Annotated in this window: 109 protein-coding genes (1 of these 109 cut by a window edge); 50 read left to right on the forward strand and 59 right to left on the reverse strand. The window is 73.9% G+C overall.

Annotated features, from left to right (window positions below; translation table 11 throughout):
* The 18 genes from BGO37_RS15915 to BGO37_RS16000 form a co-directional block, all read left to right on the forward strand.
* A partial coding sequence (locus BGO37_RS15915; protein ID WP_291756492.1) for a hypothetical protein occupies nt 1-263 on the forward strand: 263 nt, incomplete at its 5' end.
* 315 nt (nt 264-578) lie between these two features.
* Nucleotides 579-743 carry a hypothetical protein gene (locus tag BGO37_RS15920; RefSeq protein ID WP_291756494.1) on the forward strand — a complete coding sequence of 55 codons (165 nt, stop codon included), beginning with the start codon at nt 579-581 and terminating at the stop codon, nt 741-743.
* Nucleotides 744-745: 2 nt separating this feature from the next.
* A complete protein-coding gene (locus tag BGO37_RS15925; protein WP_291756496.1) occupies nt 746-1921 on the forward strand; it encodes a hypothetical protein in 1176 nt (391 codons plus the stop codon).
* A 3-nt stretch (nt 1922-1924) separates the two neighbouring features.
* Entirely contained in the window at nt 1925-2182 is a 258-nt protein-coding gene (locus tag BGO37_RS15930; RefSeq protein WP_291756497.1) for a hypothetical protein, read from the forward strand.
* Nucleotides 2183-2185: 3 nt separating this feature from the next.
* On the forward strand, nt 2186-2824 hold the full coding sequence (locus BGO37_RS15935; RefSeq protein ID WP_291756498.1) for a hypothetical protein: 639 nt from the start codon (nt 2186-2188) through the stop codon (nt 2822-2824).
* A 106-nt stretch (nt 2825-2930) separates the two neighbouring features.
* Nucleotides 2931-3212 (forward strand): hypothetical protein, encoded by a 282-nt coding sequence (locus BGO37_RS15940; protein ID WP_291756500.1) that lies wholly within the window; start codon nt 2931-2933, stop codon nt 3210-3212.
* Between the two features lie 18 nt (nt 3213-3230).
* Complete coding sequence (locus BGO37_RS15945; RefSeq protein WP_291756502.1) at nt 3231-3371, forward strand: hypothetical protein; 141 nt, start codon at nt 3231-3233, stop codon at nt 3369-3371.
* A gap of 3 nt (nt 3372-3374) precedes the next feature.
* A complete protein-coding gene (locus tag BGO37_RS15950; protein WP_291756511.1) occupies nt 3375-3713 on the forward strand; it encodes a hypothetical protein in 339 nt (112 codons plus the stop codon).
* On the forward strand, nt 3713-4219 hold the full coding sequence (locus BGO37_RS15955; RefSeq protein ID WP_291756513.1) for a hypothetical protein: 507 nt from the start codon (nt 3713-3715) through the stop codon (nt 4217-4219). The genes BGO37_RS15950 and BGO37_RS15955 overlap by 1 nt, the downstream gene beginning before the upstream one ends.
* 2 nt (nt 4220-4221) lie before the next feature.
* Nucleotides 4222-4881, forward strand: coding sequence for a M15 family metallopeptidase (locus BGO37_RS15960; protein ID WP_291756515.1), 660 nt, complete (start codon nt 4222-4224; stop codon nt 4879-4881).
* Nucleotides 4878-5279 (forward strand): hypothetical protein, encoded by a 402-nt coding sequence (locus BGO37_RS15965; RefSeq protein WP_291756516.1) that lies wholly within the window; start codon nt 4878-4880, stop codon nt 5277-5279. The genes BGO37_RS15960 and BGO37_RS15965 overlap by 4 nt, the downstream gene beginning before the upstream one ends.
* Entirely contained in the window at nt 5276-5527 is a 252-nt protein-coding gene (locus BGO37_RS15970; protein WP_291756517.1) for a hypothetical protein, read from the forward strand. The genes BGO37_RS15965 and BGO37_RS15970 overlap by 4 nt, the downstream gene beginning before the upstream one ends.
* Nucleotides 5524-5937, forward strand: a complete 414-nt coding sequence (locus tag BGO37_RS15975) for a hypothetical protein (RefSeq protein WP_291756518.1) — start codon at nt 5524-5526, stop codon at nt 5935-5937. The genes BGO37_RS15970 and BGO37_RS15975 overlap by 4 nt, the downstream gene beginning before the upstream one ends.
* A 2-nt stretch (nt 5938-5939) precedes the next feature.
* Nucleotides 5940-6083 (forward strand): hypothetical protein, encoded by a 144-nt coding sequence (locus BGO37_RS15980; protein ID WP_291756519.1) that lies wholly within the window; start codon nt 5940-5942, stop codon nt 6081-6083.
* On the forward strand, nt 6083-6478 hold the full coding sequence (locus BGO37_RS15985; protein ID WP_291756520.1) for a hypothetical protein: 396 nt from the start codon (nt 6083-6085) through the stop codon (nt 6476-6478). The genes BGO37_RS15980 and BGO37_RS15985 overlap by 1 nt, the downstream gene beginning before the upstream one ends.
* Nucleotides 6478-7200: a hypothetical protein gene (locus BGO37_RS15990; RefSeq protein WP_291756522.1), complete on the forward strand. Its 723-nt coding sequence runs from the start codon at nt 6478-6480 to the stop codon at nt 7198-7200. The genes BGO37_RS15985 and BGO37_RS15990 overlap by 1 nt, the downstream gene beginning before the upstream one ends.
* Before the next feature lie 2 nt (nt 7201-7202).
* Complete coding sequence (locus tag BGO37_RS15995) at nt 7203-7862, forward strand: hypothetical protein (protein WP_291756523.1); 660 nt, start codon at nt 7203-7205, stop codon at nt 7860-7862.
* A gap of 137 nt (nt 7863-7999) precedes the next feature.
* Nucleotides 8000-8275, forward strand: coding sequence for a hypothetical protein (locus BGO37_RS16000; RefSeq protein ID WP_291756525.1), 276 nt, complete (start codon nt 8000-8002; stop codon nt 8273-8275).
* Here BGO37_RS16000 and BGO37_RS16005 read toward each other — a convergent pair.
* From BGO37_RS16005 to BGO37_RS16015, 3 genes are read right to left on the reverse strand one after another with little or no spacing between them, the layout of a single operon-like run.
* On the reverse strand, nt 8272-9030 hold the full coding sequence (locus BGO37_RS16005; protein ID WP_291756527.1) for a hypothetical protein: 759 nt from the start codon (nt 9028-9030) through the stop codon (nt 8272-8274). The two genes, BGO37_RS16000 and BGO37_RS16005, sit on opposite strands and share 4 nt — an antisense overlap.
* On the reverse strand, nt 9027-9257 hold the full coding sequence (locus BGO37_RS16010) for a hypothetical protein (protein ID WP_291756528.1): 231 nt from the start codon (nt 9255-9257) through the stop codon (nt 9027-9029). The genes BGO37_RS16005 and BGO37_RS16010 overlap by 4 nt, the downstream gene beginning before the upstream one ends.
* Nucleotides 9257-9856 (reverse strand): hypothetical protein, encoded by a 600-nt coding sequence (locus BGO37_RS16015; protein WP_291756530.1) that lies wholly within the window; start codon nt 9854-9856, stop codon nt 9257-9259. The genes BGO37_RS16010 and BGO37_RS16015 overlap by 1 nt, the downstream gene beginning before the upstream one ends.
* A 403-nt stretch (nt 9857-10259) precedes the next feature.
* On the opposite strand from BGO37_RS16015, the gene BGO37_RS16020 reads away from it, so the two are divergent.
* The gene (locus BGO37_RS16020) at nt 10260-10466 is read left to right on the forward strand and encodes a hypothetical protein (RefSeq protein WP_291756531.1); all 207 of its coding nucleotides are present in this window, start codon (nt 10260-10262) and stop codon (nt 10464-10466) included.
* On the opposite strand, the gene BGO37_RS16025 is transcribed toward BGO37_RS16020, so the two are convergent.
* The 5 genes from BGO37_RS16025 to BGO37_RS16045 all read right to left on the reverse strand — a co-directional run bounded on the left by BGO37_RS16025 (nt 10463) and on the right by BGO37_RS16045 (nt 12868).
* Nucleotides 10463-11164: a tyrosine-type recombinase/integrase gene (locus tag BGO37_RS16025; protein ID WP_291756532.1), complete on the reverse strand. Its 702-nt coding sequence runs from the start codon at nt 11162-11164 to the stop codon at nt 10463-10465. The genes BGO37_RS16020 and BGO37_RS16025 overlap by 4 nt on opposite strands.
* Nucleotides 11165-11330: 166 nt before the next feature.
* On the reverse strand, nt 11331-11681 hold the full coding sequence (locus BGO37_RS16030) for a hypothetical protein (RefSeq protein ID WP_291756534.1): 351 nt from the start codon (nt 11679-11681) through the stop codon (nt 11331-11333).
* Complete coding sequence (locus tag BGO37_RS16035) at nt 11678-11932, reverse strand: hypothetical protein (protein WP_291756535.1); 255 nt, start codon at nt 11930-11932, stop codon at nt 11678-11680. The genes BGO37_RS16030 and BGO37_RS16035 overlap by 4 nt, the downstream gene beginning before the upstream one ends.
* The gene (locus tag BGO37_RS16040) at nt 11929-12174 is read right to left on the reverse strand and encodes a hypothetical protein (RefSeq protein ID WP_291756536.1); all 246 of its coding nucleotides are present in this window, start codon (nt 12172-12174) and stop codon (nt 11929-11931) included. The genes BGO37_RS16035 and BGO37_RS16040 overlap by 4 nt, the downstream gene beginning before the upstream one ends.
* A 217-nt stretch (nt 12175-12391) precedes the next feature.
* Nucleotides 12392-12868 carry a DUF2000 domain-containing protein gene (locus BGO37_RS16045; protein ID WP_291756538.1) on the reverse strand — a complete coding sequence of 159 codons (477 nt, stop codon included), beginning with the start codon at nt 12866-12868 and terminating at the stop codon, nt 12392-12394.
* Between the two features lie 99 nt (nt 12869-12967).
* Between BGO37_RS16045 and BGO37_RS16050 the strand changes: the two genes are divergently transcribed.
* The 5 genes from BGO37_RS16050 to BGO37_RS16070 all read left to right on the forward strand — a co-directional run bounded on the left by BGO37_RS16050 (nt 12968) and on the right by BGO37_RS16070 (nt 17201).
* Nucleotides 12968-13450 (forward strand): Lrp/AsnC family transcriptional regulator, encoded by a 483-nt coding sequence (locus BGO37_RS16050; protein ID WP_291756540.1) that lies wholly within the window; start codon nt 12968-12970, stop codon nt 13448-13450.
* Between the two features lie 31 nt (nt 13451-13481).
* Nucleotides 13482-14168, forward strand: a complete 687-nt coding sequence (locus tag BGO37_RS16055; RefSeq protein WP_291756542.1) for a hypothetical protein — start codon at nt 13482-13484, stop codon at nt 14166-14168.
* Between the two features lie 338 nt (nt 14169-14506).
* Nucleotides 14507-15418, forward strand: a complete 912-nt coding sequence (locus tag BGO37_RS16060) for a MetQ/NlpA family ABC transporter substrate-binding protein (protein ID WP_291756544.1) — start codon at nt 14507-14509, stop codon at nt 15416-15418.
* A gap of 83 nt (nt 15419-15501) precedes the next feature.
* On the forward strand, nt 15502-16545 hold the full coding sequence (locus BGO37_RS16065) for a methionine ABC transporter ATP-binding protein (protein ID WP_291756836.1): 1044 nt from the start codon (nt 15502-15504) through the stop codon (nt 16543-16545).
* Nucleotides 16545-17201: a methionine ABC transporter permease gene (locus tag BGO37_RS16070; protein ID WP_291756546.1), complete on the forward strand. Its 657-nt coding sequence runs from the start codon at nt 16545-16547 to the stop codon at nt 17199-17201. The genes BGO37_RS16065 and BGO37_RS16070 overlap by 1 nt, the downstream gene beginning before the upstream one ends.
* A gap of 87 nt (nt 17202-17288) precedes the next feature.
* On the opposite strand, the gene BGO37_RS16075 is transcribed toward BGO37_RS16070, so the two are convergent.
* The 10 genes from BGO37_RS16075 to BGO37_RS16120 form a co-directional block, all read right to left on the reverse strand.
* Nucleotides 17289-17849: an isochorismatase family protein gene (locus tag BGO37_RS16075; protein ID WP_291756547.1), complete on the reverse strand. Its 561-nt coding sequence runs from the start codon at nt 17847-17849 to the stop codon at nt 17289-17291.
* Nucleotides 17850-17918: 69 nt separating this feature from the next.
* Nucleotides 17919-20030, reverse strand: a complete 2112-nt coding sequence (gene dnaG / locus BGO37_RS16080) for a DNA primase (protein ID WP_291756549.1) — start codon at nt 20028-20030, stop codon at nt 17919-17921.
* A 68-nt stretch (nt 20031-20098) separates the two neighbouring features.
* Entirely contained in the window at nt 20099-21391 is a 1293-nt protein-coding gene (locus BGO37_RS16085) for a deoxyguanosinetriphosphate triphosphohydrolase (protein WP_291756551.1), read from the reverse strand.
* A gap of 9 nt (nt 21392-21400) precedes the next feature.
* Nucleotides 21401-22174 carry a hypothetical protein gene (locus BGO37_RS16090; RefSeq protein WP_291756552.1) on the reverse strand — a complete coding sequence of 258 codons (774 nt, stop codon included), beginning with the start codon at nt 22172-22174 and terminating at the stop codon, nt 21401-21403.
* A gap of 93 nt (nt 22175-22267) precedes the next feature.
* Entirely contained in the window at nt 22268-24142 is a 1875-nt protein-coding gene (locus BGO37_RS16095) for a glycoside hydrolase family 13 protein (protein ID WP_291756553.1), read from the reverse strand.
* A gap of 73 nt (nt 24143-24215) precedes the next feature.
* Nucleotides 24216-25763 carry an alpha-amylase family glycosyl hydrolase gene (locus BGO37_RS16100; protein ID WP_291756554.1) on the reverse strand — a complete coding sequence of 516 codons (1548 nt, stop codon included), beginning with the start codon at nt 25761-25763 and terminating at the stop codon, nt 24216-24218.
* Nucleotides 25760-26482 carry a TraX family protein gene (locus BGO37_RS16105; RefSeq protein ID WP_291756555.1) on the reverse strand — a complete coding sequence of 241 codons (723 nt, stop codon included), beginning with the start codon at nt 26480-26482 and terminating at the stop codon, nt 25760-25762. Before BGO37_RS16105 ends, BGO37_RS16100 begins: the two co-directional genes overlap by 4 nt.
* Nucleotides 26479-27414, reverse strand: a complete 936-nt coding sequence (locus BGO37_RS16110; RefSeq protein ID WP_291756557.1) for a sugar ABC transporter permease — start codon at nt 27412-27414, stop codon at nt 26479-26481. The genes BGO37_RS16105 and BGO37_RS16110 overlap by 4 nt, the downstream gene beginning before the upstream one ends.
* Entirely contained in the window at nt 27411-28841 is a 1431-nt protein-coding gene (locus BGO37_RS16115) for a carbohydrate ABC transporter permease (RefSeq protein WP_291756559.1), read from the reverse strand. Before BGO37_RS16115 ends, BGO37_RS16110 begins: the two co-directional genes overlap by 4 nt.
* A gap of 93 nt (nt 28842-28934) precedes the next feature.
* A complete protein-coding gene (locus BGO37_RS16120) occupies nt 28935-30197 on the reverse strand; it encodes an extracellular solute-binding protein (protein WP_291756561.1) in 1263 nt (420 codons plus the stop codon).
* Nucleotides 30198-30673: 476 nt separating this feature from the next.
* On the opposite strand from BGO37_RS16120, the gene BGO37_RS16125 reads away from it, so the two are divergent.
* Nucleotides 30674-31717 (forward strand): LacI family DNA-binding transcriptional regulator, encoded by a 1044-nt coding sequence (locus BGO37_RS16125; RefSeq protein ID WP_291756563.1) that lies wholly within the window; start codon nt 30674-30676, stop codon nt 31715-31717.
* A gap of 19 nt (nt 31718-31736) precedes the next feature.
* Nucleotides 31737-33461, forward strand: coding sequence for a glycoside hydrolase family 13 protein (locus BGO37_RS16130; RefSeq protein WP_291756565.1), 1725 nt, complete (start codon nt 31737-31739; stop codon nt 33459-33461).
* A gap of 200 nt (nt 33462-33661) precedes the next feature.
* On the opposite strand, the gene BGO37_RS16135 is transcribed toward BGO37_RS16130, so the two are convergent.
* From BGO37_RS16135 to BGO37_RS16155, 5 genes are all read right to left on the reverse strand, one after another.
* Complete coding sequence (locus BGO37_RS16135; RefSeq protein WP_291756567.1) at nt 33662-35134, reverse strand: HNH endonuclease signature motif containing protein; 1473 nt, start codon at nt 35132-35134, stop codon at nt 33662-33664.
* Between the two features lie 332 nt (nt 35135-35466).
* Nucleotides 35467-36651 carry a tRNA dihydrouridine synthase DusB gene (gene dusB, locus BGO37_RS16140; RefSeq protein ID WP_291756568.1) on the reverse strand — a complete coding sequence of 395 codons (1185 nt, stop codon included), beginning with the start codon at nt 36649-36651 and terminating at the stop codon, nt 35467-35469.
* A 148-nt stretch (nt 36652-36799) separates the two neighbouring features.
* Nucleotides 36800-38308: a DUF2079 domain-containing protein gene (locus BGO37_RS16145; RefSeq protein ID WP_291756570.1), complete on the reverse strand. Its 1509-nt coding sequence runs from the start codon at nt 38306-38308 to the stop codon at nt 36800-36802.
* A gap of 51 nt (nt 38309-38359) precedes the next feature.
* The gene (locus BGO37_RS16150) at nt 38360-39940 is read right to left on the reverse strand and encodes a M20/M25/M40 family metallo-hydrolase (RefSeq protein ID WP_291756572.1); all 1581 of its coding nucleotides are present in this window, start codon (nt 39938-39940) and stop codon (nt 38360-38362) included.
* Nucleotides 39937-41538: an MFS transporter gene (locus tag BGO37_RS16155; protein WP_291756574.1), complete on the reverse strand. Its 1602-nt coding sequence runs from the start codon at nt 41536-41538 to the stop codon at nt 39937-39939. Before BGO37_RS16155 ends, BGO37_RS16150 begins: the two co-directional genes overlap by 4 nt.
* Nucleotides 41539-41645: 107 nt before the next feature.
* Between BGO37_RS16155 and BGO37_RS16160 the strand changes: the two genes are divergently transcribed.
* From BGO37_RS16160 to BGO37_RS16170, 3 genes are read left to right on the forward strand one after another with little or no spacing between them, the layout of a single operon-like run.
* Complete coding sequence (locus BGO37_RS16160; RefSeq protein WP_291756576.1) at nt 41646-42206, forward strand: SigE family RNA polymerase sigma factor; 561 nt, start codon at nt 41646-41648, stop codon at nt 42204-42206.
* Nucleotides 42203-43909, forward strand: coding sequence for a hypothetical protein (locus BGO37_RS16165; RefSeq protein ID WP_291756578.1), 1707 nt, complete (start codon nt 42203-42205; stop codon nt 43907-43909). The genes BGO37_RS16160 and BGO37_RS16165 overlap by 4 nt, the downstream gene beginning before the upstream one ends.
* A 57-nt stretch (nt 43910-43966) precedes the next feature.
* Nucleotides 43967-44278 carry a hypothetical protein gene (locus BGO37_RS16170; protein WP_291756580.1) on the forward strand — a complete coding sequence of 104 codons (312 nt, stop codon included), beginning with the start codon at nt 43967-43969 and terminating at the stop codon, nt 44276-44278.
* Nucleotides 44279-44404: 126 nt separating this feature from the next.
* Here BGO37_RS16170 and BGO37_RS16175 read toward each other — a convergent pair whose 3' ends face one another.
* From BGO37_RS16175 to BGO37_RS16185, 3 genes are all read right to left on the reverse strand, one after another.
* Nucleotides 44405-44671 (reverse strand): type II toxin-antitoxin system RelE/ParE family toxin, encoded by a 267-nt coding sequence (locus BGO37_RS16175; protein ID WP_291756582.1) that lies wholly within the window; start codon nt 44669-44671, stop codon nt 44405-44407.
* Nucleotides 44668-44997 (reverse strand): type II toxin-antitoxin system Phd/YefM family antitoxin, encoded by a 330-nt coding sequence (locus BGO37_RS16180; RefSeq protein WP_291756584.1) that lies wholly within the window; start codon nt 44995-44997, stop codon nt 44668-44670. Before BGO37_RS16180 ends, BGO37_RS16175 begins: the two co-directional genes overlap by 4 nt.
* Before the next feature lie 107 nt (nt 44998-45104).
* Entirely contained in the window at nt 45105-46490 is a 1386-nt protein-coding gene (locus tag BGO37_RS16185) for a glycine--tRNA ligase (RefSeq protein ID WP_291756586.1), read from the reverse strand.
* Between the two features lie 174 nt (nt 46491-46664).
* Here BGO37_RS16185 and BGO37_RS16190 point away from each other — a divergent pair, with 174 nt between their 5' ends.
* Entirely contained in the window at nt 46665-47228 is a 564-nt protein-coding gene (locus tag BGO37_RS16190) for a hypothetical protein (RefSeq protein WP_291756838.1), read from the forward strand.
* Nucleotides 47229-47349: 121 nt separating this feature from the next.
* Here the strand turns inward: BGO37_RS16190 and BGO37_RS16195 are convergent, their stop codons facing one another.
* Entirely contained in the window at nt 47350-48282 is a 933-nt protein-coding gene (locus BGO37_RS16195; RefSeq protein WP_291756587.1) for a hypothetical protein, read from the reverse strand.
* A 285-nt stretch (nt 48283-48567) separates the two neighbouring features.
* Here BGO37_RS16195 and BGO37_RS16200 point away from each other — a divergent pair, with 285 nt between their 5' ends.
* On the forward strand, nt 48568-49518 hold the full coding sequence (locus BGO37_RS16200) for a trypsin-like peptidase domain-containing protein (RefSeq protein WP_291756589.1): 951 nt from the start codon (nt 48568-48570) through the stop codon (nt 49516-49518).
* Here BGO37_RS16200 and BGO37_RS16205 read toward each other — a convergent pair.
* Nucleotides 49515-50345, reverse strand: a complete 831-nt coding sequence (locus BGO37_RS16205; protein ID WP_291756590.1) for an isoprenyl transferase — start codon at nt 50343-50345, stop codon at nt 49515-49517. The two genes, BGO37_RS16200 and BGO37_RS16205, sit on opposite strands and share 4 nt — an antisense overlap.
* Before the next feature lie 181 nt (nt 50346-50526).
* Here BGO37_RS16205 and BGO37_RS16210 point away from each other — a divergent pair, with 181 nt between their 5' ends.
* Nucleotides 50527-51993: a GGDEF domain-containing protein gene (locus BGO37_RS16210; protein WP_291756591.1), complete on the forward strand. Its 1467-nt coding sequence runs from the start codon at nt 50527-50529 to the stop codon at nt 51991-51993.
* On the opposite strand, the gene recO is transcribed toward BGO37_RS16210, so the two are convergent.
* The 9 genes from recO to BGO37_RS16255 form a co-directional block, all read right to left on the reverse strand.
* Nucleotides 51990-52721, reverse strand: a complete 732-nt coding sequence (gene recO / locus BGO37_RS16215; protein WP_291756593.1) for a DNA repair protein RecO — start codon at nt 52719-52721, stop codon at nt 51990-51992. The two genes, BGO37_RS16210 and recO, sit on opposite strands and share 4 nt — an antisense overlap.
* Nucleotides 52722-52872: 151 nt before the next feature.
* The gene (leuA, locus tag BGO37_RS16220; protein WP_291756595.1) at nt 52873-54669 is read right to left on the reverse strand and encodes a 2-isopropylmalate synthase; all 1797 of its coding nucleotides are present in this window, start codon (nt 54667-54669) and stop codon (nt 52873-52875) included.
* A gap of 68 nt (nt 54670-54737) precedes the next feature.
* Nucleotides 54738-57296, reverse strand: a complete 2559-nt coding sequence (locus tag BGO37_RS16225) for a transglutaminase domain-containing protein (protein WP_291756597.1) — start codon at nt 57294-57296, stop codon at nt 54738-54740.
* Nucleotides 57293-58432 carry a DUF58 domain-containing protein gene (locus BGO37_RS16230; RefSeq protein WP_291756599.1) on the reverse strand — a complete coding sequence of 380 codons (1140 nt, stop codon included), beginning with the start codon at nt 58430-58432 and terminating at the stop codon, nt 57293-57295. The genes BGO37_RS16225 and BGO37_RS16230 overlap by 4 nt, the downstream gene beginning before the upstream one ends.
* A gap of 7 nt (nt 58433-58439) precedes the next feature.
* Nucleotides 58440-59396, reverse strand: a complete 957-nt coding sequence (locus BGO37_RS16235; RefSeq protein ID WP_291756602.1) for a MoxR family ATPase — start codon at nt 59394-59396, stop codon at nt 58440-58442.
* A gap of 31 nt (nt 59397-59427) precedes the next feature.
* Complete coding sequence (locus tag BGO37_RS16240) at nt 59428-65466, reverse strand: tandem-95 repeat protein (protein ID WP_291756605.1); 6039 nt, start codon at nt 65464-65466, stop codon at nt 59428-59430.
* Complete coding sequence (locus BGO37_RS16245) at nt 65463-67127, reverse strand: serine/threonine-protein kinase (RefSeq protein ID WP_291756606.1); 1665 nt, start codon at nt 67125-67127, stop codon at nt 65463-65465. The genes BGO37_RS16240 and BGO37_RS16245 overlap by 4 nt, the downstream gene beginning before the upstream one ends.
* 10 nt (nt 67128-67137) lie before the next feature.
* Complete coding sequence (locus tag BGO37_RS16250; RefSeq protein WP_291756609.1) at nt 67138-68046, reverse strand: FHA domain-containing protein; 909 nt, start codon at nt 68044-68046, stop codon at nt 67138-67140.
* On the reverse strand, nt 68043-68807 hold the full coding sequence (locus BGO37_RS16255; RefSeq protein WP_291756613.1) for a protein phosphatase 2C domain-containing protein: 765 nt from the start codon (nt 68805-68807) through the stop codon (nt 68043-68045). The genes BGO37_RS16250 and BGO37_RS16255 overlap by 4 nt, the downstream gene beginning before the upstream one ends.
* A 246-nt stretch (nt 68808-69053) precedes the next feature.
* On the opposite strand from BGO37_RS16255, the gene BGO37_RS16260 reads away from it, so the two are divergent.
* Genes BGO37_RS16260 through BGO37_RS16285 form a run of 6 tightly spaced genes read left to right on the forward strand, consistent with a single transcriptional unit; the run spans nt 69054 to nt 76395 of the window.
* Nucleotides 69054-70148: a LacI family DNA-binding transcriptional regulator gene (locus BGO37_RS16260; protein WP_291756616.1), complete on the forward strand. Its 1095-nt coding sequence runs from the start codon at nt 69054-69056 to the stop codon at nt 70146-70148.
* Nucleotides 70149-70170: 22 nt separating this feature from the next.
* Nucleotides 70171-71460: an ABC transporter substrate-binding protein gene (locus tag BGO37_RS16265; protein WP_291756618.1), complete on the forward strand. Its 1290-nt coding sequence runs from the start codon at nt 70171-70173 to the stop codon at nt 71458-71460.
* Nucleotides 71457-72410 (forward strand): carbohydrate ABC transporter permease, encoded by a 954-nt coding sequence (locus BGO37_RS16270; RefSeq protein ID WP_291756620.1) that lies wholly within the window; start codon nt 71457-71459, stop codon nt 72408-72410. Before BGO37_RS16265 ends, BGO37_RS16270 begins: the two co-directional genes overlap by 4 nt.
* Nucleotides 72400-73263, forward strand: a complete 864-nt coding sequence (locus BGO37_RS16275) for a carbohydrate ABC transporter permease (protein WP_291756622.1) — start codon at nt 72400-72402, stop codon at nt 73261-73263. Before BGO37_RS16270 ends, BGO37_RS16275 begins: the two co-directional genes overlap by 11 nt.
* Entirely contained in the window at nt 73260-74618 is a 1359-nt protein-coding gene (locus tag BGO37_RS16280) for a family 1 glycosylhydrolase (protein ID WP_291756623.1), read from the forward strand. Before BGO37_RS16275 ends, BGO37_RS16280 begins: the two co-directional genes overlap by 4 nt.
* A complete protein-coding gene (locus tag BGO37_RS16285; protein WP_291756625.1) occupies nt 74599-76395 on the forward strand; it encodes a glycoside hydrolase family 2 protein in 1797 nt (598 codons plus the stop codon). The genes BGO37_RS16280 and BGO37_RS16285 overlap by 20 nt, the downstream gene beginning before the upstream one ends.
* On the opposite strand, the gene BGO37_RS16290 is transcribed toward BGO37_RS16285, so the two are convergent.
* Genes BGO37_RS16290 through BGO37_RS16310 form a run of 5 tightly spaced genes read right to left on the reverse strand, consistent with a single transcriptional unit; the run spans nt 76392 to nt 81741 of the window.
* A complete protein-coding gene (locus BGO37_RS16290; RefSeq protein ID WP_367188120.1) occupies nt 76392-78002 on the reverse strand; it encodes an alpha/beta hydrolase family protein in 1611 nt (536 codons plus the stop codon). The genes BGO37_RS16285 and BGO37_RS16290 overlap by 4 nt on opposite strands.
* Nucleotides 78003-78926: a GTPase Era gene (gene era / locus BGO37_RS16295; protein ID WP_291756627.1), complete on the reverse strand. Its 924-nt coding sequence runs from the start codon at nt 78924-78926 to the stop codon at nt 78003-78005.
* Nucleotides 78923-80203, reverse strand: a complete 1281-nt coding sequence (locus BGO37_RS16300; RefSeq protein ID WP_291756630.1) for a hemolysin family protein — start codon at nt 80201-80203, stop codon at nt 78923-78925. The genes era and BGO37_RS16300 overlap by 4 nt, the downstream gene beginning before the upstream one ends.
* A 45-nt stretch (nt 80204-80248) precedes the next feature.
* Nucleotides 80249-80701 carry an rRNA maturation RNase YbeY gene (ybeY, locus tag BGO37_RS16305; RefSeq protein ID WP_291756631.1) on the reverse strand — a complete coding sequence of 151 codons (453 nt, stop codon included), beginning with the start codon at nt 80699-80701 and terminating at the stop codon, nt 80249-80251.
* Complete coding sequence (locus BGO37_RS16310) at nt 80698-81741, reverse strand: PhoH family protein (protein ID WP_291756632.1); 1044 nt, start codon at nt 81739-81741, stop codon at nt 80698-80700. The genes ybeY and BGO37_RS16310 overlap by 4 nt, the downstream gene beginning before the upstream one ends.
* 197 nt (nt 81742-81938) lie before the next feature.
* Here BGO37_RS16310 and ppdK point away from each other — a divergent pair, with 197 nt between their 5' ends.
* A complete protein-coding gene (gene ppdK, locus BGO37_RS16315) occupies nt 81939-84650 on the forward strand; it encodes a pyruvate, phosphate dikinase (protein ID WP_291756633.1) in 2712 nt (903 codons plus the stop codon).
* A 236-nt stretch (nt 84651-84886) separates the two neighbouring features.
* Here the strand turns inward: ppdK and BGO37_RS16320 are convergent, their stop codons facing one another.
* From BGO37_RS16320 to BGO37_RS16335, 4 genes are read right to left on the reverse strand one after another with little or no spacing between them, the layout of a single operon-like run.
* A complete protein-coding gene (locus BGO37_RS16320) occupies nt 84887-85654 on the reverse strand; it encodes a 16S rRNA (uracil(1498)-N(3))-methyltransferase (protein ID WP_291756634.1) in 768 nt (255 codons plus the stop codon).
* A 49-nt stretch (nt 85655-85703) separates the two neighbouring features.
* Nucleotides 85704-86831, reverse strand: coding sequence for a molecular chaperone DnaJ (gene dnaJ, locus BGO37_RS16325; protein WP_291756636.1), 1128 nt, complete (start codon nt 86829-86831; stop codon nt 85704-85706).
* A gap of 26 nt (nt 86832-86857) precedes the next feature.
* Nucleotides 86858-87883 (reverse strand): heat-inducible transcriptional repressor HrcA, encoded by a 1026-nt coding sequence (gene hrcA / locus BGO37_RS16330; RefSeq protein WP_291756639.1) that lies wholly within the window; start codon nt 87881-87883, stop codon nt 86858-86860.
* A 60-nt stretch (nt 87884-87943) separates the two neighbouring features.
* Complete coding sequence (locus BGO37_RS16335) at nt 87944-89434, reverse strand: MFS transporter (protein ID WP_291756641.1); 1491 nt, start codon at nt 89432-89434, stop codon at nt 87944-87946.
* Nucleotides 89435-89509: 75 nt separating this feature from the next.
* Here BGO37_RS16335 and BGO37_RS16340 point away from each other — a divergent pair, with 75 nt between their 5' ends.
* Nucleotides 89510-90361 carry a DUF3097 domain-containing protein gene (locus BGO37_RS16340; protein ID WP_291756643.1) on the forward strand — a complete coding sequence of 284 codons (852 nt, stop codon included), beginning with the start codon at nt 89510-89512 and terminating at the stop codon, nt 90359-90361.
* On the opposite strand, the gene BGO37_RS16345 is transcribed toward BGO37_RS16340, so the two are convergent.
* Nucleotides 90358-91416 carry a hypothetical protein gene (locus BGO37_RS16345; RefSeq protein ID WP_291756644.1) on the reverse strand — a complete coding sequence of 353 codons (1059 nt, stop codon included), beginning with the start codon at nt 91414-91416 and terminating at the stop codon, nt 90358-90360. The two genes, BGO37_RS16340 and BGO37_RS16345, sit on opposite strands and share 4 nt — an antisense overlap.
* A 155-nt stretch (nt 91417-91571) precedes the next feature.
* Here BGO37_RS16345 and BGO37_RS16350 point away from each other — a divergent pair, with 155 nt between their 5' ends.
* Together BGO37_RS16350 and BGO37_RS16355 are read left to right on the forward strand one after the other, a co-directional pair.
* Nucleotides 91572-92237 (forward strand): DUF4870 domain-containing protein, encoded by a 666-nt coding sequence (locus tag BGO37_RS16350; protein ID WP_291756646.1) that lies wholly within the window; start codon nt 91572-91574, stop codon nt 92235-92237.
* Nucleotides 92238-92330: 93 nt separating this feature from the next.
* Nucleotides 92331-92813 carry a glutathione peroxidase gene (locus tag BGO37_RS16355; RefSeq protein ID WP_291756648.1) on the forward strand — a complete coding sequence of 161 codons (483 nt, stop codon included), beginning with the start codon at nt 92331-92333 and terminating at the stop codon, nt 92811-92813.
* Between the two features lie 6 nt (nt 92814-92819).
* Here BGO37_RS16355 and hemW read toward each other — a convergent pair whose 3' ends face one another.
* Nucleotides 92820-94052 (reverse strand): radical SAM family heme chaperone HemW, encoded by a 1233-nt coding sequence (hemW, locus tag BGO37_RS16360; protein WP_291756650.1) that lies wholly within the window; start codon nt 94050-94052, stop codon nt 92820-92822.
* 68 nt (nt 94053-94120) lie between these two features.
* Between hemW and BGO37_RS16365 the strand changes: the two genes are divergently transcribed.
* Nucleotides 94121-94504 carry a MerR family transcriptional regulator gene (locus BGO37_RS16365; RefSeq protein WP_291756651.1) on the forward strand — a complete coding sequence of 128 codons (384 nt, stop codon included), beginning with the start codon at nt 94121-94123 and terminating at the stop codon, nt 94502-94504.
* A gap of 70 nt (nt 94505-94574) precedes the next feature.
* Nucleotides 94575-95579 (forward strand): aldo/keto reductase, encoded by a 1005-nt coding sequence (locus tag BGO37_RS16370; RefSeq protein ID WP_291756652.1) that lies wholly within the window; start codon nt 94575-94577, stop codon nt 95577-95579.
* 41 nt (nt 95580-95620) lie between these two features.
* Here BGO37_RS16370 and lepA read toward each other — a convergent pair whose 3' ends face one another.
* Nucleotides 95621-97495 (reverse strand): translation elongation factor 4, encoded by a 1875-nt coding sequence (lepA, locus tag BGO37_RS16375; protein ID WP_291756654.1) that lies wholly within the window; start codon nt 97493-97495, stop codon nt 95621-95623.
* Between the two features lie 124 nt (nt 97496-97619).
* Between lepA and BGO37_RS16380 the strand changes: the two genes are divergently transcribed.
* Entirely contained in the window at nt 97620-98318 is a 699-nt protein-coding gene (locus tag BGO37_RS16380; RefSeq protein ID WP_291756656.1) for a maleylpyruvate isomerase family mycothiol-dependent enzyme, read from the forward strand.
* 42 nt (nt 98319-98360) lie between these two features.
* Here BGO37_RS16380 and BGO37_RS16385 read toward each other — a convergent pair whose 3' ends face one another.
* The 3 genes from BGO37_RS16385 to BGO37_RS16395 are packed head-to-tail and all read right to left on the reverse strand — an operon-like array spanning nt 98361 to nt 101649.
* A complete protein-coding gene (locus BGO37_RS16385) occupies nt 98361-99203 on the reverse strand; it encodes a transglutaminase family protein (protein WP_291756658.1) in 843 nt (280 codons plus the stop codon).
* The gene (locus BGO37_RS16390; RefSeq protein ID WP_291756659.1) at nt 99200-100129 is read right to left on the reverse strand and encodes an alpha-E domain-containing protein; all 930 of its coding nucleotides are present in this window, start codon (nt 100127-100129) and stop codon (nt 99200-99202) included. The genes BGO37_RS16385 and BGO37_RS16390 overlap by 4 nt, the downstream gene beginning before the upstream one ends.
* Complete coding sequence (locus BGO37_RS16395) at nt 100123-101649, reverse strand: circularly permuted type 2 ATP-grasp protein (RefSeq protein WP_291756842.1); 1527 nt, start codon at nt 101647-101649, stop codon at nt 100123-100125. The genes BGO37_RS16390 and BGO37_RS16395 overlap by 7 nt, the downstream gene beginning before the upstream one ends.
* A 206-nt stretch (nt 101650-101855) precedes the next feature.
* Here BGO37_RS16395 and BGO37_RS16400 point away from each other — a divergent pair, with 206 nt between their 5' ends.
* Together BGO37_RS16400 and rpsT are read left to right on the forward strand one after the other, a co-directional pair.
* Nucleotides 101856-102383, forward strand: a complete 528-nt coding sequence (locus BGO37_RS16400; RefSeq protein ID WP_291756661.1) for a type II toxin-antitoxin system PemK/MazF family toxin — start codon at nt 101856-101858, stop codon at nt 102381-102383.
* Nucleotides 102384-102500: 117 nt separating this feature from the next.
* Entirely contained in the window at nt 102501-102761 is a 261-nt protein-coding gene (gene rpsT / locus BGO37_RS16405) for a 30S ribosomal protein S20 (RefSeq protein ID WP_291756662.1), read from the forward strand.
* A 69-nt stretch (nt 102762-102830) separates the two neighbouring features.
* Here the strand turns inward: rpsT and BGO37_RS16410 are convergent, their stop codons facing one another.
* Both BGO37_RS16410 and BGO37_RS16415 read right to left on the reverse strand, forming a co-directional pair.
* The gene (locus BGO37_RS16410; RefSeq protein WP_291756663.1) at nt 102831-104150 is read right to left on the reverse strand and encodes a helix-turn-helix transcriptional regulator; all 1320 of its coding nucleotides are present in this window, start codon (nt 104148-104150) and stop codon (nt 102831-102833) included.
* Nucleotides 104151-104232: 82 nt separating this feature from the next.
* Nucleotides 104233-104361 carry a hypothetical protein gene (locus tag BGO37_RS16415; RefSeq protein ID WP_291756664.1) on the reverse strand — a complete coding sequence of 43 codons (129 nt, stop codon included), beginning with the start codon at nt 104359-104361 and terminating at the stop codon, nt 104233-104235.
* Between the two features lie 198 nt (nt 104362-104559).
* On the opposite strand from BGO37_RS16415, the gene BGO37_RS16420 reads away from it, so the two are divergent.
* Complete coding sequence (locus BGO37_RS16420; RefSeq protein WP_291756666.1) at nt 104560-105288, forward strand: EAL domain-containing protein; 729 nt, start codon at nt 104560-104562, stop codon at nt 105286-105288.
* Between the two features lie 67 nt (nt 105289-105355).
* The gene (locus tag BGO37_RS16425) at nt 105356-105988 is read left to right on the forward strand and encodes an EAL domain-containing protein (RefSeq protein WP_291756668.1); all 633 of its coding nucleotides are present in this window, start codon (nt 105356-105358) and stop codon (nt 105986-105988) included.
* 127 nt (nt 105989-106115) lie between these two features.
* Here the strand turns inward: BGO37_RS16425 and holA are convergent, their stop codons facing one another.
* From holA to leuS, 5 genes are all read right to left on the reverse strand, one after another.
* The gene (gene holA, locus BGO37_RS16430; protein ID WP_291756669.1) at nt 106116-107135 is read right to left on the reverse strand and encodes a DNA polymerase III subunit delta; all 1020 of its coding nucleotides are present in this window, start codon (nt 107133-107135) and stop codon (nt 106116-106118) included.
* Nucleotides 107136-107170: 35 nt separating this feature from the next.
* Nucleotides 107171-108637, reverse strand: coding sequence for a ComEC/Rec2 family competence protein (locus BGO37_RS16435; protein ID WP_291756670.1), 1467 nt, complete (start codon nt 108635-108637; stop codon nt 107171-107173).
* Between the two features lie 188 nt (nt 108638-108825).
* Entirely contained in the window at nt 108826-109632 is an 807-nt protein-coding gene (locus BGO37_RS16440) for a ComEA family DNA-binding protein (RefSeq protein WP_291756672.1), read from the reverse strand.
* Between the two features lie 639 nt (nt 109633-110271).
* Complete coding sequence (locus BGO37_RS16445; RefSeq protein WP_291756674.1) at nt 110272-111477, reverse strand: DegV family protein; 1206 nt, start codon at nt 111475-111477, stop codon at nt 110272-110274.
* A gap of 5 nt (nt 111478-111482) precedes the next feature.
* On the reverse strand, nt 111483-114401 hold the full coding sequence (leuS, locus tag BGO37_RS16450) for a leucine--tRNA ligase (RefSeq protein ID WP_291756675.1): 2919 nt from the start codon (nt 114399-114401) through the stop codon (nt 111483-111485).
* Between the two features lie 159 nt (nt 114402-114560).
* Between leuS and BGO37_RS16455 the strand changes: the two genes are divergently transcribed.
* A protein-coding gene (locus tag BGO37_RS16455; RefSeq protein WP_291756677.1) for a helicase HerA-like domain-containing protein crosses the window boundary here: on the forward strand, nt 114561-115343 show its 5' portion. Its footprint extends 1002 nt past the window's final position; the window shows 783 of its 1785 coding nt (coding positions 1-783); the start codon lies at nt 114561-114563; its stop codon lies off the right edge, out of view.

Below are 115343 nucleotides of genomic sequence, written 5' to 3' on the forward strand. Positions count from 1 at the left end.
CGCACGCCGAGCTCGAGGCGCAGCCGGCTATGGAGTTCATCGACGACGTCGAGGTGACGACGATCCGGCGCCGGCGGGTGGAGGTGCGGCTCGCGCCTGGTGAGCGGTGGACGCTGCAGCGGCTCTCGGAGTTCGTGTCGTTCGCCTACTACGCGGGCGTGGCCGGCACCGACTGCGTGCACGTCGGCGAGGGCTACGCGATGGTGCCGCGCCACGCGCTCGACAGCACGGATCGGGTGGTGCTGCCGCCGCCGCCCCGCTAGGCCCTCCCGCCGCGGCGAATACACCGCGGTGTAACGGTCCCGTTCTCTTGCAGAGCGCCCCACGGCTCCGGGTAGTCCGGTGTGGTCATGGACAAGCCGGTTGGGGCCGCGCGTGTCGACGATCGTCGCCCGGCCCCAACCAGGCCGACGCTCTGCACACGCGGCTTCAGCCGGCCCCACCAGCACACGTCATTGTCTGGAGCTGCGCGATGAGCGTGAAGTCGATCCTCCTGACGGCCGGCATCGCCCTGGTCGTCGTGATCGCGTTCGAGAAGACCAAGGGCAAGGTGCCCGGCGTCCACCTCGGGGCCTGACGTGGCTCGCGTCCACGTGCCCCGCCAGCTGGCGTTCTGGCTGGCCGTCGGCGGTGTCGCTCTTCTGGCGCCCGTCGTCTTCAACCTCGCCGTCGACAAGGTGGGGAACAAGCTCCCCGGCCTCGACGCGCTTCGCAGCGTGATCAACGGGAACAGGAGCAACTGACCATGGCGCCGACCGCCACCACGGCCCCGCAGCGGTACATGCAGGGCATCGCGATCCCCGCGACCTCGGTGAACCCGACCGAGTTCTTCGCCCGGACCCGCCGCAAGACGCAGACCGAGAAGTCGATCGCGTGGAACGGCCAGAGCAACGACACGATCGAGCTGCGGAAGTCCGACATCCTGTCGAGCCTGCTGGTGCGGTTCTCCGGCTCGCTCGTCGTGACGCCGGGCACCGGCTCGGTGGCCTCGCTGCGCCGCTGGCCGTACGACCTGCTCAAGCTCGTGCGGTACACCGCGAACGGCGCGGCGAACATCATCAGCGTCTCGGGTGCCAAGCTGAAGGCCCGCGACCTGATGAAGCACACCGACCTGTCCGACCGCGGCGTCTCGCAGGCGATCGGGGCCGGCACGGTGACGCAGGGCACCCTCGCCCGGGCATCGGAGTCCTGGGGTGTCGGCTCGGGCGTCTCGGCCCTGGCCAACGGCACCTACTCCGTCGAGCTCGAGTGGTCCGTGCCGGTCGCCGAGGACGAGATCCAGCTCATGGGCGCGAGCTTCCTCGCGACCTCGAGCTCGGACCTGACGCTGTCGCTGGACTACAGCCCGCTCACCGAGCTGTTCGCCACCACCGGCAACGGCACGGTCGCCCTCACCGGCACGGTGCAGGTCATCAGCACGAAGTTCAGCATCCCGATCGGCTCGGACGGGCAGATCGTGGTGCCCGACCTGTCGGTGTTCCACTCCCTGATCCAGAACCGGACCACGGCGCTGCAGAACGGCGTCAACGAGGTCCGGCTCGTCGGCCAGGGCGCCGGCAAGTCCCTCCTGCGGGTCTACGGCCAGATCTGGAACGGTGCCCCCACCGCCCCGGTGCAGCTGTCGACCACGAACTTCGGCAAGATCGCCTGGGCCTACGGCGGCGCCGAGGTGCCCGAGGAGTACCCGGACGGCAACGCCGCCCGGATCGCCATGGAGCGCATCTACAACGACGACCTGGGCGGCCAGCACGGGTTCTTCGGCTTCGACTTCGCCGCGGAGTCCGCGTTCCGCGACGTCGTCGACACCGGCACCACGGCCGACCTGCGCCTGCAGTTCACCCTGCAGAACGGGCTCACGCTCTCCTCGCCGGGCCTCGAGTACGTCACGGAGCACGTCTACATGGCCGGCCAGGCGGCCTAGGCCATGGACACCGCGTTCCGCGAGCCGGGCGGGTTCGAGCGCTACCACCTCAGCGCCACGGGCCCGCTCAGCTCGGCGACCACGGAGCTCAACGCGATGGCCACGCCCGCTGTGGGCGCGGCCGCCGCGGGCTCGCTCCTGAGCCTGCACAACCCGCTGACGTGGTTCGGGATCCTGGCGGCCGTCACCCTCGGCCTGGCCGCGATCTCGACCTCGGTGCGGGTTGGTCCGGTCAAGGCCGGCCTGCAGCTCGGGAAGTGAACCGTGGCGTTCGCGGCACCGGTGCTCGTCGAGGGCGCCGCGGCGGGTGGGTCCGCCGCGGCCGCCTCCGGCGCGGCTGAGGCCGGGGCGGGCAGGGCAGCCACCGCAGGCGCCACGAGCGCCAAGTCGGCCCGCACCGCTCCGGCCGCCGGCCGTCCCACCAAGACCGCGGCCGCTCGAGCAGACGAGCTCGTCGGTTCCGGCTCCTCGCGCACCAAGGCGCGGCGCACCCTGCGCCACGAGTACGGGGCGACCGAGGAGCAGGCCGACGACCTCCTGGACGCCGCCGGCGGGCGGGTGCCTCCCCCGTCCGACGACGACAAGCCGGCCGGCGAGCCCTCGGGGTCGGGCTCGCCAGCCGGCGCCCAGCGCTCCGGTCCGAGCATGCCGACCCTCGCCCTGGGCGGGGCCGCGACGGCCGGCGGGGGCCTGGTCCTCGGCGCCTTGACGTACGCCGTCGGCCTGGTGTTCCTGCGCGGTGGGTGGGCCGGTGTGCGGGCCTGGCTGGCCGCCAAGTTCCTCAACCGGGTGTCGGCCGGCGCGGGGGCCACCACCGCCCCGACGTCGCCCCACACCGCACCAGCGCTGCCCGACGGGGCGCTGCGCGTCATGTCCCGGCCCGGCAAGCCGGCCGTCTCCTAGGAGGACCGATGAACCCCGGCGGCGTCGTCCTGGTCATCCTCGGCGTGCTCGTCCTGACCCAGATCCTGGCCGGCGACGCGCTGGGCCGGCTCAAGGTCGTGCCCTCGTGAGGACCTTCGGCTGGATGTTCTCGACGTGGCTGGGGCTCATCGCTCTGCAGGCTCTCACGTCGCCGTCGGCACCGACCCGGGTGTCGCAGCTGTTCTCCGGGGCCGCGGCCTTCGTGAACCGGGCCCTGGACCCGACCGTCCCCCTGATCCCCGACCTGCGCACCGCCGGGGCCGCCTCCGAGTCCGCCGGCGGCGGGTTCGGTGGCGCGTTCGGCGGCGCACCGGCCGCCACCACGACCACCGCCCAGGCTCGCCCCGGCCGGCCCATCGCCGGCTAGACCAAGGAGAAGCACACCATGGTTCGTCAGCTCGCCAAGTACGGGGCCGCCCTGATCGGCCTCTACCTCGTCGTGGCGTACGGGTCCGGCTTCGGCAAGTCCTTCGGGGCCGTGGCCACCGGCGTGTCCGACGTCACCCGCACACTGCAGGGCCGCTAGGCCATGGGCCGCACCGACGTCGCCGCGGCGGCCAACGCCACCGTCGACCGGATCGTCAGCTACCACACCGACCCCCGCGGCGTCGGCGCCTTCCGTCGTCTCCTGGCGTCGATCGCATCGGCTGTCAACAGTCAGAGCGGGCAGCACGTCTACACCAACGGCGGCCCGACGTTCTCCGGCTACGCCGCCTCCCCCCAGCAGTACACCGGCGCCGCGAACCTCGGCGCCGGCCGGGTCGTCGCGCCACGCAGCTCGACGCTGGACGCCGAGAAGGAGGCCAGCCCGTCGAACGCGATCGCCATGGCGCTGTTCGCCGAGCGGATGAAGGCCGGGCGCCCCTGATGCTGACCAACCTGCGCGCGGGGTTCGCCCGCAACAAGAAGACGCTGGCCATCCTCGGCGCCGTTGCGGTGGCCGGCTTCGCCCTGCTCATGCGCAACCGGGCCAAGACGACCGCGGCCGCGGCGGCGCCGGCGACGAGCTACAGCAACGGGGCCGGCGCCACCTCGAGCACGCCCTACGCGACGACGTCGACCTCGACGTACGACTCGACGGCCTCGGACGTCTACAACTCCTTGCAGCCGCAGATCGAGCAGCTGCAGCAGATGCTGTCCAGCACCCCGGTGCCCAACACCAGCGCCAGCCCCAGCGTGCCGGACGGCTTCTACCAGGCCGCCGGAGACCAGGCGATCTTCCAGGCCAAGAACGGCGTGCTCGACTTCCTGACCCACGACGAGGCCGTAGCGCTCGGCTCCCCGACCCCGACCATCGTCACCAAGCGGGACCCGATCTGGAACGCGCCGCTGGCCAACCCCGGCAAGACGATCCCCTGGGTGCAGCAGAAGTGAGCGTGCTGACGACCTCGACCACCTCGAGCTCCGGCTCGCAGGTGGTCGTCGGCACGCTCATCACCGGCGAGCGGGCGTGGCTTTCGCCGGCCGCCGCGGCCTCCTACCAGCAGATGCAGGCCGCCGGCATGCCCGCCGGCGGGATCACGTCGGCGGGTCGCAGCAGCGCCGCCCAGGCCGGGCTGTATCAGGCCTACCTCAACGGGACCGGGAACCTGGCCGCCAAGCCGGGCACCAGCCCCCACGAGAAGGGCATCGCCCTCGACATGAACGTCGCCTCCTCCGCGCACCGCTGGCTGCTGGCCAACGGCGCCAAGTACGGGTGGACGCAGGCCGTGCCCGGCGAGCCCTGGCACTGGCAGTACGGCGGAGCGGCCGCGACCAAGTCGAACATCCCGGTCATCGGCGGGCTGATCGACGGGGCCAAGAACGTCGTCGGCGACGTGACCGGCGCCGTCACCTCTGGGGTGTCCTCGGCGCTCGGCCTCAACGACATCGCCACCACCGCCACCAGCGTGCTGCTGCGCATCGTGTTCGTCGTCGGCGGCGTCGGCCTGGTCGTCCTCGGCCTGGGCCGCATGGTGGCCAGCACCGCGGCCGGCCAGAAGATCCAGACCCTGGGCGACCAGGGCCTTTCCACCGTCACCGGAGGTCTCGCGTGAGCATCCAGGAGCAGATCGTCGACGCACTGGCCCAGGTCGCCACCGCCCTCGAGCGCGACCACGAGCTGCAGCGCACCGTGCTCACCGTCACGCAGAACGCGAACCGACTGCGCGGCAACCGGCCCCAGCCCATCGGCACGGGCGGGCGGATCCTCGCCTGGGGCGGGCCCGGCCGGCTCGTCGGCTGGACCATCGCCGCCGGCGCCACCGCGGTCAACGTCACGTTCCGCGACAGCCACGACAACACCGGCCCCGCGATCGCCGGCCCGGTCAACGTGCCGGCGAACACCAGCAAGGAGTTCGCGGTGCCCGCCGGCGGCGCGGGCTTCGGGGAGGCCCTGTTCGTCGACGCCGACCAGGCCTTCACCGGGGTGGCGTGGATCGGGGCCGACTCGTGAGCCAGCTGCTGTCGTCCCTGCTCGCCGCCGGCGCACCCTCCGCGGTCGCCCTCGTCCTCCTGGTGAAGATCATGACTGGCGACCGCCGTACCGACCGCCGGCTCGAGCTCTACACCAAGAGCCTCGAGGACCGGATCGTCCTGCTCGAGGCCTTCAAGACCGCCGCCACCAGCACCCTGGTCGCCGCCGGCCTTCCCCTGCCCACCGTCGTGGCCGTACCCACCTCATCCGATCGGAGAACCCCGTGAAGCAGATCACCGCGTCCCTGGCCGCCCTGCTCATCCTGGTCGTCGTCATCGTCGCCATCGCCGTGCTCGTCGCCCTCGGGCACCCGGTCCCCTCGATCCTGGAGACCGTCGCCCTGGTGGCCGTCGGCGGCCAGGCCGGCGCCGCCCTGCCGACCCTGTACGCCGCGCCGACACCGACCACCCTCGTGCTCAGCCAGCCGGCCCCGACCGCGACGCCGGCCCCTGCCGCTGCGACGACGACTCCCGCCGCGCCCGTGACGATCGCCGCACCCGTGACCGCAGTGCCCGCGGCCGTTCCCGTGGCCGCCGTGCAGACCCTGCCCGACGCGCTGGCCCCGATGGCCGGCACCGCGCCGACCGTGGTGTCTGGCTCGGGTGTCACCTCGGTGTACCCGGCCGCCGGGGAGTAGCCGTGCGGCTCGTCGTGCCCGACCAGCGGGCCGCCCTCGTCGGCGGCCTGCTGTCGCTCGCGCTGGCGATCTGGCTGCTCGACCAGGCCTACGACGCCCGCGGCAAGAGCAAGCCGTGGTTCGTGCGACTGGCCCCCAACCTCTGATGAGCGTCATCCTGCCCACCGCCGTCGGCGGCACCGCCACCGGCTGGCAGCTCGTCGACTACGCCACCCCGCAGTCCTCCGCGCTCGTCGACGCCAACGGACGGGCCGTCATCACGTTCGACCAGCTGGACCCCAACCAGCTGTGGCTCATCGACCACGCCGTGATCAACTGTCCCGCCGGCGACCTGCTGCCGCCCCAGCTGCGGCTGTACGCCGGCAGCGAGACCCCCAGCCGGCTGCTCGACGGGTCGTCGACCGGTGACTTCGACGTCGCCGACTGGCCCAACGGGTTGCAGCTGTCGCCGTCGACGAGCCTGCTCGTCGTCTGGTCCGGTGCCGTGCCCGGCGCGACCGCCACCATCGCGCTGCAGGTGCGCGTACTGCGGCGGCTGTGATGGGGTTCCGCAACCCGTTGACCATCGCCCGGTCGATCGCCACCAACCCGCCCGGGCTGCCCCGGATCGTCATGGGGCCGGCGCAAGGCCTCGGCGAACAGATCGCGTTCTCCACCGAGGACCTCGGCGCCGGCCAGCCCGTCTCCGACATCCGCGCGTTCACCCTGCCCAGCCTGCCCAGCCACAGCGAGCTCGTGATCGAGCCGGCCAACAGCGCGGGCCTGTCGCTGCTCTCCCAGGCCTCGACCAGCAGCCCCTTCGGCTACCTGACCACCGCCGAGCTCGACACCGACAAGCTCGTCATCCACGGCACCCAGGCCGGGCGCCCCGACGTCGACCTCGCCCGCCGCTCCCGCTCGACCACCGGAGCCTCCCTGGGCTCCCCCGGCACCGTCGACACCGTCCCGGCCGGCTGCTCCTTCGCCCTGACCGCCGAGCTCGACGCCGGCAACTGGCTGCTGCTGGCCACCGGCCAATGCGACTGGTCCACCGGCACCCTGGCTCCCCGCTACCGGTTGCGGCTGAAGGCCGGCACCACCGTGCTCGACGAGGTCGGCATGTACATCGGGCAGCTCACCGGAACCGCCCCGTTCGCGATCGCCGCCCAGACCGTCATCACCGCCGACACCACCGTCTCCCTGGCCGTCGCGCAGACCAACACCGGCATCGGCGGCGGCTGGAACGTCTCCGGCATCACCTTCGCCGCGCTCCCGATCGGATGACCATGATCACGCTGCCCGCAGCACTCAACGGACGGATGCCCGCCGACCAGCTCGTCGTCGTCGACACCGGCCCCAACGGCCCCCAGCGGCTGCACGTCTCGGTCGCGCCGATCTGGGCCGCGATGCTCGCCTCCGGCATGCCCGCCGGCCACCTGCGCTCCGGATACCGCGACCTCGCCCAGCAGGCGGCCGAGGTCGCCGCCGCGGCCGCCGGCCAGACCCCCACCGCCCTGCCGCCCGGCCAGTCCAAGCACGGCCTGGGGCTGGCCGCCGACATCGACGAGCCGGCCCGCAGCTGGGCCCACGCCCACGCCACCAGCTGGGTCCTGCTCTTCCCCCTGCCGATCGAGCCGTGGCACTGCGAGCTCGACCAGGCCCGGATCTACCCCACGTCCGCACCCACCCCGCCCGCACCCCTCAAGGAGCTCATCATGGCCGGAGCACAGATCAGCGACCTCGTCGCCCTCATCCGCCGCAGCGACGGCGCAGTCGTGGCCGTCAACAAGATCACCGGCAAGGTGAAGACCGTCACCTTCGACGCCTGGCAGACCATCGAGAACGCCGGCCTGAAGAGCCTGCTGCTCGTCGACGACGGCAACGGCAACGACCTGGCCAACATGGACCCCGGGCCGTTCAACGCGCTCGTCGACCTGCTGTCCTGACGGGCTCCGCGCCGGCGCGGGTGTCGAGCGTCCGCTACACCCATCGAGTGGCCACCCGATGGGTGTAGCGACATCTCTACACCCGGCGGCCGCGGGGTGTAGCGTCGGCTCTACACCCGAGGTCCTCAGGAGGAGCCATGGCGGGGCATGCGCGCATCTTCCGCGACGACAAGTGGAGTGCCGGCAAGCCGGCCATCGGGGGCGCCTACGCGCTACGCAACGACAACCCCGCAGCCGTCGACCTGACGATCCTGCGCGGCCTGGTGGCTCAGCGGCGCGACGTCGAGGAGCGCACCGCGCTGACGGTGCAGAAGCTGCGCGCCGCCGGCGCCAGCTGGACCGTCATCGGCGACGCGCTCGGCACTACCCGCTCGTCGGCACAGAAGCGCTACGGCGGCACCGAGCTGGTCTAGTCCTCGGCCATCGGGGGCAGGGGCGCGCACCGGTAGAGGGTGTGCGTCTCGGCGTGCCAGAGCAGGAACCAGTGCTCACCGCGGCGGAACGTCGTCTCGCACTCCTCGAAGAACCGCCGCGGCGGGTAGCCGATCTCCTTGGCGATCCGCTCCCGGTCGTCGGGGTCCGGCAGGTCGAACACGGCCACGAAGTCGGACTGGCCGAGCACGAGCTTGTTGACGTGCACCGGCCGCGGCCCGTCGAACAGCGCGGAGGCCTGGTAGTGCCGGTTCTGCATCAGCAGCCGGCGCATGTGCGGGCGCGTGCGGCCCGCTGAGGGCATGAACTCCCCCACCTCGCCGCACCACACCAGGGCCCGGTGATCCTGCGGGTACAGGGCCATCCCGACGGCGCGATCGAGGTCGTCCTCGTAGGTCGGGCTGCCCGGGTCGGCCCGGTAGACCAGGTTCCGGGCGCCCGGACGCGGCGCGCCCGGAACGCTCGGCGCCACGTCTGGGAACCGCGAGGGCAGCAGCCCCAGCGCGTCCTGGTGGACCGCGATCGCGTCGGCCCCGGGGTCGGCGTCGCCGTTCACGTCGATCGCGAGCTTGTCGAACGGCCAGGACCGATACAGCCGCCGGTTGAACGTGCTCTTGCCTGACCGCTTCCGCCCCCACGCGCTGGCGATCATCGGCTTCGTCGGGTCGATCGCCGGCAGCTCGTCGCCGATCTCCTGCGCCGGCGCGTCCGCCACGATCGGCGTCCGCTCGCTCACCGCTGCCCCTTCCGCCGGCGTCCGAGCGGGCGGCCCAGCTCGTCGAGCCCGTGCGCGTGCGCCCACTCCAGGCCGGCCGTGCTCGAGCGCAGCCTGTCGCGCACCCGGACCTTCTGCCGGACCTCCTCGAGCTCGTCGCGCGTGTACGGGCCCGCGCTGGCGTCCGTGATGATCGCGCGCGTGCGCCGCGGGATCTTCGCGAGCTCGAGCGACCGACCCGAGGCCATCAGCGGGCCGGCCAGGAGGGGCCGGCGTCGGTCGCGTCGTCGGCCTGCTCGGTGCCGGCCTGCTCGGCGGCGCGCTGCAGCTTGCGGAGCCGGCGGGCCTCCCGCACCCGCTCGAACTGCTTCCACCCGTAGACGGCCAGGCCGACGAGCGCGTTGATGCCGTCCATGACGTCGGGGTTCGCCGCAGCGCCCAGCAGGCCGTGGCGGTGCACGATCGCTCCGAACGGGTCGCCGATCGACTTCGCGTCGTCGGCGTCCGCGCGGTAGAGGTCGACCTGCTCGTCGAACTCGTCCTTGGACAGCAGCTGGTGGGCGCCCTCGCCGGCCATGAACACGGCCTTGCGGGCGTTCTCCTGGATGACGCGCTTGGTCGGCGCGCTAGCCGAGGATCCCGTCGAGGAAGGTGGGGCGGCGAACTCCGGCGCGCTCTCGACGTCGTACGGCTGGCTGCTCGAACTCGACGGGTCCGGCTGGAACGCCGGCTCGGTCGGCAGGCTCGTCGGGCTCGTCGGGTCCGCGTCCCCCGGCTGCAGGAACGTCAGCGGGCCGCTCGGACGCAGGCTCTCGACGGTGGGCATGCTGTTTCGGCTGCTGGCCATAGTGGGCCACCTCTCGGACGCGGTACGGGTCCTCGTCGCCCTCCTGGGCGTCGGGCTTGGCCTGCTGCTCCGGTGGGGCGGCAGGCACGTCGTGGGGCACCTTGCGGGCGCGGACGCGGTTGGTGCAGCCCTCGTGAGAGCACGGCCCCTCCCACGTCAGCCGGCCCGGGTCGCTGGTCGCCTCGGTCACGTGGCCGGCGGCGCACGTCCCCCGGACGCGGATCCCTCTCTTCGGGGTGCTCACCCCGGTAGATTCCTCGTGGGGCCGGGTGTTCTCGCAAGAGAACAGCACTGTGTGTCCCCCAGGCGAACGGCCGTACACCGCGGTGTACTTCGGCCGTTCACCCGGGTGGACGCGACAGCGAAAGCGCAGGTCAGCGTGCCCACACCGGTGCTCACCGACATGAAACCCCGCCTCGAGGCCGCCGCCCGCGCGGTGCACGACGCCGAGGACAACCTCAAGGACGCCCGCACGCTGCGCAACGAGCTCATCGTCGCGGCCGTCGACCACGGGATGAGCCAACGCGCGGTGGCCAAGATCACCGGCCTGACCATCAGCCGCGTCAACGCCGTGTGGGGCTTCGGGCCCGAGCAGAGCGACGAGCCCTAGGCCGCTGGCCGGTTCATCGCCTCGACGATCGCGCGGGCCGCGGCGTCGTCCACGCGCACGTAGTAGCGGGTCGTCTTCGGCGAGCTGTGGCCCAGCAGATCCTGCACGGCGGCCAGGTTGTTGTTGACGGCGAACGCCCTGGTGGCGAACCGGTGGCGCAGCGCGTGCATGGTCACCCCGGGCGGCAGCAGCCGGCCGATGATCTTGCCGACCCACATCGCCGACAGGTGCCCGTGGTCGGCGCCCGGGAACAGGAACCCGTCGCCGCGGCCGCGGATCTCCGCGGCGAGGCCCTCGGTGACCGGGACGACACGCTCACGGTTGCCCTTGCCGTGCACGACGAGCGACCAGCCGAGCAGGTCGCGGAACAGGTCCGAGCTGTGCGCGGCCGCGACCTCGCCGCGGCGGAGGCCGGCCTCAGCTGCGAGACGCACCATGAGGTGCTCACGAGCCGGGGCGTGCTCGAGCGCGTCGAACGTCGCGTCGTCGTCGGCCGGGTGCGGGGCCGGCGGCCGGCGCGGCACGGTCGGCAGCGACAGCGCCGGCGAGGCCTCCACGCGGCCGGTGGCCACGCCCCAGTCGTAGAAGCCGCGGATGGAGGCCCGGACGCTCCGGCGCGTCTCGATCTTCCAGTCACGCGAGCCGAGGTAGTCGACCAGGTCGCCACGCTCGAGGTCCCACGGTCGGCGCGGGCCCACGGCGCGGGCCAGTGTGCGCAGGTGCGCTCCGCGTAGGCGGATCGTGGTGGCGGGTCGCCCGGCGGCGCGCAGCTCGCGGCACCAGGCACTGATCTCGGAGTCCCAGGGGGAAGGTAGAGCGTTCACGATGGCCCTATCGGACGCTGTGTCGTGTCCGGTCAGGCCCCTATCGGGTCAATCGACGCCGCGCCAGCAGCAGGCCAGCGCCGGCCGCGATCGCAGCACCGGCCGCGACCGCGTACGGACCCTCGGGCACGCCCGTGTACGCGAGGACCGTCACGGGCGCCGGCGTCGGCGCTGGGGCGAAGATCTGGCCGCCGTTGGCGTCCAGGCCGACGACGACCAGCGGCTCGCCGTTCGGGCCGTCGATCTGCCGGCCGATGACCTCCCCGGGCAGCTGCGGCTGCGCGCATCCGTCGACCCAGGAGACCTGCCCCGGCTCGCACACCGGCGAGTCTGGCCCCGGCGTCGCCGTCGGCCCGGCGATCAGCGCTGCTGCGATCAAGATCCCGATCATGCTGTTGCCCCCTCAGTGAGTACGGCGGCGTCGTTCGCCGCCCGATAGGCCTGCTCGCTCGTGAGCATCCGCAGACACGTCTGATCGATCGAGCTGAGCGGCTTGCCCTCGACGCGCTCGAGCTCGGCGAAGTGAGCGACCGCGTGCTCGAGCTCGGCGTCGGTCGCGAGGTCCGGTGCGAAGCTCGTCGCCCGCGCCCACGCCCGCAGCAGCCGCGGGTCGTCGCCGGCGCACATCCCGTGCGCGCTCACCAGAACCACCCCCGTGGCGTCCGAATCGGCCCGCGGGTCGCCTCGTCGACGTACGGCCAGCTGCTAGCCAGCGCGCGCACTTGCTCGGACTCCCACGAACCCGGCCGGCCGTTGACGAGCGCCTCGGCGTCTCCGACGCGCGCCGCGGCGAGCGAGCATGCGGCGGCCAGCACGTCTCCGACGTCCTCGCCGGCGCGGGCGGCCGCCGCGAGCTCGCGCGCGATCCGCTCGACGCGGCTCATGCCGACACCGTCTCGTGCCGATGGGTGCTGCGGCGCGCGCGCTCGAGCTCGAGCGAGATGACCTCAGCCTCTTGCGCGGCTCCGGCCAGTCGACTGGTCTCGTACCAGTAACCGGAGGGTTACTGGTACGAGACCAGTCGGGGGAGCTTCACAGGGCCGTTGAGCAGCGATGATGCTCCGCGGCCCTTCGTCTTGACCGGACCACCCGACCGGCGCCTCAGCGACCCAGGAGCGGGAGGCCGCCGACGATCTTGTCGACCCGGTTGCGCGGACCGACGACGCTGATGGCCAGGTAGCGCGGCTCGGCTCCGCTGCCGACCGCCGCCCGGTACTCGTCGTAGACGAGCGTGCGCTGACCGTCCTGCGTCATGTCTGCCACGAAGACACCGAACGCCGCCGCGGCCTTGGTCCGCACCGCCGCCAGCCGCTCCCGAGGTGCCCCCAGGACCGCGCAGCCGATCCACGGCAGCCCCGGGTGCACGTCACCGGCGGCGTCGACGGCGTCCGGCCCGACGATCCCGGGCACCCGGTCCACGGTGCTCGCCGCGACGCAGACCGCCGCGTTCGCGGCCAGGCCGGCCGGCAGGTCGGCGTCGACGACGACCACCCACTTGAGCCTCGCCTCGCGGGCCGACACGTCGGTGCGGACCTCGTGCGGAGCGAACCCGATGACGGGCGTGGTGACGGTCGACATGGCATTCCTCCGGATGAGTCTCGGTCGTGGTGACAGACGGTAAGCAGTGTTCCGTCAAGAACTCAACCTGCCCGTATGTCATACGGATAGGCTGGTCGCATGACCGATCTGGACGCACTTGATACGGCGATCCTGCGGGAGCTGCAGGACGACGCACGGCGCACCAATCGCGACGTCGCGGCCGCCGTCGGCGTCGCGCCCACCACCGCCCTCGACCGCACCCGGGCGCTGCGCGACCGCGGCGTGATCCTGGGGGCGAGCCTGGACGTGGACCTCGCCGCGATCGGCCGACAGGTCCAGGCGCTCGTCGCCGTGCGCATCCGGCCGCCCACGCGCGCCAACATCGAGGAGTTCCGGACCTGGGTCATCGGCCTTCCGGAGACGGTGGGCGTCTTCGTCGTCGGCGGCAGCGAGGACTTCCTCGTCCACGTCGCGGTCCCCGACAACGACGCGCTCTACGGGTTCGTCATCGACAGGCTGACCCAGCGCCCGGAGATCGCCGACGTGCGCACCTCCGTGGTCTACGAGCACCTGCGCAAGCGCCAGGTCGGCCCGATGACGCGGAGCCGGCCCGGCCGCTGACCGCGTCGCGGTCCGGTGCCATGCTGGCGGGGTGCCCGAGGACCAGCCACGCGTCGTCGTGGCGCGGGCTGCCGACGAGCACGGCGAGGTCGCCCTCGCGCGGCGCGGCGAGGTGGTCGAGCTCGTCGTCGACGGGGTCTTCGCGATGGACACCGTCCACACCGCGACCGAGGCGGCGCTGGCGACCCTCGCGCTGGCGCGCGTGCCGGGCGAGGGGCTGCGGGCGGTCGTCGGCGGCCTGGGGCTCGGGTTCACGGTGCGGGCGCTGCTCGACGAGCCCCGCGTCGACCGCGTCGACGTCGTCGAGCTGCACGCGCCGCTCGTCGCCTGGGCGCGCGACGGGCTGGTGCCGTCCCTGGCCGGGGTGCTCGACGACCGACGGGTCGCCGTGCTCGTCGCGGACGTCCTCGACGCCGTCCCGGCGCTGCCGCCCGGCTCCGTCGACGTGCTGCTCCTCGACGTCGACAACGGTCCCGGCTTCCTCGTCCACCCCCGCAACGCCGCCGTCTACGGGCCGCCCTTCCTCGCCACGGCCGCCCGGGCGCTGACCGCGCGCGGGGTCGTCGCCGTCTGGTCGGCGGACCCCTCGCCCGGGCTGGCGGCCGCCCTGGCGGCGACGTGGCGCAGCGTGGAGACCGCCACGCTGCCCGTGGAGCGCGACGGCCGGGCGTTCGCCTACACCGTCTACCTCGCCGGCGGGAGCCGCTCCCCCGCGTGACCGCGGACGCGGGCGTCACGTCGCGTCACGTCACGTCACATTGGCTCACATCGTGGTCGCCGACCCCTCACCTGGGAGGACGCCGGTAACGTCCGGCGCCGTCCGCCCCTCCCTCAGGAAAACTCGCATGGCTCTGCACACCGCCCCGCGCACGATGCGCGTCGCGATGTGCTGCATGCGCCGGCGCCTGGCCTGAGCCCACCGGCTCGTCCAGGCGCGCCCCGGCCCGGGCGGGCCGCCCTCGTCGTCCGTCGCCGTACCCGCGACGCGACCCGCGGCATCCACATGCGCCTGCCCGTGGCCTTCCCGCCTTGGAAACCACCACGAAGGGCAACCCCATGAAGCGCACCCTGTCCCTGGCCCTGCTGGCCTCGCTCACCGTCGCGGCGCTCGCCGCGTGCGCGGGCGGCACGGGGGGTCGGACGACGACCGGAGCCCCGACCGACGCGGCCGCGGGCACGCCGGTCACCGTGACCGTCGGCGTCACGGACGCGAGCAAGGACTACTGGAAGGTCTTCACCGACCTTGCGGCGAAGCAGGGCATCACCGTCAAACTCCAGAACTTCACCGACTACCAGCAGCTCAACCCGATCGTGTCCCACGGCGACCTGGAGCTGAACCAGTTCCAGCACCTGCTGTTCCTCGCGAACTACGACGTCAGCGCCAAGGCCGACCTCGTCCCGATCGGGGCCACCGCGATCTACGCGCTCGGCCTGTACACGTCCAAGGGGTACGCGTCGCCGGCCGACATCCCCCAGGGCGGCGAGGTCGCGATCCCCAACGACCCGACGAACCAGGCGCGCGCGCTGCTCGTGCTCCAGTCCGCCCACCTCGTCAGCCTCAAGGACGGCGGCAACGCGCTGTCGACCCCGGCCGACGTGCTCCCCGGCTCGAAGGTCAAGGTCGTCCCGGTCGACGCCAACCAGACCGCGGTGCAGCTCAAGTCGCTCGACGCCGCGATCATCAACAACAACTTCGCCTACGACGCGAAGATCGACCCGACGACGGCGATCTACTCCGACCTCAAGGACCCGTCGGCCGCCGACCCGTACATCAACGTCTGGGTCGCGAAGAAGGCCGACGCCGACAACCCCGTCTACCAGAAGCTCATCGCGATCTACCACGACAAGGCCGTGACCGACGAGCTGCTCAAGGAGAACGGCGGCACCGCGCTGATCTCCGACAAGTCGCCCGCCGAGCTGCAGCAGATCCTCTCCGGCCTCGAGGACCTGGTCCGCAAGAGCTCCTGAGCGACCGCGGTCCCCGGGGTCCGGCGCCCCGGGGATCTGCCGTGTCCAGGGTCCGACGAAAGGGTGGTGCCGCCGTGGCGGCGATGGTGGAGCTGCGGGACGTGACGAAGGACTTCGTCGACGGCCCCCGCACGGTGCGCGCGGTCGACGGCGTCTCGCTCGACGTCGAGCGCGGCGAGGTGTTCGGCGTCATCGGCTCGTCGGGCGCCGGCAAGAGCACGCTGGTACGGCTGGTCAACGCGCTCGAGCGCCCGACGAGCGGGAGCGTCGCGGTCGGGGGCACGACGATCTCCGACCTGCCTGAGCGGCGGCTGCAGCCGGTGCGGGCGGGCATCGGGTTCATCTTCCAGCAGTTCAACCTGCTGTCGTCGCGCTCGGTGGCGGGCAACGTGGCGTACCCGCTGGCGGTCGCGGGGTGGCCGAAGGACCGGCGCCGCGCGCGCGTGGCGGAGCTGCTCGACTTCGTCGGGCTCACCGACAAGGCCGACCGGAGGCCGGGCGAGCTCTCGGGCGGGCAGAAGCAGCGCGTCGGCATCGCCCGCGCGCTGGCCACCTCCCCCGCGCTGCTCCTGGCCGACGAGGCGACGAGCGCGCTCGACCCCGAGACGACGAAGGACGTGCTCGACCTGCTGCGGCGCGCGAACGAGGAGCTCGGGGTGACGATCGTGCTCATCACGCACGAGATGTCCGTGGTGAGCTACCTGGCCCACCGGGTGGCCGTGATGGACGCCGGCGCGCTCGTCGAGCTCGGCGACGTCTACGACATCTTCGCCTCGCCGCGGCGGCCGATCACCCGGCGGTTCATCGCCACCGCCCTCCACGACCGGCCGCGGCCCGACGCCCTCGAGCGGCTGCGCTCGCGCCACGCGGGGCGCATCGTCACGGTCGCGGTCGCCGAGGGCCGGGCGTCGACGACCTACCTGGCCGACCGATGGCTCGCCCACGGCCTGCGCGCCGAGATCGTCTTCGGCGGCGTCACCGAGGTCGCCGCCAAGCCGCTGGGGTCGCTGACGTTCGAGCTCGTCGGCGAGGGGCGCGCGGTCGAGGCCGCGATCGCCGACGTGCGGTCGCGGACCGAGGTCGTCGACCACGGCACGGCGGCCGACCCGAAGGACGGTGACCTCTGATGGACTGGACGGAGCTCGGACCGTCGTTCGCGCTGGCGGTCGGCCAGACCCTCTACATGACGAGCATCTCGCTCGTCATCGGCGGGCTGCTCGGCCTCGCCCTCGGCGTCGCCCTCTACGTGACGCGGCCGCGGAACCTGTGGCCGAACCGCGCGGTGGCCGCCGTCCTCAACGTGCTCGTCAACGTCGTGCGGCCGATCCCGTTCATCATCTTCGTCACGGCCATCCAGCCCGTGGCGATCGCCATCGCGGGCAAGAGCTACGGGCCGAACTACGCGATCGTCGCGATGTCGGCGATGGCGACCTTCGGCACGTCGCGCATCGTCGAGCAGAACCTCGTCGCGCTGGACCCCGGAGTGGTGGAGGCCGCCCGCGCGATGGGTGCGGGGCGGCTGCGCACCATCCTCACCGTCGTCATCCCCGAGGCGCTCGGCCCCCTCATCCTCGGCTACACGTTCGTGTTCGTCGCGGTCGTCGACATGTCGGCGGTCGTCGGGGTGGTGGCAGCCGGCGGCCTCGGCGAGTTCGCGCTCGTCTACGGCTACCAGCGCTACAACTACGCGGTCACGTGGATCGCGGTGGCGGCGATCGTCCTCATCGTCCAGCTCGCGCAGCTGCTCGGGAGCACGCTCGCCCGACGGGTGCTGCGCCGGTAGCCCGCCCGCCGCGGCGGGGCCGGGCGCCGACCCGACGACGCGCGGCTCGGGCACGCTCGGTGCCGCCCTCGCGGGCGCTCGCGGCGGTCAGGCCGGGGTGCCGAACTGGACGTCCGCGGCGGCGACCGTCCCCGCCGTCCGGCCCGGCGCGCGCTGGAAGCTCCAGTACAGGTTCGTGTGCGCGATGACCTGGTCGACCGGCGGCGCGCCCCAGGGCGACTTGTCGCCCGCGGTGTGCGCGTCGGAGACCAGGGTGGCGTCGTACCCCCGGGTGAAGGCGCCGTGCAGCGTCGAGCGGACGCAGGCGTCGGTCTCGGCGCCGGTGACGACGAGCCGTCCCACGCCCAGGCCGGCCAGCACCGACTCCATGGTGGTGTCCTCGAACGCGTCGCCGTACGCCTTCTCGACGATCGGCTCGCCGTCCGCCGGGACCAGCTCCGGCACGATCTGCCAGCCGTCGCTGCCGACGACGAGCTCGTCGTCGTGGTGACGCACCCAGACCACGGGAACGCCCTGCGCCCGCGCCTTCCCGAGCACGGTGAGGATGTTGGCGACGACCTCGTCGCGCCGGTAGGCGCCGCCCACGACGTCGTTCTGGACGTCGATGACGACGACCGCGGTTCCCGGCCGGTCCTGGAGCGTGGTCACGATGGTTCCCCTCTCGGTGCGGACCGGACCACCGTAGGCGCGCCCACCGACACGCCGCGCCCGGGAGGCTCAGGCGCTCTCGCGCAGGGTCCGGCGCCGCCCCTCGAGGCCGACGAGCTCGGCGAACGTCGCGCCGTAGGCCGCGTCGTCCTCCGGCATGCGCTGCAGGCGGCCCCGCACCTCGGCGATGCGGCGCGTCAGCCCGATCTCCAGCAGCCGGCGCACGACCCCCCGCACGTAGTCGCCCAGGGCGTCGGGACGGTCCTCCGGCAGCGGGGCGACGGCCAGCTCGGTGACCAGCGGACGCACCGGCTCGGCCGCCTCCTCCAGCACCCGGCCCACCCAGGCCGTGGCGTTGCCCCCCTCGGCGACGAGCCGGCGCCCCTCGGCCGGGCCTCCCGCGGCCATGACCGCCTCGTGCACGGCACGGTAGGCGGGGGCCGCGAACGCGTCCGCGCCCAGGTCGTCGGCGTCGAGGGGCACGAGCAAGGGCGCCTGCAGCAGCACCTCCAGGGTGGTGCGCTCGACCTGCGCGACGGGGTCGCGACGGTCGGGGACGGGCATCCGTCCCCCCGCCGGCGCGGCCTCGTCGGGCCACGCCTGGCTCGTCGGACGCCCGCCCGCCACCGGGGCGCCCGCCGGACGGCCGGCGCCCGACGATCGGGGGCCGACCGGGCCTGACGACGGTCCGCGGGACCCGTCCGCCCGCCCGCCCGGCCCGCCGGACGAGGGTCCACGCGAGAGCGCCCCCGGCCCACCGGGCGCCGTGCGCCCGTCCGGCCCGGCCGGCCTCGTCGTGCCCGCCGCGCCGCGTCCGGACCGCACGGCCGCGGTGACGGCCTCGCGCACCTGCCGCTCGTCGGCCATCCCCAGCCAGCCCGCCAGCTCGCGCGTGTACTCGGGCCGCAGCGCGTTGTCCCGGATCGAGGCGACCACGGGCGCCGCCGCCCGCAGCGCCCCGATGCGCCCCTCGACCGTCGACAGGTCGTAGGCCGCCAGCGTCGAGCGGATGACGAACTCGAACAGCGGCTGCCGGCCTGCCACCAGCGCGCGCACCGCGTCCGGCCCCTGCGCCTGGCGCAGCTCGCACGGGTCCATCCCCGAGTCGGCGACCGCGACGAACGTCTGCGCCGAGAACGACTGGTCCTCGCCGAAGGCCCGCAGCGCCGCCTTCTGACCCGCCGCGTCCCCGTCGAACGTGAAGACGACCGCCCCGCCGACGGACTCCCCCGAGGCGAGCTGCACGCCGCCGGCTCCCCCGGCGTCCCCCATGAGGCGCCGGACGATCCGCGCGTGCTCCGACCCGAAGGCCGTGCCGCACGTCGCCACCGCGGTGCGCACGCCCGACAGGTGCATCGCCATGACGTCCGTGTAGCCCTCGACGACGACGACCTGCTTCTCCTTCGAGATCTCGCGCTTGGCCAGGTCGATCGCGTAGAGCACGTGCGACTTGCGGTAGAGCGCCGTCTCGGGGGTGTTGAGGTACTTCGGCCCCTGGTCCTCGTCGAAGAGGCGGCGCGCGCCGAACCCGACGGTCTCGCCGGTGACCTCGCGGATGGGCCACACCAGGCGGCCCCGGAACCGGTCGTAGACGCCGCGCTGGCCCTGCGAGACGAGGCCCGACGCGACGAGCTCGGCCTCGGTGAAGCCGCGCCCGCGCAGGTGCCGCGTCAGGGCGTCCCAGCCCTGCGGCGCGAAGCCGACGCCGAAGTCGTCGGCCGCCGCCCGGTCGAAGCCGCGGGCGGACAGGAACGAGCGCCCCGCCGCGGCGGCCGCCGTGGCGAGCTGCTCACGGTAGAACTCCTCCGCGACCTTGTGGGCGTCGAGCAGCCGGCGACGACGGCCCGGCTCGTCGCCGGGGCGCGGCGGCCCGCCCTCCTCGTACCGCAGCGTCAGCCCGATCGTCGAGGCGAGGTACTCGACGGCCTCCGAGAAGCCGAGCCCGTCGATCTTCTGCACGAACGCGATGACGTCGCCGCCCTCGCCGCAGCCGAAGCAGTGGTACCGGCCCACCTGGGGGCGCACGTGGAAGGACGGCGACTTCTCGTCGTGGAACGGGCACAGCCCCTTGAGCGAGCCGACGCCGGCCGGCTTCAGCGCGACGTGCTGGCCGACGACCTCCTCGATCCGCACACGCTCGCGGACCGCCTCCACGTCCTCCCGCCGGATGCGACCCGCCACGGGCGCAGTCTAGGTCGCCGGGGGGACGCGCCCCGGCCGTCCGCCCGGGTCAGGGGCGCACGCCTGCCTCAGCGGCGGGGCGAGAGCAGCCGCGCGTGCCAGACGCCCGCCGACACGTCCGTCAGGGAGGCCACCTGGTCGACGACCACACGCAGCCGCGCGGCGTCGTCGGGCGCGGCCGCCCAGTCCGCCGCGAACGGCGGCTCCAGCGCCAGCGGGGCACGCTCGCCGAGCACGCGCACCAGGTCGGTGAGCATCTCGCGCTGCCGGGCGTAGAGAGGCTCGAGCTCCCGCGGGGCCATGACGTAGGCCACCGCGAGCCCCTTGAGCACCAGGATCTCCGCGACCGTCGTCGCCGGCACGACGAGGTTCGCGGCGTACCGCGTCAGCGGTCCGGGACCGTAGGCCTCCCGCGTGGCGCGCTGCGCGGCCTTGGCGAACCGGCCGATGAGCTGGCTGGTCGCGTCCTTGAGCACCGCGAGCGCGGCGCGCGAGCCGTCGAAGCCGGGCTGCCACAGCTCGGCGCGCACCAGGCGGTCCATCGCCGCGTGCAGGCCGTCGGCGTCGATCTCGTCGCCGTACCAGGCCTGCACCGCCTCGACCACGCGGGCCCGCTCGTCGTCCTCCTGGAGCACCGCCAGGTCGAAGCGGCCGCCGACCACGGCGTCCTCGACGTCGTGCACGGAGTACGAGATGTCGTCGGCCAGGTCCATCACCTGCGCCTCGAGGCACTTGCGCCCGTCCGGCGCACCGTCGCGCAGCCACGTGAAGATCTCGAGGTCGTCCTCGTAGACGCCGAACTTGTGCGTGGGCCGCCCGCTGGCCGCGCTGAGGGGGCCCGCGCCGAACCGCCAGGGGTACTTCACCGACGCGTCGAGGCTGGCGCGCGTGAGGTTGAGCCCGACCGGCCGGCCGTCCGACGAGAACACCTTCGGCTCCAGGCGCGTCAGCAGCCGCAGGGTCTGGGCGTTGCCCTCGAAACCGCCGATGCCCTTGGCCGCCGCGGCGAGCGCCCGCTCCCCGTTGTGGCCGAAGGGCGGATGGCCCAGGTCGTGCGCGAGGCACGCGGTGTCGACGACGTCGGGGTCGCAGCCCAGGGCCTTGCCGAGCTCCCGACCGATCTGCGCGACCTCGAGCGTGTGCGTCAGGCGGGTGCGGACGAAGTCGTCGGACGCCGGGCCGAGCACCTGGGTCTTCGCCCCGAGGCGGCGCAGGGCCGACGAGTGGACGATGCGCGCGCGGTCGCGCTCGAACTGCGTGCGGCTGCGGTTCTTGTGGCCCTCGCGCACCCAGCGCTCGCGGTCGGCGTCGCCGTAGGCCGACGCGTCGCCCGCCCGGGGAGACTTGTCGGCACGCGCCACGCCGCCAGCCTATCGAGCGGCCGGGTCGTCCCAGCCCAGTCGCCGGCGCACCGCCGCGACCCCCGCCGCCGGCCACTCCGGCTCGGCCGCGAACCACCGCTCGGCGAGGTCGAGCAGGCGCCGCGCGCACGGCTCGACGTCCTCGCGGCAGGCCGCCGCCAGCGCCGCGGCGTGCGCGGGGTAGGCGCGCTCGACGCGGCGCGTCGGGTCCAGGGGGTCCAGCACCGCCTCGTCGGCCGGCGGGCGCAGGAGCCGGAGGGCGACGAGCACCTCACCGACGGCCAGCTCGCGCACGAACCGTCCCGCCGAGACGAGCTCGCCCCGGCGGGCGCGGCCCACGCCGACGAGCAGCCGGCCGCACAGCATCGCGAGCGCGCGCCGCGCCGGCTCGCGGCCGGGCCCGGGGGGCGCCACGGTGATCGCCGCGACCGCCTCGGCGACCCCGCCGCGGTCGAGGACCACCCGGGCCTGGGTCGCCCGGAACACCGTCAGATCGGCCGGCGAGGCGACGGCGAGCTCGACGTAGGAACCGTCGGCGAAGACGACCGCGCGGCCGTGCTCCGTCTCGCGCGCGACGACGGCGATGTCCTCGTGGCCCGGCAGCCACGACAGGTTCTCGCGGTAGCGCTCCTGGGCCCCCTCGTCGACGACGAGCCACAGGTCGACGTCGCTCCACTCGTCGGCCCGCGCGGTGTCGGCGGCGGAGCCGAGCAGCACCACGCCCGCCACGTCCGGCTGCTGCGCCACCCCCGCCACCAGGGCGTCCACGTCCACGATCCTCACGGTTGAGCTCCCCTCTCTCGTCGTCCGATCCCGCCGCGCGACGGTCCGGGCGGGTTCCCTGCGGCCGTCACCGAGGCCGCCGGCACGGCCCGTTCAGACGAGCCGGTACACGTGGGCACCTGGCCCGGCCGCCGGCAGCTCGAGGACGCCACCGTCGGCTCGGGCCGGCTCGCCCTCGAGCGTCTCGGCCCCACGCGCCCCGAGCCCGCCGAGCGACAGCCGCACCGGGGTGTGCGGGCCGCGCGCGGCGTGGACCAGCAGCCGCTCCTCGGGGTGCTCGCGCAGGTAGGTCATTGACTCGTCGCCGGCGTCGGCCCAGCGCAGGCCGCCGCGTCGCAGCGCGACGTGCGTGCGGCGCAGCGCGATCCAGCGCCGGTAGACCTCGACCGTGGGCCCGTCCCACTCCGCGGCCCGTGACCAGGGGAACGGCGTGCGGGAGTGCTCGCCGTCCACGCCGGTGAGCCCGAGCTCGTCCCCCGCGAACACCGCCGGGACGCCCGGCATCGTCATCTGCAGCGCCAGGCCCACGAGGTGGCGGGCACGCCCGCGGCCCTGGTGGTCGACCCACCCCGACGCGCCACCACCGACGACGGTGCGGAAGCGCGGGGTGTCGTGCGAGTCGAGGTGCAGCGTGGACGCCGACCACGCGGCCCACGGTGCCCCGGCGTGCACCTCGCGCATCGTGGCGACGACGGCGCCGCCCGGCAGCGACGGGATCGGGATCGGCTGCCCCGCGAACGGCGTGCCCTGCGCCACGCGCGGCTCGTCGGGTCCGCCGCGCAGCCAGGACCACACCGGCCGTGAGAAGCCGGCGTAGTCCATGGTCCCGTGCCACCCGTCGCCGAGGAGGTCGAACGCGGCGTCGTGGCCGTGCTCGGCGAGCAACCAGGCGTCCGGATGGCCGGCGGCCATCGTGCGGCGCACCGTGCGGGCGACCTCGTGCGTCAGGTCGTCGGCCCCGAGGCGCCCCGTCATGTTGGCGACGTCGATGCGCCACGAGTCCAGCCCGAAGTCCAGCCAGCGGGCGACGGCCGAGCCCGGCCCCTCGTACAGCGCGGTCCGCATCGCCGCGGAGCGGTGGTCCAGCTTGGGCAGCGACGGCACCCCGAGCCAACTCGCGTACTCGTCGGGATGCCGTCCGAACCGGTAGTACCCCGACTCCGGCGCCGCCGCGTCGGCGACGGCCGCCTGGAACCACTCGTGGGCGGCGCCGGTGTGGTTGAGGGTCAGGTCGCCCAGCACGCGCAGGCCGCGCGCGTGGGCGGCCCCCAGCAGCCGGCCGAACGCCTCGTCGCCACCGAGCACCGGGTCGATCCGGTCGAACGTCACGGCGTCGTACCGGTGGTTCGAGCGCCCCTCGAAGATCGGCGTGAGGTAGAGCACGGTGGCACCCAGCCCGGTGAGGTGGTCGAGGTGCTCGGCGACGCCGTCGAGGTCGCCGCCGAACCACTGGTGCGCCGTGTCGCGCCCCTGGTGCACCACCGGGTCGTCCCACGCCGCCGGCACGGCCCAGTCCGGCACGGCGCGATCGTGGCCGGAGCGGGCGAACCGGTCCGGGAACACCTGGTAGACGACCTGGTCGGCGACCCAGTCGGGCGGCGGGTCGAACACCGAGATCCGGAAGTCGCCGGCGTCGGACACGTCACGCCGGGCGACGCCGCGCGCGGTGAGCCAGCGGTAGTCGCGGTCCGGGTCGACGAGGAACCGGTAGGACGTCACGGGGTTGTCCACCGCCAGGTCGGCGACGAACCACGCCCCGGCCTCGTCGGACCCGTCGACCCGGGCGGCCCGGAAGGTCGGCTCGCCGTCGCGGACGGACCGCAGCACGACGCTCGCGTCGCGCCCGGCGCGGCCGGGCACCGACGGCACCCGGACACGCACCGGCACCGTGTCTCCGAGCCGGTGGGCACCCGGCGCGCTGTAGGCGACCGAGCCGTCGTGGTGCGGCTCGTCGAGGAACGACGTCATGCGGCCTCCTTGGCGGGCAGCAGGAACCGACGCACGGCGCGGGCCGTGCGGCGTGGCGGACGGGTCGGCGGCGTCAGCGCAGGACGGCGACCGAGCCCGGTGGAAGGGTCAGCGCCCGCCCGGACAGCGACGGGGCCTGGGCGCCGTCCGTGAGCAGGTGGTCCCGGACCTTCACCGAGGCGGGCAGGCCCATCGCGTCCAGCTGCTCCACGTGCGGCGCGGAGTCGAGGTTCTCCAGGACGTAGACGGTGGTGCCCTGGTAGGCGTCGGAGAACGCCAGGACCGACCGGTCGCCCGCCGTGATCGAGGTGTACGTGCCGCGGGCCAGCGCCGGCGTCCGGTTCCGGAGCGCGAGGACCGCCCGGTAGAAGCTCAGCACCGAGCCCGGGTCCTTGAGCTGCTGGTCCACCGGCACCACGGCGCTCTCGTCGTACGTGCCGCCGGGCGGTGGCTTCGTGGTGCCCGTGAGGTCGGTCGTCGACCAGACCATCGGCATCCGCTTGTTCGGGTCGGTGCCCGACCCGACCATGCCGATCTCCTCGCCGTAGTAGATGAACGGGTTGCCGGGCATGAGCAGGTACGTCGCCGCGGACAGCTTCTCCAGCTGCGGCGAGCGCATGAGGTAGCCCGACGGCCGCGGGTTGTCGTGGTTGGAGATGAAGGGCGCGTCGATCGCGGCCGGGTTCGCGGCGTGGATCGTCTCGTTCCAGGCCTGGGTGGCCTGCGACAGCCCCGTGCCGTCCCTGGCCGTCAGGGCGGCGTTGAGCTTGCCGCTCACCGTGGCGAACGGGTAGTTGAAGAAGCTGTCGACGCCGCTGGCGTAGAGGGACGTCAGGCTCGTCGCGTCGGTCCACGCCTCGCCGACCAGGTAGGCCTGCGGGTTGACCGCCCGGCACGTGCTCTCGAGCCACCTCATGAAGGCGACGCCGGCCGCCGCGTCGTGCGGGTAGTACGACGTCGTGGCGTCGAGCCGGAACCCGTCGACGCCCTTGCCCAGCCAGAACCCGACGATGCCGGCGATCTCGCTCCGGACGCCGGGGTCGTCCAGGTTGAGGTCCGGCATGCTCGGCGAGAACACCGCCGAGTAGTAGATCCCGGTCGAGCCGTACTGGACGTAGCCGGCCTTCGGCGTCGTCGAGAAGTCGTAGTAGTGGACGTACTTGTTCGTCGTGCCCGCCTGCAGCGCCTGGATCGCCTGCGTGAACCACGGGTGCTTCGACGAGGTGTGCTGGATCACGAGGTCCATGAGCACGCGGACGTCCTTGGCATGGGCCTTCGCCACGAGGGCGTCGAAGTCCTGCATCGTCCCGAACTCGGGGTCGATCGCCTCGAAGTCGCTCACGTCGTACTTGTGGTACGAGGGCGACGTGTTGATCGGCGTCAGCCATATCCCGTTGGCGCCCAGGTCGTCGTGGATGTACGAGAGCTTGCCGGTGACACCGGCGAGGTCGCCGACGCCGTCGCCGTCGGAGTCGGCGAAGCTCCCGACGAAGACCTCGTAGTACGTCCGGTAGCGGTCGGAGACGGTGGCGGCCGGGGACGGCCCGCACGCCGCCAGCGGCGCGACCCCCAGCAGCGTGACCAGGGACAGCGCGACGGCTGCCCGCCACCGGCGCCTCATGCCACCCGCCCGAGCAGCCCCGCGGCCAGCAGCACCACCGGGTACAGCACGTAGAACAGGTACCGCGGGTGTGCCCTCCCCGGCGCCTCGTTCCGGAAGTGCAGCACCGCCATCCCGGCGGCCGGGAGGACGAGCGCGACGGCTCCCAGGACGCCGCCCACCGTCATCATCGTGTTCTCCCGGGAGTGCAGGAAGTAGAAGACCAGGCAGAAGAGCAGGAGCACGACGCCCGCGGGCATGACCCCGAGGCGCAGGCCGACGTTGAAGATCACGAGCCACAGCACCCCGGCGACGCAGACGAGGATCGACAGCCCGACGCGCCGCACGGAGCCCCGCCGGAGCAGGTCAAGGGCCCACAGCACGACGAGCGAGACCAGCAGCGCGAACACGGGGTTCTGCGACCGCAGGTCCCACAACCGGCCGCTCGTCGCCAGGTCGTAGGGCACCTCGGCGACCACGGCGAGCGCCGCGAGCCGGCCGGCGTACCGGGCCACGTTCGTGGTGTGGACGAAGCCCCAGTGCAGCAGCCACGCGTACAGCGGGATCGCCGCCCACGACACGGCCTCGACCAGGACGACCACCGTGAGCCGGGACACGTCCGCCGCCGTGAGGTCGGCCGGCAGGCCCCGGAGGCCCACCGCGGTCCCGACGGCGGACACCGCCACCAGGACGAGCCCGACGACCTTCAGCTGCAGGTTGGACAGGCCCTTGGTTCTCACCCCTTGACCGAACCGGTCATGGACGACTGGTAGAACCGCTGCATCACGATGAAGAGGACCGCGATCGGGATCGAGACGAGCACGGCGCCGGCCGCGAAGCGGGCGAACCACTGCGCGATGTACTCCTTCTGCAGCATCTGCCACAGCCCGAGCGACACCGTGTACTTGTCCTGGGTCCGGGCGATCGCCCGCGCCATGACGAAGTCCAGCCACGGCGTCAGGAACCCGACGATCGCCTGGTAGACCATCATCGGCTTGGTGATCGGCAGGATGATCCGGCCGAACACGTTCCACCGGGTGCAGCCGTCGAGCATCGCAGCCTCGTCCATGGAGATCGGGATCGTGTCCATGAACCCCTTCATCACGTAGAAGCCGGCGCCCGAGCCGGCCGAGTACACGATGATCAGGGCGACGGTGGTGGCCGTCGAGCTCTCCGTGAGCCCCAGCGCCTTGAGGATGAAATAGATCACGAGCACGGCCATGATCCCCGGGAACATCCCCAGGATCAGCGCCGTGTTCATGAACGCGCGGCGCATCCGGAACCGCAGCCGGCTCATGACGAAGCCCACGGACAGCACGAAGAACAGGTTGATGACGCACACGGCCGACGCGATCACGAGCGTGCGGCCGAACATCACCGGGAAGTTCATGACGGAGCGGTCCGTCATCAGCTTCACGTAGTTGCCGAACGTGTACTGGGTCGGGAAGAACGTCGTCGTGTACGGCGCGGTGTTCTTGTTGAAGCTCTCGAGGAGCACCCAGACGATCGGGACGAGCCAGATCACCGCCATGAGCCCGAGGAAGACGTGGGACACCACGTCCCCGACGAGCTGCCGACGCCGCATGCCGGCGCTGCGCGCCGGGCCGGAGGGGCGGATCGCGCTCGTGCTGGTCGCACCGCTGCGCAGGACGGTGCTCGAACGGGCTGTCACCGGAAGCCCTCCTCGTTCTTGTACGACCCGGTGTTGCGGTACGTGATCAGCGCCACGACCCCCAGCACCACGAAGGTCAGGATGGCGATGACGGCGCCGACGTTGTAGTTGCCCTTGTCGACCGTCAGCTTGTACAGCCAGGTGATGAGCAGGTCGGTCTGTCCGGCCGACTCACCCACTCTCTGCGGCGCCCCGTTCGACAGCAGGTAGATGACGTTGAAGTTGTTGATGTTCGCGGTGAACGTCACGATGAGGTACGGCGTCAGCACGAAGAAGATGTACGGCATCGTGATGCGCGCGTACATCTGCCACCAGTTCGCGCCGTCGATCCTCGCGGCCTCGTAGAGCTCGCCGGGCACGTTCTGCAGGACGCCCGTGATCTGCATGATCGTGAACGGGATGCCGACCCAGAGGTTGACGACGATCACGGTCGCGCGCGCCCACCACGCATTGGTGAAGAACGGCAGCGAGGAGTCGATCAGGCCCCAGCTCTTCAGCATCTGGTTGACGATGCCCTGGTCCTGCAGCATCTGGCTGATGACCAGGAGGGAGACGAACTGCGGCACGGCGATCGACATCGAGAAGAAGGCGCGCCACATGTTCTTCAGCCGCGTGCCGCGCCGCAGGATGACCATGGCCATGAACTGGCCCAGGAAGAAGTTGAGGAACGTCGCGAAGATCGCCCACACGACCGTCCACGCGAGCACCCGCGTGAACAGCCCGAGGCCCACCCCGATCGACGTGGACCCGGTGCGCGAGAAGACGAGGCCGAAGTTGTGCAGGCCCACCCAGTTGAACGCCACCGGGTGGTTGATGTCGAAGCTGGTGAACGCCATCGAGATCATGAAGGCCAGCGGCAGGATCGTGAAGACGACGATCCCCAGCGTCGGCAGCGACAGCAGCGTGCCGTGGAGGCGGCTATCGAACAGCTCGCGCACGTCCTGGCCGATCGACGGCGCCCGGCCCTTCGTCTGCGTGAGCACCTGCGCCGTGTAGGCGCTGCGCACGGCGGCCGCCCACACGAGCAGGAAGGCCGCGATGATGAAGATCCACGCGACGCCGTAGAGCAGCACCCCCACCGAGTTCGTGGGGTTCACGTTGATGAAGTTGCCGTTGGCGTCCCACTTCTGCCCGCCCTCGGTCACCGGCCCGAGGACGCGGAGCGCCGCGAGCGACGGGATGCCGCGGGCGACGAGAAGGGCGATGAAGGCGATCTCGGCCGCCAGGAAGATCGCGCCCTTGGCGTACTGCCGGCGCGCGATGTTGCCCAGGCCCATGGCCAACGCCGACATCCTGGTCAGCGCGTCGCCCCGCGCGAGGGCGTGGCCGAGGGTGAGCCCGGAGCCGTCGACCGAGCCGAGCGACAGCTGTTCGGTCCTGAGTGCGGCGCGCCTGTCCCCGCGTTCCGCCACGGCCGTCTGTGTCATGCCATCCCACCTCATCGTGCGAGAGCGAGGGCCAGGTTCCGGGGCCACGATCGGTGTGACCGTGGCCCCGGAACCTGGTCGGTGCTGCAGGGACTACGAGTTCAGCGCCGTGTTCCACGCCGCGGTCTTGTCCGCGGCGTTGGCGGCGGTGATGTCACCGGACAGCAGCGCCTTCCCGAAGGAGGCGGTCGGGTCCCAGAAGTTGCCCATCTTCGCCACGGTCGGCTGCAGCGTCGACGCGTTGGCCACGGTGTTCATCTGGGCGACCGCGACCGGGTCGGCCGTGATGCTCGCCGACGAGGCCAGGGACTTGTCCGAGGGGATGATCCCGCGCATGTCGTAGTGGGCCTGCTGCGCGGCCGTGGACCCGAGGAAGGCGGCGAACTTGGCCGCGGCCTGCGGGTTCTTGGCGTTCGGGTTGAAGGCGACGGCCTTGGAGCCGGCGAACGCCTTCATCTGGACCGGCGAGCCGTTGAGCGTGTAGCTCGGCGGCTGCGCGGCACCCTCGTTGGCGCCGAGCGCCTTCTTGACGTTGGCGGCGTCCCACGAGCCGGAGAAGTAGGCGTCGATGGTGCCGTTCTGCAGGCCGGCGAGGCCGGCGCCGTTCGCGTCGTTCACGAAGTTCTTGTTCTTCACCAGACCGGTGAGGTACTTCGTCACGTCGGACGCCTGCGTGCCGGTGAACGCGATGCCCGCCGTCTCGTCGGTGCCCTTGGGGCCGAAGAGCGTGCCGCCGTTGCCGACGTAGAAGGAGGCGAGGTACCAGGAGTTGTCGATCGGGAAGGCGACCTTGCCCTTGCTGAGCATCGAGTCGAGGTTCTTCACGTCGTCCGCGGTGAACTTCGAGGAGTTGTAGTACAGGAACCACGTGTTGGCCGTGTACGGGACGCCGTAGATGTTCCCGTCGCTACCCGTGACCGACGTGACCATGACGTCGCTGTTCTGCTGCTTGACCTGGGCCACGGCGTCCGGCGGCAGCTGCCCGATGGCGTGCGCCTGCACCAGCGTGCCGAGCTGGTCGTTGGCGAACATGTAGACGTCGGCGGCGGCGCTCGGGTCCTGCTGGACGGTCTTGCCGGCGTCACCCTCGGAGACCACCGCGTTCTTCCACGTGATCTTGTACTCGGGGTGGGCGGCCTCGAACGCGGCCTCCTGCTTCGGCAGCCACGAGGTCGAGTCGACCTGGTCCTCCTGCGGGCCCCAGACCGTCAGGGTCACGGCGGTCGGCGCCGCGGCGGTGGTGGGGGCCGCAGCCGGGGTCGTGGCCCCGGTGCCGCCGCCGCTGCTGCTGCACGCGCCCATCGCGAGGGTCAGCGCGGCAGCGCCGACGAGCATGAATGCGGGACGAGCTTTCATCGTCGAATCTCTCCTTGTCTCGTGCTTGTCCGTGCTGTGCGGCCGTGCGCCGCGAGAGTCCGCCCACCGCCACGGGTCATCGGGGCGGCGCCTCGGCGCGGACTACTCGCGATCGCGGTCCGCCCGGATCGCACCGGTTCCGGTGGTGGGAAGCGCGTCGCGGAGGCCAGAGCCGGCGTTCCGGGACGGCGGCGCCGTGACCGGAGTCGGGATGCTCCATCGCATCGACATGCTCCCTGGTTCGGGATGGTTGCCACCGACCGACGAGATCCGCCGCCGTTGGCCTGATGCGCGAGACGGTAACCAGTTGTGCGCCGCTGCTGCAACTCGTTACGGTAACTTTCAGGACACGGTTGCTGGACACGCCGTCCAGCACCGCGATCGCATCGCACCATGGAACGATCCGAAGCGCACGTCGTCATGCGCGACGTGAGGAACCGCGTGACGCACCACCCGATCAGGGACGAGGAGGTCTCGTGACGACGTTGTCAGGCCGCACTCGGCTGACCGACCTCGCCGAGCAGGCCGGGGTCAGCACGGCGACCGTGTCGCGCGTGCTCAACGGCAAGCAAGGCGTGTCGCAGCAGGCACGTCAGGCGGTGCTCACCGCGCTCGACGTGCTCGGCTACGAGCGACCGGAGCGCCTCCGGGAGCGCCCGGCGGGCCTCGTCGGGCTCGTCGTGCCCGAGCTGAGCAACCCGGTGTTCCCCGCCTTCGCCCAGGTGATCGAGAGCGCCCTCTCGGACCGCGGCTACACGCCCCTGCTCTGCACCCAGTCCCCCGGGGGCACCACCGAGGACCAGTACGTCGAGATGCTGCTCGAGCACGGCGTCGCGGGGATCGTCTTCGTCTCCGGCCTGCACGCGGACACCTCGGCGAGCACCGAGCGCTACCACCGCCTGCGCAGCCGGAGCATCCCGTTCGTCATGGTCAACGGCTACGCGGCCGGCGTCGACGCGCCGTCGGTCTCCACCGACGACGCGCAGGCCATGGAGCAGGCCGTGCGCCACCTCATCTCCCTGGGGCACCGCTCCATCGGCCTGGCCATCGGCCCCACCCGGTTCGTCCCGGCGCAGCGCAAGCGCGACGCCTTCTGCGCCCTGCTCGAGCGGCAGCTCGGCGACGCGAGCCCCGAACGCCACGTCGTCTCGACCCTCTTCACGGTCGAGGGCGGCCAGGCCGCCGCCAACGAGCTGCTGGCGGGGGGCCACACGGCGATCGTCTGCGCGTCGGACCTCATGGCCCTCGGCGCCATCCGCGCCGCGCACGCCCGCGGGCTGCGCGTGCCGGAGGACGTCTCGGTCGTCGGCTTCGACGACTCCTTGCTCATCGCCTTCACCGAGCCGCCGCTGACCACGGTGCGGCAGCCCGTCACCGCGATGGGCCGAGCCGCCGTCGACGCCCTCGTGGCGGAGATCAACGGCACCCCGGTCTCGCGCGCCGAGATCCTGTTCCACCCCGAGCTCGTCGTGCGCAACTCCACCCAGGCGGCCCCGCTGGTGTCCACCGGCGCCGCCTGACCACTTCCGAAGAGGATCGATGTCCAGCACCCAGGTCAGCCCCGCCGCACCCACCGTCCACGCGGAGGGTTCACCGACCGAGCCCTGGTGGCGGCACGCCGTGATCTACCAGGTGTACCCGCGGTCGTTCGCCGACGCCTCGGGCGACGGCATGGGCGACCTGCCCGGCATCACGCAGCGACTGCCCCACCTCGCCGAGCTGGGCGTCGACGCGCTGTGGCTGTCGCCGTTCTACCGCTCGCCGCAGAACGACGCGGGGTACGACGTCGCGGACTACCGGGACGTCGACCCGCTCTTCGGCGACCTCGCCGACTTCGACGCCCTCGCGGCCCGCGCCCACGAGCTCGGCCTGCGTGTGATCGTCGACCTCGTCCCGAACCACACCTCGGACCAGCACCCGTGGTTCCGCGCCGCGCTCGCCGCGGCGCCCGGCTCGCGGGAACGTGCCCGCTACGTCTTCCGCGACGGGCGCGGCCCGGGCGGGTCGCTGCCGCCGAACAACTGGCACTCCACCTTCGGCGGCGTCGCGTGGGAGCGCACGACGAACCCGGACGGCACGACCGGTCAGTGGTACCTCCACCTCTTCGACTCGACCCAGCCCGACCTCGACTGGACGAATCCCGAGGTCAGGGCGGAGTTCGAGGCGATCCTGCGGTTCTGGCTCGACCGCGGCGCGGACGGGTTCCGGGTCGACGTGGCGCACGGCCTCGTCAAGCGCGCCGGCCTGCCCGACTGGGAGGAGCCGGCGGGCGACGGCGCCGAGCCGATCACGCACGCCGACGGCAAGCACCCCGCGTGGGACCAGAACGGCGTGCACGAGATCTACCGGTCGTGGCGGCACGTGCTCGACGAGTACCCGGGCGAGCGGGCGATGGTCGCGGAGGCCTGGGTGGAGCCTCTGTCGCGTCTCGCCGGCTACGTGCGGCCGGACGAGATGCACCAGGCCTTCAACTTCGCCTACCTGCTGGCCGGCTGGGACCCCGCGCGGCTGCGGAGCGTCATCGCGGCGTCCTACGTGGTCAACGACGCCGTCGGGGCGCCCACCACGTGGGTGCTGTCCAACCACGACGTGGTGCGGCACGCCACCCGCCTCGGCCTCGCCGACCCCACGAGCCGCCCCAACGGCATCGGCCTGCACGACGAGCAGCCGGACGCGGTGCTCGGCCTGCGCCGCGCGCGGGCCGCGTCGCTCCTCACGCTGGCCCTGCCCGGCTCCGCCTACCTCTACCAGGGTGAGGAGCTCGGGCTGCCGGAGCACACGTCTCTGGACGACGAGCTGCGCCAGGACCCGACCTACCGCCGGACGGAGGGCAAGGAGCTCGGCCGCGACGGCTGCCGCATCCCCTTGCCCTGGGCGGCCGACGAGCCCGCCATGGGCTTCTCCCCCACCGGAGCCACCTGGCTGCCGCAGCCACCCGAGTACGCGCCGCTCGCGCTCGACCGCCAGCGCGGCGTCGCGGGTTCGACGTACGAGCTGTACCGCGCGGCGCTCCGGCTGCGGCGTGAGCACGGGCTCGGCACCGGCGGCTTCGCCTGGGTGGCCGGCCCCGGCGACGCCTCCGCCACCGGCGGCGCCTACCCGCCGGAGGTCCTCGCCTTCTCGGTCCGCGACGTCGTCGTCGTCGCCAACCTCGGCACGACCCCCGTCCCGGCGCCCACCGGCCTGCGGGTGCTCCTCGCCTCGACGGACGTCCCGGACGAGTCGCAGGTCCCCGGCGAGTCGACGGTCTGGTTCACCAGGTAGCCGCGGCGCGCTCAGCCCTCCGAGGGTTCCGCAGACGCGCTGCAGGCGCTCTGCACTGCGCTCGCAGTCGACTGCACGGCCGTGGCGTCCCTGCGCGCGCAGTGGTGCGCCCGACGAAGACGCCGGCGCAGGCTCGACGGATCACCGCACGCACCCGCCGGCTCGGGCTCTCGGCCACCGCCGCCAAGGGCGGCCGCGGCTCAGGCGGTCAGCAGGCTCAACAGGTCCCCGGGCGGGCCCGCCGAGCCGCCGACACCAGGCGGTGCCAACGCGTCCGGGGGCCGGTGCTGGTCGGATCCCAGCGGCGCCCGGGGCTCGTCGCGCAGGCGCCCGTCGTCGATCGGGCGCCCGTCGGGGCGGCGATGCTGGTAGGTACCGTCGGCGGCGCGGGTGATGCGGACGCCACGGCGGTGGACCTCGTGGTGGTGGAACGAGCAGTAGGGAGCGCAGTTGGCGAGGCTCGTGCTCCCGCCATCGCGGTCCCACCAGGCCAGGTGGTGCAGCTCCGTGTACCGCAGCGGCATGCCGCAGCCCGGCCAGGCGCACGTTCTGATCCCGGCTGCCAGCAACGCCAGCCAGTGCTGCCGCTGGAACAGGCGCTCCCCACGGCCCAGGTCCAGCACCTGCCCGAACGCGTCGACCACCGCACGGGTCAGGGCACAGTCGCACAACGCCCGCGCGACCTCCGAGGCCGGCCAGGGCGCACCTGTCTCGTCCAGCACCGGGTCCACACCCGCCAGCGCCGGCATGGCGCCGCCCGCGGACCCTGCCCCTGCGGCTTCGTCGAAGGACTCCCGGGCGGCACGCAGCACGGCCCACGTCTCCTCGGAGATCGTGACGATCGCCTCGACGGGTGCGTGCGCACCCGGAGTCGTCGCCCTGTCGGCGAGGGCCCGGTCGACCGCCACCATGAGGGCGTCGGCCTGGCGCTGCTCCCGGCTGCGCTCGTCGTCGGCCGCCGGACGCGGACTGAACGCGTCGAGCATCTTCTGGAACCTGTACCCGGCGACCGAGTCGAGCCGGCCCTTGACCAAGGCACCGCCCGACGTGTGCGACACGTTGAGGAAACGGTTGGCCCGCTGCTCGTCGTGCTGGCGCTGCCGCGTCGCGGGATCCACCGATGCCGACATCGCCTTCAGCTGCCGGCCGAAGTCCGACCCGTCGAACCGGCGCGCCAGCTCGAGCACCTGCGCCTGCCCCTGGGGCGTCACCAGCTGCTCCGCCAGCTTCGGGGACGCGACGCTCGCCCGCGTGAGCTCGTCCAGGTGCCGCGGCGTCACCGGGCCGTCGACCAGGGCCTTGGCCACCGCGGGCATCGCCGCCAGCGTCTGGGCCTGCCCCACCACGGCGAACCCGGCCCCACGCCCTTGATGTGACTCGCGCCCCAGGAAACCAGCCAGGTCGCGGTCCCCTCGCAGCGCCCAGGTACCCGCACGCCGTTCCGCCGTGACGATCTTCGCCCGCATCGACACCGCGATCGCCGCGACGCGATCCAGCTCGCCCAGCAGAGCCCGGCGCGTCCCTGCGTCCCACTCGTCGGCATGGTCGGCGGCGGCCAGAGCCGCCCGCCCTGCTGAGACCCACACCGCCACCTCAGGCGGCACCCCGGTGCCCGACCCGCGCTGCGACCCGACGGCCGGTGCCGCCTCGATCGTCACGTCTGTCGAACGCATGTTCGAACGCTACCGGATGGTGACGAAACGGACAAGGTGGACAAACGTCTGACCAGCAGATTCACCCGATCGGGGCAATCCGCCGGTGCGGCGCTTAAGGTTCCCTCGGCACCCACTGATCGCTGCGCGACACCGTTCGTCGGGCGTCCGGTTCACCGTTGGGTGCCGTCCGGTCCCCCATCGGGCACCGCCGGGTCCACTTCGGGCGCCGCCGGGCTCACGGTCGGGCGCCGCCGGGCTCACTCTCGGGCGCCGCCGCGCTCACGGTCGGGCGCCGTGCGGTCCATCGTCCGGCGCCACCGCGATCCCCGGCGCGCACCCGCGAGCCAGCCTCAGCCGCCGGAGACGGACAGCTCGGCCTCCCGCAGCTGCGCCCGGAACTCGTCGGACAGGGCCCGGTCCTCGAGCCAGCCGTACGGCACGTGCGGAGTCTTCGGGGATCCCGCCCGCCCGCGCTGCCCCTCGGCGGCCGCGCCCGGGTAGGGCTGGTCCCACTCGAGCTCGCCCAGCAAGGCGTCGAGCTCGTCGAGCGAGGCCACCATCGCCAGCCGGGCACGCAGGTCGCCGCCGACGACGTACCCCTTGAGGTACCACGCCATGTGCTTGCGCATCTCGCGGCAGGCCTTGCCCTCGTCGTCGTAGTACTCGGTCATCAGCACGGCGTGCCGACGCACGACGGCGGCGACGAAGCCCAGCGTGGGGCGGACCCGCTCGGACGAGCCGGTGAAGGCCGCCGCCAGGTCCGCGAACAGCCAGGGCCGGCCCTGGCACCCGCGCCCGACGACGACCCCGTCGCAGCCGGTCTCGTCGATCATCGCGAGGGCGTCCTCGGCCGACCAGATGTCCCCGTTGCCGAGCACCGGCACGTCCGGGAGCGCCTCCTTGAGGCGCGCGATGGCCGGCCAGTCGGCCGTCCCCGAGTAGTAGTCGGCGGTCGTCCGCGCGTGCAGCGCGACCGCGGCGACGCCGAGGTCGCGGGCGATCCGCCCCGCGTCCAGGTAGGTGAGGTGGTCCTCGTCGATCCCCTTGCGGAGCTTGACGGTGACGGGCACGCCGTACGGCGAGGCCTCGCGCACCGCCGCCGCGACGATCGCGCGGTAGAGGTCGGTCTTCCACGGCAGCGCCGAGCCGCCGCCTCGCCGCGTCACCTTCGGCACCGGGCAGCCGAAGTTGAGGTCGACGTGGTCCGCACGGTCCTCGGTGACGAGCATCCGCACGGCCGCACCGACCGTCGCCGGGTCGACGCCGTACAGCTGCACGGACCGCGGCCGCTCGTCGGGCTCGAAGGAGGTGATGTGCAGCGCCTCGGGGTTGTGCTCGACGAGCGCTCGGGACGTCGTCATCTCGGCGACGTACAGGCCGGCGCCGGACTCGCGGCACAGCCGCCGGAACGGCGCGTTCGTCACGCCGGCCATGGGCGCCAGCACCACGGGGACGTCCACGGTGATGGGGCCGAGGCGCAGCGGCGGCAGCACGCGGTTCGAGACGCGGTTCGTCGTGCGGGTCTCGGTGGTCATCGGTCGATTCTCCCGCACGGCGCGCTGCGAGCCGGTCCGGACCGCGCGCGATCGCCGACGACGGCCAGGCCGGCCCGGTCCCGAGCGAGCCGTCCACCCGGCCCGCGCCGCGTCGGCAGCGACGCGGCGCCGTTGCGACGCGGGGGCGTCACGACGAGTCGGGCGTGCAGTCGGCAGCCGGCCCGCGGTACGACGGCGAGCGCAGCACGACGATCGACCCCGACCGGAACACCTCCGTGAAGCCCTGCCCTGTCGCGGCCGCGAGGGCCTGCGGCGTCGTGCGGGCGGGCGGTGTCCCGACGGACGGCGTCTGCGACAGGTCCAGCACGAAGAAGTCCTGCCGGTGCCGGGAGACCCCGGCCACCGTGACCCGGTTGGTGTGCGTGAGGTGGTCGGCGACGTAGTCGTCGGCCACGACGCAGGTGACCGGCGGGACGACGGCGATCGCCGCGGCCATGTCGCGCGCGCGGGCCGACGACGCGAACGCCTCACCGTCCACCAGCCGCCTCGCCGGGAACCCGGCGGGCGCCACCAAGGGACCGACCACCACCGACCCGACCAGGAGCACCGCCACCGCCGCGGGTCCCCACCGCGCCCACCGTGCGCGGCGCAGCGGTCGTCGTCCGAAGGCGTCCACCGCCGCCAGGACCAGCACCACCCAGACCGGCGCGTCGTAGTGGAAGCCCGTCTGCCAGGTGAGGGGCCGGTCGGACAGGAAGCGCCCCGCGAGCATCGGCAGCGCGAGGAGCGCGTACGGCGACCCCAACGGCAGGAACGCCAGGGGCGCCAGCAGCGCGAGGAGCGTCCCCACCTTCACCGACGGCGTCACCATCAGCACGAGCGTGTGCCACGGCTTCCGGAGGGCGCCCAGCACGATGCCGCCCGGGCCGGAACCCAGCTGGGAGTACTGCAGCTGCAGCCGCGCCGCGGATCCGGCGGGCGCCAGGTGCGGCATGAACACCGCGGTGACCAGCGCGAACACCGCCAGGCCGCCGACGACGAGCACCACGCCCCGCCACCGGCGCCCCGCTCGCGCGATCCTCAGGAGCCCGAGCACCGCCACGACCAGCCCCATGTCCTCCCGCACCAGCAGCAGGAGCCCGGCGACGACGACCAGGGCGCGGTCGCTGCGCCGGTCGAGCGCGTCCACGGCCCAGGCGAGCAGCGGCACCGCGAAGGCGACCTCGTGCACGTCGAAGTTCACCAGCGTCTGCACCGGCCACCCCAGCACGAACCCGGCCGTCAGCAGGTAGGACCACGGCGTCCCGACGCGCCGCGCCACGAAGCGCTGCACGGGGAACACGGCCGCCGCGACCACCACGCCCTGGCCGACGAGCAGCATGCGGACGTCGTCCCAGATCCAGTACAGCGGCGCCCACGCGGCGACGATCGGGTCGAAGTGGTCGCCGAGGACGTCGTACCCGTCGCCCTTGAGCGTCGCGACCGGCAGCCGCAGGTGGGCGTACGCGCGCACCGCCTGGTCGAAGATGCCCAGGTCGTAGCCGGCGGTCCGGTACTGCGCGTAGCAGGTGATCGCGAAGACGGAGTACACCGCCGCGGCGCCGACGAAGAGCGCCCACAGCACCCGGTCCGGCCGAACGTGCGGCAGCACGGCGTGCTCGCGTCGCTCCTGCTGCGCGACCCGCACCTCGGACATCGACCCATCGTCGCCGGGCCGGCCCGCGGGCGCCTCACGGGGGTGGTGACCTCAGCGGTCGGCGAGGCCCCGCAGCAGGGCGCGGTAGAAGACGACGCCACGGCCGAGGGCGTCGACGGTCACGTGCTCGTCGTTCCCGTGCAACCCCTCGCGCTGCTCGCGCGTCATCGCGAACGGGCTGAACCGGTACACATGCTGGGCGATGGACGTGAAGTGCCGGGCATCCGAGGCGGCCAGCATCACGTAGGGCGACACCAGCGCGTCGGGGTAGGCGGCGCCGACGGCGGAGCGCACGAGCGCGAACTGCGGCGCGTCCGTCGGCGAGACCGGCGACGGCTCGGTGCTCGCCACCACCCGCAGGTCGACTTCGTCGTCCGCGATCACCCGGCGCAGCCGCGCAAGGACCGATGCGACCGTCTCACCAGGGGCGATGCGGACGTTGAGGTTCGCCCGCGCCGAGGTGGCCACGACGTTCGCGCCCGGCGCGCCCTCGAGCATGGTCGCGACGACCGTGGTGCGCACCATGGCGTTCGTCTCGGGCGACACCCTGGTGAACACCCGGGCGAGCACCGGCGCCAGCGGGCCGGCGAACGCGAACAGCGAGCGCAGCACGGGCGACGAGTGCCGGCCGAGACCGTCGACCATCTCCAGGACCGGGCCCGTCATCGCGGGCGGGAACGGGTGCGCCTCGAGGCGCGTGATGGCTCGCGCGAGCCGCCACGTCGCGCCCCCGCGCTCGGGCGTGGAGGCGTGCCCGCCGGCGGCGGCCGTCGACATCTCGACGTCGAGGATGCCTTTCTCGGTGACACCGACCACCGCGATCGGCGCCTCGACCCCCGGGAACGCGCCGGTCACCACGGCGCCACCCTCGTCGAGCACCAGCCACGGCCGGACGCCGAGCTCCCGCAGCCGTGCCACGGCCGCATCCGCCGAGATGCCGGCGATCTCCTCGTCGTCCCCCAGCGACAGCCAGACGTCCTGCGCCGGGACGAACCCCTCGCCCAGCAGCGACTCGACGGCCTCGAGCAGCACGGCGAGCGAGCCCTTGTCGTCGAGCGTGCCCCGACCCCACACGGACCCGTCGCGGATCTCGCCGGAGAACGGGTCCCCCGAGGTCCACTCCGCCGGCACCACCGGCACGACGTCCTGGTGCGCCATGAGCACCACCGGGCGCTCGTCGGACGCGCCCCGCCAGCGGAGCAGCAGCCCGTGCCGCGCGACCCGCTCCACCTCGAGCTGCGCGTGGACCCGCGGGTAGAGCTCGCGCAGCGCGTCGCGGAAGGCGTCGAACGGCGAGGGCGCACCTTCCGTGAACCCGGGACCGCGGTCAACGGTCCGGGGTTCACGGGAGCTCGGAGAGGTGGCCGGGCCTGTCCCGGAGGTCAGCGGGCGCGGCTCGCGCGGCGTGCGGGCCGGCGCATCCGTCGCCTCGGAGATGGTGGGGATCCGCACCAGCGCGGCGAGGTGCTCGGCCGCCCGTGTGGCGAACGGCTCCGGCGCCTCGGCGTGGGCCACCGGGCCGGCGGGCGCCGGTGGGCGGAACGTGCGCACCCGGTGGTGCGCCGCCGCGGCCCCGACGACCGCGCCCGCAGCCACCACCACCGCGCGGCATCCCCAGGACCGACCGCTCATGCCCGCACCCCCGTCCGCTCGCCACCGGGCTCGTCGTCGCCGGCCACGTCGACCGCGCCCGCCAGGTGGTCGCCGGCCGCGCCGGGCTCGTCGGTCGGCGAGGCGGCGGCGTCCGACGACCGGTCCGCGAACGCCAGCCGCGGGATGACGACGAGGCACAGCGCGGCCACCACGGCGGTGAGGCCGCACACGGCCCAGACGGTCATGTACCCGGACAGCGACCCGGCCGTCCCCTCCGCACCGCCGAGCGTCGTGTGCACGCCCGCCGACAGTGCGAGCGCGAACGTCGCCGAGGCGAACGTGCCGCCGATGGTCTTCGTCGTGTTCGTCAGCCCGGTCGCCACCGCGGTGCGGCCGGTCGGCGCCGCTGCCGCCGCCGCGGACGGCAGGGCCGCCACGAGCGCGCCGGACCCCAGCCCGGCGATCGCCATGTTGGTGAGCAGCTGGCCCGTCGAGTGGTGGAACGGCAGGAACAGCAGGTACCCGACGGCGACGAAGGACGTCGCGATGATGAGCGACAGCCGCGGCGTCGTCGTGCGCGCGACGAGCGGGAAGGCGAGCGCCCCGAGCAGGCTGAAGATGACGTACCCGCCGACGAGGAGCGACACGACGAACTCGGAGGCACCGAGCCCGTAGCCGTAGACCGTCGGGTCGGTGCGGGCGAACGTCGACAACGGCCCCTGCGCGCCGAGCACGCTGACGCCGAACAGGAGCGCGGTGAGCTGCAGCGGCCACATCGTCGGGCGGGCGAGGACGCGCAGGTCGATGAGCGGGTCGCTCTGCCGCAGCTCCCACCGGCCGAACGGCACGAGCATGAGCACGCCGGCGGCCACGATCACCCACGGCCACCACACGCCCGCGCCGTCGAGCCGCATGAACGTCATCCCGCCGCTCATGAGCACCAGCGCCAACGAGATGAGCACGATGCCGCCGCTGTCGAGGGTGCCCGGGACGACGGGCCGCGCCGGCTCCGGCACGCGCCGCCAGATGATGACGACCACCGCCGTCACCGCGACCGCGGGCACGCACAGCAGCAGCTGCAGGCGACCCGGGGGAAGGCCGACCCCCGGCACGCCGAGAGCCGTGCTGAGCTGGCCGCTGAGCAGTGCCCCGACGATCGCGCCCGCCTGCAGCGCCGCCACGATGAAGCCGGTGGCCCGCCGGGTCGCCGACTCCGCGTCCGGCAGCCCGCGCCCCCGCGCGTGGATCAGCGCGACCTCCAGCGGCAGCCACGCGACGTAGAACGCCTGCAGCGCCCACGCGACGACGAAGGTCGCGAAGTTCGGCGCGAACGCCAGCCCCCACGACGCCACCGCGGTGATCCCCGCGGTCGCCAGCAGCATCCGGCGGTAGCCGTAGAGGTCGCCGGCCTTGGCCACGGTGGGCACGACGAGCGCCGACAGCAGGAGGCCCGCGGCCTCGAACCAGTTGACGTCGGCGTCGTTGATGGCCAGGTGGCGGGCGATGTCGGTGAGCAGCGGCGCGTAGTAGCCCTGGATGATCCCGCTGGTCAGCTCCACGCAGACGAGGAAGCCGACGAGGCCGCCGGCCCCGATCGCCATCCGGCCGGACCGCGCCTGCCCGGTGACCGCGACCATGCGTCCTCCGCTCGTCGTGCGCCCGCGTTGGTGCGACCGCCCGATCGTAGAACCCGGCACCGACGGAACCTCGGCGCCGCCTGCTGCGTGAATACGCTGTGAGCACCATGAGCGGCACCGACGGCGAGGTCGGCGTGGCCCCCGCCGAGTACGCCGACGTGCTCGCGAGCGGCGGGCCGCCCAGCCGCGACGCCGAGTTCACCGCGTTCATGGCCGATCATGCCGCTGACCTGCGGCGGACCGCGTGGCTCCTCGTCGGTGACCTCCACCGCGCCGAGGAGCTGACGCAGGAGGCCCTGGCGCGCACGTACGCCTCGTGGGGCCGCGCCCGGCAGACCGACCCGCTCGCCTACTCCCGCCGCGTGCTCGCCAACCTGCGGATCGACACGTGGCGCCGGCGTCGGCGCGAGGTGCTCACCGCCGAGGTGCCCGACGAGGCCCGCACCGGGTCCGAGGGCCGGGCCGACGACCGTGACCAGCTGGTCCGGGCGCTCGCCCTGCTCAACGCGCGGCAACGGCGGGTCGTCGTGCTCCGCCACCTCGTCGGCCTCTCCGAGGCGGAGGTCGCCGCCACGCTGGGGATGAGCGTCGGCACCGTGAAGTCCAGCTCGTCGCGCGCGCTCGCCACGCTGCGCGCCGCGCTCTCGTCGGACGGAGACCTGCGATGACCGCGAACGACGAGCCCACCGTCGCCGCGCTGCGGCGCCTGGCCGCCGACGCTCCCGGGGACCCGTGGGCGCCCGACGCCGCGGCCGTCCTGCACCGGGGGCGCGTGCTGCGCGCCCGCCGTGCCACCGGAGCGGCCACCACGGGGGCTCTCGTCCTCGCGCTGGCGATCGGCGTGCCCGCGGCGCTCGCCCGTCACGGCACGCCCGGCCCGGTCAACCCGGGGCAGCCGACGTCCACGGCCTCGCCCGTCACGCCCTCGGCCGCTCCGACCGATGCCGCGCCGAGCCCGACGACGCCACTCGGCCCCGTCTCGATCAACGCCTACGGCCAGAGCACGTACGCCGTGGGCGCCGGCCAGGCGGCGGTGCTCGACGTGCCGAACCTCTACGCCGTCAACGTGCCGCAGGCGTCGGGCGCCCAGGTCGTCGCGCACGGCATCGGCGGGTTGGACGTCACCGTCATGGCTGACGGCTCGCACGCCGCGACCGTCCTCCTGGATGCCAGCGCGAACCACGGCCAGTCGGCGACCGTCCCCCTGGACTGGCCGGCGACCGAGCACGCCTCCGACTACTCCATGTCGCACCACTACCCCATCCCGACCTTCATCTCGTCCGCCACCGACTCGTTCCAGTACGCCTACCTCGTCGGCACGGTCCCGTCATGGCTGCACGACCCGGTGGTGGAGCTGGTCTCCGACACCCCGTGGACGCTGCCGGACGGGACCAGCACCCACCTGGCGCAGGTGCCGACGTTCCGCGCCCCGACCCCCGACGGGCGACTGATGTACGTCATCACCGGGGCGGGCGCGATGGCGCTGAACTGGCTTGCGCCCGGCCATCACGTCGCCATCGCCTTCGCCAACTCGAACGAGCCCGAGCCCTTCGTCCCCGGCTGCGAGCAGGACATCGGCGCCTACGGCTGCACCCTCATCCCGATGCCGGCGCAGTACCTCACGGGCGTGCCGGCACCGTTCACGTCGGTGGCCGACGGGGCGGCGTCGCTTGCCGGTACGACCCCGCGTGGCACGACCTGGCCCGCTGTGGCCCCCGCGCCCGCCGAGATCGCCCCCGGCGTGCTCGCCGCGACTGCGGCCGGTGCGACGGACTCGTCCGGCGCCCTCCACTTCACGGGCTGGGCCGGCGCCGCGGTATCCGTGATCCGTGATGGTACGGACAGCGACTCGCTGATCGAGATCAACGCCACGACGGGGACGACGGGCACGCAGATCGTCCAGAAGGGCTTCCTCGACCCCGGCCGCGCCACCGTCGTGAGCTCGCAGTTCGACAACGCGCGCGACGGCGTCTTCGTCGGCGGCACCGTGCCTCCGGGCCTGGCCGGCGTGCACGTGTTCGTCACCACACCCGGCGGCTTCACGCAGGCGGGCGGCGGCACCACGCCGGTGCTCGAGGTGCCGACGTTCCTGGCGCCCCCCCGGCAGAACAACCCGGTCCCGGCAGACCGGCCGTGGTTCCTCGTCGACTTCACCGGCGACGCGAGCGCGTCCGTTGGGCAGCTGACGAACGGGATCGGGTTCACCGGCGACGTCATCTTCGCCGCGTCCGACGGCACGATCGTCGACGACCGCTGCACGCGGGCGCCGGCGGTGACCTGCCGGGCCGGCGAGCAGCCGGACGCCGCCTCTCAAGCGGTCTACGCCTCGATCCGGCAGCTGGTCGCCAAGGAGACCGGGCTCGGCAAATGATGCGTGCCCCTTGTCAACCTCGCAGGCCACTGCTGCGTTCTGGCTAGTGTGGCGGGGGTGCAGCAGGCGGCGCCGCGCGACGACGAGCGGCCGGCGGACCTCGTCGACGTCGTGCCCGTCGGCGGCGGGCGACCAGGCGACCTCGACGCCGAGTTCACCGCCTTCATGGCCGAGCACGCCGACACGCTGCTGCACACGGCGTGGCTGCTGGTCGGGAACATGGACCGCGCCGAGGAGCTCACGCAGCAGGCGCTCGTTCGCACGTACGGCGCGGGGCGCCGCGCCCGGACCGACCCGCTGCCGTACGCCAGCCCCGGAGATTCGGCGCCGGCCTCGGGGACCTCGTCGGTCAGCACCTCGCGGCGGTGACGTCGCCAGGTGTCGACGCGGAGGTTCACCAGCACGCGGCGGGGTACCGACAGGTCGCCGCGGGCCTCGTCGTCCCGTAGACGCGGCACCGGTGGGCTGGGAGCGCGGGCCGTGCGCGGTGCCGGCCTACCGCCGGTATGCGTCGCGGCGGTGCGCGAGCGCGACGACCTCGACCACCACGTTGCCGTCGTCGATCCGATAGATCACCCGGTACTCGCCGCGGCGGGCCGTCCAGCGGTCGTCCATCGGCGGCTTCAGCCGCTTGCCCACGCGGCGCGGGTTCTCAGCCAGTGGACCCTGCACGAACTCCCAGCACGCGACGGCGGCCTTCTCCGGGAGCCGCTCCTGCAGGTCCCGGCGGGCTCGCGCCGTCCACCTGATGCCGTACGTCACTCGGGCAGCCAGCCCTTGGCGCGAAGGTCGGCCTCGACCTCGTCGGAGGTGGAGAACTCGCCGCGCGCAAGTTCTTCCTCGCCCTCGCGGATCGCCGCCATGAGCTCCGGGTCCCCGAGCACGTCGAGCGTCTCGAGCAGCGAGTCGTAGTCATCGGCGGACAGCAGGACGGCGGCCCGACGACCGTTGCGCGTGATCTCCACCCGCTCGTGCGTGCGCACAACCTCGTCGATCAGCTGGGACAGCTGCGCTCGGGCCTCGGCCAGCGGGATCGTCGTCATGTACAGAATTCTAGGCAACGGCGCGGTCGTCGGGCCATGGGTCATGGCAGCAGCGTCGCGTCCGCGCGCACGACGAGAAGACGCGCGACGAGCCCAGGCGAGCCTCGGGTAACGGCCGGACGGGCTGTGGAGGGCTCGTCGTGCGCCTGGGTCTACGCCCCGATCAAGCGGGCAGCGAGGTAGCCGGCCACCTGGTCCAGCGCCACGCGCTGCTGCTCCATCGAGTCGCGGTGCCGGATCGTCACCGCCTGGTCCTCGAGCGTGTCGAAGTCGACCGTGATGCAGAACGGCGTGCCGACCTCGTCCTGCCGGCGATAGCGGCGGCCGATCGCACCGGCGTCGTCGAAGTCGACGTTCCAGCTCTTGCGGAGCTCGGCGGCCAGGTCACGCGCCTTCGGCGAGAGGGCCTCGTTGCGGCTCAGCGGGAGCACCGCGGCCTTGACCGGCGCCAGGCGCGGGTCGAGGCGCAGCACCGTGCGGACGTCGACGCCGCCCTTGGTGTTCGGGGCCTCGTCCTCGGCGTACGCCTCGACGAGGAACGCCATGAGGGACCGCGTCAGGCCGGCGGCCGGCTCGATGACGTACGGGACGTAGCGCTCGCCCTTGGTCTGGTCGAAGTACGACAGGTCGACGCCCGAGTGCTTCGTGTGGGTCGACAGGTCGAAGTCGGTCCGGTTCGCGATGCCCTCGAGCTCGCCCCACTCGCTGCCGACGAAGCCGAAGCGGTACTCGATGTCGACGGTCCGCTTCGAGTAGTGCGACAGCTTCTCCTTGGGGTGCTCGTAGAGCCGCAGGTTGTCCCGCGAGATGCCGAGGTCCGTGTACCAGCTGGTCCGGGTGTCGATCCAGTACTGGTGCCACTGTTCGTCAGTCCCGGGCTCGACGAAGAACTCCATCTCCATCTGCTCGAACTCTCGCGTCCGGAAGATGAAGTTGCCCGGCGTGATCTCGTTGCGGAAGCTCTTGCCGATCTGGCCGATGCCGAACGGCGGCTTCTTGCGCGCGGCGGTCAGCACGTTCTGGAAGTTGACGAAGATGCCCTGCGCCGTCTCCGGCCGCAGGTAGTGGAGGCCGGTCTCGTCCTCGACCGGGCCGAGGTACGTCTTGAGCATCATGTTGAAGTCGCGCGGCTCGGTCCACTGGCCGCGGGTGCCGCAGTTGGGGCACGGGACGCTCGCCAGGCCGCCCTCGGGCGCGTGGCCCTTGCGCTCGGTGAACTCGTCGATGAGCTGGTCCTCGCGGAACCGCTTGTGGCAGCTCAGGCACTCGGTGAGCGGGTCGTTGAAGACGCCCACGTGGCCGGAGGCGACCCACACCATGCGCGGCAGGATGACGCTCGAGTCGAGGCCGACGATGTCGTCGCGGCTGGTGACCATGAACTTCCACCACTGCCGCTTGATGTTCTCCTTGAGCTCCACGCCCAGCGGCCCGTAGTCCCACGCGGACCTGGTCCCGCCGTAGATCTCCCCGCTGGGGAAGACGAACCCGCGCCGCTTGGCGAGGGAGACGACGTTGTCGAGGCGGGACGTGTCGGCCACTGGTGCTCCTGGGTCGGGTGGTGCCACGGCTGGGTGCCGCAGCCAACGGCCCAGGCTACCGGGCGGACGACGAGGCGACCGCGCCGGCCCGGTGGCCCGACCGCCCTCGGAGCCGCCCGAATCTGACATGCTGTAACTTAGGTGATCCTTACCACGGGCTATCCTCGGCGCGTGATGCGGGCCTCGACCGACGTCGCTGCCGCCTACGGGCTGGCGGGCAAGCCGTTCGTCGTCGTGCTCCTGGTGCTGTTCGCCATCGTCTTCGCCCGGTCGCACCTCACCTACTGGGCCGGCCGCGGCGTGGTGCGCGGCGCCATGTACGGCCAGGAGAAGATCGGCGGCCCGGCGTGGTGGCGGGCGATGGTGCTCCGGATCGGCGCGTTCGCCGCGTCCGCACCCGCTCGACGAGGCCTGGCCCTGCTCCACCGCTTCGGCCCGGTGGCGGTGACGCTCGCCTACCTGACGGTCGGCGTGCAGACCGCCGTGTTCGCGGGCTCGGGGCTGCTGCGCATGCCGTACCTGCGGTTTACGCTCGCGTCCGTGCCGGGCGCGGCCGCGTGGGCCCTCGTCTGGGCGACCGTCGGTTTCGGCGCCGTGTGGGCGGGGCTCGCGCTGGCGGCGCGCTCGCCGTGGGCGCTGGTGGTGGCGCTCGCTGCGGTCGCGGCGGTCGTCGGCGGGCTCGTCGTGCGCTCCCGCCGCTCAGCACGCCCGACGCCCGCGGACTCCCCCGCCCCCTGACGGATCCCCTCGCTCGCCGCACCCCCGCCGGCGTCGCCCCATTCGCCGAGCGCCCCCTTTGCCGAGCGCCCACTTCGTCGCCGAGACCGTCCCTTCCGACGTTCGGAACGCCCGTTGTCGATCACGAAGTGGGCGCTCGGCGCATCCGGCCCACGCCGGCGGTGTGGAGGCGCGCCAGCATGGGGCCACCCAACCAGGCGTCGGACCATGTCCAGCGCACCACGGTGAGGCCCAACGCACGGAGCCGGTCCTCCCGCAGCTTCTCCTCCCAGAGCTGATCGGAGGCGGACCGGTCCGCCTCGTCGATCCCGTACTTCGATCGGCCGTCGAACTCGCCGACGACCCCGAGCGCCTCCCACCAGAAGTCCACGCGGCCGACGAAGCCCTGGTCATCCCGCACGACGTGCTGCAGGTCCGGGGCCGGGACCCCGAGCTCACGCATGCGAACCCGGCTGAGCGACTCACCGGCCGACTCGCTGCGCCCGTCGACGAAGGCCACCACGTCCCGCGCCATCCGGATCCCGCGGCCTCGTCCGACCGCCGCGAGGGCCGCCTGCAGCTCGTCCGGCGTGACCGCTCCGCGGTGGAGCGCGGCGTCACCCGCGGCCGCACCCGTGAGGAACCCGTCCGTCCGCGCCAGATCGACCACCGTCCGTGCGGCACTCGTCACCGGGATGCCGTCGATCTCGCTCGCCGGGACCGGCCCCGCGACGGCGTGGCGGACGTAGGTGCGCCGGTTGTCCGGGCCGGAGTCACCGGTCACGGTGAGATGCACCTCGGTTCCGCCTGCGCCGACGACCGGCAGGCCCCACAGCGCCGCCGCCGATCGGTGGGACACGAGGCTCGGCGAGCGCGTGGCGTCGATCGCTGCCCGGATCTCGATGAGGTTCCGCTGCCGCGGCTCGATGCCCTGCCAGTGGTCGGCACCCACGTAGACGCCACGCCGGACGCGCCGCAGGTCACCGCGACCCGCCGCACGTCTCATGACGGCTCCACGTGCCTCGGTCTCGGCGTCGATCCGCAGCACGGCGGCGGCGCGAATCGGCTGATCCACGTCGGCACGTTCGCACACTCGCCCGGCCGGCGAGCGCGCTTGTCCACAGCCCGGCGAGCGCCCACTTCGTCGCCCAGAACGGTCCTTCCGGACGTCGCACGAGCCGGCCTCGCTGACGAAGTGGGCGCTCGGCGGAGGCGTGGGTGCGTGGGACAGGGGTGCCCAGCGAGGAGGGGCGCGTAGCGAGGAGGGGCGCGTAGCGAGGAGGGGCGCGTAGCGAGGAGGCGACGCTCGCCCTGGGCGAACGGCGGTATCGGCCCGAGCGGCCAGTGCGCTGCAGTAGCCATGGACGACGAGCCCGCAGCGGTCCCCATGGACGACGAGGACGTGCTGGATGCCTACTCGCGGACCGTGTCGGGCGTCGCGGAGCGGGTGCTGCCCAGCGTCGCGAGCCTGACCGTCGTGACGGCGCGCGGCGCCGGCGCGGGGTCGGCCAGCGTCATCACGGGCGACCGACACCTGCTGACCAGCGCGCACGTGGTCGCCGGGGCGCGGCAGGTCGAGGCCGCCTTCCTCGACGGGACCACGGTCGACGCCTTCGTGGTGGGCGCGGACCCCTTGTCCGACCTCGCCGTGCTGCGCGCCCTGGACGACGTGCCGCCGCCGGTCGAGCTCGGCGACGCCGCCCGGCTGCGCGTCGGCCAGCTGGTCATCGCGCTGGGCAACCCGCTCGGCCTCGCCGGCAGCGTCACCGCGGGGATCGTCTCCGCGCTCGGGCGGTCCCTGCCCACCGCGTCCGGGCGGGTGGTCGACGAGGTGATCCAGACCGATGCCGCGCTCAACCCGGGCAACAGCGGCGGGGTGCTCGCGGACGGCCACGGCCGGATGGTCGGCGTCAACACGGCCCTCGCGGGAATCGGGGTCGGGCTGGCGGTGCCCGTCAACGCCACGACCCGCGGCATCGTCGACGCCCTCATGACCCGCGGCCGGGTGCGCCGCGCATGGCTCGGCATCGCCGGCACGCAGGTGACCGTGATCCCCGAGGTCGCCGCCAAGCTCGGCTCGCGCACCGGGCTCCAGGTCGTGGAGGTGTCGCCGGGCAGCCCGGCCGCGGAGGCCGGGCTCCGGCGCGGCGACGTCGTCGTGTCGCTCGACGGCAACCCCGTCGTCACCACCACCGCCGTGCAGCGGCTCATGGTGGAGGGCGCCATCGACCGTCGCATCGAGATCACCGTGTGGCGCAACGGCGCCCTCGTCGACGTCCTCGCCTATCCCCGCGAGCTCGGCACGCCCTAGGCAGGGCCGGGGCTGTCGACCGCTCCGCCGTAGCGGCGGTCGCGGCGGGCGTACTCCTCCACCGCGCGCCACAGGTGCGTGCGGTTGACGTCCGGCCAGGGCTCGTCGAGGAAGACGAGCTCGGCGTAGGCCGCCTGCCACACCATGAAGTTCGACGTGCGCTGCTCGCCGGACGTGCGCATCAGCAGGTCGACGTCGGGCAGGTCCGGCTCGTCGAGGTGGCGCTGGATCGTCTTCTCCGTGACGTGCTCGGGGTCGAGCCGGCCCGCGGCGACCTCGCGCGCGATCGCGCGGGCGGCGTCGGCGATCTCGGCACGGCCGCCGTAGTTGACGCACATGGTCAGGGTGCACGTCGTGTTGTCCCTGGTGAGACGCTCGGCCTCCTCCAGCTCGGAGATCACCGACCGCCACAGCCGGGGACGACGACCGGCCCAGCGGACCCGCACGCCCCACGAGTTCATGAGGTCACGGCGGCGCCGCAGCACGTCCCGGTTGAAGCCCATGAGGAAGCGGACCTCGTCGGGCGACCGCTTCCAGTTCTCCGTGGAGAACGCGTACGCCGACACGTACTCGACACCGACCTCGATGGCACCCGCGACCACGTCGAGCAGCGACGCCTCGCCGGCGGCGTGCCCCGCGGTGCGCGGCAGGCCACGCGCGTTGGCCCAGCGACCGTTGCCGTCCATGACGATCGCGACGTGCCGCGGCACCAGCTCCCGGGGGATCGCTGGCGCCGTGGCGCCCGAGGGGTGCGGGTACGGGGGCACGACGGACGTGGGCGCGCCCCCCGGCCCGGCCGGGTCGTCGCTGCGCCTGCCACGCGCCATCGATCAGCACCTCCTCGTCGGGCCTCGCTCCCCGGGTCATTCTGCCGGGAACCGGCCACCCACCACCCCGCGGCGTCCACGACGAGGCCCCGATTCCCTACATCTCGGCCGCCGGGTGCCGATGAAGGGGGTGGACCGCCGTGCTCGGAGGCCGGCGGCCTCGCCTCGAGGGAGGAGGCCGGTGAACCGAGCCACCCCACGCACCTCCGCCGGCATCGTGCTCGCCTCGCTGCCGCTCGTCGCCGTGTGCATGCTCGGGCCGTCCTGGCGCTACGCCGCGGTGTCCGTCGCGACCGCCGTCCCGCTCGTCGTGCTCCTCATCCGGATCCCGCACCGCTCGGGCACCGACCGCCTCGGCTGGGCTCTCATGGCCGCCGGCACCGCCGTGCTCGCGGCCCACAACGTGCACAACCAGGTGGCCCTCGCGGGGACCGGCCGGCCCGCAGCCGGCACGCTCGCGGCGGCGACACTGGCGCTGGGCTACGTGCTGCTCGTCGCGGGCGGTGCCACCGCCGCGGCCCGCTTCGCGGGGGCCGACCGCGGCGGCATGCTCGACGCGGCGATGGTCGGCCTCGCGGTGGCGAGCCTGCTGTGGGGCCTGGTGCTCTACCCCGCCCACGTGCGCCGCGGCTCGGGCACCGGGACCGTGCTCTACGAGATGTCCCTGGTGCTGCTCGTCACCGCCCTCACCGGCGTCATCGTGCGGCTGGCGGTCGTCGTCCGCCCGGTGCGGACCGCCGGGCTGTACCTGCTGGTCGCCGTCACGGCGTCGACCGCCGCCGACGTCGCGTTCACCTTCACCGAGAGCCCGGTCGACCACCTGGCGACCTGGTGGGCGAGCGGGCTGTGCGTCGTCGCCCTCGTGGCCTTCGCGGCCGCGCTCGCCCACCCCTCCGTCACCGCGGCGGCGGACGTCGACCCGCCCGCCAGCCGCCTGACGCGCTGGCGGCTGGCGTTCCTCGGCGCCGCGCTGGCCACCAACCCGGTCCTCGTCGTCTGCCTCCAGCTGGCGGGTGCGCCCCGCGACCCCGCGCTCGTCGGCGGCGGGACGCTCGTCATGGTGCCGCTCGTCGTTGCCCGCCTCGCCCAGCTCGCCCGGCGGCAGGGCGAGGCCGAGCACCTCCTCCACGACCTGGCGGCGCACGACGAGCTGACGGGTCTGCCGAACCGCCGGACGATGGCACGCCACCTCGAGGAGCTGCTCGACCGCGCCGCGGCGGGGCGGTCGCCCGGCGTCGTCGTCCTCTACATCGACCTGGACGACTTCAAGGCGGTCAACGACACGCACGGGCACGTCGTCGGGGACCGGCTGCTGCGCACGGTCGCGCTGCGGATCCGGGCCAGCGTGCGACCGGGCGACATGGTCGCCCGGTTCGGCGGCGACGAGTTCGTCGTCCTCCTCGAGGGCACCCGCGCCACCGGCACGGACCTGGCGGCTCGGATCGAGACCGCGCTCGAGCCTCCGGTGACCATCGGCGCCGTGCGCGCCTCCGGCCGCGCCAGCGTCGGCATCGCGGTCACCACGCCGGGCCTGGAGACCACCGCCGAGCGGCTCCTGGAGCGCGCCGACGCGGAGATGTACTGCGCGAAGCGAGCTCGGCCGGCGTCCGCCTGGCCCCCGGCGGGCACCGCCCAGCAGCTGCCCTAGACCCGCTCGACCATCGGCAGCGAGCGCAGCCGGCGCTCCAGGTGGAACTGGCAGAACGCCGCCACCAGGCCGTTCCCTTCGGCCCGATGCCGCTCCGCGGAGGCGTCCGCCACCGCCCAGTCACCGACGAGCAGCGCCGCGAGCAGGGCGAACGTCTCCGGCGCGGGCGCCGCCGCACCCGGCGGGCGGCACGACGAGCAGACGGCGCCACCCATGGCGATCGCGAACGCGTGGTGCGGCCCCGGCGCGCCGCAGCGCGCGCAGTCGGCGAAGCTCGGCGCCCAGCCGGCCACCGCCAGGGCCCGCAGCAGGTAGGAGTCGAGGACGAGGCCCGAGGCGTGCTCGCGGCCCGCGAGCGCGCGCACGGCGCCGACGAGCAGCCAGTACTGCTGCAGCGCGGGCTCGTGCTCCGCCTCGACGAGCCGGTCGGCCGTCTCGAGCATCACGGTGCCGGCGGTGTAGAGCGCGTAGTCCTCGCACACCGGCCGGCCGTAGGCGCCGAGGGTCTCCACCTGCGTCACGGTGTCGAGGTTGCGGCCCGTCGCGAGCTGGACGTCGACGTGCATGAAGGGCTCGACACGGGAGCCGAAGCGGCTCGTCGTGCGCCGCACGCCCTTGGCGACCGCGCGCACCTTGCCGTGCTCGCGCGTCAGGAGGGTGACGATCCGATCGGCCTCCCCCAGCTTCTGGGTGCGCAGCACGATCGCCTCGTCGCGGTAGAGGCTCACGTCCCCATTGTCCCCCGGCCCACCCCCACGCCCCGGACGCCGAGCGCCCACGTCGTCACCGAGACCGTGCGTTCCGACGTCCGGAAGGGCCGGTCTCGAGAAGGAAGTGGGCGCTCGGCGGATGGGAGTGCGCCCCGGCGAGCGGCGGGGGTCAGCGCTGGTGGCGGTTCACCGCGCTGACGATGGCCTTGAGCGAGGCCGTCGTGATCGACGGGTCGATGCCGACGCCCCAGAGGATGTCGCCGCCGATGGCGCACTCGACGTACGACGCCGCGGTGGCGTCGCCGCCGGCGGACAGCGCGTGCTCGGCGTAGTCGAGCACCGCCAGGTCCACCCCGATGGTCTTCAGCGCGGCGACGAACGCGGCGATCGGGCCGTTGCCCGTGCCGGTGAGCGTCCGCACCACGCCCCGGTCGACGAGGTCGACCTCGAGGGTGTCGGCACCGCCCTCGGCGCTCGTCGTCCGCGTGCCCCGCAGCGCGAACCGGCCCCACTCCTCCAGCGGCTCCGCCTCGGACGAGACCGCCGCGCCCGCGCGCACGTGCGCCGGCGACATCCCGGTGAACTCGGCCGGCAGGTACTCGTCGACGAACAGCCGCCACAGGTCGTCCGCCGTCACCTCGGTGCCGAGGCGGTCGGTGTGCTGCTGCACCACCTGCGAGAACTCGATCTGCAGCCGGCGCGGCAGGTCGAGGTCGCGCTCGGTCTTCATGAGGTACGAGATGCCGCCCTTACCGGACTGGCTGTTGACGCGGATGATCGCGTCGTACGTGCGCCCGACGTCGCGCGGGTCGATCGGCAGGTACGGCACCGCCCAGACGAGGTCCCCGACCTCCTTGCCTGCCGCGGCGGCCTCGACCTCCATAGCGGTGAGGCCCTTGTTGATCGCGTCCTGGTGCGAGCCGGAGAAGGCGGTGAAGACCAGGTCACCGCCGTAGGGGTGACGCTCACCGACCGGCATCTGGTTGCAGTGCTCGACGACCGAGCGGACGCGCGCAAGGTCGGAGAAGTCGATCTGCGGGTCGATGCCCTGGCTGAACAGGTTCATCCCCAGCGTCACCAGGTCGACGTTGCCGGTGCGCTCCCCGTTGCCGAACAGGCAGCCCTCGATGCGGTCCGCGCCCGCCAGGTAGCCCAGCTCGGCGGCCGCCACGGCGGTGCCACGGTCGTTGTGCGGGTGCAGCGAGAGCACCACCCGGTCGCGCTGGTGCAGGTGCCGGTTCATCCACTCGATCGAGTCGGCGTAGACGTTGGGCGTCGCCATCTCGACGGTGGCCGGCAGGTTGATGATCACCGGACGGTCGTCGGTCGGGTCGAGCTCGTCGATCACGGCGTTGCACACGCGGACCGCGTACTCGAGCTCGGTCCCGGTGTACGACTCCGGGGAGTACTCGTAGTACACCTCGGTGTCGGGGACGAGCTCCTCGTACTTCTTGCAGAACCGCGCGCCCGAGACGGCGATGTCGAGCACGCCGTCCTCGTCGGACTTGAACACCACGCGCCGCTGCAGCACGGACGTCGAGTTGTAGAAGTGGACGATCGCCTGCTTCGCCCCCGCGATCGCCTCGTAGGTGCGCTCGATGAGGTGCTCCCGGCACTGGGTCAGCACCTGGATGACGACGTCGTCGGGGATGCGACCCTCGTCGATGAGCATGCGGACGAAGTCGAAGTCCGTCTGGGACGCCGACGGGAAGCCGACCTCGATCTCCTTGTAGCCCATGCCCACGAGCAGCTCGAACATCGCCAGCTTGCGGGCGGGGTTCATCGGCTCGATGAGGGCCTGGTTGCCGTCGCGCAGGTCGACCGCGCACCAGCGCGGGGCCCGCGTGATCGACTTCGTGGGCCAGGTGCGGTCGGGCAGGTCGACGCGGATCTGCTCGGAGAACGGCCGGTACTTGTGGACTGGCATGCCGGAAGGCTGCTGCGGGCTGCGCTCGATGTAGCTCATGGGGGTGGGTCCTCGCTCGTCGTCAGGACGGTCAGCCGGCACGGCAGACCCCGCGGCGAGGGACCGGCCTAGTGGGCCCCGCCGCGGCGAGCAAGGAGGAGGCTGCTCCGCACGAAGGGCACCATACCCCCGGGGCGCGCGCCGCCCGCAACCCGTCCGCGCAGCGAGCGGGTGGACGCACGGGCACGCAACCGGGCTCGTGCGGGGACGGCGGCACGCATCGCGGCCACCGCCTCCTCGACGTCCAGCCAGTACGCGGCGGCCTCGGCGTCGCTCGGGACGCCCGCCGCGAACACGGCGCGGTCGGCGCGCCGCGCCAGCCCGTCGAGCCGTGCGCCGACGACGCCCGCCCGCTCGTCGGCCCCCGGGAACGCCGAGCCCACCACGGCGGCGGCCTCGCGCCGCGTCCCCCGGGGCACGGGTGGCCGGCGCAGGTCCCGCGCGGTGTCCATGAGCTCGTCCCAGCCGCCGGCCACGCGGCGCACCGGGTCGGGCGCACGGCGGCGGCGCCGGCGACGCGCCAGCTTGAGCGCCGCGACGGTCAGCAGCGGACCGGTGAGCACGAGGAGGCCCCCCACCCCGGCGCCGGAGTAGGCGAGCACACGCACCCACGTCGGGGTCACCCCCGCGTGCTGCTGGTCCTGCCGGGTCGAGGGGCGCGCCGTGTCGTCGTCGGGCGGCTTGACGCTCGGCGGCTCCGGCGGCGGGGGCTGGACCACCTGGGGCTTCGGCTCCGACGGCGCCGGGTTCGGGTCCTGGTTCACCGTCTTCGACGTGGGCGGCGTCGCATCGAACGGGACCCAGCCGTAGCCGACGAAGGGCACCTCGACCCAGGCCTGCACGTCCGCCCCGGTCACGGCCACGGAGCCGTCCGCCGCGGTCCTCGGCCCCGCCGTCCCCTCGCCCGAGCCCGGCACGAAGCCGAGGACCACGCGCGCCGGCAGGCCCATCTCGCGGACCATGAGCGCGAGGGTGGCGGCGTACTGCTCGCCGTCGCCGACCATGACGTCGCCGCCGAGGAACGTCGCCAGCCGGTCGGCGCCGTGGCCCGACAGCGACGGGTGCTCCCCGGACTGGCCGTCGCTGAAGTAGCCGTGGTCCGTCAGCCACGTCGCCAGGGCCTGGACGACCTCCGCCGGCTTGCCGGCCTCACGGGCGATGTCCGGCGCCAGCGTGCGGATCCGGGCGGGCACCCCGGACAGCGTCGGCTGCGACACCGACTGCGTGCGCGTCGCGCCGAGGGTCTGCACCGAGGGCGCCGGCGGGACGACGGCGTCGATGGTGTAGCTCAGTCCCCGCTGCAGCCCGTCCACGAGCACGGCGGCCCCGGTCGCGTCGTTGAAGCGGAGCCCGGGCTGCTGGGCGTCGCCGAGGGCGATGCTCGTCGCCTCGCCCACGGTCGGCAGCCACGGCCCCTGCAGCGCCGCCACGTCCACCCGCACCGTGGCGGGCGGGCCGGCCACCGGCGCCGCCAGCTGCTCGCCGACGCGGCGGAACTCCCCCGAGGCGTCGGCGGTGCCGACGCCGGCCACGTTCCAGACGACCCCGTCGTAGCGGTCGAACGTCGCCAGCCGGATGCGGGCGCCCTGCGGCAGGCCGGACACGGTGAACAGCACCGTGTCCTTCTGCTTGACGTACTGGCGGAAGGCGGCCAGCGGGCTCGGGTAGTCGTCCGGGTCCCAGGGCGGCGTGATGCGGTCGCGCAGCACGAACCGTGCCACCCCGTCGGTGGCAGCGGGGCCGCCGACGAGCCCCGCGCCCACCGCGACCGCCGCGACGACACCCGTGGCCAGCACGCGCTGCGCCCGCAGCCGTCCGGCCCGCCAGCACGCCCAGCCACCGAGCAGCACCGCGAGCGCGGTCCCCTCGAGCGCTGGCGGCACCGGCGGCGTCCGCGTCCCCAGCAGCGCGCTGAGCAGCGCGACGACCGGCGGCACCAGCGCGGCGAGGGCGGCCAGGGCCGCCGAGCGAGCCCGCAGCGCCACGGTCACCGCCACGGCCGAGCCGACCAGCGCGAGCAGGAGCGCCGCCACCAGCACCGTGCCCGCCGCCCCGACGGGCGGCTGCAGCGTGAGCACCTGCTTCCACGAGGACGCCGCGCCGCGCGCGAGCGCCAGCGGCGTGCCGGTGCCGGGGAGGAACCCGGCGAGGGTGGTCCCCCGCGCCGCCAGGGCGCCGCCGGTCAGCACGTAGCCGACGACGAGCGCGGCGACGACCCCGAGCGCCGACCAGCGCCGCCACACCCCCAGCACGGCGATGCCCGCACCCAGCGCCACACCGCCGGCCACGGCCGGGACCGCCGTCGCGTCGCCGTACACGGGCAGCAGCGGCGTCAGCGCGAGCAGCAGCCCGGCCAGGAGGCACGTCACGTCGAGGGCCGCCCGGACCCCGTGGCGCGGACCGGTGGGCGCAGCCTGGGCGGCCGGGTCCCGCACCGCGCCGGTGCCGGGGTCGAACCGCCGTCGCAGCACGTCACCGAGGGCCCGCAGCGCACCGGGCACCGCCCAGCCGTCGGGCTCGTCGGGCAGCGCCAGCGGATCGAGCAGGAGGTCCTCGGGCCGGGGCGGCCGCACGTCCGAGGCGCGGCGCCGGGGGGCGTCCTCGGCGCGGGTCTGGGCGGCCGTCACGGCAGCACCGCCCGCCGCAGCAGCCGGGGCAGGTCCTCGAGCGCGCCCAGGGTGGCCAGCGTCAGCACGCCCCTGGTGCGGGCGCGCAGCGGGGCGCCGGGCACGCAGCGCACGACGAGGGTGCGGGCACCCGCCGGCACGTGCTGCGCGGCGAGTCGCAGGTCCCGCTCGTCGGGCACGGAACCGGTCACGAGCACGGCCAGCGACGCGTTCGGCGCCTCGCGGCCGACGCGCCGGCCGAGCAGGTGCACGCCGGCGCCCGCGGACCCGGTGACGAACGCCGCGCAGTCGTCGAGCAGCAGCGGCGGCGACGCCACGCGCATCCGGCCCGGCCCGGCGACGACGGTCACCTCGCGCTGGTCGCGGATCGCCTGCACCCCGAGCGAGGCGGTGACCGAAACGGCGAGCTCGAGGTCGTCGTCACCCGCGTAGTCCGCCGGCGCGTCGGCCAGCGCGATCGCGGTCAGCGTGCGGCGCGTGTCCTCGAACTGCTTGACCATCAACGTGCCGCGACGGGCCGTGGTGCGCCAGTGGATGTAGCGACGGTCGTCGCCCGCCACGTAGTCCCGCAGCGCGTGGAAGCTGAGGTCGGTGTCGCTCAGGTCGCGGGCGGTCTGGCCCTCGAGGTCGCGCAGCAGGCCCGCGCCCGCGGCGCCGAGGGAGACGACGCGCGGGTGCACGTAGAGCTCGAGCGGCTCGGTCCAGCGCACCGTCCGGCGGGCGACGCCGAGCGGGTCGCCGCGCCACGAGCGCACGGGGCCGACGACGACGACGGCGCGCCGGTCGGTGGGCACGGCGAACAGCTCGTCGTGCCGCCCGCGGGACGCCAGGGACGGCACGGCGAGCTCGCCGACGGACCGGCCGACCGGCAGCTCGAGCCGCGAGGGCAGCGACCGCCGACGCGCTGCATTGGTCACGACGAGCCGGCCCACGGCGCGCTCACCGACCGTGACGCGCCTCGCCGCGAGGTCGAGGGTCACCGCGTACCGCGCCCGCCCGAACGTCATCGCGACCGACAGGACGAACACGGCGCCGGCGGACGCCCCGAGGGCCGCCACCTCCGTCCACCCGAGCAGGCGGCCCACGGCCAGCCCCACGGCCGCCACGGCCGCGACGGACCACCCGAGCGGCGACACCCTCACGTCAGTAGACCCGCAGCGCGGGCGGCGCGACCTCGTCGAGCACGCGGTCGAGGACCTGGGCGGCGGTGACCCCGGCGAACTCCGCCTCGGCATCCAGCACCAGGCGGTGCGCGAGCACCGGGTGGACCAGCTCCTTGACGTCGTCGGGCACGACGAACTCGCGGCCCGCCGCGGCGGCGGCGACCTTCGCGCAGCGCACCAGCGCGAGGCCGCCCCGGACGCTCGCGCCGACGGCGGTGCGGCCGTCCTCGCGCGTCGCCTCGAGGAGGCGCGCGACGTAGTCGAGCACCGCCTTGTCGACGTGGACCGTCTGGGCGACGTCGCACATCTCGCCGACCCGTTCGGTGGTGACGACCGGGTGCAGGTGGGCCGTCCGGTCGCGGGCTCCGGCCAGGATCTCCACCGACGCCGCCCGGTCCGGGTAGCCCAGCGACGTCTTCATGAGGAAGCGGTCGAGCTGCGCCTCGGGCAGCCGGTAGGTGCCGGCCTGCTCGATGGGGTTCTGCGTGGCGATGACCATGAACGGCCGGCCCACGGGGTGGCTGACCCCGTCGACCGTGACGTTGCTCTCCTCCATCACCTCGAGCAGCGCCGCCTGGGTCTTGGGAGAGGCCCGGTTGATCTCGTCGGCCAGCACCACGGACGCGAAGACGGGGCCGGGGTGAAACTCGAACGTGCGGGTGCCCTGGTCCCAGATCGTCACGCCCGTGACGTCCGACGGCAGCAGGTCCGGCGTGAACTGGATCCGGTGGTGGGTGCCCTGCACGCTGGCGGCGAGCGCCTTGGCCAGGGACGTCTTGCCCGTGCCGGGCGCGTCCTCCAGCAGCAGGTGGCCCTCGGCGATCATCGCGACGAGCGCCAGCCGCACGGTCCGCCGCGTGCCGAGCAGCGCCTGCCCCACGTTGTCCGCGAGGGCGTCGAACGTGTCGGCGAACCGGGTGGCCTGCTCGGGCGTCATCGGGCTGCTCTCTCCAGTCGTCGGGACGCCGTCAGGGCGCCACGACTAGGACATCGGACCATTCGCCCGCGCCCTTGACGTTCAACGCACGGACCTCCACACCGAACGACCCCGACAGGCCGACCTCGCTGAACCGCAGCGAGGTCGCCCCGGCGCCGCCGGGCACCGCGGCCGGCGCGGTGAAGGTCGCGCCGCCGTCGTAGGTCACCTGGTACTCGTAGCCCGTGATCGGCCGGTCGCTGGCCGGCGCCGTCCAGAGGGCGCGGCTGTGGTTGCCCGACAAGGTCAGGGTCATCTTCGCCGGGGGCGCGGGCGCCTGCGTCAGCCCCGACCCCGAGCCCGTGCTCCACGCCGCGTCGCCAGCGGCGTTGCGCCGCCGCACCTCGAGGGTGACCGTGTCCGGGACCGCCGGCTGGCTGGGGTCGCACCACTGCGACGGCAGCGGGTGGGTGGCGTCGACCGTCACCCACGGGTCGGTCTGGTTGAGCCGGTACTGGGTCTCGAGCACGGGCGCGCCGCCGTCGGAGCCGAGCTGGACCGAGAGGGAGGCGCAGTCGACCGTGGGGCCGGGCGCCACGCCGACCGCCGCGACGGCGGGCCGGGTGACGACCGTGCCGCTGGTCACCTGGACCCAGTCGCTCGCGGCACCCTTCGAGGACAGCGCCCGCACCGCGAACGTCGGGGTCGATCCGCCGCCGAGCCCGGTGATCGTCGCGCTCGTCGTCGGGAACGTCCCGTAGCCCTGGACCTCGTAGCCGGTGATCGTCGCGTCGGCGGCGCCCGCGTCGGTCGGCGCGACCCAGGTCAGCGTGACGGACCCGTTCCCGGGGTCGCGGACATCGGCCGCCGTCGAGGGCGTCGCCACCAGCCCGGTCGGCACGCCGGGGGCGCTCCACACCTCGCCGGTGACCGAGCCCCACGCCGAGGCCCCGGCCTTGTTGACCGCTCGCACCTGGATCGCGTACTGCCGCCGCTGCGCGTCGGTGATCTGGTACGCCGCCGTACCCACGTCGACCGGGCTCCCGCCGTCGATCGAGACCTCGTAGCGCGCGACCGGGTCGCCGTTCGCGGCGGCACCCTCGACCGCCGGCCAGGAGACGTCGATGACGTTGCCGGTGAGCCCGCCCTGCCGCTGGGACGCGGTGGGAACGGGGGCGTCCGGGACCCCCGCCGGCACCTCGGAGGCGCTGTCCGACCAGCCCGACGGGTCCGGCGCCTTGTTCGACGCGCGCACCCGCACCGTGTAGCGGACCCCGTTCGTCAGCCCGGTGAAGAGGTGCGAGGTCGACGCCTCGGTCACCGTGACGACCCCCGCGGAGGAGCCGGTGAGCTCGAGGGTGTAGCTGGTGACGGGCGAGCCCGTGAGCGGGGGCGCCGTCCAGGTCGCCATCAGCGTGCCGTCCCCGAACGCCAGCGCCAGGTTCGTCGGCGGTGCCGGCACGGCGTCCGGGCGCGCCGGCGCGGACGGCGCCGACACCGGCGACCAGCCGACCGCGTTGTGCGCCTCGACCGAGAACGTGTACTCGACGTCGTTCGTCAGCCCGTCGAACGTGCAGGCGGTGCTCGGGCAGAGCTTGACGAGCATGCCCGGCATCGCCGTCACGCGATAGGAGTCGATCGGCTGGCCGCGGCTGTCCGGCGCGGTCCACGACAGGGCGACGGCCCGGTCGCGCACCTCGTCGATCCGCGGCGGGACAGGGGCCGCCGGCGGCCCGCTGACGACGAGGACGGCCTGCCCCTCGACGTCGCGGTCCGGGTCGCCGGTGACGTCGCGGACCCGGAACGTCGTGACCATCTCGCCGACGAAGTCCGCCGCCGGCCGCAGCACGACCGTGCCGCCCGAGCCGATCGCGGCCGTGCCGGCACCGGGGGTCTGCACGCTGACGCCGATGACGGTCAGCGGCGAGTCGGGGAAGGGGTTGTAGGCGCCCGCGAGGACGTCCACCGTCCGGTCCTGGCCCTGCACCCCGTCGGTCAGGTGCTGGTCGAGGACCTTCGCGCGCTGCCGGGTGCTGGCGATGACCGCCAGGTCGACGGACACGTCGAGCACGCCGGCGCGCCCGTAGCCGATCGCCAGGTCCAGCGTCCCGGTGGTGCCCTTCGGCGTGGCCTCACCGGCCGAGACGGACAGCACCGAGCCGTTCAGGGGCGCGACGAAGCCGGCCGGCACCGCCGAGGTGATGCGGAACGTGTCGTCGCCGGGCTGAGCCGGCCGCCCGTCGGGCCCGGTGAGGAACGTCAGCAGGTCGACGCTCACCGGCGTCTCCCCCGGCGCGACCCGGATCTGCGACGGCGTGAACGCCGGCGGGTGGTCCTCGACCGCGATCACCGTGATCGGGATCGTCAGCAGGGCGGTGCGGGCCAGCGGGTCGCCGGGGCCGGTCGCGTCCGTCACCGGGACGGTGACGGAGGCTGGGCCCGAGTATCCGTCGGCCGAGGTGAACTGCAGCGTCTTGCCGTCCTTGACCAGGGGCGACCCGTCCGAGCGGGTGGCGGTGACACCGGCCGGGTCGGCGATGGACGCCGTGCGCCCGGGCGCCACCTGGACGTGCTCGTCGAGCGGGATGACCAGCTGGCTGCCGGACGCCACGGTCAGGTCGGGCGCGTCCCGTCGCAGCACCGGCGGGAAGTTGCCGAGCGCCGGCACCGTGATGAAGGCGTACGCGAACGCCGAGGTCGCACGGGTGTTGGTGAGCAGGAACGGCAGCGTCTGGGCGTGGTCGGTCAGCGTGACCACCACGGTCTGGTCCGGCGCGACGTGCGCCACGGTGGCCGCGACGTCGGGGACGGACACGGCGAGGTCGCTCATCGGGCCGCTGGGGTTCTGGGCGGTGGACAGCACGTCCACCGCGACCTGGGTCTTGCCGAAGGTGTCGGCCGCGGGCACGACGACGTCCTTGGCGACCGGTGGCAGCACGGGCGCGTCCGCGGTGACGGTCACGGTGAGGATCGCGCTGTCGCGCCCGCCGCGCGCGTTCGTGGCGGTGTAGACCACCTGGACGACTCCGGGGGTCTGCGGCGCCGTCACGGACACCCGGCCGGTGGCGACGTCGGCCGTGGCCTGCACGCCCGCCGGGACCTGGAGCGCGGGGTCGAGCGAGAGCGTGCCGCCCGACGAGTCGACGTCGTTGGCCAGGACGCGCACCTCGACGAGCTCGCCGGGCTGCACGGTGACCGCGTCGTCGCGCGCGACGACGGACGCCGCCGTCGTCGGACGCGGCGCGACGCCGACGCGCACCGTCGCGACAGCCCGCCGGCCGGTCCAGTCCTCGACGGCGTACGTGAAGGTATCGGTGCCGGACTCGTCGCCGAACGCCTGGTAGCTCAGCGAGTCGGCCGCCGCGGTCACCACGCCCTTGGTCGGCGCCGAGGCCAGGCCGAGCAGCGTCACCCCGTCGCCGTCGACGTCGATCCCGACGAGGGGGACGTCGATCCGCACGGTGTCACCGGCGAAGACGCGCGCGGTGAGGTCGCGGGGACGGGGCGGCGCCTTGGAGTCGGCCGAGGAGGCGTGCACGCGCACGGTCAGCGTCGCCGCCGTCCGGTTGCCGGCGGGATCGCTCACCGTGAACGTCGCGTGGATCGTCATCGGCGTGTCCGGGGCCTGGTAGCGCAGCACGCTGCCGGACACGAAGAGCAGCCCCTGCCCGGCGCCCAGGGGCTCCGGCAGGCTGCGGTCGAGGGTGAGCGTGTCCCCGTCCGGGTCGTACGCGGTGTCGAGCACGGGCACCGTGACGACCCCGCCCGTGCGCACCGAGGCCTCGACGTTGTCCACCACCGGCGCCTGGGACGAGCCGGTCGGGGGCACCGGCAGCACGACGATCTCGCCGGTGGCGCTCGCGGTGCCGTTCGACACCGCGTACGTGAGGGACACCGGGCCGTCGGGCGCGCGGTCGGCGGTGATCTGCACGAGGTGGTGGTCGAGCACGGCCGCCTGGAGCCCGTACCCGTCCGGCACGTCGACGGACTGCAGCACCAGCACGCCACCGTTGGGGTCCTGGTCGTTGGCCAGCGGGTCGATCGTCACCTGGCCGCCGGCGGGCAGCAGCGCGCGGTCGCGGACCGCCACCGGCGGCGCGGCCCGGTCCGGCCAGGGCAGGACGTCGACGCGTGCCAGCCCCGCGGCCTGCTGCGGCGGCGCGGTCACGGTGAACGGCACGTAGTAGGTGCCGGCGCGGGGCGCCTTGAACGTGAACGTGCCCGCCAGCAGGTCCGGGGTCACGGTCGCCCCCACCACGTCGTCGACCCCGGCGAGCGCGACCGGCTCCTGCGACGCGCTGCGCACCGAGTCGAGCGGCCGCACCGTCACCGGCTGGTCGACGTAGGTGGTGGCGAAGACGGGGTCGATGCGCGGCGGCACGGAGCCCTCCGGCCGGACGTCGACCGTCACGTACCCGGTCGCCGTGTCGGTGCCGTCGGAGACCCTCACGCCGATCCGCGTCTCGCCGAGCGAGCCGCCGTCGGCCTGGAACGTCAGCGTGCCGTCCTGACGGGCGCGCACCGTGCCCGCCGCGGGGTCCGCGGTCGCGCCGACGAGCTGGAGGTCGTCGCCGTCGGGGTCGACGAAGCTCGCCAGGACGTCGAGGCTGACCCGCCCGCCCTGGTCGACGGTCGCCGTAGGCACCCGTACCTGCCGCGGCGCGGCGTTGCTGCCGGAGTCGGCGACCCGCAGCGTCAGCGTCGCCGTCGACGGAGGGTTGGTGCCGCGGCCGTCGGTGATCGTGTACGTCACCTGCGCGGTGCCGTGCGCCCCCGGCGCCACGTGCACCTGGAGCGCGCGCCCGCCGTAGACCTTCTCGAGCACGCCGAAGGACGGCGGCAGCTGGTCGAACTCGGAGATCGCGAGGATGCCGCAGTCGGACGTGGAGTCGTTGTCGAGGACGGGCAGCACCGTGGTGCGGCCCGGCCGCACGCCGAACTCGTCGTCCGTCGCCTGCGGGGCGCCCGAGTCCTTCCCGCACTCGGCCACGAGGCTGGTCGTCAGGGTGCCCTGCGTCTGCTGCTGGTCCTGCTGCGGCTTGGGCTGCGGGGCGACCTGCTCCCAGTCGGGGACGCGCACCTCGCTGTCCTTGCCGGGCAGCCACAGCCGGCCGGCCGCGGTGTCGTTGAGCACCACCATCGAGCGGTTGACCCGGAAGACCAGGGTGTCGCCGGAGCCGACGTCCGCCAGGTCCCGGCGCACGTCGCCGCGGCCGCAGGCCTGCAGCGACGAGCCGGTGCGGGTGGCCCAGGCGCCGTAGACGCAGCCGTCGACCCGGACCGGGCGCGCCGGCGCGCCGGACCCACCGGAGGCGTGCTGGACGATCGCGCCGCCCCGCAGCGGCACCTCGAGCAGCGCGGTGCGGCTCGACACGAGCACCGTCGACGCGGCCGGGCCCGGCTGCTGCAGCACGAACCCGTCCCCCGGCAGGGTCACGGTGCCGTGCCGCGTCCGCAGCTCGCTGCCGGACAGCACGACCGGCTCGTCGCCGACCGCCGTCACCTGGTCGATGGTCCCGGCACCGACGCTGCCGTCCGGCTGCTGGCCGGTCGGGGTGAACCGCGTCACCGCTCCCGTGGCCGACGACACCGCCAGCGCCGTGCCGGTCGTCGCGACGACCACCTGCCCGCCGGGACCGAGCGCGAGGTCCGCCGCGTCCTGCGCGAGGTGCAGGCCGGACAGCCCGCCGATCGGCCGCACCCAGACGTTGCCGTCCTTGTCGTCGAACGCGACCGTGCCGCCGCCCATCGACGTCGTCACGCCGGCGGCCGAGACGTCCGCGACGGTCGACACGGTCGCGGGGTCGACGACCGCGACGGTCGACGCGCCGACCAGGAGCACGTCCGAGCCGTCCTGCAGCACGTCGAACCGGCCCGACTCGGCGGCGAGGCCCGCGTTCAGCTCCTCGACCGGCACGTTGTAGCGGCCGAGCGTGCCGCGGTCGGTCGAGGTGACCCACACCGCGCCGTCGTCGAGGCTGAGCCGGGCCAGCGGGAAGCCCCGGTCCAGGGCCGCCAGCGTCGCCACGAGCACCGGGATGGTGACGACCGCCGCCGCGGTGCTCACGCGGCGCCCGGGCAGCCGGATCATCCCGCACACCCGCGGGCGGCGTCCGACGAGACGCGGCCGTCCCCCCGCACGAGCAGCACCTGGATGCACACCTGGCCTGGTCCGGCCGCCGGCACGGTGGCGGTGGGCTCGCCGACGAGCGTCAGCGGCTCCTCGCCGGTCGCCGTGACGACGCCCCACTGGTAGCGGTCGCCGTCCTGCGGGGCCGGGTCGGTCCACGTGAACCGCACCGAGCCGTCGGCGGCCCGGGTGCCGGTCAGGGCGGTGACGGCCGGCACGGCCACCGCGGGCGGCGCCGTCTGGTGGACCTGGATGCCGGAGTCGGGGGCCGCCGGCGGGCTCCCGTGCAGGAACGCCGCCACGAGCCCGACGACCGCCGCCACGACGACGACGGCCGCCGCCACGGTCGACGCCCGCCTGCGCAGCGCCGGTGACGGGTGGGGTTCCGGCGCCGCCTCGTCGACCCCGTCCCCCGCGTCCCCCGCGTCCGCCGCGTCCGTCGCGGGCGTCGCGTCCGTCGCGGGCGGCGCGTCCGTCGCGGGCGGCGCGTCCGTCGCGGGCGGCGCGTCCGTCGCGGGCGGCGCGTCCGTCGCGGGTGGCGCGTCCGTTGCGGGTGGCGCGGGAGCGGACGGCAGCGCGCGCGGGCCGCGGGGGCGGGTGGCGTCCGGGTCCGGCTCCGCGCCGGCCCGGTCGGGTGCCGGCGCCGGCGCGGGCCCGCCCCCGACCCCCACGACGCGGACCGGGCGGGCGCGCGTCTCCTCGTCGGCCGCCGCGCCGCGCGCGGGTCCCGGCGAGGCCTGCTCCCCCGGCAGGTCGAGCGACGTGACGGGCAGCGACAGCTCGCCCTCCACCTGCTGCAGCGCCCGGCCGAGCGCCAGCGCGGACGGGTGCCGCTCGTCGGGGTGCTTCGCCATCGCCCGGGCGAGCACGCGCTGCAGGGAGTCGGGGACGTCGGCACGCCCGACGGGCGCGAGCGGTTGCCGCTCGATCCTCGTGATGAGCTCCGCCGCGCCGTTGGCCCCGCCCACCACCTCGAACGGCGAGCGGCCGGCGAGCAGCGAGTACAGGGTGGCGCCGAGGCAGTAGACGTCGGTGCGCTCGTCGGACCGCGGCGGGTCGCCGAGCATCTCCGGCGCGGCCCACGGAACGGACACGCCGACGGACGCGCCGTCGGGGAGGTCCCGCGAGCCGATCGTCGCGGAGATGCCGAAGTCCGTCAGCGCCGGCCACCCGAAGTCGGTCGTCAGCACGTTGGCGGGCTTGATGTCCCGGTGCAGGATCCCGGCGCGGTGCGCCGTCTCCACCGCGGACGCCAGCCGCACGCCGACCCGCAGCACCTCGGCGACGCTCATCCGCTCGGCGCGGTAGCGCTGGGCGAGGCCCGGCTGGGAGCAGTACTCCATGACGAGGTAGGGCCGCCCGTCCGAGGCGACCGAGGCGTGGTGCACCGTGACGATCGACGGGTGGTGCGAGAGCTGCGCCATGAGGTTCGCCTCGTCGGTGAACCGCGTGCGGACGTCGTCGGACAGCCGTCCGGGCAGCAGAACCTTGACGGCGACCAGCCGGCTGGGCAGGTGCTGGCGGTACAGGAAGACGTCGGCGAACCCACCGGCCCCCAGCGACCTCACGTACGTGAAGCCCGGCAGCTGCGGCGGTCGCGACGCCTCGCGGGTGGCGGTCACCGGCGGGTGCTCACGCGCCGGCGTCCACGGTGAACGTCACGCCGTCGCCCAGGTCGACCACCTCGCCCGCGGCGACGACGGTCGGCTCCCCCGGGTGCAGCCGGCGGGCGGGCGCCCCGGGCCGCTCCACGCGCACCCCGTTGAGCGACTCGAGGTCCGTCACGACGACGTGCTCGCCCTCCTGGCGCACCTCCGCGTGCGTCCGCGAGATGTCGAGGCTCGGGCTCGGCACGGTGACCAGCCGCGGCAGCTCGTGCGCGGCCACCCGGCCCACCTGCGGCGCCCGCCCGATGAGCACGGTGCGCTCGAGGGGCACGACGAGCCCGGTGGACAACCGCAGCCGCGCCCGCGGCGGGGCGGCGACGACCGGTGCGGGCGCCGGCGCCGGCGCCGGGATCCCGGCCCGCAGCCGCGCCAGGTCGCCCGTGACGATGGTCAGGCCCTCGTGGTCGTCCAGCGACTCGAACGCGTGCGGCGCGGCGCCGCGCAGGTCGGCGGTCGCCCGCAGCTCGTGGGCGAGGACCACGCCGGCGACGAGCGGCAACGGGGAACGGGAGCCGGGCGCGCCACCGGCCGCCCGCAGGGTCAGCTGGGGCACGTCGTGCGCGGTCACCTCGGTCCAGGCCGACTCCTCGCCCGCGCGCACCGCGCGCATGCCAGACGACGTCCCGATGAGCACCTCGACGTCACCGCGCAGCGCGGCGTGCAGCAGGCCGGACCCCGAGAGCGTGACCAGGGCAAACGCTCCCCGGGCCTCGTCGGGCAGCTCGACCAGCGCGTCGAGGACGCCCCCGCCGGCCGCCGCGACGTCCCACAGGGTCGCCACCGTCGACTGCTCGACGTCCGGCCCGACGAGGGCGAGGAGCCGCTCGCACACCACCCCGGTCCAGGCGCCCGGCAGGTACGCGCACGCGCTCATCCCCACACCCCCCGGGGGGTCGTGGTCCAGCTCTCCCCCACCAGCGCGGCGACCGGCACGACGTCGACGACGACGACGCTGACGTTGTCGCGCCCCCCGCGGGCGAGGGCCGCCGCGACGAGGCGATCGGCGAGCGCCTGGGGGTCGCCCCCACCGGCGAGCGCCACGGCGAGGTCGTCGTCCGACAGCTCGCGCACCAGGCCGTCGGTGCACACCAGCAGCCGGTCCCGGGTGCCGGCCGGCAGCATCCAGTAGTCGGGCTCGGGCGCCTCACCCGTGCCGAGCGCACGCGTCAGCACGTGCCGGTCGGGGTGGGACGACACCTGGTCCCGGCGGATCACCCCGGCCTCCGCGAGCTCCTGGGCCACGGAGTGGTCGACGCTCACCTGCTCCAGGCCATCGTCCGAGAACCGGTAGACGCGCGAGTCGCCGACGTTGAACACCAGCCAGTAGGGCTCGCGGTCCACCTCGACGAGCACCGCACCGGCCACGGTGGTGCCGCCCTGACGGCCCCCGGTGAACTCCGCGCGCATCCGTCCGCACGCGCGCGCGAAGCAGGCGTGGACGTCCTCCACCCCGACGCTCACGGCACCGGCCAGCTGCGCGAACTCCTCGACCGCGATCCGGCTGGCCAGGTCGCCGGCGTCGTAGCCACCCATCCCGTCCGCCACGAGGAACACCGGCGGGAACGTCAGCAGGGCGTCCTCGTTGACCTCGCGGACGTGACCCCGGTCGGTCGCCGACCCCCATGACGTGCGCACGCGACCCTCCTCCGGTTCGTCCACCTCACCCATCGGCTCGCCGGGGCCGCGACCTGAGCGCCAACGCGCCTCGCGCCACCCCGGCGGCGCGCGCCCGTCGCCGGGTCTTCGCACGGCCCTGCGTGGGCTCGTTGCTCAATCGTTGAAGCAACCCTCTTCCCTCCGTCGCAAATCGGGTGCTAGTGTCGAGATCGCACGCTGCTGAATCGATAAAGCAGACCGACGACGACGACGGAGGGACAGGCCATGGCTCCCCGGACCCGCACCCGCGGCGTGACGCTCGAAGACATCGCGCAGCGCGTCGGGATCACCCGCGCCGCGGCGTCGATGGCGCTCGCCGACAGCACACGGATCAGCGAGAAGACCAAGCGCGCGGTGCGCGAGGCCGCGGCCGAGCTCGGCTACGTGCCGAACTCCGCCGGCCGGGCGCTGCGCCGCCAGCGGGCCGGGGCGATCGCGCTCATCGTGCCGAACACCTCGCACCACGTCTTCGGCCACACCTACTTCATGCACGTCCTCACCGGGGTCTCCAGCTCGGCCAACGCCCACGACGTCCAGGTGATCGTCTCGACGAACGCCGACGAGGCGGGCCGGGCCAGCGCGTTCGAGCGGATCATCCGCTCGGGCACCGCCGACGGCGTCATCGTCACCGCCGCCCCGGTCGACGACGCCAACGTCGAGACCCTCGTCGCCTCCGGGCTGCCCGTCGTCCTCCTCGGCAACTTCCCCTACCTGCCCGAGGCGACCAGCGTCGGCGCGGACGACGTCGCCGCCAGCCGGCTCGTCACCGAGCACCTCCTCACCGTGCACGGGCGCACCCGGCTGCTGCACGTCTCCGGCCCCCTCGACCACCAGACCGGCATCGACCGGCGGGAGGGCTTCCTCGCCGCGCTCGCCGGGCACGGGCTGGCCGACGAGGCCTGGGTCGTCGAGGGCGACATGAGCGAGGAGTCCGGCGCGGCCGCCGTCGTGGCGGCCCTCGACAGCGGGCGGCCGTTCGACGGCGCGGTGTTCGCCAACGACGACATGGCGTTCGGCGCGATGCAGGTGCTGCGCGCCCGCGGGCTCGACGTCCCGACAGACGTCGCCGTCGTCGGCTTCGACGACTTCGGCCTCGCCCGGACCACCACCCCCGGCATCACCACCATGCGGGTGTCCGCCGAGCAGATGGCCCGGATCGCCACCGACACCCTCTTCGCGATCCTCGCGGGCCAGCAGGCGGGCCCGCTGCACCAGGAGCTGCCCGTGCAGCTCGTCACCCGAGACTCCTGCGGCTGCCCCGCCCCGTTCCCGCGAGGCCAGGCAGCCGCCCCCTGGGCCGACACCGCCGTCACGCCCTGACGGACACCACAAGGAGAGACAGATGAGACACAGCACGTTTGCCGCACTCGCGGTCGCCGGCACGGCGGCCGCGCTGGCGCTCGCCGGGTGCTCCGGCGGCTCCCCGGCCGGAGGGGCGACCACCGGTGGCGCCGCCGCCGGCGGCAGCCCCGTCACGCTCAGCCTCTGGACCGGCTTCACCGGCGGTGACCGGCCGGGGTACGAGCAGATCGTCGCGGACTGGAACGCCGCCCACCCGGACATCCAGGTCACGATGGACGTCCAGTCCTGGGACACGATCCAGACAAAGCTCCCGGCCGCCTGGCTCACCGGCTCCGGCCCCGACATCGCGACACCCAGCAGCGACCCCAACGCCGTCGGCGACTACGTCAAGACCAACTCGGTGCTGCCGATCACGGCCACCGGCGACGGCGCCGACCAGATCAACGTCTCGTCGTTCGCCCCGGGCCTGGCCGACGAGTTCACGTACGGCGGCAAGCTCTACGGCGTCCCCGCCAACTACGCGACGCTCAGCCTGTACTACAACAAGGACGCCTTCGCGGCCGCCGGCATCGCGAACCCGCCGACCACCGTCCAGGAGTTCCAGGACGACGCCGTCAAGCTCACCGGCGGCAAGACCCAGTACGGCCTCGTGCTCGCCGACAACCAGACGATCCAGATGTGGCCGATCCTCCAGTGGCTGTCCGGCGGCGACATCGTCGACTCCAAGGGCTGCAGCGTGGTGCAGACCGCCGCCGGCCAGCAGAGCCTGTCCACCTGGGCGAAGCTCGTCACCGACAAGAAGATCTCGCCCGTCGGCCTGACCGGTGCCCAGGCGGACGACCTCTTCGCCGCCGGGAAGGCCGCCATGGAGATGAACGGGCCCTGGGCCGCGCCCAGCTACAAGAAGGCCGGCGTCAACTTCGGCCTGGCCCCCATCCCCGCGGGCGTCGACGGCAAGTCCGTCACCCTCGGCTCGACCGCCCCGCTCGCCATCTCCGCGAAGACGGCGCACCCCAAGGAGGCGCAGGAGTTCCTCGCCTACTGGACGAGCAAGGACGTCCAGGAGAAGTTCTCGGTGACGACGGGCTTCCCGCCGCTGCGCACCGACCTGGCCTCCGACAGCAAGATCACGTCCGACCCGACGATCTCCGTCTTCAACTCGCAGGTCGGGACCTCGCGGATGTACCTGCCGCGGGTGCCCAACGCGACGAAGGTCGACTCCGACGGCTACGTCACCCTCATCGGGCAGATCACCCGCGGCACCGACGTCGCCACCGCGACGGCCCAGGCGGCGACGACCATCGACAACCTGACCGGCTGCAAGCAGTGACCCATCAGCTCACCGGCGGTGCCCCGCTGGCCGTACGCGGCGGCGGGGCACCGCTCCCCCCCGGCGGTGCCGCCCGGCGGCGCCGGCGCCACCGTTTCCAGCCCGCGTGGCTGTTCATGGCGCCGAGCCTGCTGATCTTCAGCGTCTTCGTCTTCTACCCGATCGGTTCGTCGATCTACTACAGCCTCTTCGACTGGACGATCGGGGCCAGCACGCAGAAGTGGCTGGGCGGGGCCCACTACGCCAAGCTCCTCCAGGACCACCAGTTCTGGAACTCGCTGCGCGTCACGCTGGTGTTCAGCGTCGTCTCCGTCGTCGTGCTGCTGGTGCTCGGCTTCGTCACCGCGCTCGTCCTGCTGCCGAACTCCCGGGCCAACCGCGTGGTCCGCTCGATCCTGCTGTTCCCGACGATCGTCTCGTTCGTCACGATCGGCATGGTCTGGAAGTTCCTGCTCGACCCCGACATCGGGCTCGTCGGCGGCCTGACCAAGGCCCTGGGCCTCACCCCGGTCTCCTGGCTGCAGACCCCGAGCCTGGCCCTGCCGACCGTCATCGTCGTGGCCATCTGGCGCTCGACCGGTTTCACGATCGTCCTGTTCATCGCGGGGCTGCAGAACGTCCCGCCGGAGCTGTACGAGGCGGCCCGCCTCGACGGCGCCAACGGCCGTCAGCTCATCCGCCACATCACGTTGCCGCAGATCCGCCCCACGATGCTGTTCGCGACGACGATCCTGACGATCCAGTCGTTGCAGGTGTTCGACCTGGTCTTCGTCATGACCGGCGGCGGCCCCCTCTATGCGACCGACTCGCTGGTCAACCTCCTGTACCGCTACGGGTTCGTCAACTTCCAGACCGGGTACGCCTCGGCGATCGCCCAGGTCCTGCTGCTCATCATCATGATCGTCTCGCTCATCCAGCTCCGAGTGTTCAGGTTCAACGATGTCGACTGAAGCCCTCCTCACCGGCCACCGCCGGCCACCGTCCCGGGGCGCCGCCACCCTCGGCGTCGTCAAGTGGTCCTACCTCGGGATCGCGGTGGTCCTCGCGATCGTCCCGTTCGTCTGGATGGTGTCCGGGTCGTTCCGCACCGAGGCGGACCTGTTCGGCAACCCTGCGAGCCTGCTGCCGCACTCCGTCTCCCTGCACGGCTACACCGGGATCTGGCAGCAGCTGCCGTTCCTGCGCCAGCTGGGCAACTCGTTCCTCTTCGCCGGCGTCACCACGGCGCTGACCCTGCTGTTCGACTCGCTGTGCGGCTACGCCCTGGCCCGCATCCAGTTCCGCGGGCGGACGCTCGTGTTCGTGCTGATCCTCGTCACCCTCATGGTGCCGTTCCAGGTGACGCTCATCCCGGTGTTCATCGAGCTCTTCCACTTCGGGTGGCTCAACACGTACCAGGGGCTGATCATCCCGCGGGCGACCAGCGCCTTCGGCGTCTTCCTGTTCCGCCAGTCGTTCATCACCATCCCGCGCGAGCTCGACGAGGCCGCGCGCATCGACGGCGCCGGCCACTGGCGCATCTACTGGCGGGTCATCCTGCCGCTGGCCAAGCCGGCGATCGCCACCGTCGCGGTGTTCAACTTCATGAACCTGTGGAACGACCTGCTGTGGCCGCTCGTCATCACGAGCAGCCAGACCATGCTGACGCTGCCGGCCGGCCTGACGCTGTTCGGCGGCCAGCACATCACGGACCACGCCGTGCTCCTGGCCGGCGCGACCATCTCGATCATCCCCCTCGCGGTCGCGTTCGCCTTCGCGCAGCGGTACTTCGTGGCGGGCCTGACGACGAGCGGGCTGAAGTGACGACGCCCTTCACGCACGGGACGCTGACCTGGGCCCTCGGGATCGAGGACACCTGCGTCTACCCACCCAGCCGTTACCAGGCCTTCGTGCTCGACGAGCACGCGCTGACCGGGCACGACGACCGGTGGCGCGACGACCTGCGCGCGGCGCGCGACCTCGGCGCCACCGCGATCCGGTACGGGGCCGCCTGGCCGCTGGCCAACCCGGGCCCCGGCCGGTACGACTGGGCGCAGCTGGACGAGCGGCTCGGCTACGCCGCCGGCGACCTCGGGTTGACGGTCGTGGCGGACCTGGTCCACTACGGCGCCCCCACCTGGCTCGACGGCTCGTTCGCCGACCCGCGGTACCCGCAGGCGGTCGCCGACTTCGCCGGCGCGTTCGCGGCGCGCTACCGCGGCCTCGTCGACTGCGTCACGCCGCTCAACGAGCCCCTCACCACCGCCTCGTTCGCCGGCCTGCGGGGCATCTGGCCGCCCGCGCTCACCGGCTGGCGGGGCTGGACCGAGGTCGTCGTCAACATCGCCGACGGCATCGCCCGCTCGTCGGCCGCGGTCGCGGCCGAGAACCCCGCGGCGACGGTGGTGCACGTCGAGGCGGCGTCGCTGTACACGCCCGGCGCGCCCGAGGTGAGGCAGGCGGCCGAGCGCCTCTCCCGGCTCGGCTTCCTGCCCACCGACCTGGTGCTGGGCACGGTCTCGCCGGAGCACCCGCTCTACGGCTGGCTCGTGCGCCAGGGCGCCGACGAGGAGCGGCTGGAGCGGCTCGCCGCGCAGCCCGCGCGGGTGGACGTGCTCGGCATCAACTACTACCCCGACCTGTCACCCCGCCGGCTCACCGCGAGCGACGTGCTGAGCTCGGGGCTGGCCCAGGAGGCGCACAACCTCTGGACCGAGGGGCTGGAGACCTCGGTGCGCGCGTTCGCCGACCGGTACGGCCTGCCGATGCTCATCACCGAGACCAGCATCGAGGGCGACGACGTGGTGCGGACGTCCTGGCTGCGCAGCTCCGTCGCGGCCGTGCGCGACCTCATGGCCGCCGGCCTGGACATCCGCGGGTACACGTGGTGGCCGTTCTTCGACTTCGTCGACTGGTCGTACGCCTCCCGGGGCGTCAACGTCGAGGAGTTCGAGGTCGCGGCCGACGTCCTGGCGGCCCGGCGGGCCGCGTTCGCCGACCCGGGGCGGGTGGCCAAGACGCCGTTCCTGCGCCGCATGGGGCTCGTGCGGCTCGACGAGGACGACGAGGGCGGGCTCACGCTCCACCCGACGCGCGCCGCGGCCGAGTTCGCCGCCCTCAGCCGCGAGGGACGATCCCACCGGCCGATGGACGAGACCGATGCCTCCGCACCCGCCTGACGACTCCTACCCCCGGCCCCAGCTCGTCCGCGAGGGGTGGACCAGCCTCGACGGGCCGTGGGCCTTCGCGCACGACGACGACGACCGCGGGCTGCGCGAGCGCTGGTACGCCCCCGACCAGGTCGGGGCCTTCGACCGCCGGGTCGTCGTCCCCTTCCCGCCGGAGAGCGCCGCGTCCGGCATCGGCGACACGGGGTACCACCCAGTCGTCTGGTACCGCCGGCCGCTGCGGCTGACGCCCCGGCCCGGCCGCCGCACGCTGCTCCACCTGGGTGCCGTCGACCACGAGGCCGACGTGTGGGTCGACGGGCAGCACGTCGGCCGCCACGAGGGCGGGTACACCGCGTTCACCCTGGACGTCACCGACGCGCTCGACCACGGCGACGACCACGTCCTCGTCGTGCGGGCGCACGACGAGGCCACCGACCCGCACCTGGCCCGCGGCAAGCAGGACTGGGAGCTCGAGCCGCACGTCGTCTGGTACCGGCGCAGCACCGGCATCTGGCGCACGGTCTGGGTCGAGGAGGTCGCCGACCAGCACGTCGCCGACCTCGCATGGTCGGTCGACGTCGCCGCGGCGCGCGTCGTCGCGACGCTCCGGCTGGCGGCCGCCCCGGCGCCGGGGACCACCGTCGGCGTGGAGCTCCGGCACGAGGGGACGCTCCTCGCCGCCGGCACGGCGGTCGCGCTCGGCCGGCACGTCACCCTCGCCGTCGACGTGCCCGCGCTGCGCAACGGCCAGGCCCGGGAGCCCCTCCTGTGGTCCCCGGAGAACCCCGTGCTCGTCGGGGCGCGGCTGGTGGTCACGGCCGCCGACGCGACGACGGACGTCGTCGCGAGCTACGTCGGCCTGCGCACCGTCGCCGCCCGCGACGGGCAGTTCCTGCTCAACGGCCGCCCCTACCCGCTGCGCGCCGTCCTCGAGCAGGGCTACTGGCCGGACAGCCTCTACACGCCGCCCGACGTCGCCGCCATGCGGCGCGAGGTCGAGCTGATCCGCGACCTCGGGTTCAACGCCGCCCGGCTGCACCAGAAGGTCGAGGACCCACGCCTCCTGGCGTGGGCCGACCGGCTGGGCGTGCTGCTGTGGGCCGAGATGCCCAGCGCCTACGCGTACACGCCGGATGCCGGGCAGCGGCTCCTGGCGGAGTGGCTGGAGGCCGTGCAGCAGCAGCGCAACCACCCGAGCGTGGTCACCTGGGTGCCGCTCAACGAGAGCTGGGGGGCACAGGACGTCGCGACGGACCCGGCGCAGCAGGCGTTCGCCCGTGCCCTGGCGGACGCGACGCGTGCCCTGGACCCCAGCCGCCCGGTCCTCTCGAACGACGGCTGGGAGCACCAGGGCTCGGACATCCTCGGCGTCCACGACTACGAGGGCGACGGCCGCGCGCTGGCGACGACCTACGGGGGCGACGGCGCCCGTGCCCGCCTGCTGTCGGGCCTCGGCCCGGCCGGCCGGCCGCTGCTGGTCGCCGGCGCGCCCGACGCAGGGCAGCCGATGATGCTCACCGAGTTCGGCGGCATCGACTTCCGGCCGGCGGGCCCGAGCGACGACGGCTGGGGCTACACCTCGGCGCGGGACGAGGACGACTGGATCGACCGTGTCACCGCCCTGTACGACGCCGTCCGGTCGAGCCCGGTGCTCGTCGGCTCCTGCTACACGCAGCTGACCGACACCGCGCAGGAGACGAACGGGTTGTGCACCGCCGACCGCCGGCCCAAGGCGCCGGTCGAGCGGATCCGCCGTGCCGTCACCGGGACGGCGGGACCCGCCTAGATCCCGAGCTGGTAGACGCCCCAGTACGCGAGGATCACCAGCAGCGTCGCGGTGCCGAGGCCGATGCACCACGTGGCCGCCAGCCGCACGATCCCGGGTGCGATGCGCCCGCCCTTCGCGCGCACGTCGACCATCCGGCGCGCCAGCAGCACGATCGCCACGATCACCCAGATCCCCAGGCCGCGGACGAGCAGCCAGCCGCCCTGCACCACGAGCGCGTTGTGCTGGTAGTCCATGGCGATCCGCGCGATCGCGACGAGGTACCAGACGAGCGCGACGACGGTGGCGACGACGCCGGCCCCCACGGCGGCCACCCGCCACGCGATGCCCGACGGCCAGCGGGGCCCTTGAGGCGCTGGCCGCCCCGGCCGCCGGCGGCGGCGCACGGTGCCGACGACGCCACGCACCACGCGGTCCCCCACGACGACCACCCCCGGCAGGGCGATCAGCCCGGCCGCGCCCATGACGATGGCGACCAGCACGTCGCCGTCACCCAGCCACCGAGGCTGCGGGACGGGCGCCGCCAGGTAGAGCTGCACGGGCTGCGCGCCGGCGACCACCGGCCCGGACGTACCGGTGCCGGGCAGGCCGAGCACCCAGCCGGACAGGTCGTCCATGAACTGCGGCAGCACCTGCTTGTCGACGCGCAGCCCGTGGTCGGCGCCCTCGTAGTAGCGGACCGTCACCGCGTGGTTCCCGGAGGCGGCCGTGTCGGCGAGGATCTGCTGGGCCCCCTGGATGACGGGCATCGAGGCGTCGGCCGTGCCGTAGGCGACGAAGATCGGCTGCGTCACCTGCCGCACGTAGGGGCGCACGTCGAAGTCGACGTAGTCGAAGCCACCGCCCGGCAGGCTCATCCCGGCGGCGCGCGGGATCGCGCGGAACACGCCGCCGGGCACGCCCGTGTTGCGCAGGTAGTTGTCGATGGCGAACGCCACCTGCTGGCGCGGCGGCACGACCGGGGCGGAGACGAGGGCGACGAACGCCAGGCGCGGGTCCTTGACCGCCATGATCGGCGCGATCCAGCCGCCCTCGCTCTCGGCGTACACGCCGACCGCGTCGGGGTCGACGCCGGGCCAGTGGCGCAGCAGGTCGACCGAGCGCTCGTAGTCCGCCGCCATCGCCACGTAGTCACGGTTCCGCGTGCTGTAGTTCTGCAGGTTCTTGTCCGGCACCATCGTGACGATGCCGTCCTCGGCGAGCCGCTCGGCCTGGTCGACGAACGCGCCGGTGAACTGCCCGGTGCCCGCGCCGTGGACGAACACCACCCCCGGGCGGGGCGTCGGGGCACCCACCGGCTCCACGATCCGCGCCTTCACCGTGGTCGCCGCCAGCTGCACGGTGACGACGGTCGCCCGCGTCCGGTAGTGCCCGAGCGCGGGGGCGCCGGTGATCGCGGTGCTTGCCGTCTGCACGAGGATCGGGTCGGTCACGGGCGCCGGCGACCAGCTCGGCCCCATGAGCGCGCCGATGACCGCGAGCAGCAGCACGCCGAGCACGCTCGACGCCAGCACGCCGTACCCGCGCCGGACGCCGTGGGGCACGGACGAGCCCTCGGGGCGCGGGGCCCGCAACCGCGCCCCGACACCACGCACGGAGACCGTCACCTAGAACCCCAACCTGCCGAGCTGCTTCGGGTCACGCTGCCAGTCCTTGGCGACCCGCACGTGCAGGTCGAGGAACACCCGCGCCCCGAGCAGCGCCTCGATCTCGCGGCGCGCGCGCGTCCCGACGTCGCGCAGCCGCGCGCCCCCCTTGCCGATGACGATCGCCTTCTGCGAGTCCCGCTCGACGAACAGGTCCACGCGGACGTCGAGCATCGGGATCTCCTCGCGGTCCGAGGTGCCCCGCGGCACGATCTCGTCCACCACGACCGCCAGCGAGTGCGGCAGCTCGTCGCGCACGCCCTCCAGCGCGGCCTCCCGCACCAGCTCGGCCACCATGACGGACTCCGGCTCGTCGGTCAGCTCGCCGTCCGGGTACAGCGCCGGCCCCTCGGGCAGGTGCGACACCAGCACGTCCGTCAGCACGTCGACCTGGTACGCCGTGCGTGCCGAGACCGGGACGACGTCCGCCCACGGGCCGAGCGCGTCGACGTGCAGCAGGTGCTCGGCCAGCCGGGCCTTGCCGACGAGGTCGGCCTTCGTCGCGATCGCGACGACCGGACGGGCGTGCCGGCCGCTCGCGATCGCCTCGAGCTCGGCGGCGATGAACTTGTCCCCCGGTCCCACCTGCTGGTCCGCCGGCAGGCAGAACCCGACGACGTCGACCTCCGACAGCGTGTCCTTGACCAGGTCGTTCAGCCGCTCCCCGAGGAGCGTGCGCGGGCGGTGCAGGCCGGGGGTGTCGACGAGCACCAGCTGGGCGTCCTCGCGGTGCACGATGCCGCGGATCGTGTGCCGGGTCGTCTGCGGGCGCATCGAGGTGATCGCGACCTTCTGCCCGACGAGCGCGTTGGTGAGGGTCGACTTGCCGGCGTTGGGGCGGCCGACGAGGCAGGCGAACCCGGAGCGGAAGGTCACGGCGTTCATGGTCGCACCGCCGGGGGCTGCTCCGGCGCATCCTCGCGGTCCACCCGGCTGGCCAGCACGGTCGCCAGCCGGCGGCGGCGGCCCTCGACCCGGTCGGCGACGAGGTGCAGGCCGTGGATCTCGCCCGACGAGCCCGGCAGCGGCACCTTGCCGAGCGCCTTGGTGAGCAGCCCGCCCGCGGTGTCGACGTCCTCGTCGTCCACCTCGAGCCCGAACAGCTCGCCCAGCTCGTCGCGCCCGAGCCGGGCCGGCACGCGGAACACGCCGTCGCCCAGGTCCTCGACCGCCGGCGCGGACGGGTCGTGCTCGTCGGTCAGCTCCCCGACGATCTCCTCCAGCGCGTCCTCGATCGTCACCAGCCCGGCGATGCCGCCGTACTCGTCGACCACGATCGCCATGTGGCTCGAGCCGTCGCGCAGCTCGCGCAGCAGGTCGTCGACCGGCTTGGACTCCGGGACGAACACCGCCGGGCGCGCCAGCGGTCCCACGGCCAGCTCCCACGTCTCGTCGTCCGGCTCGCCGTCGTGGTACAGGCGCCGCACCACGTCCTTGAGGTACGCCACGCCGCGCAGCTCGTCGATGGAGTCCCCGACCACCGGGACACGGCTGAACCCGGACCGCAGCAGCAGCGACAGCACCTTGCGCAGCGGCGTGTCCTCCTCCGCGACCACCATGTCGGTGCGCGGCACCATCACCTCCCGCGTCAGCGTCTCGCCCAGCTCGAAGACGGAGCGGAACATCTCCCGCTCCTCGTCCTCGATCGCGTGCGACTCGCTGACGCGCTGCACCATCTCGCGCAGCTCGTCCTCGTCCTGCTCGGGCGTGCTCGCCGCCGCGGAGCCGCGCCCCACGCGGCCGGCCACCGCCAGCACGCCCGCGAGCAGCCGGTTGAGCACGACGAGCGTGCGCAGCGGGTGCCGGCGTCCGATCGACCGCGGGCTGACCCGCACCAGCAGGAAGGCCAGCACCGCGCTCGCCGCGAGCGCCGCGAGCAGCACCGCCCACCAGGGCCAGTGCGAGGACGCGATCGCGAGCGTCAGGCACACCGTCGCGAGCATCTCCGAGACGAGCCGGACGAAGGCGGCCGACGACGAGACCGCGGCCGCCTGGTCGACGAGCCGGCCGACCCGCGCGGCCGACGGATGGTGCTCGCCGACGAGCTCGGTCGCCTGCGCCCGCGTCACCCGGGCCACCGCGACCTCGCCGGCCGAGAGCAGCGCCGCCAGCACCATGCCGAGCAGGGTGAGGACGACGAGCAGGACCAGGGCCGCGTTCATCGCGCGGCTCCCACGGGGCGCGGGTCCATCGCGGTCACCGCGCGGTCACCTCGCGGCGAGGAACGTCAGCAGCAGCGTGCGCTGCAGCGCGAACATCTCCTTCTCCTCGTCGGGCTCCGCGTGGTCGTAGCCCAGCAGGTGGAGGATCCCGTGCACCGTCAGCAGCAGCAGTTCCTCGACGGTCGAGTGGCCGGCGGCGCGCGCCTGCTGCGCCGCCACCTCGGGGCACAGCACCACGTCGCCGAGCAGCCCCGGCGGCGACGGCTCGCCGTCGGTGCCCGGCCGCAGCTCGTCCATGGGGAAGCTCAGCACGTCGGTCGGGCCGGGCTCGTCCATCCACCGCACGTGGAGGTCGGTCATGACGTCCACGTCCACGAGCAGCACCGACAGGTCGGTCTGCGGGTTCAGGTGCATCTCGTCCAGCACGTACCGCGCGAGCGCGGCGACCTCGGCCTCGTCGACCTCGTACCCGGACTCGTTGTTGACCTCGATGGTCACTGCCTGCCGCCTTCCGCGTCCCATCGCGCGTAGGCGTCGATGATGTCGCCCACCAGCCGGTGCCGCACCACGTCCGACGAGGTCAGCCAGCAGAACGCGACGTCGTCGACCCCGCCGAGGATCCGCTCGACGATGCGCAGGCCGCTCGTCGTGCCCCCCGGGAGGTCCACCTGCGTCACGTCGCCGGTGACGACGACCTTGGAGCCGAAGCCCAGGCGGGTGAGGAACATCTTCATCTGCTCGCTCGACGTGTTCTGCGCCTCGTCGAGGATGACGAACGCGTCGTTGAGCGTGCGGCCGCGCATGTACGCCAGCGGCGCCACCTCGACCGTCCCGGCGTCGAGCAGCCGCGGGATCGACTCGGGGTCGACCATGTCGTGCAGCGCGTCGTACAGCGGGCGCAGGTAGGGGTCGATCTTCTCCGCCAGCGTGCCGGGCAGGAAGCCCAGCCGCTCCCCGGCCTCCACGGCCGGGCGGGTGAGCACGATGCGGTTGACGCGCCGCGCCTGCAGGGCCTGCACCGCCTTGGCCATCGCGAGGTAGGTCTTGCCGGTGCCGGCGGGGCCGATGCCGAACGTGATGGTGTTCGCGTCGATGGCGTCGACGTAGTCCTTCTGCCCCGCGGTCTTCGGGCGGATCGTCTTGCCGCGGTTGGACAGGATGTTGAACGTCAGCACGTCCGCGGGCCGGACGTCGGAGGCGTCCCGGAGCATCGCGATCGAGCGCGTGACGACGTCGGGCGACAGGGCCGTCCCGGCGGCGGCGGTCTCGACGAGCTCGTCGACCAGGCGAGAGACGAGGGCGACGTCGCCCACCGGCCCGACGAGCCGCACCTGGTTGCCGCGGACGTGGACGTCGACGCTCGGGAAGCCGTCCTCCACGGCCTTGAGGACCTCGTCGCGCAGCCCGAGCAGCTCGACCATCGACACGGCGGCGGGGACAGTGATCCGGTGCTCGACCCGGGCCGCAGCGGCGGGCTCGGGGACGCGCGAGCGTGCCAGGCTGCCGGAGACGCGAGGAGAAGGGGTGGACTGGGCCATGGGGTCGGCTGACGCCGTGCGCTCCTTCGGTCGGGCTTCCAGTATCCGCCATGGTATCGGGCGACCGCGGGCCGCCATCGTGACCGGTTCGTGACCTGTGGGTCCTTCGTCCTGAGGCGCCCGAGAGGAGACCGGGTAACACTGGCGGGCGAGGACGCCGAGCGACGGAGCTCGGCGCACACGCGGAGGTGCCAACCGTGGCCAAGTACGTCAAGGACTTCACCGAAGGCGACAAGGACCAGAAGGACCTGCTCGGGGGCAAGGGCGCCAACCTTGCCGAGATGACCCGCCTGGGCCTTCCGGTTCCCCCCGGATTCACCATCACCACCGAGGCCTGCCGGGCCTACATGAAGAACGGCGACGTCCCGCCGGAGCTGCGCGTCGAGGTCACGCAGGCGCTGCGTCACCTCGAGGACCTCATGGGCCGCACGCTCGGCGACGTCCACGAGCCCCTGCTCGTCTCCGTCCGGTCGGGGGCCAAGTTCTCGATGCCCGGCATGATGGAGACCGTCCTGAACGTCGGCCTCAACGACGCGTCGGTGCGCGGCCTGGCCGAGTTCGCCCACAACGAGCGCTTCGCGTGGGACTCGTACCGCCGCCTGATCCAGATGTTCGGCCGCACGGTCCTGGACATCGACGGCGAGAAGTTCTCGGAGGCGCTGGACAAGGCGAAGGCGACGCGCGGCGTCACCAACGACGTCGACCTGGACGCGGACGACCTGCGCGAGCTGGTCGGCACGTTCAAGCAGATCGTGCTCGACGAGACCGGCCGGGAGTTCCCGCAGCACCCGCGCGAGCAGCTCGACCTGGCGATCGTCGCCGTCTTCGGCTCGTGGGGCACCGAGCGCGCCCGGCTGTACCGCCGCAAGGAGCGCATCTCCGACGACCTCGGCACCGCCGTCAACGTCGTCGCGATGGTGTTCGGCAACCTCGGCGAGGACTCCGGCACCGGCGTCGCGTTCACGCGCGACCCCGCCACCGGCAAGGTCGGCGACTACGGCGACTACCTGCAGAACGCCCAGGGCGAGGACGTCGTCGCCGGCATCCGCAACACGCTGTCGCTGGCCGACCTGGAGCGGATCGACCCCGAGGCGCACGCCGACCTCAAGCGCGTCATGCGCCAGCTCGAGACCCACTACCGCGACCTGTGCGACATCGAGTTCACCATCGAGCACGGCAAGCTGTGGATGCTGCAGACCCGCGTCGGCAAGCGCACCGCCCCCGCCGCGTTCCGCATCGCGTCGCAGCTCGTCGACGAGCACCTCATCACCATGGACGAGGCCCTCGACCGCGTCACCGGCGCCCAGCTGACCCAGCTGCTGTTCCCGCAGTTCGCCGCGGGCTCGTCGACCACGCTGCTCACCAAGGCGATGGCGGCCTCGCCGGGTGCCGCGGTGGGCCAGGCCGTGTTCGACTCCGCGACCGCGGTCGCGTGGGCCGAGCAGGGCAAGGACGTCATCCTCGTCCGGCGCGAGACCAACCCCGACGACCTCGGCGGCATGATCGCGTCGGTCGGCATCCTCACGGCGCGCGGCGGCAAGACGTCGCACGCGGCCGTCGTCGCCCGCGGCATGGGCCGCACCGCCGTCGTCGGCGCCGAGGCGCTCGTCGTCGACCCCGTCGCCCGCCAGTTCACCTGCGGGAAGACCGTCGTCAAGGAGGGCGACGTCATCGCCATCGACGGCACGTCCGGCGAGGTGTTCCTCGGCGAGGTCCCGGTGGTCCCGTCGCCGGTGAGCACCTACCTCGAGGAGGGCCTGGCCGCCGCGCTCGCGCAGGCCGGGGACGACCAGGACAAGGCCGACCTCGTCGAGGCGGTCGACCGGATCGTCACGCACGCCGACACGTCGCGCCGCCTCGGCGTGCGTGCCAACGCGGACACCCCCGAGGACGCCCGTCGCGCCCGCAGCCTGGGTGCCCAGGGCATCGGCCTGTGCCGCACCGAGCACATGTTCCTCGGCGAGCGCCGCGTGCTCGTCGAGCACGTGGTGCTGTCCCGCACGGACGAGGAGCGCCAGGCGGCGCTCGACGCCCTGCTGCCGGTGCAGACGCAGGACTTCATCGAGATCTTCGAGGCGATGGACGGCTACCCGACCACCGTCCGGCTCATCGACCCGCCGCTGCACGAGTTCCTGCCCGACCTGACGGCCCTGTCCGTCAAGGTCGCGCTGGCCAAGGAGCGGGGCGAGGTGGACCCGCACGACGTCGAGCTGCTCGCGGCCGTCGAGCGGATGCACGAGGCCAACCCGATGCTCGGCCTGCGCGGCGTGCGCCTCGGCCTGGTGATCCCGGGCCTGTTCGAGCTGCAGATCCGTGCGGTCTGCGAGGCCCAGGCCGCGCGTATCGCTGCGGGCGGCGACCCGCGGGCCGAGATCATGGTCCCGCTCATCGGCTCGGTCCAGGAGCTGCACCTCGTCCGCGACTCCGCGCTCGAGGTCATCAAGGAGGTCGGCGACAAGCACGGCATCACGCTCGAGATCCCGATCGGCTGCATGATCGAGCTCCCGCGCGCCGCCCTGACCGCCGGCCGCATCGCCGAGGAGGCCGAGTTCTTCTCCTTCGGCACGAACGACCTGACGCAGACCACGTGGGGCTTCTCGCGTGACGACGTCGAGGGTGCGTTCTTCGCGCAGTACACCGCCAACGGCGTGCTGTCCGTGTCCCCGTTCGAGACGATCGACGCCCAGGGTGTGGGACGCCTGGTGAAGATCGCGGTCGACGAGGGCAAGGCCACCCGGCCGGAGCTCCACCTCGGCGTCTGCGGCGAGCACGGCGGCGACCCGGAGTCCATCCGGTTCTTCCACTCGGTCGGTCTCGACTACGTCTCGTGCTCCCCGTTCCGCGTGCCGGTCGCCCGGCTCGAGGCGGGTCGCGCGGCGGTCGAGTCGGCCGGCAGCGACTCTCGCTGAGTCACCAGGCAGTCGCGCTGCCGCCCGCACCGACGCGGGCGGCGGCGCGCGGCCACTGAGTCACCGCGGGCGGCCGGGTCAGGGCTGGGCCCGGCCGCCCGCGGGCTCGACCTCGCACCAGCGCAGCATCACACCAGCCCCCGCGACGTCCGGGCACCGCCTCCAGGGTGCCCGGACGTCGTGCTGCTCCGTCCCCACCCGTTCTCGCCGCGCCGCCCGCGGGTGCGGACGCCGGGTCAGGACCAGCGGTGCAGGAGCTCGCTGAGGAGCGCCAGGGCGACCGGGCCCGCGGTCGACGTCCGCAGCACGAGCGGGCCGAGCCGGACGGCGACCGCCCCGGCCGCGAGCAGGCGTTCCAGCTCGGCGGGCGTGATGCCACCCTCGGGCCCGACGACGACGAGCACCTGCGCGGACGTCCCGGGCGCGGGCAGGGCGACGTCGCGCAGCGGCGTGGTCGCCTCCTCGTGCAGCACCAGCGCGGCACCCCCGGAGGCCACCACCGCGGCCGCGCGCGCCACGAGGCCCGCGCTGTCCACGGCCGGCTCCACGTCCGGCACCCAGGCTCGTCGTGCTTGCTTCGTCGCCGCCCGGACCGTGCCGAGCCAGCGCAGACGGCTCTTGGCCGCGCGGTCCCCGCGCCACACGACGATCGACCGGTCCGCCTGCCACGGCACCACGGCGTCCACGCCGAGCTCCGTCGCGGCCTCGATCGCCATCTCGTCGCGGTCGCCCTTCGCCAGGGCCTGGGCCAGCACCAGGGCGGGCGCCGGCGGCGCCTCGCGCACGACCTCCACGACGTCGAGCAGCACGCCCTCCGCGGACACGTGCACCACGCGTCCGACGAGCCGCACGCCGGCGCCGTCGACCACGTCGACCCGCTCCCCCGGCCCGCGTCGCTGCACCACGCCGGCGTGCCGGCCCTCGGCACCGTCCAGCAGGTACGTGCCGCCCGCGACCGTGGCGTCGAGGGCGCCCGGCTCGGCGAGGAACACGGGCGCACTCACCGGCACCGCCACCCGGCGGTCGGTCGCGGGGCCGGCCGCCCGGCCGGGCTCATCGACCCGAGAGCTTGTCGCGCAGGCGCGCGAACACGCCCGGGTTCGCTGCCGCGAGACGGGCCTCGGGGCGCTCCTCGCCACGGAGGGCGGCCAGCCGCCGCAGCAGGTCGGCCTGCTCGTCGTCCATCGCCGTGGGCACCTGGACCTCGACGTGGACGTGCAGGTCACCCCGCCCACCGCCGCTGAGGTGGCCGACGCCGAGGCCACGCAGCACCACCTCCTGGTCCGGCTGCGTGCCGGGCCGCAGGTCCACCTCCTGCGGCCCGTCGAGCGTGTCGAGGGTCAGCAGGGTGCCCAGCGCCGCGGCCGTCATCGGCACCGAGAGCGTCGCGTGCAGGTCGTCGCCCCGGCGCACGAACACGTCGTGCTTGCGCTCGCGGATCTCGAGGTACAGGTCCCCGGCGGGCCCGCCCGCCGGGCCGACCTCCGCCTGGCCCGTGAGCTTGATGCGCGTGCCGGTGTTGACGCCCGCGGGCACGTCCACGCCCACGGTGCGGCGCGTGCGCACCCGGCCCTCGCCGGCGCAGTCGACGCACGGCTCCGGGATGACGGTCCCGAAGCCGTGGCACGCCGCGCACGGCTGGCTGGTCATCACCTGGCCGAGGAAGGATCGCGCGACCCGCTGCACGGTGCCGCGGCCGCCGCACACGGAGCACGTGCGGGGCGAGGTGCCGGGACGGCAGCACGAGCCGCCGCACGTCGGGCACACCACCGCGGTGTCGACCGTCACCTCGCGGTGGGCGCCGAAGGTGGCCTCCGCGAGGTCGATGTCGAGGCGGACGAGGGCGTCCTGGCCGCGCCGCGCCCGCGGGATGGGCCCGCGCTGGCTCGCCGCACCCGTGGCCGCGCCGAAGAACGTCTCGAAGATGTCCTGGAAGCCGAACCCGCCGCCGAAGCCCCCGCCCGGGGCGGTCGGGTCGCCGCCGAGGTCGTAGGCGCGCCGCTTGTCGGGGTTGCCCAGCACGTCGTAGGCGCGCGAGACGTCCTTGAACTTCTCCTCGGACGCCGGGTCGTTGCCCGCCACGTCGGGGTGCAGCTCGCGGGCCAGCCGCCGGTAGGCCTTCTTGATCTGCTCCGGCGTCGCGTCCCGCGGCACGCCGAGGATCTCGTAGTAGTCCGCCATGCTCGCTTTCTCTCCGTCCCCGGCCGTCAGCCGGCCAGGATCCGGGTCAGGTACCGGGCGACGGCGCGCACGGCCGCCATGGTGCCCGGGTAGTCCATGCGGAGCGGGCCCACGGCGCCGAGCCGTGCCACGCCCGCGCCCTCCCCACCGTACGGGCTCGTGACGATGCTGGCCTCGACGAGGCCCTCGTGCTGCGTCTCGCGGCCGATGCGCACCGCGACCGCGGCGTGGTCCTCGGCCATCTCGCCGAGCAGCCGCAGCAGCACCACCTGCTCCTCGAGCGCCTCCAGCACCGGCCCGATGGTGCGCGTGAAGTCCGCGCCGGCGGTGCGCGCGAGGTTGGCCGTGCCGGCCACCACCACCCGCTCCTCCCGCTCGAGGTCGAGCGTGGACTCGACCTCCTGCACCACGGCCCGGGCGAGCGCCGCGCCGGCGCCCGTGAAGTCATCGGGCAGCGAGCGCAGCGCGCTGTCGAGATCGGCGAGGCGGCGCCCCACGGCCGCGACGTTGAGCAGCACCCGCAGCCGGCCGACCACCTCGTCGTCGAGCTCGGCGCTCGTCTCCAGCGTGCGCTGCTCCACGCGCCCCGTCGTGGTGATGATGACGACGAGCAGGTGGCGCGCGCCCACCGGCACCAGCTCGACGTGGCGCAGCGCCGAGCGCCGCAGCGACGGGTACTGCACCACCGCGACCTGCTGCGTCAGCTGCGCGAGCATCCGGACGGCGCGGTCGACGACGTCGTCGAGGTCGACCGCCTCCTCCAGCAGCGTCGAGATCGCACGCCGCTCGGCGAGCGAGAGCGGCTTGACGTCCGCGAGGCGGTCGACGAACTGGCGGTAGCCCGTGTCGGTGGGCACGCGCCCGGCCGAGGTGTGCGGCTGCACGATGTAGCCGGCGTCCTCGAGGGCCGCCATGTCGTTGCGGATGGTGGCGGGCGAGACGCCGAGGTGGTGCCGCTCGGTCAGCGCGCGCGAGCCGACGGGCTCACGCGTGGCGACGTAGTCCTCGACGATGGCGCGCAGGACGTCCAGCCGCCGATCCTCGCTGTTCATCCGTCCCTCCCGCCGCCGTCGGGGCCACCCGGTAGCACTCGTGCGCCCAGAGTGCCAATTCTACGGCGTCGGTGTCGAGGGACCCGCCGCCGCCGGCTCGACCCGGCGCCGCGCCCGCAGGTCCACGCCCGCGACGACGAGCGCCACCACGACGAGCGCGATGGTCACCAGCATCGCGCGGCCGGCCGCGTCGCGGCCGCGACCACCGGCGGCGAGCGTCGCGTAGTACGTCGACAGCGCGACCGCCACGCCGAGCGCCGTCCCGATGCGCTGGCCCACCTGCAGCATCGAACCGGCGACGCCGGCACGCGCCACCGGCACCCGCGACAGCGTCAGCGTCTGGTTCGGCGAGATGACCAGACCGCTGCCGACGCCGGCGACGAGCAGCGGCGCCGCCATCACCCAGCCCACCCCGGGCGGCCCGACGAGACGCACCGCCAGGTCGGTGAGGGCGATCCCCACGCCGACGAGCACGAGGCCGACGACGACCAGCGTGCGCCCGTGCGTCGCCACGAGCCGGCCGGAGCAGTGCGCCGCCACGCCGGAGCCGATGGCGAACGGCGTGGCCACCAGGCCGGCCTGCAGCGCCGAGAAGCCCGCGACCTGCTGCAGGTAGAGGGTCACGACGAGGAACACCGAGGTGAAGCCTGCGAAGTACGCCATGCCGAGCAGCGCTCCGTTGCGGAACGAGGGCTCGCGCAGCACGTTCGGGTCGAGGACGGCCGAGGCGGTCCGCCGCTGGTACGCCCGCTCCCAGCCCACCGTCACCACGCCGAGCGCAGCGGCGCCCGCCAGCCACCACCACCGGCGCGGGTCGTCGTGCGCGCCGGTGGTCGTGACGAAGGGGACCATCGCGGCCGTCACCGTCCCGGCCACCAGGACGAGCCCGACGACGTCCAGCAGCGGCCGGCGCCCGGGCGCGGGGCGGCCCCGCGGGAGCCACCGCAGCGCCAGGGGCAGCACCACGGCGATGACGGGGACGTTGACGAAGAACACCCAGCGCCACCCGCTCTGCGCGCCGGCGACCTGGATGATCAGGCCGCCGAGCAGGGGCCCGACCGCCGTGGACACGCCGATCGTCGCGCCGAACGTCCCGAAGGCCCGCCCCCGCTCGAAGCCCCGGAACATCTGCTGGATGGTCCCGACCACCTGCGGGTTGAGCAGGCCGGCGCTCGCGCCCTGCAGCAGCCGCATGACCGCGAGCACCGAGTCGGTCGGGGCGAGCCCCGCGCCCAGGCTCGTCAGGCCGAAGGCCACGAGGCCGACGACGAACAGCGCCCGCCGGCCGCGCGCGTCGCCGAGCCGCCCCGCGGGCACCAGCGCGAGCCCGAACGCCAGCGTGTAGCCGGCGACGATCAGCTGGAGCTCGCCGGCCCCGGCGTGCAGCCCGCGCTCGATGGACGGCAGCGCGACGTTGACGATCGAGACGTCGAGCATCGTGATGAAGCCGATCGCCATGCACACCCAGAGCGCACGCCAGCGTCGCGGGTCGGGCTCCGTCGGGGCCGGTACCGGCGCGGGCTGGTCGGCGGTCGTGGGGTCGGGCGTCACCGGGGAGTCCTATCACGGCCGGCCCCCGGCGGGGCGGTGCCGCCGGGCGGCCGCGCTCGTCGTAGGTTGCGGCGCGTGAGCAGCGACCGCTACGGCCCCGACGTGCTGTCCGGGGCGACCTCGCACCATCGGCAGCGTCCCCGCTCCCGGCCCCAGGCGGCGGAGCCGGGGCTCGTCGTCGAGGACGTGACGAGCGGCTTCGTCGGAGCGGTGGTGCACGTCGAGAAGTCCGGCGGCCAGCACGTCGTCGTGCTCGAGGACCGCCACGGCCGGACCCGCACGTTCCCGCTCGGCCCGGGGTTCTGGGTGGACGGGGAGCCCGTGATCCTCGCGGCACCGGTCGCCGCGACGCCGACGACGCCGGCCCGCACCGCCTCGGGGTCCCGCGCGGTCGCCGGGGTCAGGGCCCGCGTGGCACGCGGCAGCCGCATCTGGGTGGAGGGCAAGCACGACGCCGAGCTCGTCGAGAAGGTCTGGGGCGACGACCTGCGCATCGAGGGGGTCGTCGTCGAGCCGCTCGACGGGGCGGACCACCTCGTCGACGCCGTGCGGGCGTTCGCCCCGGGCTTCGACCGCCGGCTCGGGGTGCTCGTCGACCACCTGGTCCCCGGCAGCAAGGAGAGCCGCATCGCGGCGGAGGCGGTGCGCGCCGCGCCCTCCGGCACGGTGCTCGTGCTGGGCCACCCGTACGTGGACGTCTGGCAGGCCGTGCGCCCCGAGCGGCTCGGGCTGCGGGCGTGGCCGACGATCGAGCGGGGCACCGAGTGGAAGCTCGGCGTGCTGCGGGCGCTGGGGTGGGACACCACCGACGAGCACGCGACCGCCCGCGCCTGGGCGCGCATCCTCGGCTCGGTGCGGTCCTACGCGGACCTCGACCCGGCCCTGCTGGGCCGGGTCGAGGAGCTGATCGACTTCGTGACGGCCTAGGCGGGCAGCTGCGGCTGCTCCCCCGTCAGCCGGCGGTAGAGGTAGGCGCTGGCGAGCAGCACCCACGGCACCGCGACCAGGAGGCCGACGCCGCAGAGGATCGCGCCCACGATGACGATGACGACGGACAGCACGTAGAAGACGACCGTCTGGCCCGCGTTGCGGGTGACCAGCTCGACGCTGCCGCGGATCGCGTCCAGGGGCGCGGCCTGCCGGTCGATGAGGACGAAGTACGCGAGCAGCAGGAAGAACTGGACGACGATCGCCAGCAGCCCGCCGATGATCGGGATCGCCCGCACCACGCCCTCCGCCACCGCGATGATGAGGGCGAGCACCACGACCGGCCCGGCGTTCTCGATGTGGAAGAACTCGGCGAAGGTGGGGCGGTGCCCGCGCGTCACCGTCAGGGCCACCCGCACGAACTGCGCCTGGATGAGCGCGACGATGAGGGCGCCGACGATGCCGAGCACGAACGCCGAGAACGAGAAGGACGCGCCGGCGAACCCGCGGAAGCCGTTGCCGCTGAAGACGTGCCCCCAGCCACCGAAGATCACCGAGACGACGGAGAGCACGATGAGGCCGCCGATGAACCACACGACGGCGGCCCCGGCGAACGTCCAGCCGACCCGCTGGAACGCCTTCCACCCGTCGGACAGGGCGACGCTGAACAGCGACGGCTGCGGCATGCCCGGCGCGTACCCGGCGGGAGGCTGCTGGTAGGCGGGCGGGGGCGCCTGCTGGTAGCCATAGCCGGGCTGCTGGTAGCCGGGCGGCGGGGCCTGGTACCCGGGCGGCGGGTACGACGCGGCGCCCGGCGGGTACGACCCCGGCGGCGGGTACGACGCGGGCGGCGGGTACGCCTCGGGGGGCGGGTAGGCGCCGGGGGTCGGCGGCTCGGGGGCGGCCGGCGGCTCGACGGGCGCCGGCGGTTCGACGACGCCCGGCACGGCAGGCTCCGGGACGTGCGGGCTGCCGGGCTCCGGGACGGCGGGGGCGGGCTGGTCGGGACTCGTCTGGTCCTCGCGGGGCTCGTCTCCGCCGGGGATCGTGCTCATCACGCGTCCTTCCTCGTCAGCCCTCTGGTGCGGTCGCGCCGGGGCGCGGTGCGACAAGTCTCCCGTCCTGTGCAGGACGCGCAACAGGGGGTACCACTACGGTCGTCCTGCAGGCGCACCATCACCGTGATCACCGACCGAAGAAGGCTGGAGCCATGAGCACCGAAGGCACGCCCGATCCCGCACCCGAGCCCGCCGGGCCCGTCGGCGGCGACGCCGCCGGGGTACCCGAGCCCGCGCCGCCCGCACAGCCGCTCGACCCGCCCGCCCCCGCGGGGTCCTTCCCGCCCCCGGACGCGACCGGCCAGCCGGACGCGGCCGCGTCCTACCCACCTCCGGGGTACGCGCAGGCGCCCTACGGCCAGCCGTACGCCGAGCCCGGCCCCGCCGGCGGCTACGAGCAGGCGCCGCCGCAGCCCGGGTACCAGCAGGCACCGCCGTACGGGTATCAGCAGCCCGCGTACCAGCAGCCGTACGCCGGCCAGGCGGCACCGCTGTCCCCGTCCGACGAGCGGCTGTGGGCCACGCTGGCGCACATCGGCGGCATCCTGTTCGGCTTCATCGCTCCCCTGGTCATCTGGCTGGTGTTCCGTGGGCGGAGCCGTTTCGTCGACGACCAGGGCAAGGAGGCCCTGAACTTCCAGATCCTCCTGGTCATCGCGGCCATCGGGTTCTCGATCATCACGGCGGTGACGCTCGGGATCGGCGGGCTCCTGTTCCTGTCCTTCATCGTCGCGCTCGTCTTCATGATCCAGGGGGCGATCGCCGCCAACCGCGGCGACCTGTACCGCTACCCGCTCAACTGGCGCATCATCAAGTGAGCTGACCGGCGGGGGGCGGCCCGGCCGTCCCCCGCCGTCTCACGCGGTGACCCGTCCGGGCATGTCCCGCACCGCCACCCGGTTGTCCTGGTCATGGCCCTCTACGACATCCCGTTCCGCCGGATGGACGGCACGTCCACGTCCCTCGCCGAGCACCGCGACGACGTCGTGCTCGTCGTCAACGTCGCCTCCCGGTGCGGGTACACGCCCCAGTACGCCGGCCTCGAGGCGCTCCACGAGAAGCTCGGTCCTCGCGGCCTCACCGTGCTCGGCTTCCCGAGCAACCAGTTCCTGCAGGAGCTCGGCACCAACGAGGCGGTGGCGCAGTTCTGCTCCACCACCTACGGGGTGACGTTCCCGGTGCTGGACCGTGTCCGCGTCAACGGGCGCCACGAGCACCCGCTGTACACGGAGCTGAAGAAGGCGCCGGACGTCGACGGCAAGGCCGGCAAGGTGGCGTGGAACTTCGAGAAGTTCGTCGTGCTCCCGGGCGGCGTGGTGCACCGGTTCCGCAGCAAGACCGAGCCCGACGACCCGGCGCTCGTCGACCTCATCGAGCAGCACCTGCCGCGCTGACGCCGGCTACGCCACCAGGGTGCGCACCACCGCGTCGGCGAGCAGCCGGCCGCGGCGGGTGAGGACCACGCGCGGGTGCGCCCGGTCCAGCGCCGGCCGGGGTTCGACGAGGCCGTCGGCGACGAGCCCCGCGACGGCGTGCCGGCCGGCGTCCGAGAGCGCCGACGCCGGCAGCCCGGAGGCCAGCCGCACCTCCAGGAGCACGCGCTCCAGGGCGCGGGTGTCGGCGGAGAGCACCTCCCGGCCGGTGGCCGGCGACAGGCCCGCCTCGAGGCGGTCGGCGTAGGCGCGGGGGTGCTTGACGTTCCACCAGCGCACGCCGCCGACGTGGCTGTGGGCACCAGGACCGATCCCCCACCAGTCGTCGCCACGCCAGTAGGCGAGGTTGTGGCGGCAGGCGTCGGCCGGGCGGCGCGCCCAGTTCGACACCTCGTACCAGTGCAGGCCGGAGGCGGCGAACAGCTCGTCGGCGAGCTCGTACTTGGCCGCCTGGTCGTCCTCGTCGGGAGCGGCCACCTCGCCCCGGCGCACCTGGGCACCCATCTTGGTCCCGGGCTCGACGACGAGCGCGTACGCCGAGACGTGCTCCACGCCGGTCGCGAGCGCGGCCTCGACCGAGGCCCGCCAGTCGGCCAGCGACTCCCCAGGCGTGCCGTAGATGAGGTCGAGAGACGTGCGCAGCCCCGCCTCCCGCGCCCAGCGGACCACGTCCGGGATCCGCTCCGGGTGGTGCGTGCGGTCGAGCGTCGCCAGGACGTGCGGCACCGCGGACTGCATCCCGAAGGAGACCCGGGTGAAGCCCGCCGACGCCAGCGCCGCGAGCGACGCCGGCGTCACCGAGTCGGGGTTGGCCTCGGTGGTCACCTCGGCGTCGTCGGCCAGCCCCCAGGCCTCGCGCACGGCGACGAGCAGCGCGGCGAGGTCCGCGGCCTGCAGCACGGTCGGGGTGCCGCCCCCGACGAAGACGGTCGAGACCTGCCGCGCCGGCAGCCCGGCCTCGTCGAGCACCCGCGCGGCCAGCGCGACCTCGCGTGCCGCGGTGCGCGCGTACGAGGCCTGGCTCGCGCCGCCGCCGAGCTCGGCGGACGTGTAGGTGTTGAAGTCGCAGTACCCGCAGCGCACCCGGCAGAACGGCACGTGCACGTAGACGCCGAACGCCCGCTCGGTGGCCCCCACGGCGACCGAGCGCGGCAGGGCGCCGTCGGCCGGTGCGGGGTCGCCGTCGGGGAGCGCGGGCATGCGGCCATCGTGCCATCGGCCCGCGCCGCCCCTTGCTTCGAGCGCGCTCGAACTCCTAGCGTCGGGCCATGACCACGGCGACCGCGGAACGCACGTACACCATCGAGCAGGTGTCGGCCGAGACCGGGCTGACGCCCCACACGCTGCGCTACTACGAGCGCATCGGCCTGCTCGAGGAGGTGCCGCGGGCCGTCTCGGGGCACCGTCGCTACACCGAGGACGACCTCGGCTGGGTGCGCTTCGTCGTCATGCTGCGCCAGACCGGCATGTCGATCGCCGACTCGCTGCACTTCATGGAGCTGACCCGCGCCGGGGACCACACGATCGGCGACCGCGTGCGCGTGCTGCGCGCGCATCGCGACGACCTCGTCGCGCAGCTCGCGGTGCTGCAGCGCCACCTCGGGGCGATCAACCGCAAGATCGACATCTACGAGGGTCTGCTCGAGCGTTGACTGCGAGCGCGCTCGAACTCCTAGCGTCCTCGACCGGGACCCGACCTGCGGGCCCCGGGAGGGGATGACGATGAGGACGGCACCACTGGGTACCACGGGCGAGCAGGTCAGCGCCCTGGCGCTCGGATGCATGCAGATGGGGACGCTCGCCGACGACGAGACGTCGTTCGCGCTGCTCGACCGCTACGCGGAGGCCGGCGGCACGTTCCTCGACACCGCCGACTGCTACGCGTGGTGGTGGGCCCGCGGCACCGACGGCGGGCAGAGCGAGGACGTCATCGGCCGCTGGATGGTGGCCCGCGGCAGCCGGGACGCCACGTTCGTCGCGACGAAGGGCTCCGGCCGCACCGACCACGCCGGGGCCTGGCCCGCCGACCGCGCGGCGGCCGACTGGGACTACGCGAGCCGCCACTTCGTCGGCGCGGGCGCGGCCACGCTGCGTGCGAGCCTCGAGGCGAGCCTGCGGCGCCTGCGGACCGACCACGTGGACCTGTACTACGTCCACGTCGACGACCGTACGACGCCGCTCGAGGAGACGCTCGGCGCACTGGCGGAGCTCGTGGCGGAGGGCAAGGTGCGCCACCTCGGCTGGTCGAACGTCCGCACCTGGCGGCTCGAGCGGATCCGGCAGCTCGCCGCGCGGCACGGCTGGCCGGCTCCCGTGGCGGTGCAGCAGGCGTACTCCTACCTGCAGCGCCGTTCCGGGCTGCGCACCGCCTCGGTGACCGACGACGAGCAGCTCGACTACCTCCAGGAGCACCCCGACCTGACGCTCGTGGCGTACTCCCCCGTGCTCAAGGGCCTCTACGACGTGGTGCCGGAGCTGCGGCCCTCGCTCGAGTCCTACCCGGACTTCGCGGGTGACGCGGGCGAGGCGCGGCTCGCCGCGGCACGCGAGGTCGCCGACGAGCTGGGCGTGCTGCCGAGCCAGGTGGTGCTCGCGTGGCTCTACGCCCACACGCCACGCGTGGTGCCGATCATCGGCACGGCGACCGCCGCGCGGCTCGACCAGGCGATCGCCGCCCTCGACCTGCGGCTGTCGGACGAGCAGCACGAGCGTCTCGACGCGGCGTAGCCGCACTCACGCGGGTGGCCCGGCGCGCCCCGCGCGTCGGGCTACCGCTTCGGCTTGTCCTTGTCGGCGGGCGCGGCCTCGGAGGACAGCGCGGCGATGAAGGCCTCCTGCGGGACCTCGACCCGCCCGATCGTCTTCATCCGCTTCTTGCCCTCCTTCTGCTTCTCCAGCAGCTTGCGCTTGCGGGTGATGTCGCCGCCGTAGCACTTGGCGAGCACGTCCTTGCGCATCGCACGGATCGTCTCGCGGGCGATCACCCGGCTGCCGATGGCCGCCTGGACGGGGACCTCGAACTGCTGGCGCGGGATGAGGTCCTTGAGCTTCGCGGTCATCGCGACGCCGAACGAGTACGCCTTGTCCTTGTGGACGATCGCGCTGAACGCGTCCACCGTCTCGCCCTGGAGCAGCAGGTCGACCTTGACCAGGTCGGCCGCCTGCTCGCCGTCGGCCTCGTAGTCGAGCGACGCGTAGCCCCGCGTGCGGCTCTTCAGCGCGTCGAAGAAGTCGAAGACGATCTCCGCGAGCGGCAGCCGGTAGCGCAGCTCGACGCGATCCGCGGACAGGTAGTCCATCCCCTGCAGGTCACCGCGCCGCGCCTGGCACAGCTCCATGACGGTCCCGACGAACTCGCTCGGCGTGAGGATCGTCGCACGCACCACCGGCTCGCGGACCTCCTTGATCTTGCCGGAGGGGAACTCGCTCGGGTTGGTGACGCGCACCTCGGTGCGGTCCTCCATCGTCACGTCGTACTCGACGTTGGGCGCCGTGGAGATGAGGTCGAGGCCGAACTCGCGCTCCAGGCGCTCCCGGACGATCTCCAAGTGCAGCAGCCCGAGGAAGCCGACGCGGAACCCGAAGCCGAGGGCGACCGATGTCTCGGGCTCGTAGTTGAGCGCGGCGTCGTTGAGCTTGAGCTTGTCGAGGGCGTCCCGCAGGTCCGGGTAGTCCGAGCCGTCGATCGGGTACAGCCCCGAGAAGACCATGGGCTTGGGGTCGGCGTAGCCGGCGAGCGGGTGCTTCGCGGGCTTGCCCGCGTTCGTGATGGTGTCGCCCACCTTGGAGTGCCGGACGTCCTTCACGCCCGTGATGAGGTAGCCCACCTCGCCCGCGGCCAGGCCGCCCGTCGGCGACAGCTCCGGGCTGATGACGCCGATCTCCAGCAGCTCGTGCGTGGCGCGCGTGGACATCATGACGATCCGCTCGCGCGGGTCGAGGTGGCCGTCGACGACGCGGACGTACGTGACGACGCCGCGGTACGTGTCGTAGACGGCGTCGAAGATCGCCGCGCGCGCAGCGGCCGTCGGGTCACCGTTCGGCGCCGGCACCTGCGCGACGATGCGGTCCAGCAGCTCCGCCACGCCCTCGCCCGTCTTGCCCGAGACCCGCAGGCAGTCCTGCGGGTCCACGCCGATGAGATGGGCGAGCTCCTCGGCGTACTTCTCGGGCTGCGCGGCCGGCAGGTCGATCTTGTTGAGCACCGGGATGATCGCCAGGTCGTTCTCGAGCGCCAGGTACAGGTTCGCCAGCGTCTGCGCCTCGATCCCCTGCGCGGCGTCGACGAGCAGCACCGCGCCCTCGCAGGCCGCCAGCGAACGGGACACCTCGTACGTGAAGTCCACGTGGCCGGGGGTGTCGATCATGTTGAGCGCGTACGGCGTGCCGTCGACCTCCCACGGCATCCGCACGGCCTGCGACTTGATGGTGATGCCGCGCTCGCGCTCGATGTCCATCCGGTCGAGGTACTGCGCCCGCATCGCCCGATCGTCGACCACCCCGGTCAGCTGCAGCATGCGGTCGGCCAGCGTCGACTTGCCGTGGTCGATGTGCGCGATGATGCAGAAGTTGCGCAGCAGCTCCTGCGGGGTGGCCGCCGGCCGGATGCGCGTCGAGGCGGCTGCGCTCGGGATCGGGGACACGGCTCGGTTGGCTCCACGGAACGAGGGACGGCGTCGTCCCATCGTCCCATGCCGCGGCTCGTCGGCCGCCCGCCCGGTCCGCCGACCGGCCACGCCACGGGGGCGGGCCTGGCAGAGTGCCACCGTGGACCTCCTGGGGACGCTGCGCACGCTGCAGGACGAGTTCGGCGAGACGATCCCTCGCGTCGACCCGGCAGCACCCGTGGCCGCGTGCGCGCCGTGGCGGGCCCGTGACCTCGTCGTGCACCTGGCGCGCGTGCACCACTGGGCCGCCGGGCGCGCTCGGCGCCGGAGGGAGACGCCGCTCGGTCGCGGCCCGTTCGACCTCGTCGAGCTGTACACGGCGTGCGCCGCGGAGCTGCGCGCGACGTTCGACGAGCTTGGCCCGGACGCGACGTCGGCCACGCTCGTCGGCCCCGGGCCGGTCACGTTCTGGCACCGCCGGCAGGTCCACGAGACGCTGGTCCACCTCTGGGACCTGCGCGCCTGCGGCGGGTGGGACGCGGATGCCGCGTCCGAGGTCTGGGCCGACGGGGTCGACGAGGTGGTGACGATGTTCGAGCCGCGCCAGGTGCGCCTGGGCCGCATCGCTCCGCTCACGCGCGGCGTCGCGCTGGTGGCGGAGGACGCCGCCCGGTCGTGGCTGCTCGGCGCCCACCAGCCGGTGGCCCCGGTGGTCGAGGCCGACGTCACCGTCACGGGGTCCGCGAAGGCGCTCGGCCTCGTGCTCTGGCACCGCGCGGCGCCCGACGAGGCAGGCGTCGTCGTCTCCGGCGACCGCACCGCCCTGGCGGACGTCCTCGCCCGGCGCATCACCCCGTGAGGCTGCCCCGGCACGCGGCGCTGGCCGGGCACCCGGCCGCCCTCACGCCTCCTGCGTGATCGCCACCGTCACCGCGAGCTCCTGGGTGTTCGTCGGGCCCGCGAAGATGCCTCGCAAGGGGGCGACGTCGCCGTAGCACCGCCCCCGTGCCAGGGCGACGTGGCGGCTGGACACCGGCCGCAGGTTCGTCGGGTCGAGCGGGAACCAGCCCCCGGCCCAGTACTCCAGCCACGCGTGCGACTCGCCGACCACGGGCTCGCCGACGGCGTCGTCCACCCGAGGGTCGAGGTACCCCGAGACGTAGCGCGCCGGGATCCCCACGGCGTGCAGCGCGCCGAGCGTCAGGTGCGTGAGGTCCTGGCAGACGCCCGCCCGCGCGGCCCATGCCTCGGCGGCGGGCGTGTGCACCGTCGTCGTGCCGGGGATGTACTCCACCTGCTCGCGGACGGCCTCGGCGACCGCAACCGCGGCCGCGCCGGGCCCCAGCCGGTGCACCGCCCGGTGCGCCAACTCGACGACCTCCCCGGGCGGGGCGGTGGACGCGGTGTCGTCCAGGTGCTCGGCGAGCCGGTCGCGCAGGGCGGGGTCCCGCAGCTCCGCCCAGTCGCCCGCGGGCCGCGGCGGCGGGGGCTCCTCGACCTGGACGACGTGCCGGGCCGTGACGGTGAGCGCCCGGTGCGGCGTGAGCACCTCGAACGCCGTCACGGCGGTGCCCCAGTAGTCGCGGTAGGTCCACTGCCAGGTGCACGGCCGGACGTCGATGCGGGTGGACAGGACGGTCTGGCCGGTGCGCGTCAACGGGGTCATGCGGGCCTCGTTGTACGAGGCGACGACGGGCTCGTCGTACCCGAACGTCGTGGTGTGCACGATCGTCAGCCGCCTCACAGCGCCTCACCCACCCAGCTCGTCACCAGTGCGCTCGGGAAGTACCGCAGCCGGACGGCGTCCGAGGCGGCCGAGCAGGCGCGCTGCACCAGCTCCATCTCGTGCGGCAGGTCGTCGAGGAACTCGCCGAGCGGCCGGTAGTCCAGCGACGCCCGCGCGTGCCCGACGTGCCGGCGTGCCTCGTCCTGGCTCCCCCGGTCCGCCACCGAGTCCAGGCCGGCCAGGCACTCCTCGGCCTGGCGGAGGGCCGCTGCGATGGACCGCGGGAAGAGCCGGTCCATGAGCAGGAAGCCCGCCGCCAGCCGGTCGGACATCGAGCCGCGGTACGTGCGCAGGAACGCCTCGTAGGCGCCGCACGACCGCAGGAGGTCCACCCAGCTGGGCCCTGTCACGCCCGCGAGAGCGCGCGTGGTCAGCAGCCGTGCGGTCATGTCGGCCCGCTCGATCGACCGCCCGAGCGCCATGAAGTGCCACGTCTCGTCGCGCGACATCGCCGAGTCGACGATGCCGGCGTGGACCGCGGAGCGCTCCCGCACCCAGGCGAAGAAGTCGTGCGGGCGCCCGTCGCGGATCCGCGCCGGGCACTGCGCCCACGTCGTGTTGAGGCTCTCCCACAGCTCGGTCGAGATGATCTCCCGGACCCGGCGGGCGTTCTCCCGCGCGGCGCCGAGCGCACCCGCCACCGACGACTGCGACGTCCCGTCGTATGCCACCCAGGCCAGCACGTCCTCCCGCCCGACGACCGGGCGGCCGGGCGGGACCTCGCGGGCCATGACCGACAGCAGCGAGCGGCAGGCGGCATCCTCCTCCGCCCACGGGTCCTCGAGCAGCAGCTGCACGTGGACGTCGAGCAGGCGGGCCGTGTCGTCGGCCCGCTCGACGTACCGGCCGATCCAGAACAGCGACTCGGCGATGCGGCTCAGCACGGCGCACCCGCCTGCTGCTGCTGCATCTGCATGTTCTGCACGGCGAAGGCGTCCGGGCCGGGCTCGATGGGCACCGCGGCGTCCTTGGCCACCGTCAGCGGCAGGCCCGCGGAACGGGGATGCTCCCGCCGCGGTGCGGCGGCGCCCAGCACCCACGTGTCCTTCGAGCCGCCGCCCTGCGAGGAGTTCACGACGAGCTGCCCCTCCGGCAGCGCCACGCGCGTCAGGCCGCCGGGCAGGACGAACACCGAGCTCCCGTCGTTGACGGCGAACGGCCGCAGGTCCACGTGCCGCGGCCGGAGCCCGGCCTCCACCAGCGTCGGCACCGTCGACAGCTGGATCACCGGTTGGGCGATCCAGCCCCGCGGGTCGGCCTGCAGGCGGGACCGCAGCTCGTCGAGCTCGCGCGCCGAGGCGGCGGGCCCGACGACGATGCCCTTGCCGCCGGACCCGTCGACCGGCTTGACGACGAGCTCGGGGAGCCGGTCGAGCACCTCCTCGAGCGCCCCCGGGTCCTCGAGCCGCCACGTGTCGACGTTGGCGAGGATCGGCTCCTCGTGCAGGAAGTAGCGGATGAGGTCGGGCACGTAGGTGTAGATGAGCTTGTCGTCCGCCACCCCGTTGCCGACGGCGTTGGCGATCGTCACGGTGCCGTTGCGGGCGCACGTCATGAGGCCGGGGCAGCCCAGCTGCGAGTCGGGGCGGAAGATCACCGGGTCGAGGAACTCGTCGTCCACCCGCCGGTAGACGACGTCCACCCGCCGACGCCCCTGCGTCGTGCGCATCCACACGCGCCCGCCCGCGCAGAACAGGTCCCTCCCCTCGACGAGCTCGACACCCATCTGGCGCGCCAGGAGCGTGTGCTCGAAGTACGCGGAGTTGTAGATGCCGGGCGTCAGCACCACGACGGTCGGCTCGTCGACCCCCGCGGGCGCGGCCGCGACGAGGGCCGCCAGCAGCTGGCGGGGGTAGTCCGCGACGGGCCTGATCCGCAGCGCCGCGAACAGCTCGGGGAACGTCTGCGCCATGGAGCGCCGGTTGGCGAGGACGTAGGAGACGCCGCTGGGCACGCGCACGTTGTCCTCCAGCACCCGCCAGGTGTCGTCGCCGTCGCGGATGATGTCGATCCCGGACACGTGGACGCGCACCCCGTTGGGCGGTGTCACCCCTTGCGCCTCACGGTGGAAGTGCGAGGACGAGACGACGACCCGGCGCGGCACCACGCCGTCCCGCACGCACTCCTGCGGACCGTAGACGTCGGCGAGGAACGCCTCGAGCGCCGCGACGCGCTGGGCGACGCCCGGCGCCACGTGGTCCCACTCGGCGGCCGCCACCACACGTGGGACGACGTCGACCGGGAACGGCCGCTCCTCGCCCGCGAAGTCGAACGTGACGCCCTTGGTCAGGTGCGCGTTGAGCAGCGACTCGGCGCGCGCCCGCAGCTCGCCCTCGGTCATCTGCGCGAGCGACGAGTGCACGCGCTCGTAGGCGTCCCGGACGCTGCCGTCGAGCCCCAGCATCTCGTCCCACACCCGGCCCACCGGATAGCCGTCGAAGAGGTCCGCCATGGGCCGACGCTAGGTGTCGATTGTCACGGGCGCGTAACAACGGGCGGCGCGTCTGTGACGCCTGGTCGCAGGCCTGGCGGACGACGAAGCAACCAGCCGTCGTCCCGCTGCCGCGGTACTGCCCGGGCGGCCCGGCCGCGGGTCGTTAGGGTGCCGCCATGGCGAACGGCTGGCGGGAGCTGCTGCGGGGCGGTCTGCGGGCGGTCGCCCGCGTGGCCCGGGCCGGCACCCGGACCCCGCGCCCGCGCGGCCCGGGCGTGCCCCGGCCGACCGGGCACGTCGCGCTCCCCGACTACCCCCGGCGGCTCACGCCTGCCTACGCGCCGTCGCTCGACGGCGACGCCGACCCGGGCGAGGTCGTCTGGACCTGGGTGCCGTTCGAGGACGACCCGTCGCAGGGCAAGGACCGGCCGGTGCTCGTCGTCGGGCACGACGAGCCCTACCTGCTGGGCCTCATGCTGACGAGCAAGGACCACAGCCGGAACGCCGCCAAGGAGGCGCGCCAGGGCCGGCACTGGATGGACATCGGCAGCGGCGGCTGGGACGCCCAGCGCCGGCCCAGCGAGGTCCGTCTCGATCGGGTGCTGCGGATCGACCCACGCAGCGTGCGGCGCGAGGGCTCGGTCATGCCGCGGCCCCTGTTCGACGAGATCGTCGCTTCGCTGGTCGAGGTCAAGGGCTGGTAGCATCGTCCCTCGCGTGTCCGCCCGGGTTCGCACTGGCGTCCCCACCGCCCTGGTTCCCCGCGGCCGGCACTGCCCTCAGACGTTCCCGACCAGCACTTCTTTCGAGGAAGACCACACGTGGCAAACATCAAGTCCCAGCTGAAGCGGATCAAGACCAACGAGAAGGCCCGCCTCCGCAACAAGGCCGTGAAGTCCGAGCTCAAGACCTACGTCCGCCGCGTCCGCGAGGCCGTCGCCGCCGCCGACAAGGACAAGGCCACCACCGCCCTTGTCGACGCGTCGCGCAAGCTCGACAAGGCCGTCTCCAAGGGCGTCATCCACGCCAACCAGGCCGCCAACCGGAAGTCGGCGCTGGCGAAGTCCGTCGGCGCGCTCTGAGCGCACACCGTCCACGCACGAAGGAGGGCGGCCCCTGACGGGGCCGCCCTCCTTCGTCGTTCCGGCGGTTCAGACGATCCAGGCCTGCTCCGCGACCGTCGGAAGGCTGACCCGGAAGCCGGCCTCCGAGAGCGCGAAGTCATAGGCCCTGACCGCGGCGTCGATGTCACCGTGGGCGCGGTAGCGGTCTCCCAGCTCCCGCCACGCGGCGGCCGACTGGCGGGAGGCGGCCATCATCGCCAGCATGTCCGCGGCCCTCTGGTAGTCGCCGTCCGCCTCGACGACGCGGCCCTGGGCGTACAGCGCGTCGGCAAGGTGGAGCAGCGCCTGCGCCGTCTCGAGCCGGGGGCCCTCCCCCAGAAGGCCGATCGCCTCGCGCGCGAGTGTCTCCGCGTCGACCGCCTGACCCAGCAGCAGGTGAGCGCGGGACATCTCCCCGGCGGCCCGCGCACGGTCGACGGCCGTGCCGATCACCTCCAGCGCGGGGGCGGCACGCCGCAGCTCGTCGAGCGCGGCGTCCGGCTCCGGGGGGTCCGACCGGAGGAGGAGCCACGCGTAGTTCAGCCGGAGCCGTGGCACGTCGCGATCCGACTCGCCCTCCGACAGGAGTGCCAGCGCGCGCTCGGTGTAGCGCTGCGCCAGCTCGTAGTCGTGGCGCTCCTGGGCGACCAGTGCAGCGTTCCAGTACACCGATCCCCGGCCGCGCGGCGAGCCGAGGGACTCGGCCAGACGGATCAGCTCGGCGGCGCGGTGCGTCGCGAAGAGCAGGTCGCCGCGCTCAACGTAGGCCCACAGGACGGTCGAGCCGAGGCGCAGGTGCTCGTCGGTGCCGACGAGGTCCTCCTTGGCGAGCCAGTCCAGCTCGGTCTCGCCCACCTCCACGCTCCGGTGGAGGTCGCCGCTCTCGATGTAGACGAAGACGAGCCTGCTGGCGATCCGCGCCGCGTCCAGGAAGTGGCCCCTGTCGCGCTGCTCGCGGAGCAACGGCTCCAGGATGTCCGCCGCCTTCTCGAGGTCGCCGAGGGGCGCACAGCACAGTGCGGCCAGCTCGAGGGCGTCGACACGAAGGGACGGCGTGACGTGGCTCAGGTCGATGGCCTCGACGCGCTGCAGCGCCGCTGCCGCGTCGCCGTTGGCGAGGTCCAGGCGTGCGAAGTTCAACGCAAGGCGCGCGCGGGCTTCGTTGGGCCCGTCCTCACCGTGCTTCAGGAACTCGACTGTTGTCGACAGCCGAGCAGCGAGCACCGCGAGGGCGGCATCGGTGGGTTCCCGATGCCCCGACTCGATGAGCGAGATGTAGCTCGGGGAGAACGAACTCCCTGCTAGCGCGGTCTGCGAGAGGCCGGCGGCAACACGAAGTACGCGCACACGGTCAGCAATCGAGGTCATGCGAGTCACCCTAACTGTGACGGGCGATTCGCATGAGTCACAGGCCCGTTTTTCGCCCGCTCTCAGCGGGCGACCGCTGGAGTCAGTTCACGGTCCAGCAGCAGCCCGAACCACCGGCGTCGACGACCGACGAGGCAACGGCGGGGACGCCGAGGCCGAGCAGCGCGAGGATCGTGGCGGAAGCGGTGGCGATCTTGATAATGCGGGACATGACGGGCTCCTAGTCATCCAGGTTGTGCTACAGGGTCATGCCCATCATGACAGCCCAGGAAGGCCATGTCTGCCTCTGTCGCCTGGGAAAACGGTGATGTGTCTCACCCGCTCGGATGAACGTCGTTGTGACCACCTTTCCCAAAATCCACCCACCCGGGAAGGCGACCGGACGCCGACCGTGTGATGTTATGAGCCCGTGACCAACTGGAGCGATGAAGGCGGGCTCGCCTGGCTCGCCGCCGCGGTCGATGCCGCCATCCCCGAGGCGCTGCAGCGGGAGTGGGCCGAGCACGTCGCTCGGATCCCCGTCCTCGTCGCCCGGCAGCCGATCTTCTCCGAGCACGGCCGCACGTTCGCCTACCAGCTGTCGTTCCGGTCACCGGACCACCACCCCGAGCTCGCGTCCGCCTGGAGCCAGCGCGAGCACGAGCGAGCCACGGAGCACGTCCTCGCCGCCACGTTCGGGCGGGCGGACCTCGAACGCGTCGCGCGAGGCCGCCTCCTCTTCGTCCGCTGCCCGCGGGCGTACCTCGTCGGCGACCTGCCCTTGCCGCCCCGGCCCGACCGTCTCGTTCTCGAGGTGTGCTGCACCGACCCGCCTGACGCCGAGATGCTGGCCGGCCTGCGCCGGCTGCGTGCCGAGGGCTTCCGGATCGCGCTGCCGGCGTTCGCCGACCGCCCCGGCCAGCGCGAGTACCTGCCGTTCGCGGACTTCGTCAAGCTCGACGTGCGGGACCTCGACGTCGAGGGGGTGCCGGTGGTGCGCGCGGCGAGCTCGCACGGCGCGGTGCTCGTGGGCGAGTACGTCGAGGACCGTCGCGCCCTTCTGCACGCTCGCGAGCTCGGCCTCACCCTGTTCCAGGGCAACCTGCTGGCCCGCGCGGGCATCCTCGACCGGAGCGACGCTCGGCCCGTGCTGCCCTGACGACCTCCGGGCCGAATGACCGGCCGAAGTCGCGTCATGGATCGCGTGCCGCGTCCTCCCATTACTCGTGACCCTCGGAGTGCAGAACGTCGCGCCGCTCGCCCTGCGGCGGGCGGGCGACGTCCGGCGGCCCGTCGCCCGGCAGCCGATCTGGACGCCGGACGGAGTGCTCGTCGGTCACGAGTACCTCTATCGGTCCGCCGAGGGGCTGCCCGCCGGCGTCGACCGGTGGATCGACGAGCGGCAGGAGGACGCGAGCGCCTCGGTGCTGGCGTCCGTCTTCGACGGGGACGGCCCCGACGGTGACGAGCTGGTCTTCGTCAACGTGACCGGCTCGTTCCTCACCGGCGAGCGGACGCTCCCGCCCGCGACCCGGCTCGTCCTCGAGGTCGTCGAGTCGGTCCGAGCGTCGCACGCGGTCCTCCAAGGACTGCCCACGCTGCGCGACGAGGGCTACGCCATCGCTGTCGACGACTACGTGGCCACCCCGGACCAGGTCGCGATGCTCCCGTTCGCCGACTACGTCAAGGTCGACCTGCGCGACATGGCCCGGCTGACGGGCCGGGCGCTCGACGTCGCCCGCCGCTACGGCGCGCGCCTGGTGGCCGAGCACGTCGCGGACCGCCGCCTGGTCCACACGGCGGTGCAGCTCGGGTTCGACCTGCTCCAGGGCGACGTGCTCGGGGCCGCGCGGACCTGAGCACGCCCGGTTCCGTCCGCGCGTCGCCGACGGCCTGCCCGGTGACATCCGACACGGTGCGTCCGGTGACCGCCGCACGTCGCGCGCCGCCAGCGCTCCACCACGGGTCGGCCCCCGATGCGCGGCGTCAGCGGCCGGCGGCCGCCGCGATGGCGAGGACAGCGCGCTCCACCGCGAACTGCGCGTCGCGCCCCTCGCCCTTGACCGCCGCGTCCGCCTGGGCGACGGCCGAGATCGCCGCCGCCAGCCCCTCGGGCGTCCAGCCCCGCAGCTCCCGCGTGGCCCGGTCGATCTGCCACGGCGCGAGCCCGAGCTCGCGCGCCGCCTCGGCGCCACGCCCGCGCACCGCTCCGACCTTGGCGAGCAGCCTGAGGCGCGCCGCGAGCGCCGCCACCAGCGGCACCGGGTCGAGGCCGGTCGCGAGCGCGTGCCGCAGCAGAGCCACGGCCCGGCCCGACTCCCCCGCCACGGCGGCATCGGCGACCTGGAAGCCGGTCGCCTCGACACGGCCGCCGTAGTACCGCTCGACGGCGTCGGCCCCGACGACCCCGGTGGTGTCGGCCGCCAGCTGCGAGCAGGCCGCCGCCAGCTCACGCAGGTCGCTTCCCACGGCGTCGACCAGCGCGCGCAACGCCTGCCCGTCGGCCCGTCGGCCCGCGCGCCGGAGCTCGGCGGACGCGAACGCCAGCTTGTCGGAGTCCGACGTGATCGGGTCGCACACGATCTCGGGCGCGCCCGCGGCGCGGATCGCGTCGAGGAGTGCCTTGCCGCGCTGGCCGCCGGCGTGGCACAGCACGACGACGGCCGAGTCCAGCGGCGCCGCGACGTATCCGAGGGCGTCGGCCATCAGGTCGTCGCCCGCGCGGTCGAGACCGTCGACCACGACGACCTTCGCGTCCGAGAACAGACTGGGGCTCGTCAGGACCGCGAGCATGCCGGCGGTGTACTCGACGGCATCGGTGCGCTCGACGCCGACCTCGGCATCGGCCGCCCTGGCACGGGCGACGATCCGGTCGACGGCCCGCTCGACCAGCAGCTGCTCGGCACCCCGGACCAGCACGATCGGCGCCGGCTCGGCCTGCTCCCACGTGAGCGGGGGCGGACCCGACGACGAGCCGCGCGACGGACGGCGGGTGGCGGGTGGCACGGGGGTCAGCCTGCCAGAACGCACCGACGGTCACGTCATCGCCCGGCCGATCGCCCCGTGCGCAGGAGCAGTGCCGCGGTCGAGATCGACACCGCGGCGAGGGCAACCACCCCCACGGCGCCCGGCGCCCAGCCGACGGTCGCGGCCGGCGCCGCCGACACCGCGCGGGCGACGGCGGCGATCCACCAGCACGCCGCCCCGCCCAGGTGGGCCAGCACGAGTGCCGCGCCGGGCCACACGGGTGCGAGCAGCGCGGCGGCGACCCCGCAGACGGTGGCCGGGCCGACCGCGGGCGCGACGAGGACGTTGGCCAGCAGCGTGTAGGCGCCGATCTGGGGCCGCACCGCCAGCAGCACGGGCCCGCAGGCGAGCTGTGCCGCGAGGGGCACCGCGACCGCCGCCGCCACCGCGCGCCCGAGCCGCGGCGCCCACCGCTCGGTCCACGGACCGGCGAGGAGCACGATCGCCGCGGTGGCCGCGACGGAGAGCGCGAAGCCCAGATCGACCGCGAGCCACGGGTCGACGAGCAGCAGCACGACGACCGTCGCCGCCAGCGCCGCCGGTGCGCGCGACGGACGTCCCGCGAGCAGCCCGACGAGGGCCACCGATCCCATGACTGCCGCGCGCAGCACGCTCGGCTGCGGCCCCACGAGGAGCACCAGAAGCACGTCGGCGAGCAGCACGGCCGCTGCGCGCGCGGGTCGGGGCAGTCGACAGGCCGCCGCTCCGGCGGCGACGAGCGCCCCGATGATCGCGAAGTGCGAGCCGGACACCGCGACGAGGTGGGTCAGCCCGGCGACCTTGAAGTCGGCGGAGAGGTCGTCGCCGACCCGCGACGTGTCCCCGAGCGCGACACCCAGCAGCAACCCGCCGGCGTCACCCGGCACCTGGGCGACGACCGCGCGGGCCGATGCCCGGACCGTCCCGACCCATCGGTCGACGCCCGCAGGGCCACGGACCGTGGTCGCCGCACCGGGGGCGACGAGCGTCGCGATCGCCCGGTCGGTGCTCGAGGCCGCCGGCTGCAGCCGGCCCGTCACCACGACGGTCGCACCGAGCGCGGGCGGGTCACCGCCGCCGAGCACGAGGACATCGCCGTGCGCGGTTCGCGCCCGACCTCGCGCCTCGACGGTGTCGACCGAGAGCGTGTAGCGAACACGAGCCGTCGACCCCTGCCAGGCCGCCCGCAACGGGACCGGGTCGTCGGCGACCGTGCCGCGCACCGTGGCCGTCCACGCTCCCGCGACGGCCTCGGCCAGCGGTCCGCTCGCCCGTTCGTGCCGCAGGGCGACCCCCACCGCGAGCACACCCACCAGGACGAACACGGCGAGCGCCAGGCCTGCCACCGCGGCGCCTGCCCTCGGACGCCGCCGGGCCGTCCGGGTGTGCACGAGCGCGCCGGCGCCCAGCGCGGCGCCGGCCGCCAGGAGCGCGACCAACGTCTGTCCCGGCCATGCGACGGTGAGGGTCGCGCCGGCCCACGCCGCCGCCGCGGCGGGCACCAGTCGCAGGTCGAGGCTGTCCCCCGCGCCACCCGACCCGTCGAGATCCCCGTGGTGACCGGCCCGCCCAGCGGCTGACCGTTGACGGTGCGGGGACGCGGCGAGGCGCTCGTCGGGCGGCCCCGCGGTGGTCGCCCCTACGCCGGTCGAGCCGGTGCCGCGCCGGCCGCGCGGGGGCCGGACCCAGGTCATACCCGCACCAGCGGGCGCAGCCGCTCGAGCAGCGTCGGCCCGACGCCGGACACCTCGTCGAGCTCGTCGACGGACCTGAACGGCCGGCGGGCGACGATCCGCTGGGCCAGCACAGGCCCGACGCCGGGCAGCTCGTCGAGCTGGGCCGGCGTCGCGGTGTTGAGGTCGAGCGGGCCGGCCGGGCCGCCGGCCGGTGTCCCCTCCGGCGCGGCGTCCGGGTCACCGGGACGAGGAACGACCACCTGCTCGCCGTCCACGAGCGGGCGTGCCAGGTTGAGCCGCGCCAGGTCCGCGTCGCCGGTCGCTCCCCCGGCGGCCGCCACGGCATCCAGCACCCGGGAACCGACCGGCAGCCGCACCACGCCGGGTCCGGCCACGGCGCCGACGACGTGCACGACGACGAGCCCCGGGCCGGCGGACGCCGTCGGGCGCGGGGCATCGGTCGCCCCCGACCCTGCGGTAGCCAGGGGTGCGGGCTCGGGCAGCTCGACCGCCGAGCCCGGTGTGAGGGCGACGGAACGCAGCACCACGGCACCCACGACGAGCGAGACGGCCAGCGCCGCCGTCCCGGCGGCGCGCCAGGACACCGCCCACCGCAGGCGTCGCTTGTCGCGCGGACGGCGCACACCCCCCGGCGCCGGTTCCTCGTCCTCGACGTCGTACGGGTCCGGGTGGGTGCGGGCGTAGTCGTCGGCGGCGACGCGCGCGGCGCCCGGCACCCACCCGCCCCGCCCGGCCGCGGCCCTGGGCACCGCCGACGAACCCGGCTCCTCCGGAGGTGCCACGCCGACAAGGGGCGTCACCGGCGCTCCCCCGGCCCGACCGCCTGCCGCCGCAGCCGGAGGGGCGACGGCCGCTGGGGCGGCGGCCGGTGGAGCGACGGCCGATGGAGCGACAGCCGATGGAGCGACAGCCGATGGAGCGACAGCCGGTGGAGCGACAGCCGGTGGAGCGACAGCCGGTGGAGCGACAGCCGGTGGAGCGACAGCCGGTGGAGCGACAGCCGGTGCGGCGGCGGCCGGTGGGGCGGCGGCCGGTGCGGCAACGGGTCCGTCAGGGACGACGGCCGAAGCTTCCTCCGGAGCGACCGACGTCGGGGGGAAGGAACCCGCGCCGGTTCCCGTGGCCGGTGGCGGCGCAGCCAGCGGGTCCGACGTGCCGAGGCGCGCGCGCGGCACGGCCGCGACCACACCGCGTAATCGCCGGGCGGCGGCGGAGCGCTCGGGCGAGGACACCCACGCACGCTAGGGAGGGCACGTCCCACCGGGCATCGCCGGTCGACGTGCGCGTGCCGGGCGGCGCGTCGACGAGGGCTGTGGGCGGCTGGCGGCACCGCGGGTCCTTTGAGGCGCGAGGATCAGGCCGGCGCGAGGAGCAGGCCGGCGCGAGGATCAAGCCCACGCGACGATCAGGCCCGCGCGACGATCAGGCCGGCACGACGATCAGGCCGGCGCGACCACCACGGCGAGGAGGCCCGGACCGACGTGCGCGCCGAGCACGGCGCCGGCGTCGGAGGTCACGGTCTCGCAGGCCCGCGGCCCGAGGGCCGCGGCGATCCGTGCCGCCATCTCGGAGGCCACCTCCGGCTCGCCGAGGTGGTGGACCGCCACCAGGACGCGCTCGTGGCGCTCGGCCGCCGCCACGGCGACCGCCTCGAGGCGGGCGCGGGCCGCGCGGCGAGTGCGGATCTTCTCCGCCACGACGACGCGCCCGTCCGCGACGGTGAGCAGCGGCCGCATCCCGAGCACCGTGCCGAGGGCGGCCGCCGGAGAGGACAGCCGCCCGCCGCGCCGCAGGTGCTCGAGGGAGTCGACGAGGAACCACACCCGCGCCGCCGCGGCTGCCGCACGGGCCGCCTCGGCAACCTCGTCGGGCCCGGGAAGGCCGGCACGCCGCACGGGCCCCGGGCGGTGCGTCGCGCCGGGCAGGTGGAGCGCCTCGGACAGGTGCCGCGGGTCCGGCAGGTGCAGCCCCTCCGGCAGGTGCAGGGCACGCGGCAGCCGCCGAGGGTCGAGCCGGTCGAGCACGCCGTGCGGGGCGCCGGGTTCGAGCCCACCGGCCGTCGCCGGTCGCGAGACCGGGCGGCCGGTGGTGGCGTCCGCACGCGAGCGATCGCGACCGGCCGCGTCGACGTCTCGGCCGGCGACGCCTCGCGGGCCAGCCGCCCCCGCGGCCGCGCCTCCGGCCCGCGACGCGGGCGGCAGGACGCGGCGCTCGTCGCGCGGTACCCCGGCGGCCGTCCACGCCGCAGCGAGCGCAGCCGAGCCGAGGGCCATCGCGGCCGTCCGTGAGTCGACGACGTGCACGGGGAGCGGCGCCCGCTCCGCGGCGGAGTGCGCCGCCCCGACGGTTCCCGACAGCTCCCCCGACAGGTGCACCGAGACGACCGCCTCGGCGCCGGCCGCGGCGGCACGGGCGTAGGCCCGTTCGAAGGCCTCGGGGGCCGGCTGCGACGTCGACACCCGCGCGCCGCGCCGCAGCGCCTCGACCAGGGCGGCGGGCGGGAGCGAGACACCCTCGGTGAACCGCTGCCCGTCGACGACGACGTCGAGCGGCACCACGGTCACGCCCCACCGCTCGGCGGCGCCGGCCGGCAGGGCGGCGGTCGAGTCGGTCACCACCGCCACGCGGTGGCGGGCGGCGGGCATCGCGCTCAGGCCGGGACCACGTTGACCAGCTTCGGCGGCACGACGACCACGGTGCGCACACCGCGGCCGTCGAGCGCCCGCTGCACCCCGGGATCAGCCAGCGCGAGCGCCTGCAGCTCGTCCTTCGTCGCCGCCGGCGACACCTCGACGCGGCCGCGCACCTTGCCGGCCACCTGCAGCACGCAGGTGACGGTCTCCTCGACGAGGTAGGCCGGGTCGGCGACGGGGAACGGGTGGTACGTCAGCGACTCGTCGTGCCCCAGCCGCGACCACAGCTCCTCGGCGATGTGCGGCGCGATCGGCGCCGTCATGAGCACGAGGGGCTCGACGGCCGCACGCGGCACCCGGTCCAGCGTCGTCAGGTGGTTGTTGAGGACGATGAGCTTGGCGATCGCGGTGTTGACCCGCATCGCGGCCATGTCCTCGGTGGCGTCCGCGATCGCGCGGTGCAGCACGCGCAGCGTCTCGGTCGTGGGCTCGTCGTCCACCACCGTCGTCGCGCCCGTCTCCTCCGAGACGACGTTGCGCCACAGCCGCTGCAGGAACCGTTGCGCGCCGACGACGGCCCGCGTCTCCCACGGCCGCGACAGGTCCAGCGGGCCCATCGACATCTCGTAGACGCGCAGCGTGTCGGCGCCGTAGGCCGCGTACATGTCGTCGGGCGAGACGACGTTCTTCAGCGACTTGCCGATCTTCCCGTACTCGCGGTTGACCGGCTCGCCCCGCCACGAGTAGCCGGTGGCCGACGAGACGTCCTCCTCGACCTCCTCGGCGGGCACGTATACCCCGCGCTCGTCGGTGTAGGCGTACGCCTGGATGTAGCCCTGGTTGAAGAGCTTGTAGAACGGCTCGCCGGCGGTGACGTACCCCAGGTCGTAGAGCACCTTGTGCCAGAACCGCGCGTACAGCAGGTGGAGCACCGCGTGCTCCACGCCGCCGACGTACAGGTCGACGCCGCCGATCGAGCCCTCGGGCTGCTCGCCGTGGCCGGGCCCCATCCAGTACCGCTCCAGCGCCGGGTCGATCACCTGGCCGGACGCGTGCTCGGGGTCGAGGTAGTGCAGGTAGTACCAGCACGAGCCGGCCCAGTTGGGCATGGTGTTGGTGTCGCGGCGGTACTGCCTGGGCCCGTCGCCCAGGTCGAGCGTGACGGCGACCCAGTCCTCGTTGCGGCCCAGCGGTGCCTCCGGCTCGGAGTCCGCGTCCTCGGGGTCGAACAGGCGCGGCGAGTAGTCCGGCACCTCGGGCAGCGTCACGGGCAGCGCCGAGTCGGGCAGCGCGATCGGCAGGCCGTCCTCGTCGTACACCACCGGGAAGGGCTCACCCCAGTAGCGCTGCCGGCTGAACAGCCAGTCGCGCAGCCGGTAGGTGGTCCGCTCCTCGCCCTGGCCACGCGCGGCGAGCCAGGCGATGATCCGGGCCTTCGCCTCGAGCACCTGCAGCCCGTCGAGGCTGATCTCGTCGTTCGAGGAGTTGATGACCGTGCCGTGGTCGGAGCGGGCGGACTCGTCGTCCTCGCCCTCCACCGTGTAGACCACCGGCAGCTCGTAGGCGCGGGCGAACGCGAAGTCGCGCTCGTCCCCGCCCGGGACCGCCATGATCGCGCCGGTGCCGTAGCCCATGAGGACGTAGTCGGCGGTGAAGACCGGCAGCAGGTCGCCGTTGACCGGGTTGATCGCCAGGTGACCGGTGAACACACCCGTCTTGCGGCCGGCGTCAGCCTGGCGCTCCACGGCGGAGCGGCCGGCGGCGAACGCGCGGTAGGCCGCGACCGCCGCCGCGGGGTCGTCGTACCCGTCCGTCCACGCCGACCGGGTGCCGTCCGGCCACGCGGCCGGGACCTCGTCGAGCAGCGGGTGCTCGGGGGCGACCACCATGAACGTCGCGCCGAACAGCGTGTCCGGCCGGGTGGTGAAGACCTCCAGCAGCCGGCCGCCGACCACGTCGAAGCGGACCGTGGCGCCCGTGGACCGCCCGATCCAGTGACGCTGCATCAGCCTGACCTTCTCGGGCCAGTCGATGCGGTCCAGGTCGTCGGCGAGACGGTCGGCGTACGCGGTGATGCGCATGTTCCACTGCCGCAGGTTCTTGGAGAACACCGGCATGTTGCCGCGCTCGGAGCGGCCGTCGGCCGTGACCTCCTCGTTCGCGAGGACCGTGCCCAGGCCGGGCGCCCAGTTGACCGGGGTGTCGCTCAGGTAGGCCAGGCGGTGCGCGTCGAGCACGCGGCGCCGCTGCGTGCGCGTCAGCGCGGCGTACGACGAGCCGGCGGGAACGCCGTCGACACCGTCCGGCACCGCACGGGTCCCGGCGAGCAGCCCCGCCTCGAGCTCGGCGATGGGCCGCGCGCGGCCGACGCCGCCGTCGGGGCGGGGCGCGGACTCGTCGTACCAGGCGTTGAAGATCTGCAGGAAGATCCACTGCGTCCAGCGCATGTAGCCCGGGTCGATGGTCGCGAAGCTGCGGCGCGGGTCGTGCGCCAGCCCGAGGCGGCGCAGCTGACGCCGCATGATCGCGATGTTCGCCTCGGTGGTCGTCCGCGGGTGCTGCCCGGTCTGCACCGCGTACTGCTCGGCCGGCAGGCCGAACGCGTCGAAGCCGAGCGCGTGCAGCACGTTGTCCCCGCGCATGCGACGGAAGCGGCCGACGACGTCCGTGGCGATGTACCCCAGCGGGTGACCCACGTGCAGGCCCGCCCCCGAGGGGTACGGGAACATGTCCATGACGAAGAAGGCGCGGCTCGCCGGGTCGGCGTTCCGGCCGTGGGCGTCGGTGAGGTCGCCGATCGGGTTCGGCGTCGAGAAGGTGCCGCGCGCGTCCCACTCGTCCTGCCAGCGGGCCTCGATCTGGGCGGCGAGGGCGGGCGTGTACCGGAAGGGTGTCTCGGTGCCCGCGGTGGTGGGGATCTCCTGCGACGACGTCACCCCGGGAGTTTATCGGCGGCGCGGTCCCGGCCCTGACCGCGGGCCAGGCCACCGGCTCGCCCCGCACCGGCCGGGCCCGACGGTCGCGCCGCCCGGTTCGCAGGTCAGAGACCATGTCGCCCCGGGTGCGGCCTGACGGCCCGCTCCTAGACTGCGGCCATGTCGCAGAACCCGGACGAATCGGCCCAGCCCAGCCTCGCCGACCTGCAGGCAGCGGCCGCCCGTGCCGCCGCCGCGGCGGCCGAGGCCCGTGCCCAGGCGGCAGAGGCCGCCGCGGCCGCGGCACAGGCCGAGCTCGCCGCGGCCCAGCAGGGCGCCGGCGCGGCGGACGTCGCGCCGGCCGGCGGCACTCCCGTCCCGCCACCAGCCGCCGCGCCGGCACCGGCCGCTCCGGCTTCGTCGGGCAGCGCCCTGGCGCAGAGCGTCGCCGCGGGCTACGCGTTCGCCGGCCCGACGCTCGCGCTCGGCGCCCTGCTCGAGGACGGCACCCCGGTGCCGTCGGCGCAGGTGGCCGTGCCACTGGGCATGCTCAACCGGCACGCGCTCGTCGCCGGCGCCACCGGCACCGGCAAGACCCGCACCCTCCAGCTCATGGCGGAGCAGCTGTCGTCGGCCGGGGTGCCCGTCTTCGTGGCCGACATCAAGGGCGACCTCACCGGCCTGGCCGTCGCGGGCACGCCCAGCGACAAGCTCACCGCCCGCACGCAGGCGCTCGGCCAGCAGTGGGCGCCGGCGGCCTTCCCGGTCGAGTTCTACGCGCTCGGCGGCCTGGGGCACGGCGTCCCCGTGCGCACGACGATCTCCGAGTTCGGACCGCTGCTGCTGAGCAAGGTCCTCGGGCTCAACCAGACCCAGGAGTCGAGCCTCGGGCTGATCTTCCACTGGGCCGACCAGAAGGGGCTGCCGCTCCTCGACCTCAAGGACCTCCGCGAGACGGTGACC

The sequence above is a fragment of the Cellulomonas sp. 73-92 genome (genome assembly GCF_001898175.1).
GTDB lineage: Bacteria > Actinomycetota > Actinomycetes > Actinomycetales > Cellulomonadaceae > Cellulomonas.

Coding starts and splice junctions, on each gene's coding strand:
- BGO37_RS15990 (WP_291756522.1), top strand. CDS start 6,478: ATGGGGTTCCGCAACCCGTTGACCATCGCCCGGTCGATCGCCACCAAC.
- BGO37_RS16190 (WP_291756838.1), top strand. CDS start 46,665: ATGCGGGCCTCGACCGACGTCGCTGCCGCCTACGGGCTGGCGGGCAAG.
- BGO37_RS16345 (WP_291756644.1), bottom strand. CDS start 91,416: ATGAGCACGATCCCCGGCGGAGACGAGCCCCGCGAGGACCAGACGAGT.
- BGO37_RS16265 (WP_291756618.1), top strand. CDS start 70,171: ATGAGACACAGCACGTTTGCCGCACTCGCGGTCGCCGGCACGGCGGCC.
- BGO37_RS16145 (WP_291756570.1), bottom strand. CDS start 38,308: ATGTCCGAGGTGCGGGTCGCGCAGCAGGAGCGACGCGAGCACGCCGTG.
- BGO37_RS16000 (WP_291756525.1), top strand. CDS start 8,000: ATGGCGGGGCATGCGCGCATCTTCCGCGACGACAAGTGGAGTGCCGGC.
- BGO37_RS16150 (WP_291756572.1), bottom strand. CDS start 39,940: ATGAGCGGTCGGTCCTGGGGATGCCGCGCGGTGGTGGTGGCTGCGGGC.
- BGO37_RS16020 (WP_291756531.1), top strand. CDS start 10,260: ATGAAACCCCGCCTCGAGGCCGCCGCCCGCGCGGTGCACGACGCCGAG.
- BGO37_RS16135 (WP_291756567.1), bottom strand. CDS start 35,134: ATGCGTTCGACAGACGTGACGATCGAGGCGGCACCGGCCGTCGGGTCG.
- BGO37_RS16165 (WP_291756578.1), top strand. CDS start 42,203: ATGACCGCGAACGACGAGCCCACCGTCGCCGCGCTGCGGCGCCTGGCC.
- BGO37_RS15985 (WP_291756520.1), top strand. CDS start 6,083: ATGAGCGTCATCCTGCCCACCGCCGTCGGCGGCACCGCCACCGGCTGG.
- BGO37_RS15945 (WP_291756502.1), top strand. CDS start 3,231: ATGGTTCGTCAGCTCGCCAAGTACGGGGCCGCCCTGATCGGCCTCTAC.
- BGO37_RS16060 (WP_291756544.1), top strand. CDS start 14,507: ATGAAGCGCACCCTGTCCCTGGCCCTGCTGGCCTCGCTCACCGTCGCG.
- BGO37_RS16285 (WP_291756625.1), top strand. CDS start 74,599: ATGCCTCCGCACCCGCCTGACGACTCCTACCCCCGGCCCCAGCTCGTC.
- BGO37_RS16395 (WP_291756842.1), bottom strand. CDS start 101,649: ATGCTGGGGCTCGACGGCAGCGTCCGGGACGCCTACGAGCGCGTGCAC.
- BGO37_RS16310 (WP_291756632.1), bottom strand. CDS start 81,741: ATGGCCCAGTCCACCCCTTCTCCTCGCGTCTCCGGCAGCCTGGCACGC.
- BGO37_RS16365 (WP_291756651.1), top strand. CDS start 94,121: ATGACCACGGCGACCGCGGAACGCACGTACACCATCGAGCAGGTGTCG.
- BGO37_RS16400 (WP_291756661.1), top strand. CDS start 101,856: ATGGCGAACGGCTGGCGGGAGCTGCTGCGGGGCGGTCTGCGGGCGGTC.
- BGO37_RS16120 (WP_291756561.1), bottom strand. CDS start 30,197: ATGAAAGCTCGTCCCGCATTCATGCTCGTCGGCGCTGCCGCGCTGACC.
- BGO37_RS16045 (WP_291756538.1), bottom strand. CDS start 12,868: ATGTCGACCGTCACCACGCCCGTCATCGGGTTCGCTCCGCACGAGGTC.
- dusB (WP_291756568.1), bottom strand. CDS start 36,651: ATGACCACCGAGACCCGCACGACGAACCGCGTCTCGAACCGCGTGCTG.
- BGO37_RS16180 (WP_291756584.1), bottom strand. CDS start 44,997: ATGACCCATGGCCCGACGACCGCGCCGTTGCCTAGAATTCTGTACATG.
- BGO37_RS16010 (WP_291756528.1), bottom strand. CDS start 9,257: ATGGCCTCGGGTCGGTCGCTCGAGCTCGCGAAGATCCCGCGGCGCACG.
- hrcA (WP_291756639.1), bottom strand. CDS start 87,883: ATGAACAGCGAGGATCGGCGGCTGGACGTCCTGCGCGCCATCGTCGAG.
- BGO37_RS16015 (WP_291756530.1), bottom strand. CDS start 9,856: ATGGCCAGCAGCCGAAACAGCATGCCCACCGTCGAGAGCCTGCGTCCG.
- BGO37_RS16155 (WP_291756574.1), bottom strand. CDS start 41,538: ATGGTCGCGGTCACCGGGCAGGCGCGGTCCGGCCGGATGGCGATCGGG.
- BGO37_RS16275 (WP_291756622.1), top strand. CDS start 72,400: ATGTCGACTGAAGCCCTCCTCACCGGCCACCGCCGGCCACCGTCCCGG.
- BGO37_RS15995 (WP_291756523.1), top strand. CDS start 7,203: ATGATCACGCTGCCCGCAGCACTCAACGGACGGATGCCCGCCGACCAG.
- BGO37_RS16115 (WP_291756559.1), bottom strand. CDS start 28,841: ATGACACAGACGGCCGTGGCGGAACGCGGGGACAGGCGCGCCGCACTC.
- BGO37_RS16050 (WP_291756540.1), top strand. CDS start 12,968: ATGACCGATCTGGACGCACTTGATACGGCGATCCTGCGGGAGCTGCAG.
- BGO37_RS16240 (WP_291756605.1), bottom strand. CDS start 65,466: ATGATCCGGCTGCCCGGGCGCCGCGTGAGCACCGCGGCGGCGGTCGTC.
- BGO37_RS16205 (WP_291756590.1), bottom strand. CDS start 50,345: ATGGCGCGTGGCAGGCGCAGCGACGACCCGGCCGGGCCGGGGGGCGCG.
- dnaJ (WP_291756636.1), bottom strand. CDS start 86,831: ATGGCGGACTACTACGAGATCCTCGGCGTGCCGCGGGACGCGACGCCG.
- BGO37_RS16415 (WP_291756664.1), bottom strand. CDS start 104,361: ATGTCCCGCATTATCAAGATCGCCACCGCTTCCGCCACGATCCTCGCG.
- BGO37_RS16200 (WP_291756589.1), top strand. CDS start 48,568: ATGGACGACGAGCCCGCAGCGGTCCCCATGGACGACGAGGACGTGCTG.
- BGO37_RS16065 (WP_291756836.1), top strand. CDS start 15,502: ATGGTGGAGCTGCGGGACGTGACGAAGGACTTCGTCGACGGCCCCCGC.
- BGO37_RS15955 (WP_291756513.1), top strand. CDS start 3,713: ATGCTGACCAACCTGCGCGCGGGGTTCGCCCGCAACAAGAAGACGCTG.
- BGO37_RS15925 (WP_291756496.1), top strand. CDS start 746: ATGGCGCCGACCGCCACCACGGCCCCGCAGCGGTACATGCAGGGCATC.
- BGO37_RS16160 (WP_291756576.1), top strand. CDS start 41,646: ATGAGCGGCACCGACGGCGAGGTCGGCGTGGCCCCCGCCGAGTACGCC.
- BGO37_RS16235 (WP_291756602.1), bottom strand. CDS start 59,396: ATGACGCCCGAGCAGGCCACCCGGTTCGCCGACACGTTCGACGCCCTC.
- BGO37_RS16445 (WP_291756674.1), bottom strand. CDS start 111,477: ATGCCCGCCGCCCGCCACCGCGTGGCGGTGGTGACCGACTCGACCGCC.
- BGO37_RS16350 (WP_291756646.1), top strand. CDS start 91,572: ATGAGCACCGAAGGCACGCCCGATCCCGCACCCGAGCCCGCCGGGCCC.
- BGO37_RS16095 (WP_291756553.1), bottom strand. CDS start 24,142: ATGACGTCGTTCCTCGACGAGCCGCACCACGACGGCTCGGTCGCCTAC.
- era (WP_291756627.1), bottom strand. CDS start 78,926: ATGAACGCCGTGACCTTCCGCTCCGGGTTCGCCTGCCTCGTCGGCCGC.
- BGO37_RS15950 (WP_291756511.1), top strand. CDS start 3,375: ATGGGCCGCACCGACGTCGCCGCGGCGGCCAACGCCACCGTCGACCGG.
- BGO37_RS16370 (WP_291756652.1), top strand. CDS start 94,575: ATGAGGACGGCACCACTGGGTACCACGGGCGAGCAGGTCAGCGCCCTG.
- BGO37_RS16070 (WP_291756546.1), top strand. CDS start 16,545: ATGGACTGGACGGAGCTCGGACCGTCGTTCGCGCTGGCGGTCGGCCAG.
- BGO37_RS16130 (WP_291756565.1), top strand. CDS start 31,737: ATGTCCAGCACCCAGGTCAGCCCCGCCGCACCCACCGTCCACGCGGAG.
- BGO37_RS16030 (WP_291756534.1), bottom strand. CDS start 11,681: ATGATCGGGATCTTGATCGCAGCAGCGCTGATCGCCGGGCCGACGGCG.
- BGO37_RS16260 (WP_291756616.1), top strand. CDS start 69,054: ATGGCTCCCCGGACCCGCACCCGCGGCGTGACGCTCGAAGACATCGCG.
- hemW (WP_291756650.1), bottom strand. CDS start 94,052: ATGCCCGCGCTCCCCGACGGCGACCCCGCACCGGCCGACGGCGCCCTG.
- leuA (WP_291756595.1), bottom strand. CDS start 54,669: ATGAGCTACATCGAGCGCAGCCCGCAGCAGCCTTCCGGCATGCCAGTC.
- BGO37_RS16355 (WP_291756648.1), top strand. CDS start 92,331: ATGGCCCTCTACGACATCCCGTTCCGCCGGATGGACGGCACGTCCACG.
- BGO37_RS16410 (WP_291756663.1), bottom strand. CDS start 104,150: ATGACCTCGATTGCTGACCGTGTGCGCGTACTTCGTGTTGCCGCCGGC.
- BGO37_RS16100 (WP_291756554.1), bottom strand. CDS start 25,763: ATGAGGCGCCGGTGGCGGGCAGCCGTCGCGCTGTCCCTGGTCACGCTG.
- BGO37_RS16040 (WP_291756536.1), bottom strand. CDS start 12,174: ATGAGCCGCGTCGAGCGGATCGCGCGCGAGCTCGCGGCGGCCGCCCGC.
- BGO37_RS16300 (WP_291756630.1), bottom strand. CDS start 80,203: ATGAACGCGGCCCTGGTCCTGCTCGTCGTCCTCACCCTGCTCGGCATG.
- BGO37_RS15930 (WP_291756497.1), top strand. CDS start 1,925: ATGGACACCGCGTTCCGCGAGCCGGGCGGGTTCGAGCGCTACCACCTC.
- BGO37_RS16250 (WP_291756609.1), bottom strand. CDS start 68,046: ATGAGCGCGTGCGCGTACCTGCCGGGCGCCTGGACCGGGGTGGTGTGC.